Source organism: Pediococcus acidilactici (genome assembly GCA_024970065.1).
GTDB classification, from domain to species: Bacteria; Bacillota; Bacilli; order Lactobacillales; family Lactobacillaceae; genus Pediococcus; species Pediococcus acidilactici_A.
In genome coordinates this window covers 1,672,473-1,787,815 of the sequence record CP103908.1, presented here as the reverse complement: position 1 = coordinate 1,787,815, position 115,343 = coordinate 1,672,473, and the positions used below count along the sequence as shown (strand labels likewise).

Annotated in this window: 111 protein-coding genes and 2 pseudogenes (2 of these 113 cut by a window edge); 67 read left to right on the top strand and 46 right to left on the bottom strand. The window is 42.2% G+C overall.

Annotated features, from left to right (window positions below; genetic code table 11):
- Positions 1–396 carry the end of a pyridoxal phosphate-dependent aminotransferase gene (locus NYR25_08580; GenBank protein ID UWF33625.1) on the top strand. The gene continues 792 nt to the left of window position 1, outside the view, so 396 of the gene's 1,188 nt are visible here — the last part of the coding sequence; its start codon lies off the left edge, out of view; it ends in the stop codon at positions 394–396.
- A 138-nt stretch (positions 397–534) separates the two neighbouring features.
- Here NYR25_08580 and NYR25_08575 read toward each other — a convergent pair whose 3' ends face one another.
- Positions 535–1,011 carry an Rrf2 family transcriptional regulator gene (locus NYR25_08575; GenBank protein UWF33624.1) on the bottom strand — a complete coding sequence of 159 codons (477 nt, stop codon included), beginning with the start codon at positions 1,009–1,011 and terminating at the stop codon, positions 535–537.
- 118 nt (positions 1,012–1,129) lie between these two features.
- On the opposite strand from NYR25_08575, the gene NYR25_08570 reads away from it, so the two are divergent.
- Complete coding sequence (locus NYR25_08570) at positions 1,130–1,984, top strand: NAD(P)H-binding protein (GenBank protein ID UWF33623.1); 855 nt, start codon at positions 1,130–1,132, stop codon at positions 1,982–1,984.
- Between the two features lie 100 nt (positions 1,985–2,084).
- Here NYR25_08570 and NYR25_08565 read toward each other — a convergent pair whose 3' ends face one another.
- Together NYR25_08565 and NYR25_08560 are read right to left on the bottom strand one after the other, a co-directional pair.
- Positions 2,085–2,687, bottom strand: coding sequence for a histidine phosphatase family protein (locus NYR25_08565; GenBank protein UWF33622.1), 603 nt, complete (start codon positions 2,685–2,687; stop codon positions 2,085–2,087).
- Positions 2,688–2,774: 87 nt separating this feature from the next.
- Complete coding sequence (locus NYR25_08560; GenBank protein UWF33621.1) at positions 2,775–4,631, bottom strand: ABC transporter permease; 1,857 nt, start codon at positions 4,629–4,631, stop codon at positions 2,775–2,777.
- Positions 4,632–4,975: 344 nt separating this feature from the next.
- On the opposite strand from NYR25_08560, the gene NYR25_08555 reads away from it, so the two are divergent.
- From NYR25_08555 to NYR25_08490, 14 genes are all read left to right on the top strand, one after another.
- Positions 4,976–5,113, top strand: coding sequence for a glycosyltransferase (locus tag NYR25_08555; protein ID UWF33620.1), 138 nt, complete (start codon positions 4,976–4,978; stop codon positions 5,111–5,113).
- Between the two features lie 24 nt (positions 5,114–5,137).
- Complete coding sequence (locus tag NYR25_08550; protein UWF33619.1) at positions 5,138–6,055, top strand: bifunctional glycosyltransferase family 2/GtrA family protein; 918 nt, start codon at positions 5,138–5,140, stop codon at positions 6,053–6,055.
- Complete coding sequence (locus NYR25_08545; GenBank protein ID UWF33618.1) at positions 6,055–8,019, top strand: glycosyltransferase; 1,965 nt, start codon at positions 6,055–6,057, stop codon at positions 8,017–8,019. The genes NYR25_08550 and NYR25_08545 overlap by 1 nt, the downstream gene beginning before the upstream one ends.
- 31 nt (positions 8,020–8,050) lie before the next feature.
- Positions 8,051–9,907: an ABC transporter permease gene (locus tag NYR25_08540; protein ID UWF33617.1), complete on the top strand. Its 1,857-nt coding sequence runs from the start codon at positions 8,051–8,053 to the stop codon at positions 9,905–9,907.
- A gap of 82 nt (positions 9,908–9,989) precedes the next feature.
- Positions 9,990–10,157 carry a hypothetical protein gene (locus tag NYR25_08535; protein UWF33616.1) on the top strand — a complete coding sequence of 56 codons (168 nt, stop codon included), beginning with the start codon at positions 9,990–9,992 and terminating at the stop codon, positions 10,155–10,157.
- 229 nt (positions 10,158–10,386) lie between these two features.
- Positions 10,387–11,730, top strand: coding sequence for an Nramp family divalent metal transporter (locus NYR25_08530; protein UWF33615.1), 1,344 nt, complete (start codon positions 10,387–10,389; stop codon positions 11,728–11,730).
- 273 nt (positions 11,731–12,003) lie between these two features.
- Positions 12,004–13,002, top strand: coding sequence for a substrate-binding domain-containing protein (locus tag NYR25_08525; GenBank protein UWF33614.1), 999 nt, complete (start codon positions 12,004–12,006; stop codon positions 13,000–13,002).
- Positions 13,003–13,134: 132 nt separating this feature from the next.
- The gene (rbsK, locus tag NYR25_08520) at positions 13,135–14,040 is read left to right on the top strand and encodes a ribokinase (GenBank protein ID UWF33613.1); all 906 of its coding nucleotides are present in this window, start codon (positions 13,135–13,137) and stop codon (positions 14,038–14,040) included.
- Positions 14,041–14,058: 18 nt separating this feature from the next.
- Positions 14,059–14,454 (top strand): D-ribose pyranase, encoded by a 396-nt coding sequence (rbsD, locus tag NYR25_08515; protein UWF33612.1) that lies wholly within the window; start codon positions 14,059–14,061, stop codon positions 14,452–14,454.
- Between the two features lie 167 nt (positions 14,455–14,621).
- Positions 14,622–15,506, top strand: a complete 885-nt coding sequence (locus NYR25_08510) for a GRP family sugar transporter (protein ID UWF33611.1) — start codon at positions 14,622–14,624, stop codon at positions 15,504–15,506.
- A gap of 296 nt (positions 15,507–15,802) precedes the next feature.
- Complete coding sequence (locus tag NYR25_08505; protein UWF33610.1) at positions 15,803–16,966, top strand: NADH-dependent flavin oxidoreductase; 1,164 nt, start codon at positions 15,803–15,805, stop codon at positions 16,964–16,966.
- Between the two features lie 137 nt (positions 16,967–17,103).
- Complete coding sequence (locus NYR25_08500; GenBank protein ID UWF33609.1) at positions 17,104–17,988, top strand: LysR family transcriptional regulator; 885 nt, start codon at positions 17,104–17,106, stop codon at positions 17,986–17,988.
- A 176-nt stretch (positions 17,989–18,164) separates the two neighbouring features.
- Complete coding sequence (locus NYR25_08495; GenBank protein ID UWF33608.1) at positions 18,165–18,578, top strand: cupin domain-containing protein; 414 nt, start codon at positions 18,165–18,167, stop codon at positions 18,576–18,578.
- Positions 18,579–18,581: 3 nt separating this feature from the next.
- Positions 18,582–18,899, top strand: a complete 318-nt coding sequence (locus NYR25_08490; protein UWF33607.1) for a carboxymuconolactone decarboxylase family protein — start codon at positions 18,582–18,584, stop codon at positions 18,897–18,899.
- 201 nt (positions 18,900–19,100) lie between these two features.
- Here the strand turns inward: NYR25_08490 and NYR25_08485 are convergent, their stop codons facing one another.
- Positions 19,101–19,805, bottom strand: coding sequence for a MerR family transcriptional regulator (locus NYR25_08485; GenBank protein ID UWF33606.1), 705 nt, complete (start codon positions 19,803–19,805; stop codon positions 19,101–19,103).
- A 187-nt stretch (positions 19,806–19,992) separates the two neighbouring features.
- Here NYR25_08485 and NYR25_08480 point away from each other — a divergent pair, with 187 nt between their 5' ends.
- Genes NYR25_08480 through NYR25_08460 form a run of 5 tightly spaced genes read left to right on the top strand, consistent with a single transcriptional unit; the run spans position 19,993 to position 23,472 of the window.
- A complete protein-coding gene (locus NYR25_08480) occupies positions 19,993–20,715 on the top strand; it encodes an ABC transporter ATP-binding protein (protein ID UWF33605.1) in 723 nt (240 codons plus the stop codon).
- The gene (locus NYR25_08475) at positions 20,712–21,866 is read left to right on the top strand and encodes an ABC transporter permease (protein UWF33604.1); all 1,155 of its coding nucleotides are present in this window, start codon (positions 20,712–20,714) and stop codon (positions 21,864–21,866) included. The genes NYR25_08480 and NYR25_08475 overlap by 4 nt, the downstream gene beginning before the upstream one ends.
- A 2-nt stretch (positions 21,867–21,868) precedes the next feature.
- Positions 21,869–22,501 carry a TetR/AcrR family transcriptional regulator gene (locus NYR25_08470; protein UWF33603.1) on the top strand — a complete coding sequence of 211 codons (633 nt, stop codon included), beginning with the start codon at positions 21,869–21,871 and terminating at the stop codon, positions 22,499–22,501.
- Between the two features lie 21 nt (positions 22,502–22,522).
- Positions 22,523–22,975 (top strand): MarR family transcriptional regulator, encoded by a 453-nt coding sequence (locus NYR25_08465; GenBank protein UWF33602.1) that lies wholly within the window; start codon positions 22,523–22,525, stop codon positions 22,973–22,975.
- Positions 22,976–22,986: 11 nt separating this feature from the next.
- A complete protein-coding gene (locus NYR25_08460) occupies positions 22,987–23,472 on the top strand; it encodes a GNAT family N-acetyltransferase (GenBank protein ID UWF33601.1) in 486 nt (161 codons plus the stop codon).
- A gap of 39 nt (positions 23,473–23,511) precedes the next feature.
- Here the strand turns inward: NYR25_08460 and NYR25_08455 are convergent, their stop codons facing one another.
- Positions 23,512–23,922: a peptide deformylase gene (locus NYR25_08455; GenBank protein UWF33600.1), complete on the bottom strand. Its 411-nt coding sequence runs from the start codon at positions 23,920–23,922 to the stop codon at positions 23,512–23,514.
- A gap of 214 nt (positions 23,923–24,136) precedes the next feature.
- Between NYR25_08455 and pyrF the strand changes: the two genes are divergently transcribed.
- Positions 24,137–24,850 (top strand): orotidine-5'-phosphate decarboxylase, encoded by a 714-nt coding sequence (gene pyrF / locus NYR25_08450; GenBank protein UWF33599.1) that lies wholly within the window; start codon positions 24,137–24,139, stop codon positions 24,848–24,850.
- Positions 24,851–24,987: 137 nt separating this feature from the next.
- On the opposite strand, the gene NYR25_08445 is transcribed toward pyrF, so the two are convergent.
- The gene (locus NYR25_08445) at positions 24,988–25,797 is read right to left on the bottom strand and encodes an HAD-IIB family hydrolase (protein ID UWF34734.1); all 810 of its coding nucleotides are present in this window, start codon (positions 25,795–25,797) and stop codon (positions 24,988–24,990) included.
- A gap of 119 nt (positions 25,798–25,916) precedes the next feature.
- On the opposite strand from NYR25_08445, the gene NYR25_08440 reads away from it, so the two are divergent.
- The 8 genes from NYR25_08440 to NYR25_08405 all read left to right on the top strand — a co-directional run bounded on the left by NYR25_08440 (position 25,917) and on the right by NYR25_08405 (position 29,701).
- On the top strand, positions 25,917–26,042 hold the full coding sequence (locus tag NYR25_08440; protein UWF33598.1) for a hypothetical protein: 126 nt from the start codon (positions 25,917–25,919) through the stop codon (positions 26,040–26,042).
- 230 nt (positions 26,043–26,272) lie between these two features.
- On the top strand, positions 26,273–27,229 hold the full coding sequence (locus NYR25_08435) for an aldo/keto reductase (protein ID UWF33597.1): 957 nt from the start codon (positions 26,273–26,275) through the stop codon (positions 27,227–27,229).
- A gap of 440 nt (positions 27,230–27,669) precedes the next feature.
- Positions 27,670–27,924 (top strand): GlsB/YeaQ/YmgE family stress response membrane protein, encoded by a 255-nt coding sequence (locus tag NYR25_08430; protein ID UWF33596.1) that lies wholly within the window; start codon positions 27,670–27,672, stop codon positions 27,922–27,924.
- A 10-nt stretch (positions 27,925–27,934) separates the two neighbouring features.
- Positions 27,935–28,480, top strand: coding sequence for an alkaline shock response membrane anchor protein AmaP (gene amaP / locus NYR25_08425; GenBank protein ID UWF33595.1), 546 nt, complete (start codon positions 27,935–27,937; stop codon positions 28,478–28,480).
- Between the two features lie 16 nt (positions 28,481–28,496).
- Positions 28,497–28,694, top strand: coding sequence for a DUF2273 domain-containing protein (locus tag NYR25_08420; protein ID UWF33594.1), 198 nt, complete (start codon positions 28,497–28,499; stop codon positions 28,692–28,694).
- A 13-nt stretch (positions 28,695–28,707) separates the two neighbouring features.
- The gene (locus NYR25_08415; GenBank protein ID UWF33593.1) at positions 28,708–28,830 is read left to right on the top strand and encodes a hypothetical protein; all 123 of its coding nucleotides are present in this window, start codon (positions 28,708–28,710) and stop codon (positions 28,828–28,830) included.
- Complete coding sequence (locus NYR25_08410) at positions 28,823–29,239, top strand: Asp23/Gls24 family envelope stress response protein (GenBank protein UWF33592.1); 417 nt, start codon at positions 28,823–28,825, stop codon at positions 29,237–29,239. Before NYR25_08415 ends, NYR25_08410 begins: the two co-directional genes overlap by 8 nt.
- Positions 29,240–29,266: 27 nt before the next feature.
- Positions 29,267–29,701, top strand: a complete 435-nt coding sequence (locus tag NYR25_08405; protein ID UWF33591.1) for an Asp23/Gls24 family envelope stress response protein — start codon at positions 29,267–29,269, stop codon at positions 29,699–29,701.
- A 62-nt stretch (positions 29,702–29,763) separates the two neighbouring features.
- Here NYR25_08405 and NYR25_08400 read toward each other — a convergent pair whose 3' ends face one another.
- From NYR25_08400 to NYR25_08385, 4 genes are read right to left on the bottom strand one after another with little or no spacing between them, the layout of a single operon-like run.
- On the bottom strand, positions 29,764–29,937 hold the full coding sequence (locus NYR25_08400; GenBank protein ID UWF33590.1) for a hypothetical protein: 174 nt from the start codon (positions 29,935–29,937) through the stop codon (positions 29,764–29,766).
- Positions 29,937–30,620: an NAD(P)H-dependent oxidoreductase gene (locus NYR25_08395; GenBank protein UWF33589.1), complete on the bottom strand. Its 684-nt coding sequence runs from the start codon at positions 30,618–30,620 to the stop codon at positions 29,937–29,939. The genes NYR25_08400 and NYR25_08395 overlap by 1 nt, the downstream gene beginning before the upstream one ends.
- Before the next feature lie 2 nt (positions 30,621–30,622).
- On the bottom strand, positions 30,623–30,931 hold the full coding sequence (locus tag NYR25_08390; GenBank protein UWF33588.1) for a hypothetical protein: 309 nt from the start codon (positions 30,929–30,931) through the stop codon (positions 30,623–30,625).
- On the bottom strand, positions 30,921–31,631 hold the full coding sequence (locus NYR25_08385) for a GTP pyrophosphokinase family protein (protein ID UWF33587.1): 711 nt from the start codon (positions 31,629–31,631) through the stop codon (positions 30,921–30,923). Before NYR25_08385 ends, NYR25_08390 begins: the two co-directional genes overlap by 11 nt.
- Positions 31,632–31,783: 152 nt before the next feature.
- Here NYR25_08385 and dhaK point away from each other — a divergent pair, with 152 nt between their 5' ends.
- The 5 genes from dhaK (at position 31,784) to NYR25_08360 (ending at position 36,305) form a co-directional block, all read left to right on the top strand.
- Positions 31,784–32,776, top strand: a complete 993-nt coding sequence (dhaK, locus tag NYR25_08380; protein UWF33586.1) for a dihydroxyacetone kinase subunit DhaK — start codon at positions 31,784–31,786, stop codon at positions 32,774–32,776.
- 19 nt (positions 32,777–32,795) lie between these two features.
- Positions 32,796–33,362, top strand: a complete 567-nt coding sequence (gene dhaL, locus NYR25_08375) for a dihydroxyacetone kinase subunit DhaL (protein UWF33585.1) — start codon at positions 32,796–32,798, stop codon at positions 33,360–33,362.
- Positions 33,362–33,730 (top strand): dihydroxyacetone kinase phosphoryl donor subunit DhaM, encoded by a 369-nt coding sequence (gene dhaM, locus NYR25_08370; protein UWF33584.1) that lies wholly within the window; start codon positions 33,362–33,364, stop codon positions 33,728–33,730. Before dhaL ends, dhaM begins: the two co-directional genes overlap by 1 nt.
- A 194-nt stretch (positions 33,731–33,924) precedes the next feature.
- Positions 33,925–34,524 (top strand): MarR family transcriptional regulator, encoded by a 600-nt coding sequence (locus NYR25_08365; GenBank protein UWF33583.1) that lies wholly within the window; start codon positions 33,925–33,927, stop codon positions 34,522–34,524.
- Between the two features lie 32 nt (positions 34,525–34,556).
- The gene (locus NYR25_08360; protein ID UWF34733.1) at positions 34,557–36,305 is read left to right on the top strand and encodes an ABC transporter ATP-binding protein/permease; all 1,749 of its coding nucleotides are present in this window, start codon (positions 34,557–34,559) and stop codon (positions 36,303–36,305) included.
- A 349-nt stretch (positions 36,306–36,654) separates the two neighbouring features.
- Here the strand turns inward: NYR25_08360 and NYR25_08355 are convergent, their stop codons facing one another.
- Both NYR25_08355 and pepT read right to left on the bottom strand, forming a co-directional pair.
- Entirely contained in the window at positions 36,655–37,695 is a 1,041-nt protein-coding gene (locus tag NYR25_08355; protein ID UWF33582.1) for an oxidoreductase, read from the bottom strand.
- Positions 37,696–37,816: 121 nt separating this feature from the next.
- On the bottom strand, positions 37,817–39,061 hold the full coding sequence (pepT, locus tag NYR25_08350) for a peptidase T (protein UWF33581.1): 1,245 nt from the start codon (positions 39,059–39,061) through the stop codon (positions 37,817–37,819).
- 228 nt (positions 39,062–39,289) lie between these two features.
- Here pepT and NYR25_08345 point away from each other — a divergent pair, with 228 nt between their 5' ends.
- The 13 genes from NYR25_08345 to NYR25_08285 all read left to right on the top strand — a co-directional run bounded on the left by NYR25_08345 (position 39,290) and on the right by NYR25_08285 (position 55,749).
- Entirely contained in the window at positions 39,290–40,480 is a 1,191-nt protein-coding gene (locus NYR25_08345) for a betaine/proline/choline family ABC transporter ATP-binding protein (GenBank protein ID UWF33580.1), read from the top strand.
- Entirely contained in the window at positions 40,480–41,115 is a 636-nt protein-coding gene (locus tag NYR25_08340; protein UWF33579.1) for an ABC transporter permease, read from the top strand. Before NYR25_08345 ends, NYR25_08340 begins: the two co-directional genes overlap by 1 nt.
- Positions 41,116–42,042, top strand: coding sequence for an osmoprotectant ABC transporter substrate-binding protein (locus NYR25_08335; protein UWF33578.1), 927 nt, complete (start codon positions 41,116–41,118; stop codon positions 42,040–42,042).
- An 8-nt stretch (positions 42,043–42,050) separates the two neighbouring features.
- Positions 42,051–42,695 carry an ABC transporter permease gene (locus tag NYR25_08330; protein ID UWF34732.1) on the top strand — a complete coding sequence of 215 codons (645 nt, stop codon included), beginning with the start codon at positions 42,051–42,053 and terminating at the stop codon, positions 42,693–42,695.
- Positions 42,696–43,160: 465 nt separating this feature from the next.
- Positions 43,161–45,866, top strand: coding sequence for an HAD-IC family P-type ATPase (locus NYR25_08325; protein UWF33577.1), 2,706 nt, complete (start codon positions 43,161–43,163; stop codon positions 45,864–45,866).
- Positions 45,867–45,899: 33 nt separating this feature from the next.
- Complete coding sequence (locus tag NYR25_08320; GenBank protein UWF33576.1) at positions 45,900–47,837, top strand: ATP-binding cassette domain-containing protein; 1,938 nt, start codon at positions 45,900–45,902, stop codon at positions 47,835–47,837.
- 248 nt (positions 47,838–48,085) lie between these two features.
- Complete coding sequence (locus NYR25_08315; protein ID UWF33575.1) at positions 48,086–49,339, top strand: amidohydrolase family protein; 1,254 nt, start codon at positions 48,086–48,088, stop codon at positions 49,337–49,339.
- A 22-nt stretch (positions 49,340–49,361) separates the two neighbouring features.
- On the top strand, positions 49,362–50,687 hold the full coding sequence (locus NYR25_08310) for a purine/pyrimidine permease (protein ID UWF33574.1): 1,326 nt from the start codon (positions 49,362–49,364) through the stop codon (positions 50,685–50,687).
- 289 nt (positions 50,688–50,976) lie between these two features.
- Positions 50,977–52,608, top strand: a complete 1,632-nt coding sequence (locus tag NYR25_08305; GenBank protein UWF33573.1) for an ATP-binding cassette domain-containing protein — start codon at positions 50,977–50,979, stop codon at positions 52,606–52,608.
- A gap of 152 nt (positions 52,609–52,760) precedes the next feature.
- Complete coding sequence (locus NYR25_08300; protein UWF33572.1) at positions 52,761–53,207, top strand: MarR family transcriptional regulator; 447 nt, start codon at positions 52,761–52,763, stop codon at positions 53,205–53,207.
- Between the two features lie 135 nt (positions 53,208–53,342).
- Positions 53,343–54,254, top strand: a complete 912-nt coding sequence (locus tag NYR25_08295; GenBank protein ID UWF33571.1) for a DMT family transporter — start codon at positions 53,343–53,345, stop codon at positions 54,252–54,254.
- Positions 54,255–54,477: 223 nt separating this feature from the next.
- On the top strand, positions 54,478–54,903 hold the full coding sequence (gene ndk / locus NYR25_08290) for a nucleoside-diphosphate kinase (protein ID UWF33570.1): 426 nt from the start codon (positions 54,478–54,480) through the stop codon (positions 54,901–54,903).
- 423 nt (positions 54,904–55,326) lie between these two features.
- Complete coding sequence (locus NYR25_08285) at positions 55,327–55,749, top strand: Hsp20/alpha crystallin family protein (GenBank protein ID UWF33569.1); 423 nt, start codon at positions 55,327–55,329, stop codon at positions 55,747–55,749.
- Positions 55,750–55,909: 160 nt separating this feature from the next.
- Here NYR25_08285 and NYR25_08280 read toward each other — a convergent pair whose 3' ends face one another.
- Entirely contained in the window at positions 55,910–56,590 is a 681-nt protein-coding gene (locus NYR25_08280; protein UWF33568.1) for an EAL domain-containing protein, read from the bottom strand.
- Between the two features lie 175 nt (positions 56,591–56,765).
- On the opposite strand from NYR25_08280, the gene NYR25_08275 reads away from it, so the two are divergent.
- From NYR25_08275 to NYR25_08255, 5 genes are all read left to right on the top strand, one after another.
- Positions 56,766–58,112: an FAD-dependent oxidoreductase gene (locus NYR25_08275; protein UWF33567.1), complete on the top strand. Its 1,347-nt coding sequence runs from the start codon at positions 56,766–56,768 to the stop codon at positions 58,110–58,112.
- A 29-nt stretch (positions 58,113–58,141) separates the two neighbouring features.
- The gene (locus NYR25_08270; GenBank protein ID UWF33566.1) at positions 58,142–58,696 is read left to right on the top strand and encodes a sugar O-acetyltransferase; all 555 of its coding nucleotides are present in this window, start codon (positions 58,142–58,144) and stop codon (positions 58,694–58,696) included.
- A 204-nt stretch (positions 58,697–58,900) separates the two neighbouring features.
- Positions 58,901–60,469: a BCCT family transporter gene (locus NYR25_08265; protein UWF33565.1), complete on the top strand. Its 1,569-nt coding sequence runs from the start codon at positions 58,901–58,903 to the stop codon at positions 60,467–60,469.
- Positions 60,470–60,540: 71 nt separating this feature from the next.
- Positions 60,541–61,014 carry an S-ribosylhomocysteine lyase gene (locus NYR25_08260; GenBank protein ID UWF33564.1) on the top strand — a complete coding sequence of 158 codons (474 nt, stop codon included), beginning with the start codon at positions 60,541–60,543 and terminating at the stop codon, positions 61,012–61,014.
- Positions 61,015–61,185: 171 nt separating this feature from the next.
- Positions 61,186–62,382 (top strand): MFS transporter, encoded by a 1,197-nt coding sequence (locus NYR25_08255; protein UWF33563.1) that lies wholly within the window; start codon positions 61,186–61,188, stop codon positions 62,380–62,382.
- Between the two features lie 569 nt (positions 62,383–62,951).
- Here NYR25_08255 and NYR25_08250 read toward each other — a convergent pair.
- Complete coding sequence (locus NYR25_08250) at positions 62,952–64,379, bottom strand: glycoside-pentoside-hexuronide (GPH):cation symporter (GenBank protein ID UWF33562.1); 1,428 nt, start codon at positions 64,377–64,379, stop codon at positions 62,952–62,954.
- 300 nt (positions 64,380–64,679) lie between these two features.
- On the opposite strand from NYR25_08250, the gene NYR25_08245 reads away from it, so the two are divergent.
- Positions 64,680–67,175, top strand: a complete 2,496-nt coding sequence (locus NYR25_08245; protein UWF34731.1) for a DUF4968 domain-containing protein — start codon at positions 64,680–64,682, stop codon at positions 67,173–67,175.
- Here the strand turns inward: NYR25_08245 and NYR25_08240 are convergent.
- Positions 67,162–67,842: a GntR family transcriptional regulator gene (locus tag NYR25_08240; GenBank protein UWF33561.1), complete on the bottom strand. Its 681-nt coding sequence runs from the start codon at positions 67,840–67,842 to the stop codon at positions 67,162–67,164. The genes NYR25_08245 and NYR25_08240 overlap by 14 nt on opposite strands.
- 193 nt (positions 67,843–68,035) lie before the next feature.
- Here NYR25_08240 and NYR25_08235 point away from each other — a divergent pair, with 193 nt between their 5' ends.
- The 3 genes from NYR25_08235 to NYR25_08225 all read left to right on the top strand — a co-directional run bounded on the left by NYR25_08235 (position 68,036) and on the right by NYR25_08225 (position 73,113).
- Entirely contained in the window at positions 68,036–68,590 is a 555-nt protein-coding gene (locus NYR25_08235) for a hypothetical protein (protein UWF33560.1), read from the top strand.
- A 264-nt stretch (positions 68,591–68,854) separates the two neighbouring features.
- A complete protein-coding gene (pepF, locus tag NYR25_08230) occupies positions 68,855–70,657 on the top strand; it encodes an oligoendopeptidase F (protein UWF33559.1) in 1,803 nt (600 codons plus the stop codon).
- A 236-nt stretch (positions 70,658–70,893) separates the two neighbouring features.
- A complete protein-coding gene (locus tag NYR25_08225) occupies positions 70,894–73,113 on the top strand; it encodes a BspA family leucine-rich repeat surface protein (protein ID UWF33558.1) in 2,220 nt (739 codons plus the stop codon).
- A 72-nt stretch (positions 73,114–73,185) separates the two neighbouring features.
- Here the strand turns inward: NYR25_08225 and NYR25_08220 are convergent, their stop codons facing one another.
- The 12 genes and pseudogenes from NYR25_08220 to NYR25_08165 all read right to left on the bottom strand — a co-directional run bounded on the left by NYR25_08220 (position 73,186) and on the right by NYR25_08165 (position 84,742).
- Positions 73,186–73,332: a hypothetical protein gene (locus NYR25_08220; protein ID UWF33557.1), complete on the bottom strand. Its 147-nt coding sequence runs from the start codon at positions 73,330–73,332 to the stop codon at positions 73,186–73,188.
- 615 nt (positions 73,333–73,947) lie between these two features.
- A pseudogene (locus NYR25_08215) lies at positions 73,948–74,678 on the bottom strand (hypothetical protein).
- A gap of 45 nt (positions 74,679–74,723) precedes the next feature.
- Positions 74,724–75,566, bottom strand: coding sequence for a hypothetical protein (locus tag NYR25_08210; GenBank protein UWF33556.1), 843 nt, complete (start codon positions 75,564–75,566; stop codon positions 74,724–74,726).
- Between the two features lie 89 nt (positions 75,567–75,655).
- Positions 75,656–76,471, bottom strand: coding sequence for a hypothetical protein (locus NYR25_08205; GenBank protein UWF33555.1), 816 nt, complete (start codon positions 76,469–76,471; stop codon positions 75,656–75,658).
- Between the two features lie 145 nt (positions 76,472–76,616).
- Complete coding sequence (locus tag NYR25_08200; GenBank protein UWF33554.1) at positions 76,617–77,363, bottom strand: hypothetical protein; 747 nt, start codon at positions 77,361–77,363, stop codon at positions 76,617–76,619.
- Between the two features lie 540 nt (positions 77,364–77,903).
- Positions 77,904–78,731 carry a hypothetical protein gene (locus NYR25_08195; GenBank protein UWF33553.1) on the bottom strand — a complete coding sequence of 276 codons (828 nt, stop codon included), beginning with the start codon at positions 78,729–78,731 and terminating at the stop codon, positions 77,904–77,906.
- Positions 78,732–78,973: 242 nt separating this feature from the next.
- Entirely contained in the window at positions 78,974–79,705 is a 732-nt protein-coding gene (locus tag NYR25_08190; protein ID UWF33552.1) for a hypothetical protein, read from the bottom strand.
- 526 nt (positions 79,706–80,231) lie between these two features.
- Complete coding sequence (locus NYR25_08185; GenBank protein UWF33551.1) at positions 80,232–81,065, bottom strand: hypothetical protein; 834 nt, start codon at positions 81,063–81,065, stop codon at positions 80,232–80,234.
- 17 nt (positions 81,066–81,082) lie between these two features.
- Positions 81,083–81,826 (bottom strand): hypothetical protein, encoded by a 744-nt coding sequence (locus NYR25_08180; GenBank protein ID UWF33550.1) that lies wholly within the window; start codon positions 81,824–81,826, stop codon positions 81,083–81,085.
- A gap of 384 nt (positions 81,827–82,210) precedes the next feature.
- Positions 82,211–83,035: a hypothetical protein gene (locus NYR25_08175; GenBank protein ID UWF33549.1), complete on the bottom strand. Its 825-nt coding sequence runs from the start codon at positions 83,033–83,035 to the stop codon at positions 82,211–82,213.
- 12 nt (positions 83,036–83,047) lie between these two features.
- Positions 83,048–83,779, bottom strand: a complete 732-nt coding sequence (locus NYR25_08170; protein UWF33548.1) for a hypothetical protein — start codon at positions 83,777–83,779, stop codon at positions 83,048–83,050.
- Between the two features lie 150 nt (positions 83,780–83,929).
- On the bottom strand, positions 83,930–84,742 hold the full coding sequence (locus tag NYR25_08165) for a hypothetical protein (protein ID UWF33547.1): 813 nt from the start codon (positions 84,740–84,742) through the stop codon (positions 83,930–83,932).
- 310 nt (positions 84,743–85,052) lie between these two features.
- Between NYR25_08165 and NYR25_08160 the strand changes: the two are divergent.
- Positions 85,053–85,405 (top strand): annotated as a pseudogene (locus NYR25_08160) (cell surface protein).
- A 57-nt stretch (positions 85,406–85,462) separates the two neighbouring features.
- On the opposite strand, the gene NYR25_08155 reads toward NYR25_08160, so the two are convergent.
- The 13 genes from NYR25_08155 to NYR25_08095 all read right to left on the bottom strand — a co-directional run bounded on the left by NYR25_08155 (position 85,463) and on the right by NYR25_08095 (position 97,813).
- A complete protein-coding gene (locus NYR25_08155; protein UWF33546.1) occupies positions 85,463–86,314 on the bottom strand; it encodes a hypothetical protein in 852 nt (283 codons plus the stop codon).
- Positions 86,315–86,328: 14 nt separating this feature from the next.
- Positions 86,329–87,063: a hypothetical protein gene (locus NYR25_08150; protein ID UWF33545.1), complete on the bottom strand. Its 735-nt coding sequence runs from the start codon at positions 87,061–87,063 to the stop codon at positions 86,329–86,331.
- 76 nt (positions 87,064–87,139) lie between these two features.
- Complete coding sequence (locus NYR25_08145; GenBank protein UWF33544.1) at positions 87,140–87,979, bottom strand: hypothetical protein; 840 nt, start codon at positions 87,977–87,979, stop codon at positions 87,140–87,142.
- Positions 87,980–87,995: 16 nt separating this feature from the next.
- Entirely contained in the window at positions 87,996–88,739 is a 744-nt protein-coding gene (locus NYR25_08140; GenBank protein ID UWF33543.1) for a hypothetical protein, read from the bottom strand.
- A 142-nt stretch (positions 88,740–88,881) separates the two neighbouring features.
- Positions 88,882–89,289 (bottom strand): hypothetical protein, encoded by a 408-nt coding sequence (locus NYR25_08135; protein UWF33542.1) that lies wholly within the window; start codon positions 89,287–89,289, stop codon positions 88,882–88,884.
- On the bottom strand, positions 89,259–89,741 hold the full coding sequence (locus NYR25_08130; protein UWF33541.1) for a hypothetical protein: 483 nt from the start codon (positions 89,739–89,741) through the stop codon (positions 89,259–89,261). Before NYR25_08130 ends, NYR25_08135 begins: the two co-directional genes overlap by 31 nt.
- Positions 89,742–89,759: 18 nt before the next feature.
- Entirely contained in the window at positions 89,760–90,503 is a 744-nt protein-coding gene (locus NYR25_08125) for a hypothetical protein (protein UWF33540.1), read from the bottom strand.
- Between the two features lie 389 nt (positions 90,504–90,892).
- On the bottom strand, positions 90,893–91,612 hold the full coding sequence (locus NYR25_08120; GenBank protein ID UWF33539.1) for an aquaporin family protein: 720 nt from the start codon (positions 91,610–91,612) through the stop codon (positions 90,893–90,895).
- A 14-nt stretch (positions 91,613–91,626) separates the two neighbouring features.
- Positions 91,627–93,450, bottom strand: coding sequence for a type 1 glycerol-3-phosphate oxidase (glpO, locus tag NYR25_08115; GenBank protein UWF33538.1), 1,824 nt, complete (start codon positions 93,448–93,450; stop codon positions 91,627–91,629).
- 19 nt (positions 93,451–93,469) lie between these two features.
- Positions 93,470–94,984 carry a glycerol kinase GlpK gene (gene glpK, locus NYR25_08110; GenBank protein UWF33537.1) on the bottom strand — a complete coding sequence of 505 codons (1,515 nt, stop codon included), beginning with the start codon at positions 94,982–94,984 and terminating at the stop codon, positions 93,470–93,472.
- A gap of 293 nt (positions 94,985–95,277) precedes the next feature.
- Complete coding sequence (locus tag NYR25_08105) at positions 95,278–96,087, bottom strand: hypothetical protein (GenBank protein UWF33536.1); 810 nt, start codon at positions 96,085–96,087, stop codon at positions 95,278–95,280.
- 12 nt (positions 96,088–96,099) lie between these two features.
- Positions 96,100–96,837, bottom strand: coding sequence for a hypothetical protein (locus NYR25_08100; GenBank protein ID UWF33535.1), 738 nt, complete (start codon positions 96,835–96,837; stop codon positions 96,100–96,102).
- A 346-nt stretch (positions 96,838–97,183) separates the two neighbouring features.
- Positions 97,184–97,813 (bottom strand): HAD-IA family hydrolase, encoded by a 630-nt coding sequence (locus NYR25_08095; GenBank protein UWF33534.1) that lies wholly within the window; start codon positions 97,811–97,813, stop codon positions 97,184–97,186.
- A 134-nt stretch (positions 97,814–97,947) separates the two neighbouring features.
- Here NYR25_08095 and NYR25_08090 point away from each other — a divergent pair, with 134 nt between their 5' ends.
- Positions 97,948–99,462: a ClC family H(+)/Cl(-) exchange transporter gene (locus NYR25_08090; GenBank protein UWF33533.1), complete on the top strand. Its 1,515-nt coding sequence runs from the start codon at positions 97,948–97,950 to the stop codon at positions 99,460–99,462.
- A 479-nt stretch (positions 99,463–99,941) separates the two neighbouring features.
- Complete coding sequence (locus NYR25_08085) at positions 99,942–100,856, top strand: aldo/keto reductase (protein UWF33532.1); 915 nt, start codon at positions 99,942–99,944, stop codon at positions 100,854–100,856.
- 390 nt (positions 100,857–101,246) lie between these two features.
- Here NYR25_08085 and NYR25_08080 read toward each other — a convergent pair whose 3' ends face one another.
- Complete coding sequence (locus tag NYR25_08080; GenBank protein UWF33531.1) at positions 101,247–102,119, bottom strand: LysR family transcriptional regulator; 873 nt, start codon at positions 102,117–102,119, stop codon at positions 101,247–101,249.
- A 135-nt stretch (positions 102,120–102,254) separates the two neighbouring features.
- Here NYR25_08080 and NYR25_08075 point away from each other — a divergent pair, with 135 nt between their 5' ends.
- The 3 genes from NYR25_08075 to NYR25_08065 all read left to right on the top strand — a co-directional run bounded on the left by NYR25_08075 (position 102,255) and on the right by NYR25_08065 (position 106,491).
- Complete coding sequence (locus NYR25_08075) at positions 102,255–103,883, top strand: NAD-dependent malic enzyme (protein UWF33530.1); 1,629 nt, start codon at positions 102,255–102,257, stop codon at positions 103,881–103,883.
- 18 nt (positions 103,884–103,901) lie between these two features.
- The gene (locus NYR25_08070; GenBank protein UWF33529.1) at positions 103,902–105,290 is read left to right on the top strand and encodes a class II fumarate hydratase; all 1,389 of its coding nucleotides are present in this window, start codon (positions 103,902–103,904) and stop codon (positions 105,288–105,290) included.
- Positions 105,291–105,519: 229 nt separating this feature from the next.
- Complete coding sequence (locus NYR25_08065; GenBank protein ID UWF33528.1) at positions 105,520–106,491, top strand: AEC family transporter; 972 nt, start codon at positions 105,520–105,522, stop codon at positions 106,489–106,491.
- Between the two features lie 484 nt (positions 106,492–106,975).
- On the opposite strand, the gene NYR25_08060 is transcribed toward NYR25_08065, so the two are convergent.
- Positions 106,976–107,251 (bottom strand): helix-turn-helix transcriptional regulator, encoded by a 276-nt coding sequence (locus NYR25_08060; protein ID UWF33527.1) that lies wholly within the window; start codon positions 107,249–107,251, stop codon positions 106,976–106,978.
- Between the two features lie 15 nt (positions 107,252–107,266).
- Complete coding sequence (locus tag NYR25_08055; GenBank protein UWF33526.1) at positions 107,267–107,626, bottom strand: type II toxin-antitoxin system RelE/ParE family toxin; 360 nt, start codon at positions 107,624–107,626, stop codon at positions 107,267–107,269.
- Positions 107,627–108,095: 469 nt separating this feature from the next.
- Here NYR25_08055 and NYR25_08050 point away from each other — a divergent pair, with 469 nt between their 5' ends.
- A complete protein-coding gene (locus NYR25_08050) occupies positions 108,096–110,006 on the top strand; it encodes a DNA mismatch repair protein MutS (protein ID UWF33525.1) in 1,911 nt (636 codons plus the stop codon).
- A gap of 211 nt (positions 110,007–110,217) precedes the next feature.
- Here the strand turns inward: NYR25_08050 and NYR25_08045 are convergent, their stop codons facing one another.
- Positions 110,218–110,718 carry a YbhB/YbcL family Raf kinase inhibitor-like protein gene (locus NYR25_08045; GenBank protein UWF33524.1) on the bottom strand — a complete coding sequence of 167 codons (501 nt, stop codon included), beginning with the start codon at positions 110,716–110,718 and terminating at the stop codon, positions 110,218–110,220.
- A gap of 140 nt (positions 110,719–110,858) precedes the next feature.
- Between NYR25_08045 and NYR25_08040 the strand changes: the two genes are divergently transcribed.
- Positions 110,859–111,614: an exodeoxyribonuclease III gene (locus tag NYR25_08040; protein UWF33523.1), complete on the top strand. Its 756-nt coding sequence runs from the start codon at positions 110,859–110,861 to the stop codon at positions 111,612–111,614.
- A 21-nt stretch (positions 111,615–111,635) separates the two neighbouring features.
- A complete protein-coding gene (gene ligA / locus NYR25_08035; protein UWF33522.1) occupies positions 111,636–113,663 on the top strand; it encodes an NAD-dependent DNA ligase LigA in 2,028 nt (675 codons plus the stop codon).
- A 10-nt stretch (positions 113,664–113,673) separates the two neighbouring features.
- On the opposite strand, the gene NYR25_08030 is transcribed toward ligA, so the two are convergent.
- Positions 113,674–114,093 (bottom strand): GtrA family protein, encoded by a 420-nt coding sequence (locus tag NYR25_08030; GenBank protein UWF33521.1) that lies wholly within the window; start codon positions 114,091–114,093, stop codon positions 113,674–113,676.
- 97 nt (positions 114,094–114,190) lie between these two features.
- On the opposite strand from NYR25_08030, the gene NYR25_08025 reads away from it, so the two are divergent.
- Entirely contained in the window at positions 114,191–115,117 is a 927-nt protein-coding gene (locus NYR25_08025; GenBank protein UWF33520.1) for a glycosyltransferase family 2 protein, read from the top strand.
- A 213-nt stretch (positions 115,118–115,330) separates the two neighbouring features.
- Here the strand turns inward: NYR25_08025 and NYR25_08020 are convergent, their stop codons facing one another.
- Positions 115,331–115,343: the end of a bifunctional glycosyltransferase family 2 protein/CDP-glycerol:glycerophosphate glycerophosphotransferase gene (locus NYR25_08020; protein ID UWF33519.1), read on the bottom strand. 5,018 nt of this gene lie beyond the right edge of the window; only the last 13 of its 5,031 coding nucleotides appear in the window; the start codon falls outside the window, past its right edge; the stop codon is at positions 115,331–115,333.

Genomic DNA, 115,343 nt, shown 5'->3' with positions numbered 1-115,343 from the left:
GAACCCAACTTGGTCGCAATCCCGGGCACGATTGCGGCTTACGAAAAAGGACTTCCCTGGTTACAAGAGCTTAAAGAGTACTTGGTCGAAAATCGCGAACTAGTTCGCAATTTTATCTCGCAAGAAGTAGGTCCACGGGTCGCCTTAGTTGAGGGACAAGCTACTTATCTAATCTGGATAGACGTCAGCCAGGTTACAAATGATTCTGCAAAACTAGCGAAGTTTATTCGAAAAGAAACTGGGTTAATTTTATCGGCCGGAAGTGTTTATGGTGGCAATGGAAATCACTTTTTGAGGATGAATGTGGCTTGTCCAAAAGAACGCCTGCAAGACGGACTGCAACGGTTGAAAAAGGGACTAACTGCTTGGCAAGCGCAAGCTAAACGTTGTATGTAAAAACGTGGAATAAGCGTTAATCATGTTTTAAAATTAATCATTTTGCAAAAGAAAAGGGCTCTTCGAGAAAGAAATTTTCTCGAGGAGTCCCTTTATTTTTTCTTAGCTAGACAGTTAATTTTCAGTAAAAGTGCAGACTTAAGATTTTAGATAATTAGCCATCAATTCCTGATTTTCGGGCCGTTTTTTGACTTCGTTAGTTGCAATATCCTGAATGACGTCGGCCAAAGTGGTTTTAGCCATTTCATCTTGGACGACTTTTTGGAAATGGGCGTATTGGGCGTTTAAAGCATCTTGGATGTTGCCACCCACCACGCAGTCCGGGTTTGTTTTGGGATCAACTTGAATCAAGTTCGTGTCGGCCTCATCAAGACTGTTGAAAATGTCTAATAAAGAAATTTGTTCTGGTGCCCGGGTTAATGCTGGTTGCGGTTTACCCACGGTGGTTTTAATCAATCCGGCTTTTTTTAGTGACGCCATAATTCTGCGAATATTAGATGGATTGGTTTCCACACTGGCGGCGATGGCCTGACTAGTCAGCGGAGCCGTATCGTGCAGAATGGCAATGTATGCCAACACGTGGATGGTATCGCTAAAACGCATGGAATATTTCATTACTATCAACTCCCTTCTAGAATTTATCACTTGACAATCAGAATTGCTACCCTTATTATAAACGTGTGATTTATAAATGTACAGCTAATCAATTAACAACGAAAGTGAGGTTCTAATTATGAATATTTTAGTAACGGGCGCTACAGGTAACTTTGGGGGATATGCGTTAAAAGTTTTGCAGGATTTGGTTCCGGATGGCAATTTATACGGCCTCGCTCGAAATGAGGAAAAGGGGGCTAAGCTAACGGAGGCTGGCGTTAAGGTCCGAATCGGAGACTATACCGATGCGGCAAGTTTACAGAAGGCCCTTGAAGGAATTGATCGGTTGCTCTTTGTTTCCAGTACGACGGATGGCGACCGGCAAGCACAACATCGCGACGTCGTAGAGGCGGCCAAGACAGCGGGAGTCAGTTACATTGCTTACACTAGTTTTGGCAAGGCAACGGAATCTACCAGTCCGCTTGCCGCTGACCACCGGTTTACCGAGCAGCTTATTGAAGAAAGCGGAATTGCCCATACCTTTTTACGAAATAATTGGTACTTGGAAAATGAAGCGGCCTTTTTAGCAGCAGGCGCTAAGGGCGGTAAGTTCATCTATGCGGGCGGCAACGGCCAAGCTGGATGGGCACTTCGTCGGGAATACGCCGAAGTTGCAGCACGGGCGGTTTCTGGAAAATTTGATTTTCCGGAAATTTTAGAATTAGGAGGACAGCTTCGCACTTACGAAGATGTGGGCGCAGCCTTACGGGGAGCAATTGGTAAGGATCTTGAAGTTATCAGTGGAGACGAAGCTACCGCTGCGAAAAACCTTGTCGAAAATGCGGGTGTCTCCCAAGACGTTGCTGAGTTATTGGTTTCTTTCCAACAAATTGTTAAAAGTGGTGCACTTGCGGTACAACCCGATGATTTTGAAAAGTACCTTGGAAAGCCTTTAACACCAATGGTTGACGCGATTAAAGAAGTTTTGGGGTAGTGCTTTTTCCTGGATAATTAAAAAATGACGGTGAAGAATTTTTAATTCTAACCGTCATTTTTTGTATACAAAAAGTTGGACAAGGAGGATTATTTCTAAATTAAACCCGGTTATTATAGCAATTTAGCCGGGGTTTAAAATTGTCTTTTTCGTCCAGATGAATTTGATTTAAGGTTACGTTCTGGACAATCCCAAATTCAGCTACGTCGACGTCGAAGATGGCCGCAAAAATAGCACGAGTGGTCATTCCGTGACAAATTAATAATACCGACTGGTCGGCAAATTGCTGCTTGAGTTCCGATATAAAGCCGCTAACTCGCTCAACTAGGGCGGCATAACTTTCAGAATGGGGCGCGTAATCCGCGTACTTGGCGTTAAACATTCCGAGGCGGTCAAAAACTTCGGGGTGCTTTTCGTAAATCAATTTTTCGGAAACCCCATCCCAGTCGCCAAAGTCCATTTCGGTAATCCGGGGATCGTAGGTGATTTGGGCGTCGTCACCCAAAAGAATCTTTGCGGTTTGTTTGGCACGCAACATGGGACTGCAGAAAACCTGGTCGAACTGGTGCCAATCGTAATTCTGGCTAACTTCCTTAGCATATTCAATACCCGCAGGGGATAAACCAACGTCGGAACGAGCTCCGGAAACTAATCCGCGCCCGTTATCCTGACTAGTACTATGGCGAACAATGGTTAAAAGCATGAATGAAACCTCCTCAATGGTCTGGTAATACGCTTACATTTCCATGATACAAGTAATTGTGAAAAAAGGGAATCGTTAGTCCACTTTTTAATTAACAACTACTTTTTGCACCCGTCGCAAACCGTGAGGTGAAACGCGGTAGAGACCGGTTTTATAGTTTTGGTGGTACGTTTTTTCTAACATCACTGTAAAGGTCCGGTGCCACTCAGGTAACACCACGTATTGGTAAGCGGCAATGGTCTTTTTAAACGTGGCCGGCGACATCATAAAGTTTTCTTGTCCGATCACCCTGTCAGAAAAGAAATAGTAACGACCAACGTAGCCGGCATAGTAGTTATTGACGTCGTTAGCGTGTGGATCAACTAGTAAGATTTTACGATGGTTATAAGTCATCGAAGGCTGGGCAATCTGTTTCAATTGTACGGGTAGCTGTTCTTTACCAAGGGTGTTGTTGTATTCGATACCGTTAATCTCTGAAAACATCAAAATTGTGGAGAATATCATCAATACTAATGCGGTAAGTTGGTAAAGATTTTTGGTAAATATATTTTTGAATGAGCGGACCCCCCGTCGGCCAATCCGTTGCTCAAACATTGTCCGATCCATAGAAACTACGAGGACCATCGCACCAAGTAGCAAGTTTAAAATTACCATACTAGATAAGTAACGCTCTAGGCCATCCAACTGAATCGCTTCTTCGTAAGGCATAGAAACGAGGTACATAGCAAACACGCTGCCGTAATAAACTAAAAAGCTAACGTCAATGGCGAGCAGGGCTTTAAATAGCGAATTTTTACGGTGCATAAAGAAGGTAATTATGATCCAAGCAATTAATAAGCTGACGTTAATCAACAAAACGCCGCGAGTTGAGAGAGCGTTCCAATTTAACACTTGGTCAAGGAAACGGTGTCCAATCTTAATGATTACGGCGTTACCTTCGTGGTGGAGTTGTTGCTGGTAAGCTTGCGTACTAATTTGATGTTTAGAAATTGTTTTAAAAGCACTATGCACGTGTTGGTTCCACCAAAAGAAAGGTAAAAAACCAATAGCTGCACTGAGAGTGGTAAAAGATAAACTGTGCAACCACCGCTGCCACCGAGTGCCGTTTCCATTGACCACCAATGAATAAAATAGATAAAAAATCAACATTACCACATACATGGTCCCAGAGTTTTTGACCAATAACAGTTCAGCACTAAAGAAGGTGGCAAGAACGCATTGCCATAAGGGATGGTGACGTTCACTATAAATTCCGGCAAAACCGGCCGCAGTGACCACTGGTAAGACAAAATCTACTAAGAGATTATTCATTCGAATTGCAATGTTAAATACGTTAATTATCGCAATGATGAAACAAAGAAAGAAGCCGTTCATAGAACGAGTCCGGTCACGTAATACTGCAAAAAGCGCATATAAACTAGCCCAGATTAACAGAAATTGAGCAACTAACATGGTACCGTCGCTAAAGCCGACCCAGTTAACAAATTCCGTAATCCAAAGGGCGGTGGCTGGTGGATAAGACGTAAAGGAAATAATCGAATCACCTGCAACGGGCAGATGGCCTTGAGTGAGCAAATATTTAACAATAATGGCCCAATGGGAATAATTGTCGTAATGAATGAGGATGCTCTGACTCAGTGTGTGAAGGACGGTGAGTCCAATTATTACCATCCATACATCAAAGTAGTGAATCCCCTCAAAAGGCAGTTTGCCAACTTGAAAAATAATCGAGATGACCCGCAATAAAAGGAATCCGCACCCAATAAGGATAACGGAGGTTAACCCAAGCCGAAGCAAACCAACCATGGCAAAAATATAGAGAAAAAGCGTTTGAATTACTATGGAAGTGATCCAAGATAAATATTTATTGATTCCAAGCATCCGTAAGATACCGGTATAACCAATTTGAGCCATGGTAAAAAAGAGTAATCCCCATAATTTCATTACGTCTTCCTACTTTCTTTAAGGTAAATAAGTTGCGATTTAGCGCGATGTTTTTCCCGATAAAACGGTTTAAATAGTGTGATTTTTTGCGTGTGAACTACACACTTTAATTCTACTCGTACGGGGTTAAATGTAAAATCAAAGTCATTTGTCGTTGATGTGTTAAATTACGAGTTTAAATTGAATTGACGCTTGATTTGAAGTATGATAAAGCTTGATATATTTGAAAACTATATTATATTTTTGGGTTTCAAAAATGATAAAAACTATACGTTTTTTAATATATAAAAACACAAAAAACACATAGTTTCTTCATATTTGAAATACATATACGGAGGAAACCAATGAAGACTTACGGCATCTTGATTCCGGCATTAAATCCTGATAAAAAATTACTCGATTTAATTCATGAGCTGTTAAGAAGTTCGGTTCCCGTACAAGCACTCGTGGTCGTGGATGATGGCAGTGATCAGCAAGCATAGCCAATTTTTCAACATCTGGAAAATATGGAAGACAAACGTATTCATATATTACACCATGAGGTTAATCGGGGAAAGGGCGCCGCTTTAAAGACGGGTTTCAAATACATTTTGGAAAATTTTCCGCAAATCCAAGGAGTTGCAACTATGGATGCGGATGGTCAGCATACTGTTGAAGCTCTAGCGGCTTGCGTTAACCAATTTGAAAAGCACCCGCATGATTTGATTATTGGAGCGCGTCAATTTACTAATCAAATTCCGTGGCGTAGCCAGTTTGGAAACGTGCTGACGCGCAAGTTAGTGCGTATGCTTACTCGGCAAAACATTTCAGATACGCAAACGGGACTCCGGGTGATTCCACGAAGTTACGTGAGGCAATTGCTTAAATTTCCTGGGGAACGGTTCGAGTTTGAATTTGACATGTTGCTACGAGCGCGGAAGTTCCAGGTTAAGATTACTGAACAACCGATTCCTACGATTTATTTAGATGGAAATAAATCATCACACTTCCGGGTGGTCCGCGATTCCATTGCAATTTATGCGCGTTTTCTAAAATTTGCGATGAGCGGATTAATTTCTTTTCTCGTTGATGTGGGTTTATTTGAGCTGATAATCGTTTTGATGGGAAAAGAGTTGCCTGGGGAACGAATTCTCGTGGCCACGATCGTTTCGCGGTTGTTATCTGCAGTAGTTAATTACACGTTGAATCACCGGGTGGTCTTTGGCAAACAAGGACGGCAGACCATTATCAAATACGGAGTGTTATTCATCGTTCAAATGTTTGCATCGGGCTGGTTGACCGATTTAGTTACCGGATGGCTCCCGCATAGTCAGGGGAGCATCGCGCCGCTAATTGCCAAAATTTTGGTCGACTTTACGTTATTTATTATCAGTTATCAAATCCAGCGTGATTTGATTTTTAAGGAAAAACAGGGGGCGGACTAATGCCAAAAATCAAGAAAATTAGTTACGTTTTAGCGATTGTTTTATCCGTTTTATACCTGCTGTGGCGGGTGTTTTTTACGATTCCATGGCATGCCCACCTTTTTACGCTGATTTTCGCGTTAATGTTGGTTGGTAGTGAGATCGTTTCTAATTTCACGGCGTACGTACTAATTGCTTTTCGGTTGATTCGCCAAAAGAAGCCGGTTGATTTCAAAATTCCGGATTTCGATGCTGAGCAACCAGTTCCGGCTATTGACGTAATTATCGTGACCCACAACGAAGAAGTGGCTTTGCTACGTAAAACCGTGAACGCGGCAAAGTTTATGAAATATCCTGATCCTAAGCTGGTTAACGTGGTAATCGCCGATGATGGAAACCGACCGGAAGTTCGCCAGCTAGCTAAGGAATACCGCGTTAATTACGTTACGATGGAGGAAAATAAACACGCTAAGGCGGGCAACATCAATAATGCGTTGGCTCAGCTTCATGCACCGCTATTTGCAATTTTTGATGCAGATATGGTTCCTTTTTCTAACTTTTTGATGGAGAGTGTCCCGTTTTTTACGGAAAATTTTGCTGAGTTGCAGGCGGATCCGGACCATACCGTACCACTAGGCTTTGTGCAGACGCCGCAAAGCTTTTATAACGCGGATATTTTCCAGTTTAACCTCTTTTTACAAGACGCAGTGGTTAACGAACAAGACTTTTTCTCACGCGACGTTAACGTTTTAAATGGTGCTAACGGACACGCCCTATTCACTGGTTCTAACGCAGTTTTCTTACGCGAAGCGGTTGATAAAGTGGGGGGATTTCCCACTGATACGATTACGGAAGATTTTGAACTTGGGACCAAAATTAATAGTGAGGGTTATAAGAGCTTAGCAACGGTAGAGCCTGTATCAAGTGGTATTACCCCAGTAGATATGAAAAGCGTTATTAAACAACGGACACGTTGGGCGCGGGGAGTAATTCAAAGCTGTCGTAATCTCCACATCTTTTTAAACCCCAAAATTAATTTGATTAATCGAATTATCTTAATTAATACTTGGCTCTACTGGTGGTCATTTTTGCGTCGGTTAATTTATATTGCGGCCCCCATTTTATACGCCCTTTTTAAAGTACAGGTCGTTAACGCTAATTTCTGGGTGCTCATGATTGTTTGGGCACCAGGTTACTTCTTACTCCACTTTGTTCTGGGAGATGCTTCTAGCAACATTCGTAACGAACGGTGGGGAGAAATTCAAGAAACTTTTTTTGCTCCTTACCTATTTTTGCCCGTTTTGCTTGAATCGATTGGGATTCACGCAAAGAAATTCAAGGTTACGGATAAAAAGGTTCAATTTTCTTGGCGTGATAAGTTGTACATTATTCCATACCTAATTTTGTGGTCGCTGACCTTGATTGCGATCATTAAGTTTAATTGGGGAAAATGGGGTTCAGAAATTATTGTAGGAAGCGTAATTACTTTCTGGTTGGTAATGCACTTTATTAACCTCAGTTTCTGTCTGTTTATTTCTATGAAACGCGATATTCATCGTCGTAGCGAACGATTTATTCGCCACGCTAAGGGCCAGTTACGGCTAGCAAATGGTAAATGGGCGGACTTTAAGACGCGCGACGTTTCCGATGGCGGTTTTTCGTTTGAACTCGCAAATGATCAAGACCAGCTAGAGATGGGGACAGAAACGACGGGAATAATTTACTACAAAAATTATCCAATTCATTTTAAAAGTAAAGTTGTGCGGGTAGTTGATACTGAGCCAAAATGGTACGGAGTGACCATAAGTATTGACGACCGGAAGGATCAGGATTACTACCTAGAACTCACGTACGACGGAGAAAATAAATTCCTTTCTAAAGAGCAAGACAATTGGCTAACGCCATTCGATCAGCTGCATTTAAACGTGATTTTGCGGTTAAAGGAGCTCGAGCGATCAGCGACGCGCTTTATGCGGCGGTCGTAATGCTTAGTATAGAAATGTAGGTAATGAAAAAATGTCATTTTTTGGTTTAATCGTTTTTGTAATGGCCCAGTTTGGATACACGGGCTTGATCCGGATGACCGGAGTGAACAAGTACATGTCGTGGATTACGGCGATGGTTGTGCAAACGCTGGTGCTGTACTTTCTGGCGATGTTAAACTTACTGGAGTTTGGCCTCAAAGCCGTCGTAATTGTAGGATGCATTGGTCTGGTTGTGCGGGTCGGGCTAATTAGCTTTAACCGGGGAAAACTCCCTTTTGAAGGGATCCATTACTTTGACTTTTGGATGCTGATTTTGGGAATTATGATGGGACGAATTTTATATTTCAGTCCGCTAATTCATTATGATAATTATTCTCACTGGGCGGTAATGGTTAAGTTTCTACTATTTCAGGGACATTTACCAGGCAGTGGGGAAACCTTGATTTCATTTACTTCTTACCCACCAGCTGCGGCGCTATGGATCACTGAATTTGTTAGTTGGGTTGGCTTTAGCGAAGGAGCCATGTTGGTGGGCCAGTTTCTATTGATTTGGGCCGGCTTATACGCACTTTTTGCTGCATTGCGGGACCGTAGCCGTACCATGACGGCCTTTTTTCTGTGTTTTATCATTGCCATTAGCAACGTTTTTAACATCGCGATTCGGATGAATAATCTTTTAGTAGATTTTGTGTTGCCAGTTGTTGCAGCAGCGGCCTTTGCGGGGATTTACTCGTACCGGCATCACCCGGGGCTGCAATGTGTAACTGCCGGAATTTTTAGTGCCGAATTATTGTTGATTAAAAATTCAGGAACGATGTACGTAGTGATGATTGGTTGCTATTTGTTGTACTCGTTAACAACTAACGCAACGTTTGGCAAGCGTTGGCGGCGCCTTCGATTTGCTTCGTGGCGAATGGTGCTCACCATGGGACTTAGTTATTTACCATTTTTTTGGTGGAACCAACACGTTCACAACACTTTCCGCGTGGTTACTAAGCACCAGATCAGTGCTCAAGCTTACCAAAGTCAGTTAAATCACGAAAGCTCTACCGTAATGGGAGAAATCAGCCACCATTTTCTCCACCAGATCCTAACACTCAATTCGCTTTCTACAAGGGGCGTTTTGCTAATTAACGTTGGAGTGGTTGTAGCGTGGGTAATAATTAGACTATTTTTACACAAACGAAATTCATTATTAAAAGTTCTCTTAGCAATCGATCTTAGTTTTATAGTTTATTACGTTAGCGTATTGGCCATGTACCTCGTTTCCATGCCGTATAAAGAAGCTATTCATCTTGATGGGCTAGAACGTTACTTATCCAGCATGGTCGTATTAAACCTCTTTTTAGCTGCTTTGGCGGTGGCAGTGGCGATGGACAAGGCCATGTATGTCCAAGAAATTAAAAAACGGGGCGTTCGCTCGTTTAGTTCATTGATCACAAAAAATATTTACCAATTTACAACGTTAGCATTGATGATTTTTTCAACTATTTTGATGATTTCAGAAATTGACGGTGTGGAATACAATAACGCGCATAGTCAAGAAGAATTGCCAGTTCAATTGCCAAAAATTGCAGAGCAAACGACGAAGTATAACCACCAAAAGGTTTTGCTAGTGGACCCACACCAAGACGACGTGGCAAGTTATTATGCGGGATACGTTGGCAAATATTACTTCTTTTCGGACAACGTGGTCGCCCGCGAAAATTTCATGATGTCGCCAACGGACTTTAAAAAAATGGTTCAAAGTTACCAATATATTGCACTTCCAGAATGGCACCGGACCTTTACGGTAATGTTGCAAAAGACCTACCATCAAAATTATCGTACCGGCTTATTTCGGGTGACGCCCGAAGGACTAGTTAAAGTTAGGCAAGTTAAACCATAGGCGCTATAATTGGCTTAACGCTTAAATGTGACAGTGAGTCCTTAAATGGCTAAATTGATTAAAAATAAGTTGGGTGAATTTGATGGATTGGCGTCGTAAAATACGCGAAATACTTTTGTTTGCGCTGATTACCACGGGGATGAGCTGGTGGGTGGCGGCCTTTTTCCCTCATCAGTTTCAATTTAACTGGGGAATTATTGCCGTAGTGAACCTTATGTTTGCAATCTCTGTGTTAACCCGTAAGCGATAATTGAAGGCCACGGAACGTTGTGAAAAAAATTAAGCGCAATTGTGGTCATTTAAATAACGGTTTATGGTATAGTAGTTATGGTTTTTGAAAAGAGCACTCCGTTTTAAAAAAGAAGATATCAAAAATTGATCCATTTTTAATTCGCTGATATTAAAATGGGTCAATTTTTAGCGTGGAGAGTTTGTTTCAAGTTACCGAATTTCTAAACCAATAGAAAAGAGGGACTACAATGTCAGAAAAACTCGATGAAGTAGATAACAAGAGCTTAGATGAGATTAACGGTAGTATTAAGGTGCCAAAGAATGCCGGCTTTTTCAAAACGTTAATGGCCTATACTGGGCCGGGGATCTTAATTGCGGTTGGCTACATGGATCCAGGAAACTGGATTACGTCAATCGCGGGTGGTGCTCAATTTAAATATACGTTGCTGTCGGTTATTTTAATTTCTAGCTTGATTGCCATGCTTTTACAAGCAATGTCAGCCCGGTTAGGAATTGTTACCGGGAAGGATTTAGCGCAGCTAACCCGGGAGCGGACGAGTAAACGGGTCGGATTTTTGCTGTGGGTGGTTGCGGAATTAGCAATTATGGCGACCGACATTGCGGAAATCATTGGTTCAGGGATTGCGCTTGAACTGTTGTTCCACATTCCGCTGATTATCGGGATTTTGATTACCGCAGCGGATGTATTAATTTTGCTGTTATTAATGCGGCTGGGCTTCCGGAAAATTGAAGCGATTGTGGCTACGCTGGTAATGGTGATTTTAATTGTCTTTGCCTACGAAGTTTTCCTTTCAGATCCTAGCATTACGGGGATTATTAAGGGATACGTGCCCGCGCCAGTAATTTTGCAGAACAATTCGATGTTGTATTTATCGTTAGGGATCGTGGGGGCTACCGTAATGCCGCATGACCTCTACCTAGGATCTTCAATTTCACAAACGCGGGAAATTGACCGTCGGGATCGTAAGAACGTGGCTCAAGCAATCCGCTTTTCCACAATTGATTCCAACATGCAGTTATTCCTAGCGTTTATCGTAAACAGTTTGTTATTAATTTTAGGAGCTGCACTGTTCTACGGAACGAATAGCTCGTTAGGGCGATTCGTGGATTTATTTAACGCCCTTAGCGACAACCAAATTGTTGGGGCAATTGCTAGCCCAATGTTGAGTATGCTATTTGCGGTAGCTTTGCTCGCGTCTGGGCAAAGTTCAACGATTACCGGAACTCTATCCGGTCAGATTATCATGGAAGGCTTCATTCGCTTGAGGGTGCCCCTATGGGTTCAACGGTTAGTAACCCGGTTGCTATCGGTAGCACCGGTGTTGATTTTTGCGATTTACTATCATGGTGATGAAGCTAAGATTGAAAACCTATTGACCTTCTCCCAAGTATTTCTCAGCGTGGCGTTGCCGTTTGCGGTAATTCCGTTAGTGATGTACACCAGCAGTAAGAAATTAATGGGTGAATTTGCTAACCGCCAATGGGTGAAGTGGTGTGCTTGGATCGCCACGATTGTGCTGATTTTGCTGAACGTTTACTTGATTTTACAAACTTTAGGCATCGTTAAATGAAGTTAAAGGTGAACTTCAATTGAAGTTAAAAATTAGTTAAAAGCAGGCTGACGGCCTGCTTTTTTTGTATGGCGGGGAAGTGGCAATTTGTGAATTTTCTTTAGCCTCGAATAAAGCGACTCGGATCAACCAGGGATTAAAATTAACACGAATCCGTACCTGAATGCGAAATATGCTTATTACGAACGGGTACCCGAAAGAATTTCACACACTTGCTTTTTTTAGTGTAAACTATTCCTTAAAACAATTTACAAATTAGGTGTGGTTAGCATAATGAATAAAAAGAAAGTTACGATTAAGGACGTTGCCAAAGCTGCCGGCGTGTCCGTTACCACAGTTTCCCAATCTTTAAACGGAAATGGCTCCCGATTTTCCTCAAAAACCATTAAGCGCATTCAACGTGCTAAGGAAGAATTGGGTTACGAACCAGACTATTTTGCTCAACGAATGATTATGAAGAAAAGTAAAATGATTGGGGTCCTGGTACCAGATATTACAAATCCCTTTTTCAACGGGCTGGTTCGGGGAATCGAAAACGGTTTATACCAATATGATTTCATGACGATGCTTTGTAATGCAGATTTAGACCAGGGTAAGGAAGACCGTTACTTGACGGAGTTGACGCATCGGGGAGTGGATGGATTTATCATTGCCAGTTCGTCAATTTCTAACACGGCAATCCAAGAAATTTTACAAGGAGAGCAGTTTCCCTTTATTGTTTTAGACCAGAAAAAGTCAGAAGGAATCAGTGATGCGGTGTTGACGGATGACTTTTCCGGGGGACAACAAGCTGCCCAACATTTATGGGATTTAGGCCACCGACACGTTGCCATTGTAATGCCTAAAAACGCGACGGAAAATATTCAAAATCGGCTTCGCGGGTTTCAAACGGTTTTCGAAGAAGACCAAATTGTGCGAGTGGATGCTGAGTTATCTAAGAAGAGTGGACGCAAAGCCGCTCAAGCAGCGATTAATTCGCCCGCGACGGCAATCTTTGCGGTAAATGATCAGATTGCTTTAGGGTTATACCTCGGGCTGGCTGATCAGGGGTGCCGAATTCCTGAAGATTACAGCGTAATTGGTTACGATAACATTGATATGTGTGAATACGTGGTCCCCCAATTAACCACGATTGCCCAACCAATTTTTGAATTAGGGCAAACTACGGCTAAAATGCTGATTGAACGTATCGAAAAGCCCAATAAAAAATGGGAAGAAAAGCTGTTACCAGTACATTTAGTAAAAAGATTTTCCACAGCCCGTTTGAATTAATTTAAGCAGTGTGCTATATTTCTATTATGTCTTTAAAACGTTTTCACGTGAGGGACATTTTTATTTTTTTGCTTAGTAAAACGTTTTACCTAAAAATAAATAGCAATCTTAAACACTCGGGAGGAAAACAAGTTGAGTACGGTAACGATTATTGGAAGTATAAATTTAGATCGCACAATCCGGGTTAAGCAAATGCCTAAACCTGGTGAAACAATGCATACTAAGGAAATCTTTTCCGCTGGTGGCGGTAAAGGTGCTAACCAAGCGGTAGCTGCAAAGCGTTCCGAAGCAAAAACCAATTTTATTGGTGCGGTAGGTAACGATGATGCTGGTCGGGCAATGTTGGATTTGTTAGAACATGAAGATATTGACCTTAGTGGAGTTACGACTTTAGACAACCAAGCAACTGGCCAAGCTTACATCGTGGTTGATGACGCTGGAGAAAATGAAATTATGCTTCATGCCGGCGCTAACATGGCCTTTACCCCAGATTATGTAGCATCAAAAGCGGATGTAATTAAAAACAGTGATTTCGTTATTGCTCAATTTGAAACCGGATTAGCGGCAACGACAAAAGCTTTTGAAATCGCTCACGAAGCGGGCGTAAAAACAATTTTGAATCCGGCTCCCGCAATTGAAAAAGTGCCTGATGACTTGTTAGCTGTAACGGACATGATTATTCCAAATGAAACAGAAACTGAAATTCTTACTGGAATTGAAGTCACTGACGAAGCTAGCATGGTAAAGGCTGCTAAGGCTTTACACGACCAAGGAATTAAGGCTGTGTTAATCACTATTGGAAGTAAAGGTACTTTCTACAGTGTTAATGGTGAAACTGGAATTGTTCCAGCGTTCAAAGTAAAGGCGGTCGACACTACTTCGGCTGGGGATACTTTCATTGGCGCAATGAGCACGGTTTTAAACCCCGACTTTAGCAACCTTAAGGATGCCATCCTTTACGGTAATAAAGCATCATCATTGACGGTTCAACGCTTTGGCGCGCAACCATCGATTCCATACAAGAAAGAATTAAACTAACGAAGGGGAGCGGAAAAAATGAAAAAAACAAAAGTAATCAATTCAGATATTTCACGGGTAATTGCCCAAATGGGTCACTTTGATAAGTTAAGCATTGGTGACGCCGGTATGCCAGTACCAGCAGGAACCGAAAAAATCGACTTAGCAGTTGATAATGGAATTCCAAGCTTTACCCAAGTACTTTTGAACGTTTTAGAAGAATTAGAAGTACAACGAATTTACTTAGCGGAAGAAATCAAGACCGAAAATCCTAAGATGCTGGAAAGCATTCAAGAAATAATGCCTAACGTGCCGGTTACTTTCATTCCACACTCAGAAATGAAGCAAGACTTAAATAACTGTCGCGCCTTCATTCGGACCGGAGAAATGACGCCTTATTCAAATATCATTTTAGAAAGTGGCGTAGTATTTTAGCCAACCCTTAAGGGAATCAAGAAGTTAGGTAGTCAATATTAATAACGGTAAAAGATTTAAAACGGGCAATTAAAGGCGTATTATTAATATGTTTGGTCAACGCCATAGGGATTAACCGAGGCTGCGGAAGCAATGTTCCCAGCCTCTTTATTTAAGGGGGAAAAAGTATGAATGCAACAGCAATTTTAATCGGTCTTGGACCGTTGATTGGGTGGGGATTATTTCCTACCCTAGCATCTAAAATCGGCGGTCGCCCGGTTGATCAAATTGTCGGGACCGCTTTTGGTACTCTCATTTTTGCGTTGGTAGTCGCAATGGTGAACGGCCTAAGCTTACCTACCGGATGGAATTTGGTACTGACCATCGCTTCCGGAATTGGTTGGGCAAGTGCTGAAATTATTACGTTTAAGAGTTTTGCCATGATTGGTTCATCACGGGCTATGCCAATCACCACGGCTTTCCAGCTTTTAGGAGCTTCATTGTGGGGGGTCATCGCGCTAGGAAACTGGCCAGGAGTTACCGCTAAAATTGTTGGTGGAATTGCCCTAATTATGATTATTTTTGGTGCGTCTTTGACAGTTTGGTCAGAACACAAGACTAAGGAAAACTCTAAGTTAATTACCCAAGCAGTGGGTTGGTTAGCAGTTGGTGAAATTGGTTATTGGTTATACTCGGCTGCTCCACAGGCAACTCCGGTTGATGGGATGCACGCTTTCTTGCCACAAGCTATCGGAATGGTGATTGTGGGGGTAGTCTACGCCGTCTTCCTATCATTAAAGGGTGAAAAATCAGCGTTAACTGAAGCAGTTTCTTACAAACAAATTATTTCTGGGTTCTTCTTTGCTTTTGCAGCTTTAACGTACTTGATTTCGGCACAACCAAACATGAATGGTTTGGCAACTGGATTTATCTTGTCACAAACTTCAGTAGTTTTGGCAACCTTAACCGGAATCTGGTTCCTAGGGCAAAAGAAAACGCCTAAAGAAATGGCCGTTACGGTTGCTGGTTTAGTGCTGATCTTAGTGGCGGCAACCATTACGGTAATGATTTAATAATTAAATTGCGTACGTTGAGTTAATTAAAATACCACAAACGAAATTAAAAAAGACTTCTTAAGAATTAAAACTTCTTGAGAAGTCTTTTTTATTAGCCTTAAGGAGTAACGATGCGATTCACTTGGAAGGAAATTACCGCTATAACGACGTTGCAGTTCGGTTCAGACGTTCCGCAACTCATCCAAGTTAAGTATAAGCAATTAGTTTTGGTACGATAAGTGTTTTCGTTTGATTGGAACCGTTTTCCTAGTATACTCGTAAGTGTAAGGAATTTTTAGAAAGGAAGCGAAAAAATGGTGAGCTACAAGTTTTTACAACCATACACGTTTAAAAACGGGGTCCGGGTCAAAAATCGGGTGGTGATTCCACCAATGACAATTCAATCCAGTTTGGAAGACGGGTCGGTATCCCGGGATGACTTGTTCTACGCGGGGTTACGTGCCGGAGGAGTTGGAATGTTTATCAGTCCAGTTGCTAACGTCACTGATGACGGCAAGGGATTTGAAGGCGAACTTTCGGTTGCAGACGATCGGTTCATTCCAGGCTTAGCTAAGTTAGCCGCGGCCATGAAGAAGGGCGGTACCAAAGCAATTTTGCAGATTTTCCATGCGGGACGCATGTCCAATAGTAAAGTTTTGCGGGGAGCCCAACCGGTTAGCGCAAGTGCGATAGCTGCTCCCCGGGAAGGAATGGAAACTCCGCGGGAACTAACGGAAGTTGAAATTGAACGGATTATTAAGGCCTTTGGGGAAGCCACCCGCCGAGCGATCCAAGCCGGATTTGACGGGATAGAAATTCACGGCGCAAATACGTACTTAATCCAACAATTCTTCTCCCCACACTCCAACCGGCGAACGGATCATTGGGGTGGTTCGGTGGAAAAGCGGATGAACTTTGGATTAGCAGTTGTTCAAGCCGCACACCGAGCAGTTGCTAAGTATGCGGATAACCACTTTCTCTTGGGGTACCGGATTTCGCCTGAAGAAATTGAGGAACCAGGGATTCGGTTGGCGGACACCCTCCAATTTATTGATGAATTGGCTGATCAACCACTAGACTATCTCCACGTCTCAATGGGTAACGTATGGCGTAAATCTTTGAATGATCCTGATGAAAAACGGCCCACCATTTTACAAATTAAAAAACAGGTACGAAATCGGTTGCCAATCGTTGGGGTTGGTTCGGTAGAGACCCCGGCTGATGCAGAAAAAGTGATGGATAAAGGAATTGATTTCGTTGCTTTGGGCCGGGAATCTTTGCGAGAACCACAGTGGGTTGAGAAGGTAGAACACGGACATGAAGATGCAATTCGTTATCAAGTTGACCCCGATGCTTTGGATGAATTAGGTTTGAATCCAGCACTGAAGGACTTCTTAGGACAGATTGGGACTGATTTGCGTTTTATTGGTGCTAATCGGGACAAAAAAACCGGCGATAGCGTCGTTTTTGACCGTTAAAGTCAACAAAACTAAAAACTTCTCAAGGATTTTGAACTTCTTGGGAAGTTTTTTATTTTGCAGGCCAGAACCCCGGGTAAATTTAAGTTAAAATAAACGTGGTGAACTTCAACTTTAAAATTAATTGAGGAAAAAGTATGGAAATTCGAACGCTTAAATATTTTTGGACGATTGCTGAAGAAGGGACCATTTCTAAGGCCGCGGAAACTCTGCACATTACGCAGCCCACGCTTAGCCGGCAATTAAGGGAATTGGAAAACGAATTAGGAACGTCGCTCTTTATCCGTGGAAGGCGCAAATTGCAGTTAACTGATGCGGGACTGTTTTTGAAGACCCGTGCGGAAGAGATTCTCCAACTAACACAACAAACCAGCCTGGAATTTGAAAATCGGCGGAAACAACTATTTAGTGGTCACGTCACGATTGGCTGTGTAGAAGCCGACAATTCGGATACCCTGGCTTTAATTTTAGAAAATTTTGTGCAAGATTATCCCCAGGTAACCTTCACGATTTATAGCGGTACTAGCGATGACATCACTACTCGTCTGGATAAGGGCCTTTTGGATGTGGCGGTATTATTAAAGCCAATTGCGACCGAGAAGTATGGTGAAATCACCCTCCCCCGCACTGAAAGATGGGGACTCCTGGTCGCCGAAGATTCATTTTTAGCACAAAAGGAAGCCATCCAACCAGCGGACTTACCGGAAATTCCCCTCTTCATTGCGGGCCGTCCCGAAGTTCAACAGCTGGTTACGGAATGGAGCGGGCTTGATTACGCTCAATTAAATGTGGTGGGTAACTTCAATCTGATTTTCAACGTGTTGGCTTTAGTTAAACGACAAGTTGGGCACGTTTTTGGGATTGAGGGCGCCACTTCGCAGATTCATCCGGAAGGGGTTAAATTTTTACCGTTGCAACCGGAACTAAAAACTAATTGTGTATTAGCTTGGCGCCGGGAACGAAATTTAACTCCGGTGGTTAACGAATTTATCAATTATTTTAGGAATGCCTTTGAAGCATAGTGGTCACGAAAATAAGTATTTTACGCATATCAAAAATAGCCGTAACATTATCGATGTTGATAAGGTTACGGCTTTTTTAGGAATAAGTGCTGCTTAGCAAGCAAGTTGTCCGATTTTCTAAACGGGAGAACTCTAGACATTAAGAGCCAAGGTCGATTTTTGAAAGGATTTTAAAAATGAAAAATGAAGAAATTAAAAAAGGGGTAATTTTTCCTGCGGGTCCCAAAAACGATGCGTACGCAAAGTATTTTGTTGGGCAAAGCTATTTACAGAATTTGGTAGCTGATCCAGAAGTTAATGTAGGTGTGGGAAACGTAACTTTTGAACCAGGATGCCGTAACAATTGGCATATTCACCATGATGGTTTCCAAATTTTATTAGTTACCGGTGGTGAAGGATGGTATCAAGAAGAGGGAAAACCTGCCCAACGGCTTAAGCCTGGGGACGTGGTGGTAACCCATGACGGAATAAAACACTGGCATGGTGCAACGAAAGATAGCTGGTTTAGTCACGTTGCGATTACTGCTGGAACTCCAGAATGGTTAGAACCCGTTAGTGAACAACAATATGAAGCAATAGGGGAGGAATAAAAAATGGCAAAAAAACAAACGGCTGGGCGTGAACAACTAGGTGATTTGGCGCCTAAATTTGCCGAACTAAATGACGACGTTTTATTCGGAGAAGTTTGGTCACGAGAAAGTCAACTTTCCGCGCGCGATCGGAGCATGATTACCTGTGCAAGCTTATTAACCCAGGGGGCTTTTCCCCAATTGGAAGCCCATTTGAAAATGGCTAAAGCTAATGGGGTAACTAAAGAAGAAATGGTGGAACTAATTACCCACCTTGCGTTTTACGCGGGATGGCCCAAAGCTTGGTCGGCATTTGGGTTAGTAAAACAAATTTTTGATTAGTAAGAATAGCCTGAAACGCGGTAACTTTAAGCATCATTAAATTAAAAGTGCTTCTCAAGAACGTAATTCTTGAGAAGCACTTTTTGGTTAGGTCAGTAATTCTGCCACATGGCCTAAATTAGCTTGGCCCCTAGCTTCTTCCAATTAACCAAAGCGGGCCATTAATTTAGCTGTGCTATTGTAGCGTCTCAGAAACGCGTGCTAAATCTCCACGCAATATCCCGCGTGTTCACATTCAGGACATTTTAACCAGCGAGTTTTTGGTGAATGCTTTGCCCAGAAAAATTCACCAAAGGGTGGTCTGAAGTACGCTTTACATTGGGGGCACACGTACTCCACCGAACGATAGTACGCGAACACTGCCATCGCAACCGCTATAATAATGGGGCAGAATGCGACCAGCATTGCCCACCAATTATTATTAGTAACTCCGTACCAAATGATGATTATCTCTAAAATATCAACCAGAACCCCAAAAATAACTAGTGCGGTCCGTTTCCTGGTTAGGTTACGCCGCCGAATGGCTTCCTCAATCCCAAGGAAGGAATTGGGAGTAACGGGAATTTCGTTGGTTAACCAACGCTGTAGTTGACCAATAGTTTTCAAAGTAGCTTCGTGTTGTTTGATTTTTTGTTTCAAATGTAATTGTTCTTGGTCGAGCAATGTTTGCAGCACTTCTTCAAAATTAGGACTATTTAAAAGTTCTTTGATGTTGTTTAAAGAGAGCCCAAGTGATTTTAAGAAAGTAATTAATTCGAGCTGTTCCAACTCGTGGTCGGTGTAAACACGGCGACCGGCTTCTGAAAGTTTAGCGGGGGAGAGTAGCTGCCGCCGGTCATAATACTGGACCGTGCGGATACTTACCCCAACTTTTTTGGCTAGTTCACCAGTAGAATAGTTAGCCATTAGGATTCACCTCCATGCTTATTTATAACTAATTACGTAGGGGGATTAGCAAGAATTATTTGGTCTTTGAGTATATTTTAACTTCAATTGAAGTTAAATTCGATTGCGATTTAACTTTAAAAGTGTTAAATTGTTGCTGTGGTAAGTGAGTAGTTACTCACCTTTTTGAAAAAGGGAGGAAACCGTAATGGAAAAAGTAGTTACTTTAAAAAAAGTTGCAAAGAGTTTTGGCAAGTTACGGGTTTTAAATGACGTTAATTTCGAGATTAAGGCGGGACAAATTTTAGGGTTGATTGGTCCTTCCGGATCTGGAAAATCAACCATTATCAAGATTGCACTGGGAATGGAAAATGCTGATCAAGGAGAAGCCCAAATTTTTGGTCAACCAATGCCCAACCGGCAATTGTTAGCCAAGGTTGGTTATATGGCTCAAACGGATGCCCTATATTTGAGCTTAACGGGTCGCGAAAACTTGAAATTTTACGCCCAGATGAAGGGGATTAGTCGACATAGCATCGCTGAACAGATAACCCACGTTGTGGAAGTAGTTGCTTTAGGTGCAGCAATCGATCAGCCGGTTAAGGAATATTCAGGTGGAATGATGCGGCGCCTTTCTTTGGCAATCGCACTTTTAGGAAATCCCCAGCTTTTGGTTTTAGACGAGCCTACCGTAGGAATCGACCCCGCTCTCCGAAGGCAAATTTGGCGGGAGTTAAAGCGGATTAAAGAGACGGGACGCAGTATTTTAATTACTACGCACGTAATGGACGAAGCGGAGCAAGTTGATCAAGTGGCACTGATCCTAAATGGCGACGTAATTGCCCTTGATACTCCGGATGCTCTCGAACGACGGTATCAGGTTTCAACAATTGAAGATGTATTTTTGAAAGCTGAGGGGGCGCAATCATGACACGTATTTTAGCAATTAGCCAGCGGGTTTTGAAGGAATTGTTTAGGGATAAACGGACGCTAGCGCTAATGTTTTTGGCGCCCATTTTGATTTTAGTATTATTGAGTCTCATTTTTAATAACAACGCGTCGACCAAAGTTAACGTAGCAACCGTAGGAGTGACTAAAGCGGTGAATCAAGATTTAGAAGCTGTCAAACACGTCAAAGTGATGCGATACAAGAGCCAGGCTACGGCACGTAAAGCTTTGAACGAGCAACAGGTGGACGCAATTATAAAAAAGTCGGGAGCAAATTACACCGTTACGCACGCAAACACCGACGCCACTAAAACTTCGGTAGTTAAGATGGCTTTCAATAATGTTAGAACCATGGAAACCATGCAAAAAATGCGGGGAAGATTGCAACAAATTATGTTGACCAACGCTAAACTCCAAGCAAAGTTGGCCCAAGTTACGCATCACGCACCGCAAGCTAAAGGAGGGGCATTGCAAAATAAAAGTATATCTAACGGGAAGGTTACTAGCCATTACGTTTACGGTGATAAGAACACCAATTTTTTCGATAAGATTTTACCAATTTTGATGGGATTTTTTGTCTTCTTCTTCGTTTTTTTAGTCTCGGGAATGGCACTTTTAAAAGAACGGACTAGCGGAACTTTGGATCGACTGTTGGCAACGCCCGTTAAACGTAGCGAAATTGTCCTTGGTTACATGATTAGTTATGGAATCATTGCGATCTTACAAACCGTGGTAATCGTTTTAGTAACGATTCAGCTTTTGGGAGCCGAAGTGGTGGGCAACGTGCTCAATATTATTGTGGTTAACTTACTCTTAGCGTTAGTTGCGTTAGCTTTCGGTATTTTATTGTCTACGTTTGCTAACTCTGAATTTCAAATGATGCAATTTATTCCCATCGTGGTGGTTCCCCAAGTCTTTTTTGCGGGGATTATCCCACTGGATACAATGGCAGACTGGGTACAAAAAATTTCGTACGTGATGCCCCTTAAATATGCTGGAGATGCGGTTACTGATATCATGATGTACGGCACGAATTTATTAAAATTGGGTGGCGACCTTGGTATATTGTTAGGATTTCTTGTAGTATTAACTATGTTAAATATTGCCGGGTTACGGCGTTATCGAAAGGTATAAAGATGGACGGAAGAGTATTTGATAATTATAAAAATTGGCTGTTGGAACAAGCTATGCCAAAGGGAAAGCGAAATTCTTTGCTGGCCGCGCTAGATTTATTTGCGAAGTACGGCTACGACGGGACCTCGACGGCACAAGTGGCGGCTGCCGCCGGGGTGAGCCAGGCGACGATTTTTAAGTATTTTAAAACTAAGCAAGACTTGCTGAAAGCAATCATCAAACCAGTATTAGAAAACTTTTTTCCCGTTTATCGTGACGACTTATTAGCGGAATTAAGGCGCTATAATTCTCTTGAAGAATTGGTTCATTTTCTAGTACGGGACCGGTACCGTTTTATGGTGGAAAATGGGGATGCGGCCATGATTTTGTTAACGGAAGTGTTCACAAACGAAGAGGTTCGAAAATTATTTATTGCTGCGGTAAACAACCCGGAACATTCGTTAGTGCAAGGGTTAAACCAAGCACTGCAGCAAACTGGCGAAGTACGTCCGGAGCTTGATGCTGCAGCGGTGGTGCGAACGATTATTGGGCAATTAGCGGTTTACTTTTTACAACAGCGTTTTGCCGGTAACGGAAACGAAGCGACCGACTTGAAGCTGATTGAAGGTCAAATTGTGCGGGCTTTACGCAAATAAGGATTACGGAGAGGAAAACGAATGGAAGATATTTTACGAATCATTGGATCAATTGCACGAGAATTAGATTCAATTGCTAACGTAGAATTCAAGGAAATTGCCCTTACTAAGGGGCAATTTTTGTACCTAGCGCGGGTTTGCGAAAATCCCGGAATCATCCAAAGAGAACTAGCTGAACTTCTGCGTGTCGATCGAACCACGGCCGCCCGGGCCTTACGGAAATTAGAGGAGCAAGGCTTGATTAGTCGACGGTTTGCGGCGGACAACCAAAAGATTAAGCGGCTATACCCAACTGAAAAAGGGCGGGACGTTTACCCCATCATTAAGCGGGAAAATGAATATTCCAACGCGACTGCCTTGCGGGGACTCTCCGAAGCGGAGGTTAAACAAGTTCGCAACTTATTATTACGGGTCGAAAAAAATGTTAACGAAGACTGGCATTACGTTAAGAGTGGCCATCATCGTGATTATTGAGGTGAATTTGAATGACAATTGAAGTTCAACCAATCCGAGAAGCGGACTTAGCTAACTTGCGTAGGGTTAGTATCGAAACCTTTGAAGCAACTTTCGGACCATACAATGAAGAAGCGGATTTGCAGCAGCACTACCAGCGAGCTTATAACGTCGACCAACTCCGACAAGAATTATTAACGCCAAATTCCCGTTTCTTTTTCGCAAAGGTTGATGGTGAAGTCGCCGGATATCTGAAAACCAATGTGGGAGACGCGCAGTCTGAAGCAATGGGAACCCAAACCTTAGAAGTTGAACGAATTTACGTCCGCCCGAAATTTCAACGGCAGGGAATCGGTACCCGCCTGATTAAAAAGGCAGTTCAACTGGCTCAAGCAGCGCATAAATCTCAAATATGGCTAGGGGTTTGGGAAAATAATAAAAAAGCCCAACGTTTCTATGAAACGCAGGGTTTTAAACAGGTTGGTGACCATCGGTTTCGGCTGGGAAAAGCGATGTAACGCGATTTGATTTTAATGAAAAGACTAAACAAAGAAACTTTAAATTAAGATTCCTGCACAGTGATCGACTTCATGTTGAATAATCTCCGCAATCCAACCGCTGAAGTGTTGGGTTTGTTTTTTGAAGTTCAAATCTTGGTATTGAACTTCAATTTCTTTATAACGGGTAGTCTCCCGTTCGCCGGATAATGAAAGGCAGCCTTCCTTAACTTGGTAAGGGTGGCTTTTTTTGGTTAATTTGGGATTTAGCATGGCGATGTTCATCACGCCAATGGATACGGCAATGATTTGTTTTTGAACCCCAATCATGTTGGCAGCTAATCCCACCGCGCGGTCGGCGTTAGCGGTTAAAGTGTCCACAAGGTCTAATGCCGTAGGTAAATCAGCTCTAGTTGCCGGGGCGGACTTTTGGGATAAGAAATGTTGGTCGTGAATAATATTTTTTTGCATAGGTACTCCTTAGATAACGTTTTAACCATTCTACCACCCTTGACTTTAGGGTGGGAAGCTCGTAGGATTAATAAAAAAATTAACGAATCGCTTTAAATCAATTCTGTGAGGTTGATAAGCACATCTACATCGCGATAACGATGGAAATTTAAGGTACTTGGTTATCTTAAATACCTTGGCCTTTGGTGGAGCGGTTCAGTAAGGAGCCAAAATCATGAAAACACCGGTAATGATTGCGTTGGATTTTGAAAGTGGAGAAGAGTTACAAAGCTTTTTAAAGCAGTTTCCATCCCACCTGAAGTTAACCGTAAAGATTGGTATGGAGCTGTTTTATGGGCAGGGACCCCAAATCGTACAAGACTTACGCCAAAAGGGCCACGCCGTTTTTCTAGACTTAAAGCTGCATGATATTCCCAATACCGTAGAAAAGGCCATGTTTCAATTGGGAAAGTTAGGTATCCAATATACTACCGTGCATGCGTTGGGTGGCAAGCCCATGATTCAGGCGGCTAAACGTGGACTAATGGCTGGTGCGCGAGCAGCTAAAGTTCCGGCGCCTAAGTTGCTGGCGGTGACGGAACTTACTTCCATTTCAGAACGACAATTACAAGAAGAACAAAACGTTCCTCTGAAAATGGAGGAACAGGTACAAAAGTTGGCCCAACTTGCGCAAAATGCGGGGGCCGATGGCATAATCTGTTCACCACACGAAGTCGCTCAATTAAAACCGCTACTACCAGCGGACTTTTTATTCGTCACGCCTGGAATTAGGATGGCTAACGCGCAAAAAGATGATCAGCAGCGCGTCATGACCCCAGTGGAAGCCCAACAGGCGGGGAGCTCTGCCTTAGTAATTGGCCGACCGATAACTAAGGCAGATGATCCGGTGGTGGCGTACCAAAAAATTGTCGAAAGCATGCAAGTTTAAAATGCTTCGCTGTGAAATTTACAAATTTGGTGGCACATGAAAAACAAGTGAGCAAGCTTTAAACTGCGTAGCTGCAATAATTTAAGCTGAGAACAAAGAAAATAGAGGTTGGAAATTTCCAGCCTCTATTTGTATTTTTATAGTAAATTTTCAATGACGTCTAAAACACCGTCATGATCGTTATCAAACCGAGTTTGATGGTTGGTGACTTCTTTGACGATTGGGTAACCACTTTTCATTGCGTAACCGTTAGGAGTCATTTGAAGCATTTTAAGATCGTTTTCGTTGTCGCCAAACGTAACTAATTCGGCAGGCTTAACTTGATAAGTAGTCATTAAGTGTTGTAAAGCACTAGCTTTATCAACGTGGCTGAATCCAATCAGCTCGGTATTAAAGCCCGAACTCAAACTAGTTAATTGAGGGTCTAGCTTTTGACGTAAGTGTTGGATTTTACCCGATAAATTGGCGTCGTCCGCAAAACTAACCGCAATTTTTACGATCGGGTCGGTAATGCCAGTTTGCGCGAAGTCCCGTAAATTCTTAACTAACCGAATTTCCTTATAAAATTTGTGCAGGAAGTCGACGATTTCTTGCGGAGTAGATTCGTCAATATATGAGCTAGTTAACCCACAAACGTTAATCATTACCTCATCATCGCTAAAGTTTTGAAAAATGGTATCGATAGTTTGTTGAACTAGTGCGATAGGCAATTGTGCAACATCTAAGAGCTGATCACCCGAATAGATAATCGACCCGTTTTGCGAAATAAAATCCATTTCTTGGGCGTAAGGAGCAAATAAAGCCCGTAAACGTTCATGTTGGGAGCCACTAGCTGCCACGAAATGAATTTTTTGGCGTTGCATTTCAGCAAAAAGCTGCTTAAAGCGTTCTTTATTGTAAGTGTTTTGATTATTGAGAAAGGTTTGATCCATATCCGTCGCAATCATCTTTATCACGATTGTCACCTAATTTCTAAAAGTTATATACTTAGTTTAAATCAATTCTTCAGCAATAGTAAAGCTGATTTATAACTGATTTACTTGGATAACGGAAAGGAATTTAAAATATGAAAAAAAGTAACTCTGCTAAGGGAATTGGCGTTTTAGAAATCGTTGGGGGTTCGCTTAACCTCGTAGGTGGTGCACTAATTTTAGCTGCGGGAATTGTTAAATTAACTAACCCACGTAAATGATTTTTGTGGTTTAATATAAATATAGGTAATATTCAATAACGTGCATTCTGAATGTTGCCATTCAGTATATTAAGTGTTAGTATGATGTCAAAGAACGCTAAAGTGGATAGAAAAGCTGTTAAATTTATGGGTTGTGCTGGGTAATGACTTCTGAATTTATTGGTTTATTGTTCTAAAACTGCTTTGGCGTTTATACGTAACCATATCCAAAGTAGAGGAAGGTGTCGCTTATGGCATTAACTGAGCTAGTGAACGGAACTAAACTACCAAAACAAGTAATCAGCACAGCATTAGGGGTTAGTCGCCTTCATGATGCACTTTGGCAAGGTTATCGTCATTTTTATGAAGAAATTAAGGATTCTGACGACAACGATGACGATCCCTACGCTCATTTTCCAATGACTAAGGAGCCTCATGGTGACATCGAAGCAACTTTAAAAATGTATCGACAGCCCAAGCTAAAGCGCAAAGATTTATATATTACGGTTAATTTTGCAAAAAAAATTGGGGATGTGTCTTCGTTTGAGGAAGCAATTGACGACGCCTTCCAAACAATGAAGTTTGATTATTTCGATGCTTTGTTGCTGGATCAGACGGTTTTTGACGAGGACTACCAGTTGATGGGAGAAATATGGCATTCTTTAGAAAAAATGTATGATAAGGGATGCGTTGGGGCGCTAGGTGTCGCTAACTTTAGTATCGAGCAGGTTGAAAAGCTAAAGCGGAACGCTAAGGTTGCTCCGATGATTTTTAAAACTGGATATTTTCCGACGTCGTTAAACGACCAGATTTTTGATTATTGTCAGCAAAACCAATTGCAGGTGATGGCTGATTTTCCGTTTCTTGATTATAGTTTCATTGATTTACCTACCATGGGTAAAATTGCTTCTAAGTATCAGGTTGAAAGTGATGAATTGATGTGCCAATACGCTAAACAACGGCACGTTATGCCCATTATTAAAAAATTCTGGGCAATTAACGCCCGCAATCCTCAGGAGCAAAATTATAAAATCACGATTAATGATTTGCACCGTCTAGAAAAGTTAGACAACGCCGGCAATGAGGATTGGCTGCCCCTTAAAGACTACGGGATTTTCAAAATTTTCCAATCTCGGGCAATTGACCACGATCGGATGGAAAGAAGTGGCGAAGAACACTATTCAGGTTTTCCGCCGTTTGTTTTTTAGGATTTCGCGTACCAGACCAAGAAAACGTTTTCTTGGTCTTTTTTTATTGCTTAAAATTGGCGGCCGCAGTTTCTTGTAGTTCATCAAATGCATACCTCAATTGCCCCATTGCTCGCATTCAAGTAGCAAACGTTGATAGTTGCGCGCTTTTACCGCAAAGGCAAAATGTACAGAGTGATCCGGCTCATTTCGGATAAACAAATTAAGGTATCAATCGCTTAACCCGGTGCTTAATGCCTTGATTCCGTGGTTTTCGCGAGCTTCCCGGATTACATCACTTACTACAATCCTTCCTATATTACTATTCTCCCTTACAAATAAGTAATTAATTCCATAAGCATATTCTTTGTTGAAGCGTATTCACCTATGCTATCTTAATGATGAACCAATGAACGAAGGGTTCGTTGGTCAATCTTTAGATTACGAGAGGAGTGTTTGTTATGTTGGGATGGATTTGGTCATTAATTATTGGTGGTATCATCGGTGCAATCGCCGGGGCACTTACAAGTCGTGATTTACCAGCAGGCTGGCTTGGTAACATCGTTGCTGGTTTAGTCGGAGCTTGGTTAGGACAAAGCTTACTAGGTTCATGGGGACCTTCCTTAGCTGGAATGGCATTGATTCCGTCAATCCTCGGTGCAGTAATTTTAGTAGTGATTGTCTCGATAATCTTCGGCATGCGCAAGAAGGGTTAGGGGTGATTTCATGAATCGAACCAGTAAATCTTTATTGAGTTTGATGGCAGTAATCACGTTGCTTCTAACTTTATGGTTTATCGCAACGGAAGTTTACATTCCGTATCTAACCGATTTCTTTGAAACGTTGAGAGCGTCTAATGCACAGGTGATGGAAGTTATCGCAATTGTCTTTAGCATAATGGTTGCCTTGTTTGCGTTAGTAATGCTTGGAATTGCATTAATGAGTCGGACAAGTGAGAAAGATTTGAAGTTGCAGGATGGACATGGCAATTTAACCGTTCCAAAGAAATCGATGGAACAAATTATTAATAAGGCAGTCGCTGAAGACCATCACGTAGGTAACATTGATACCAAGGTGCGGGTTCGCAGCAAGGACCACTTGCAAGCGAAGGTCAGCGTAGAAGATCTATCCAATGACAACTACCGGGTCAATGCACGAGATATTCAACGTTCAGTACAAGAGAGTGTGCAACGCCACCTGGGAATGAAGAGTGACGTTAAGGTCCAAATCATTCCGCGGCAACACTCGAAGAAGTCACTGAAGGTCGTTTAGAAAGGCGGGATGGCAAATGAAAAGTGAAGTTTTAGGAGCAATCATCGCAATGATTTTCGGCATTATCTGGGTCACGGTTGGCTTTGGTAGCGCGGTATTAGTTGGACTACTTGCATTAATCGGGTTCTTACTCGGCAAGTACGGCAGAAGTCTACTATCACAACTGATTTCAGAAGTAATGTCAGCCTTGAATATGGATCGCAAGCAAAGCTAAGGAGGTTTTGTCAATGGCCAAGAAAACGGATAAGAATAAACCATTAAGATCATTAATGGGTCTAATGGTGGTATCAAGCTTATGGTTTGTTTGGAAGAATCGTCGCAAATTTAAGGAGGCGTTGAACCATGGATAAACCAAGAATCGCGCAAACTAGTTTGTCATTTGACGAAGGAGTAATCGAAAAAATTGCGGGGCTAGCTTCTCGTAAAGTCGATGGAATTCTTTCATTTGACGGTGGATTCTTTGACAACATCACCGACAAGATTCGTAACAAGGTGGATCCAACTCAAGGGATCAAAGCTGAAGTTGGCGAAAAACAGGTATCGCTAGAGATGAATGCTAAGGTGGAATACGGGTACGATATTCGAGAAATTTTTACTCAAGTATGCGACGTAATCAGCGAAGAAGTTGAACGTTTGACCGGTTTGAAGGTCATTGAGTTGAACTTCCACGTAAGTGATGTATTAAGCAAAAAAGAGTGGAAAGAACAAAATAATCGTAAACCTAATTCCGATTTAGCACCTCGTCCGGAAGCTAAGTAACTAATCACGCGAAGGGAGCATTAAAACATGGAAAATAAAATCGCAAAACCAGAAACAAAGACTACAAAACCAGAAACTAAATTAACGTTTGACGACGAAGTTTTAGCAAAAATTGCTGGTAAAACAGCTAATGGAGTAGACGGCGTTTTAAGTCTCGAAGGTAATATTTTTGAAAAAGTAACTGATCGAATTTCTAAGGGCGATGATCCAACAACGGGAGTTAACGTAGACGTTGATGATGAAAATCATACCGTTTCCCTAAAGATGGACGCCATCCTTGAATACGGGAAGAATGCCCAAGCAATCTTTGACAAGATGATTGACAAGATTACTTCTGCAGTGAAAGAAATCACCAACATGGAAGTATCAGAAATCAAACTTAACGTTAAAGACGTGCTAACCCGTGAAGAATGGGCTGAAAAGAACAACAAGGATCGTCAGCAACGTGACGACAAGCACTAAAATTTTAAAAAAGACCTGACTGAAACCTATGGGGGGATTTCGGTTAGGTCTTTTTTGGTGGTTTAATGTTCCCACATCCGGCCGTCAAGTTCGTTTTCGAGTTGGTCGGCCCGTTTTTGTTGCTCCCGGATGAGGTCACCCAGTGCTACGTAGAAGGCTTTTTGTTGGTAAGTGGTTGCTTGCTGGGCAAGTTGTTGGGCTTGGTCTAATAGCCATTTAGTTTCGGTTTGGTCCACTAGGAATCCTCCTCCTTTTTCAACATGGATAGGTTCCATGCCAAATCATCGAGCTCACTTTGACGGTTTTCCAAGCTATCTAAGACTTGGCTTAGGGTGGCCGAGCTGGAGTCTGCTTTAGTGAGTTGCCGACGCAATTGGTCACTAAACCAAGCTACCCGGCCGGCGAAATGCTCGAAATTGGGATTGTTTACATATTGTTGATAACGAACAAGCAGCCGTTGCTGGGCTTCCGGAGCCATGTAGAGAAATTGGTGAACGGCCATAATCGGTAGGTAATCCATCCGTAATTTATGGGCGAGGGCTTCAAACGGGCGCATCAGCTCAGACATCGTGTACTGTTCAGCACCCCCAGCTTGGAAATCAGCTGCCGCTTCGCCCGCGGTAATCACCAATCCCAGTTGTTTATCAGCTAACGCATAACGATTCCCGGTAGCAAAACGGACGGTTAGGACTTGGTCAAGCCAGTTTTTTAAAAGGGCGGGAGCACCGTACCAATAGAGCGGAAACTGGAAGATGATTCGGTCGTGTTCGGTTAAAAGTTGTTGCTCTTGAGCAACGTCAAACTGCTCGTTGAGCGGGTGCCAAGTAACCCCAGGCAAGTCCGCAACGGCGGCCTTAAAAAAGGGCTGGGTGCTAGAACTTGCTAGTTTAGGATGGGCGACCACCACTAGGGTTTTCATAACTAATCCTCCTCGTGAAAAACTTTTTGTGCGGCTGCCAACATGTCGGAAGCAATCGTCTCCTTGGTAAACCGCCGAATGGGTGTTAAAGAATGGCGTTGGTTGAAGTTCATTTTTTCCGTCGCCACGATCACCACTAATTGGTTATTTTCGGTCAAAAATAATTGGCCAATTTTTTGAAAATGTCCGCGGGTATGTTTACCATTCCGCCAGGCGTGAACTTTAATGGTGGACTTAAAACGATAATTTCCGGAGGAATCTAGCTCCAACGGAACCCCATAATAACGGGTGACGGGATATTTATTCTTCATTTTTGAAAACCCCGGGTTCTGATAATTCTCGGTAAATTGTTTGCATATTTTGTTCCACCTTATAGATCGTATTGGCGTCGTCAACCAAACGGTCGGCAAAGTCTGCCACCTTTGCGGAAGGTACGTTGGTTTTGTAACGCAGCTTGTGTTCTAAACTGGCCCACATATCCATTCCAACGGTGCGAATTTGAATTTCCACCGGAGTCTCCACGGGACCGGTCGACAAAAAGACCGGAACCTTTACGACCAAGTGTAAACTGCGGTAGCCGCTTGGCTTGGGGTCCCGAATGTAATCCTTAACTTTGAGTAAAGTGACGTCGTCTTGGGAAATTAGGTTTTCCTTGATGGTGTAGACGTCGCTGATGTAATTGGTGATTACTCGAATGCCCCCGATGTCAAAAATGTTGTTTTCTACCGCGGCAATCGTCTGCGGTAAATGCTTCTTTTTCATTTTATTGAAGAGGGAGTCGACCGATTTCATCCGTTGTTCCATGTGGTGAATGGGATTATGGTTGTACTCATTTTCGTATTCGCCGTCAAGATTTTCCAACTTGGTACCCACTTCGTTAACTGCGGATTGGCATAACCGGTAGTAACGCATTAAGTTCCTTAGTTCCGTAACGTGTTCGGGTCCGATAACCCGCTCCAAATCGTCGTTAATTTGACGAATGTTAAACATGTTGTTCCGTTCTAAAATCATTTTTGCGAACTCCTTTTAAAAATTAGCATCATCTCCCACATTATAAGGGAAAAGGTCGATTAAGGTAAATCAAAGAGGGAGATTACTTGTGATTGTATCCGCTTTCAACTAGAATCTAATTGTGAGGAAAGAAAACGAAAAGGAGTGGCATGATGAAAAAAATTATTAACGACCCGAAGCAAGTTGTCGAAGAGATGCTTCAGGGAATGGTGAAAAGTTATCCAGATTACTTAAAACGCATACCAGAAACCGGGGTGGTTTACCGTACGGATTTAGATAAAATTGCTGGCAAAGTCGGCATCGTTAGCGGTGGCGGTAGTGGACACGAACCCGCTCACGCTGGTTTTGTGGGCGCGGGAATGCTGAGTGCAGCGGTTTGTGGCGAAGTCTTTACTTCCCCAACTCCCGACCAGATTTTTGAAGCGATTAAAAAGGTAAATTCTGGAGCTGGCGTATTTTTGGTAATTAAAAATTATTCTGGCGACGTAATGAATTTCGAAATGGCGCAAGATATGGCGGAAATGGAAGACATTCCCGTTAAAACAATCGTGGTCGATGACGACGTTGCGGTGGAAAATAGCACTTACACACAGGGCCGCCGCGGAGTCGCCGGAACCATTTTAATGCATAAAATTTTAGGCGCGGCTGCCGACCAAGGCGCTAGTTTGGATGAAATTGCTGAACTAGCTACGGCAGTCTTACCTAACCTCAAAACCGTGGCGGTTGCTTTAAGCGGCGCGACGGTTCCCGAAGTGGGCAAACCCGGATTTGTCTTGGCAGACGATGAAATTGAATACGGAGTGGGAATTCACGGTGAACCAGGTTACCGCCGGGAAAAATTGCAACCGTCTAAGAAATTGGCAAAGGAACTAATTGAAAAGTTAAGGTCGGAGTTTCGGTTTCGGAAGGGCGATTCCGTAGCGGTGCTGGTAAACGGCATGGGGGCAACTCCGCTTATGGAACAGTACGTCTTTATGAATGACGTGCTGGATCAGTTAGCCGAAGAAGGTTTGCACGTGCGTTTCAGCAAAGTCGGGAACCTCATGACTTCGTTAGACATGGCCGGAGTTTCACTGACTATTTTGAAGATTAAAGACGATTGGGTCGATAAGTTAAATTATGCGACCCACACAATTGCATGGTGATTGAAGGGAGCGAATTGATTTGTTAACAGTGGAAGACGTAAAAAAATGGATGGAAAAATTTAACCAGGAGATTCAAGCCCAACACGCTTACTTGAGTGATTTGGATACCCCAATTGGGGACGGTGATCACGGAAATAACATGGCCCGCGGAATGGATGCCGTAATGGAAGCTATTAACGGGAAAGATTTTCCGGATTTGCCAGCGATTTTTAAAACAATTGCGATGAGTTTAATTAGCAAGGTTGGCGGAGCTTCGGGACCGTTATACGGGACCGCCTTTATGGAAATGGCAAAGGCTAATAGCAGTGATGTACACGAATTACTCGTTGCCGCTACTGCCGGTGTACAAAAACGGGGTAAGGCAATTATGGGCGAAAAAACGATGGTGGACGTCTGGGAGCCGATTTCAGAGAAAGCTTCCTTTACCGCAGAAGATGTCGAGCGGGCGGTAGAAAGCACCAAGCCAATGATTGCTAAGAAAGGCCGGGCTTCTTATGTAGGTGAACGTTCAGTAGGTCACCTAGACCCGGGCGCGGTTTCCACCGGTTACTTACTGAAAGCTTTGCTAGCAGTGGAGGAAAAATAATGGAATATGGAATTGTAATTGTTTCGCACGTTGCCGAAATTGCGCAAGGCGTGCAACGCCTAATTAAACAAGTTGCCCAGGACGTCCCGGTAACGACCGCCGGTGGATTAGCTAACGATGAAGTGGGTACCGAAATGCAACGCATTATGCAGGCATTTGACGACAATGCGGCAGATAAGCTGCTCGCGTTCTACGATTTAGGCAGCGCCAAGATGAACTTAGAGATGGCCGCGGAAATGACCGCTAAAGAAGTTAAGCTCTACGATACGGCTTTGGTGGAGAGTGCGTATACCGCGGCGGCTTTATTACAAGTCAACACTAAGATTGAGGACGTGGAAAAGCAGCTTCAGGACTTGAAAATCAAGTAAGCATTTCGTAGTTAAGGAATAAGTATTAATGAAATCAAAGCTCAACTTTACGGGAAATTGCCGGTAAGATGGGTTTTGGTTTTTTTTGTCGCAATTTATTTAGTTTTCATGTTGACAAACAAACTAAATGATTTTATTATTTAGTTTGTTAAATAAAAAGTAAACTAAATAAATTGAACGGAGGAACTTTAATAATGAATAAAGATGAAATTTTAGACAACTTGATGAAAATCACTCACCAACCTTTTTTGGTTTTCGCGAACCGGGTGGAAGAAAAAACGGATAACACGTTTGAAACTTTGAAATTGCTAGCTAAGGAAGAAAACGTAACTGCGGGCCGGATCTCGGAATTCTTAGATATCAAACCGTCCAGCGTGACCCAGATTATTAAAAAATTAGAACAGGCTGGTACCGTGGTTCGCGAAAAATCACCCAGTGATTCCCGCGTAACCATCATTAAAATTACGGATAAAGGGACCGAAAGCTTAAAAACTCACGAATCCATCGGTGGGACTTTAAAAGACGTCTTGTTTAAGGATTTTTCGGACGACGAGTTAACCAAGTTGGCCGACTATTTAAAACGGATGGTTGAAAACATGGACGGGGATGAATTCAAGGAAAAATTTAGTGAAGTGTTCAGCAACGATCGTCGTTGGGAACAATTTGGCAAAATGAGTCCGCATTTTGAAAGAGCCCGCGAACAAATGCTTCGGCATAATCATTTCGGAAGAATGCGGCCCGGCGATTTCAGGGGCTTTGATGGTTTTGATGATTGGAAGAAAGGACGGCGCTAAAATTGGCAACAAACGCACGTTTTAACGATACGATCCGTAAAGATCGTACTAAATTTAATTTTAGACAGTTTTTCGGGTTGATTAAGAAAACTAGCCCCAAGTACCTGCTTTTAGTCCTGGGGGTAATTTTATTAGCAATTAGTTCAGGGGTCCAAGTCTACGTACCTAAGTTAGCCTCCACGTTAGTTAATAACTTTACCAAGGGTGTCGATTACTCGTTATTAGCAAAAGTGGTTTTGCTGTTTGTGGCTTCGGCAATTTTTTCGGCAATTGGGGGCACGATTCTCGGAATCTTTGGCGAAAACGTCATCCAGAATTTACGAAAAACGTTGTGGGAAAGGTTGACCCTCCTAAAAGTTAGTTATTTTGATACCGTAAAGGCCGGCGAAATTTCGAGTCGGTTAGTTAACGATACCAACCAGGTTAAACAGCTTTTGGCGGTTACCTTTCCCCAAACCCTAGCCAGCATTATTACCGTGGTAGGGACCGTCTACATGATGATTCGGATGGATTGGCACATGACTTTAGCAATGGTAATTGCCGTTCCCGTGGTGGTCATTTTAATGATTCCGGTAATGGCCTTTGGAACGAAGGTCGGCCATATCCGGCAAGATGTGTTAGCACTATTTAACGGAATCGTTAGCGAAACGCTCAGTGAAATTAGGTTGGTAAAAACTTCTAACGCGGAAAACCAGGCCCAAAACCACGCTGACAACGAAATCAACCGCTTGTTTAAAATCGGGAAAAAAGAAGCCGTTTTTGATGCGGCGATGCAACCCATCATGATGATGGTTTTCATGAGCATGATCTTTGGCCTTTTGGCGTATGGAATTCACCGGATCGCAATCGGGGTGATGTCAATTGGTACCCTAATGAGTTTTTTGATGTACCTGTTTAATTTGATTGGTGCGCTTCCTATCATTGCGACCCTGTTTTCGGAGATGGCGAAAGCTTCCGGTTCCACAAGAAGGGTGGAGGAATTACTGGAAGAGGAACCAGAAGATTTTAACCATGGTGAAGTGCTAGACTTGGCTGATAAAGATTTAAAGGTGGAACACGTTGACTTCGCTTACGCGGATGCTCCTGAAGAAGAAGTCTTAAAAGACATTTCATTTGAGGCTAAGCCTAACCAAGTGATTGCGTTTGCGGGACCCTCTGGTGGCGGAAAATCAACCATCTTTAGTTTGTTAGAACGTTTCTATGAACCAACGCGCGGGGAGATTAAGTTTAACAATACTAATATTCGAGACATTCGGTTAACTAATTACCGTAAGCAAATTGGGTTTGTCTCCCAAGATTCAGCCATGATGGCGGGGACGATTCGTGATAACCTTACGTACGGTTTGGACGACGACTTTACGGACGAGCAGCTATGGGAAGTGCTAGATTTAGCGTATGCAAGGAAATTTGTCGAAGAAATGCCTAACCAACTGGATACTGAAGTTGGCGAACGGGGCGTAAAAATTTCTGGTGGACAGCGGCAACGAATCGCAATTGCTAGGGCGTTTCTCCGGAACCCGAAAATTTTAATGCTTGATGAAGCGACGGCTAGTTTGGATTCAGAATCGGAAATAAAGGTTCAAGATGCCTTAGCCAACTTAATGAAGGGGCGCACTACGCTAGTAATTGCCCACCGTTTGTCGACAATCGTGGACAGCGACCAAATTTACTTTGTGGAAAATGGGCAAATTACGGGTTCGGGAACGCATCAAGAGTTAGTTGCTTCCCACCCAATGTACGCTAAGTACGTGAATGAACAGTTTAAGGTAGCTACCGCGTAAAATGATTAGGTCGTTAAAAACTTTTGTGCTTTTTAGTAGCCTAATGAGGAAAAAATTAAAAAGGCCGAGAAAAACTAAACTAAAGAAGAAATGCTTTTTATAGATGAAAAGACTTTTAAAAAGCTGTTTGGGTGTTTTGCCTTCAACAGCGTCAAAGAAGTGTAACAAAAGTCAGTTTGACCCGCCAAACTAAAAAATCGACCGTGATGTAAATTCATCACGGTCGATTTTTAGTTAACGTTCGTAAACTATCCGACTTTGGCCCCCGTTCTTTTTGTTTAGTAGGGTAAAAAGTCAGTTAAGGTGCGGCCAAGTTTCCAGCTTTGCCCTAACCATTAACGATTGTAATTTACTTCATTTGGTAAAGATGAGGACCTTTTTCAGCAATTCCCGCTTCTAAAATTTCCATGTTCCACAAGGCTTGCTCGTTGGAAACTAGTTTAGGGTCGCCGTTGGTAAGGGTGGCAACGATGGAGTCGTAAACCCGGCCATAATCCCCATTAATGGTAGGAATTTGTTTTTCAATCCAGTCACCATTCTGATTTTTATACTTAACCACCCCAAATTGACTAGGAGCATCAATTCCAAAATGATCGTCGCCCGGCATGATGCCAAGCTTTAAGTCGTTTTCCTGTTGGTCAATGTCGTATTTAACGTAGGTTCCGTTAGTTCCGTGAAGTAAGAAACGAGGGTAGGGACGCGCGGCTAACGGATTGCTGACCACGGTCGCCTTGAAGTTATCGTAGAATAACTGCGTTTCGTAAAAATCATCGACGGAACTAGCAGGATTTTGAATCGCCCGGATGTCGTAATTAATTGTCTGAGGTTTGCCAAAAAGCCCCAAAATTTGGTCAAGCATGTGGACGCCCAACCCGTAAAATTGGCCATCGACTTGGGAACCTTCATGGAGGCTGTCATCGGGACGGTACTTATCAAAGTGGGATTCAAGCAACAGGGGTTTGCCCACGTAGCCGCGTTCAATCACCTTTTTAAGGGTGAGGTAGTCGCTATCGAAACGCCGGTTTTGGTAAGGCATCGCCAATAATTTTTTGGCATCAGCAAGTGCAAAAAGTTCTTTAGCTTCGGCTTGGTTGGCCACGAACGGTTTCTCAATCAAAACATTTTTGCCATGTTCTAACGCGGATTTCCCGTATTCAAAATGGGTGGCCGGCGGCGTACAAACCGTAACTAACTGAACTTCCGGGTCGTTTAAAACCTGTTCGAGGTCGTCGGTAAAGACAGTTTTGGAATCATAAAATCCTTGCTCCTTTTCCGGATGGCGCCGGTGGTTATAAATGTATTTAATTTTGATGTCGCGTTCTTTAATGTAGGGAATGTGGTAACGGTTGGCGCTTTTACCAAATCCAATAATCGCCATTGTAAGTGACATAATTAAGCTCCTTTTCTACTAAAAAGGACTGTACAACGAGGTTGTCACAGTCCTTAATGTCAAAACGAGTTTCAATTTTCCAACTTTTCTAGTTGGCAGAATTTTTCCACTCTTTAAAAAATTAATTGTTTTCTTCTGTATTAATACGGTTGATTTCTAATAACAAGTCAACGGCGCGTTCCATGGTTTGAACCGAAACGTATTCGTAACGGCTGTGCATGTTTTCGCCACCCGCGAAGAGGTTCGGGGTTGGAATTCCCATGAAGGAAATCTTAGAACCATCTGTACCACCACGAACGGGGTAAATGTCCGGCTTGATATCCAAGTTTTCCATGGCCTTCTTAGCAATGTCAACCGGCGTCATGTCTTTTTCAAGAATTTCACGCATGTTGTAGTATTGGTCGTGAACTTCCACGTTGACCCGATCTTCACCAAATTCAGCGTTCATCTTGTCAGCAATGTCCTTCATGGTTTGCTTACGTTCTTCAAATTTTTGCCGGTCGTGATCACGGATAATGTAAACTAACTGAGCGTGGTCAGGGGTACCAGTCATCTTGAAGAGGTGGTAGAAGCCTTCGCGGTCTTCAGTTTCTTCTGGACGATCATGTTCTGGCAATTGGTTGTGGTAGTCAATTCCAACTTGCAAAGCGTTGACCATGAGTCCCTTAGCAACCGCCGTGTGAACTTCGTTACCTTGAATTTCAATCGTTGCTTGGGCAGCGTTGAAGGTTTCGTATTCAAGTTCGCCAAGGGGACCACCATCAACGGTGTACGCGTACTTAGTGTTAAAGTCCTTAGCGTCAAAATGGTCAGCACCAGTACCGGTTTCTTCGTCAGGGGCAAATCCAATCCGGATTTCACCGTGCTTAACTTCGGGGTGTTCTTTATAGTAGTCCAACATGGTCATGATGTCGGCAACGCCAGACTTGTCGTCAGCACCTAATAGAGTTAATCCGTCGGTGGTAACTAAGTCATGACCCGCATATTTCTTCAAACTTGGGAAGACGGAAGGCTTTAGAACCCATTTGCCGTCGCCGCTGAGGTCGATATCAGATTTGCCATCGTAGTTTTTGTGAACTTGAGGTTGGATATTTTCAGCGTTGAAATCAGCTGTATCAACGTGTGAAATGTATCCAATTACGGGAGTGTTGCCGTCGTCGTTAGCTGGCAACGTCCCAACTACGTAACCAGAAGATGGTTGGGTGTGGACGTCCACTACGCCAACTTCTTCTAATTCTTTTGCCAAAGTTTTTAAGAATTCAACTTCTTTAGGATCGGTGGGAACTGTACTTGAATTAGGATTTGAACGAGTATTTACCTTTACATATCTTAGAAAACGGGGAAGCAATGTTTCATATTTTGCCATTTTTCTCAGCTCCTTTTAATTTATAGTACTATCTTACAACATCTATTTCTTTTAACAAGTTTTAATCCTCATTAAAACAATAAAGAATTCGGTTACAGCTAAAAGCCTTACACTGGCGCGATTGTACAAGGAAGTGTTATATATGTTATAGTAGCACCCAATGCCTCTGAGACCGAATGTATGGAAACTAGTTGTTTTAGAGAACAATAAGGAGATGTTTAAATAGAAATGTTACTTGAAATGAGCCATCTGTCAAAGGTTTATCCTGGGAACAAAGTGGCCGTTGATGACTTTAATCTAAACGTCGAAAAAGGCGAGTTTATCTGCTTTATCGGAACTTCCGGTTCGGGAAAAACCACCACAATGAGAATGATTAACCGGATGCTTAAGCAGACATCGGGGACGATTAAGATCAATGGGCAAGATATCGCCAAGATGGATCCGGTTAAACTTCGTCGTAAGATTGGTTATGTAATCCAAAATATTGGATTAATGCCCCACATGACCATTCGGGAAAATATTACCCTTGTACCAAAGTTATTGAAGTGGCCTGAAGAAAAACGCAATGAACGGGCTAAAGAAATGATTAAGCTGGTTGATTTACCAGAAGAATATTTGGATCGTTATCCTTCCCAACTTTCTGGTGGACAACAGCAGCGAATCGGGGTAGTGCGGGCGCTAGCTGCGGATCAAGACATTATTTTAATGGACGAACCGTTTGGCGCACTCGACCCGATTACTCGGGAAGATTTGCAAGACCTCGTTAAGGATCTGCAAGAACGGTTAGGCAAAACCTTCATCTTCGTTACCCACGATATGGATGAAGCCTTACGCCTTTCCAGCCGGATCGTAGTCATGACCGGCGGAAAGCAAGTTCAAGTGGACACTCCCGAAAACATTTTACGTCATCCAGCTAATGATTTTGTGGCTAACTTAATTGGACAAGATCGTTTGATCCAAGCTAAGCCAAGTATCACGACCGTTGGGCAAGTGGCCAATAAGCCAGCATCGATTGCGATTGATCAGCCGGTAGTGCGGGCACTTGACATTATGCACAGTCGGCGAGTTGATACGCTATTAGTTACTGACGCCGAAGAACGCCTAAAGGGAATTGTCAGCATCGAAAAGGTTGACGAATATTACCATTCCGGTAAAACCGTGGGGGAAATCATGGATCCGCGGGTATTTTACGTTAATGAAGATTCCATTATTCGGGACACTGTGGACCGTATTTTGAAACGTGGTTTCCGAAACGTGCCGGTAGTTGATAAGAAGGGCCGGTTAACCGGTATTGTTACCCGGGCGACCCTCGTAGATGTGGTTTATGACGCACTCTTTACCGATGATTCAATCGTTGCGGACGGAAACAATTCAAGTCAAACCACAAAGGAGCCTACTAAGAAAGATGGTGATCAATAATGATCAACTTCTTAAATCAGTATGGCGCGGACATTCTTAGCAAGACTGGACAACACATTTATATTTCAGCGGTTGCCCTTGCGCTCGGGATCATCGTGGCGGTGCCCCTCGGGATGCTGCTTACGCGGGCTCCTAAAATTTCAGGGGTGGTAATTGGACTTGCCAGCGTGATGCAAACCATTCCCGCGTTAGCTTTATTGGCAATCATGATTCCAATTTTTGGAATTGGATCCACTCCGGCAATCGTGGCGCTATTCATTTACTCATTGCTACCTATTTTACGGAACACTTATCTGGGATTAACCAGTGTAGATCCTGCGTTAATTGACGCAGCGAAGGGAATGGGAATGAATAGTTTCCAACGCATGTGGAAAGTTGAACTTCAATTAGCCCTTCCGGTAATTATGGCGGGGGTTCGTTTATCAGCAACTTACGTAATTGCCTGGACAGCTTTAGCTTCCTATATTGGAGCGGGCGGTTTAGGTGACTTGATTTTCAACGGGTTGAACTTATACCGGTCTGATTTGATTTTAGGCGGTTCAATTCCGGTAATCATCTTAGCGTTAGTTGCCGATTTCCTTTTAGGCAAACTTGAAGCCAAACTAACCCCCAAAACAATGCAGGAGGTGGGTTAGATGTTGAAAAAACTACTTAAACTGATCCTACCGTTAGGCGTGTTGACCGTAATGCTTTCGGGATGCGGTTGGCCAGGTTTGAACGGCACTTCGGGAGATACGGTGCGGATTGCGGCCCAAAATACTACTGAACAGCAAATTATGGGCGCAATGATTCAACAGTTAATTGAACATGATACGAATTTAAATGCGGAAGTAATCAACAACTTGGGCTCGGGAACGGTTAGTTTTCAAGCTCAAAAGCGTGACGAAGCTGATTTAACTTCGATTCGCTTCAGTGGAACTGACTACCAGACCATTTTGCATGGTCCCCAAGGTAAGTCACCACAGGAAGTGAACGATTACGTAAACAAGGAATTTGACCGGCGCTATGATATGACGTACTTCCCAACTTACGGGTTCGCCGATACCTATCAATTTATGGTAACGCAGGACTTTGCGAAGAAACATCATATTGAAACGGTCAGCGATTTGAAAAAAATTGCTCCTAAGATGAAGGTCGGGATCGACCAAACTTGGTTAAGCCGGAAAGGTGACGGTTACGAAGATTTTAAGAAGCGTTACGGCTTCCAGTTCGGCCACGTATACCCAATGCAAATGGGATTGCTTTACAACGCTTTAGCAAGCAACAAGATGGACGCGGTCCTCGGTTATTCGACAGATGGCCGGGTACGTAGCTACCATTTGAAATTACTTAAGGACGATCGGCAATTCTTCCCACCATACAGTGCGAGTGTCGTTGTCAATAACAAAGCGTTGAAGAAGTACCCACAATTAGCACCTGTTTTACACAAGTTAGACGGTAAGATTTCACTGGAAACAATGCAAGAATTAAATTACCAAGTTGATAACAATTTGAAAGAACCATCGGTGGTAGCTAGTGAGTTTCTTAAGGCGCACCACTACTTTGAAGGAGGGAAGCACTAATGCAAAGTATGAATATTTGGCAACAACTGTTCTATTACTTCTCGCATAATGGAATGTACGTGCTTTCGGAATTCAGTCGCCACTTTTTGATTTCCATTTATGGAGTCATTTTAGCGGCAATTGTGGGGATTCCTGTAGGGATTTTCATCGCGAAGTACCGGAAGATTAGTGATTGGGTAATTGGTTTGGCAAACGTGATTCAAACCATCCCGTCCCTAGCGATGCTATCGATTTTAATGCTTGGTTTAGGTTTAGGAGTATCTACCGTAATCGTGACGGTTTTCCTATATGCTTTACTACCAATCATTAAGAACACTTATACGGGGATGCTGAACGTAAACGATGCCTACCTCGATGCCGGTAAGGGAATGGGGATGACTAAGCTCCAGGTCCTCTGGATGATTGAAATTCCCCTGTCACTATCGGTAATTTTAGCTGGAATTCGGAACGCCATGGTATTGGCAATCGGGATTACTGCGATCGGGACCTTCGTTGGTGCTGGCGGTCTGGGAGACATTATTATCCGCGGAACCAACGCCACAAACGGGGGTGCGATTATCCTCGCCGGAGCGTTGCCAACTGCGTTAATGGCCATCATTGTCGATTTGGTGCTTGGTGCACTAGAAAATCGGCTTCGGCGGCGGACGCTTTAAAACACACGCGAATTTAATCAACGAGCTAAGAGAAATCTTGGCTCGTTTTTTTGTGCTCTATTGCGAGATAGCCGAAACGTGTTTTGCCCCCAGCTCTCTGCGGCTAACCCAATCCCGTCGTTAGTCGCCAAATTCGTGGTTAACGGAATTCACTCTACTGCAATGTAGTTGAAACGTGCTCCAACCCCCAGCCTTTTCCGGTTAGCCAAATTTTGTAATTAATCGCTAAAATACAGCGATTAACGCTCTATTACGAGATAGTCGAAACGTGTTTTGCCCCCCAGCTCTCTGCGGCTAACCCAATCCCGTCATCAATCGCCAACCCCGCGATTAATGACGAGATTCAGTTAGTCCTCAAGAGCTACCCGGGGTGCAAAACACTCTGAGCCTTTTTCTTTCCTTCCCCCACCCACCTTTGCTATGCTTTAATTACCAAAAACTATCTATAAATCTAAGGAGGCGCTTATGCACACTAAATCCACATCCGATGACTATGGCGCGGGTCACTCTTCCTCGCCTTATTTTTACCGTTTAACTACTGCGGAGGTCGCTCAAATTCTCCGCACTGATCCCGAGGCGGGGCTCACCGCCGCGGAAGCACAACGCCGTTTAGCGGTGGACGGTCCCAATGCCTTGACCGAAAAGAAAACCAGCAATTTAATGCGTTTTTTAAAGCAGTTCAACAACAGCATTATCTATATTTTGATTGTTGCCGCAATTGCCACGTTTATGTTGCGAGAGTATTCAGATTCGATCGTTATCGGAATGGTGGTAATTATTAACGCGCTGATTGGTTATTTCCAAGAAGTGAAGGCTTCTAGTGCGGTTGACAAAATTAAACAACTGCTCCAAGTGGAAGCTACGGTGGTCCGCGATGGGCAACGTCTTGACGTTCCTGCTGAAGATTTGGTAGCGGGTGACCTAGTCTTTTTAGAGGCGGGTGACCACGTTCCGGCGGATTTACGAATTGTCGATGCGGACAATCTTAAAATTCAAGAAGCCGCGTTAACTGGGGAAGCTGACTCAGTGCTAAAAACTGCTACGGCCCTGAAGGAAGAAACTTCCTTAGGTGACCGGACTAATTCAGCGTTTGCGTCGACCGCGGTTACCAACGGTAGTGGGTTGGGAATTGTTACCGCCACTGCTGAACAAACCGAAATCGGTCAAATTAGTTCTAGCGTCAAAACTGTAAAAAGTAAAACAACCCCGTTGATGCGGGAAATTAACGGACTAGGAAAGTACATTTCATACGGAATCGTCATTGTAGCCATGTTAGTGGGGATTTACGGCTACCTGACTAAAATTTATTCTCTACCAGTGCTAGTCATCGCGTTAATCACGATGATCGTGGGATCCCTACCAGAAGGACTGCCCGCAAGTACGTCGGTAGTTTTAGCTATGGGAATTAACAAAATGACCAAGCAAAACGCAATCGTAAAGTCCTTGCCAGCCGTAGAAACGCTTGGTTCGGTAAACGTGATTGCCACCGACAAAACTGGAACGTTAACTAAAAATGAGATGACGGTGGAATCCGTCGTTACTAAGCAACACGAATTTGAAGTTACGGGAACGGGATACCAACCGGAAGGCGCAGTGTGTCTGGATGGCCAGCCGGTACAACTAGCCGAACACCCAGATTTACAAAAATTGATTTTAGCTGGTTATTACGCTAACGACACTGAACTAACGCAAACCGATGGACAGTGGCAAATTAACGGAGAACCTACCGACGGGGCCTTTTTAACCTTGGCAAACAAAGCCTTTCAGCAACAAGTTCCCGAGTGGACCGAAGTGGACATGATTCCGTTTGACTCGGACTACCGTTACATTGCGGAATTAAGTCAGAGTGCAACTGGTGACAAGTTGATTTACGTAAAGGGCTCTCCTGACAAACTTTTTGAAATGGTTAAGGACGACCCCGATTTTAACTTGACGGAGTGGTACGACCGGGTCTCGCAAATTGCACAAAAAGGGCAACGAGTGGTGGCGGTCGCGTATAAGGAAGCTCCAGTAGAGCAAACCACCTTAACCCATGCAGATTTGCAAACTGGAATGCAATTTTTAGGGGTGGCAGGGATAATTGACCCTCCTCGAGAAGAAACGATTGCGGCGTTGCACGACATGCGGGATGCCGGAGTAAAGGTCAAAATGATTACTGGTGACCATCCGGAAACTGCCACGGCAATTGCCCAAAAATTAGGGTTGGACGACCAAATTAGGGCGATTACCGGAGCGGAAATTGACCGTTTGGACGATGAAACCTTGCAAAAGGTTATTCAAAACTACAACGTTTTTGCCCGGACCACGCCGAATAATAAGTTACGCATTGTGGAAGCTTACCAAGCTAACGGATTGGTCACCGCAATGACGGGGGACGGGGTAAACGATGCGCCCGCCTTGAAACGCGCCGACATTGGGATTGCGATGGGGATTAAGGGAACTGATGTGGCAAAGGAATCGGCCGATATGATTCTCACCGACGATAACTTTGCGACCCTTTCCAAAGCAATTCGCGAAGGTCGCCGGGTTTACGACAACATTAAGAAGACGATCCGCTTCCTGTTACCAACTAGTTTTGCGGAAGGGTTAATCGTGCTCCTATCGATTATTAGCCAACAAGAGCTGCCGTTGGTGCCCACCCAGTTGCTTTGGATTAACATGGTGTCGGCGATTACTATTCAATTCGCCTTCCTGTTTGAACCCGCGGAGGAGGGCATTATGCAACGACGTCCGCGTCCTGCTGGGCGAGCATTCCTAAACCGGGCGGACGTAATTCAAATTATTTACGTTTCAATTTTAATTGCCGGACTAGGAATGGTTGGATTCGATTGGTTGCGTGACCAAGGCATTAGTGAATTGGTGGCCAGCACGGTAACCGTCAACATCATCGTCTTTGGTAAAATTTTCTACCTCTTCAACATTCGGACTCCAAAGCCAGCACTATCTGCAGATGTTTTCCGCAATTGGCACATTTTCTGGATAATCGGAATTCTATTAGTGTTACAATTGGGGTTAACTTATTTACCGTTTATGCAAGCAATTTTCAGCACTGCAGCCATGAACGGCATGCAATGGTTGATCCCAGTGGTGGCTGGGATCGTGGTTCTCGTGGTGACCGAAATTGATAAATATTTCCACCCGGGACACTTTAAGCAAGTCCATGCAGATTAAATTTGCAGAATACAAATTGTAAGAGGAGAAAATATGAGTTTACTTGAAGTCCAAAACGTGCATAAATCTTATTATTTAGGCGACGAAGAATTCAAGGTCCTCAAGGGGATTAACTTGAGATTTGATCGCGGAGAATTTGTCTCGATTTTAGGTGAATCGGGTGGTGGAAAATCAACCTTGATGAACATTATCGGGGGCTTGGACCACCAGTACGATGGTGACGTAGTCTACAATGGCCAATCGCTGCACTCCGCAAAGCCCAAGGTGTTGGATGCCTATCGGCGGGAAAACATTGGCTTTATTTTTCAAAGTTTCAACTTGATTAGTCACCTAAACATTTTGGATAACGTACTCGTTTCCTTGGAAATGACCTCGTTATCCCATGCTCAACGGGTGGCGCGGGCTAAAGAATTGTTGACCCGGGTGGGTTTGAAAGACCACATGCGTAAGCACCCCAACCAATTATCAGGGGGCCAAAAGCAACGGGTCGCGATTGCCCGCGCCTTGGCAGGGGACCCGGACATTATCATTGCGGACGAGCCCACCGGAGCTTTAGATAGCCAGAATACAAAGGAAGTTCTCGAAATTTTGGCATCGATTGCTAAGGATGGCAAGTTAGTAATTGCGGTTACCCATTCTCAAGAAGTGGCTGATTTTGGGACCCGAGTAGTCCATTTGGACGACGGGGTAATCCACGGCGAAGCCAACTTACGGGAGCCTTATCCGGTCCCAGCGGCAAAAAAGGATTTTCAACCCAAGCATTTGACTTTTGGGGCCGCATTACAAATGGCGCTCAAACACATGGGGTACAATTTAAAACGCAACCTGTTAATTATTTTTGGCGCTTCAATCGGGATTTTTTCGGTAATTTTAATGCTAGGACTTGGTCACGGAGTAACCGGGTACATGAACGACCAGATTTCGTCGCAAATTAACCCAACCGCGGTACAGGTTAGCAAAAATGCCACTCCCGAACAAATGCAAGATGGCCAAGGAATCACGATGGCGGATGCGGATTACCACCGCTTCCAGAAGATGAACCACGTCAAGTCGGTTGAACGTGGCTATTACCTGCAATCGGCTAAGGTGGTAAAAGAAAAGAAGTCGACGACCTTACAAGTTTTACAGACTTGGAATAAGACTGAACGAGTCAACGACATTAAGTACGGACACTTACCACACGCAAATGAAATCTTGTTAGATAAGGCCTCGGCAAAGAAGCTGGACAAACATTATAAAAACGTAGTCGGCAAAAAAGTGACCATTTTTGTAACCACCGTTGATGACCAAAAACGGCCGGTGCAATTGCAAAAAGAGGTTACGGTTTCCGGAGTGATCACGTCTGGTACCAGTGCCATCAACTACAACACCTTAAAAGGGATGTTCACAGATCAAAAACTTTCCTTTGACCCTAACTTCCTCACGGTTAACGTTGATCAAGTTACGAACGTTAAGGACGTCCAAAACAAGATTAAGGGTTATAAGCACCAGGTGAAGGGCAAGCAACGGGCAACTTATGCGATCACCGGTGTAGGAGCGATTTTAGATTCTCTCAACACTTACATCATGTTGGCCTTCTACGTGCTAGCAGGAATTGCGGGAATTTCACTATTGGTTTCGGCAATCATGATCATCGTCGTACTGTACATTAGCGTGGCTGAACGGACTAAGGAAATTGGAATTTTACGAGCAATCGGTGCGCGTCGCAAGGACATTCGCAACCTGTTTGTGTCCGAAGCCTTTTTCCTTGGATTATTCTCCAGTGTGCTTGGTTCGGTATTGGCCTTGCTAGCGCAATGGGGCGCCAACCAGCTGTCACAAAAACACATTGACTTTGCGATCATTGGAATCACTCCCGGATACATTACTTTCGGGGTCGTAATCAGCATAGTGATTAGCCTATTGGCGGCCTTTACGCCGTCTCGGAAGGCTTCTAAGCTGGATCCGGTGGAAGCTTTGGCAACGGAATAAAATTAGAAATCTAAGTAAGTGGCTCTGACTTAAGGCTAGGAAATTTGTTTCCTGGCCTTTTTTGGTGCGCTTTTGAAAATAATGTTCGTTAAAATCGGTCATAAAAACCGTTTTTAATTAAATATATTTCGTGATAATATAAAAAGAATGAAAGGGAGTGGGGATAATTAACTATAAAAAAAATTATTAAGGGTTCCTTTTTTTCGGCTGAATCAACCCAAAAAGTTAATTTTGTTAAGGACGCGTTAGTGGTGATTGATGAAAAGGGAATGATTGATGATATCGTCTTGCCCAAAGAGGTCAAATATCGCGATCTTTTAGTAAAAGCTCGGACCGCTAAAAAGTTAATCGAATTAGCCGACGATGAATACCTCTTGCCAGGCTTTATTGATTTACATATTCACGCTCCTCAATGGCCGCAAGCAGGGATGGCGTTAGATAAACCATTGAACGAATGGCTAGACGAATATACTTTTCCGTTGGAAGCCAAGTACCAAGATACAGATTTTGCTAGAAAAAGTTATCGCCACTTAGTGCGTAATTTAGTTAATAACGGCACCACTACCGCGCTGTATTTCGGCACAATTCATGAAGCAGCAAATTTAGTTTTAGCGGAGGAATGCAATCAGCTCGGGCAACGGGCGTTTATTGGTCAGGTAGTAATGGATAACCCTGAGCAAACCCCAGCCTACTACCGCAATGCTTCTACCAAAACAGCAATAAATAGTACGGTCAATTTTATTGAAAAAATCCAAGAAAAGTTTTCAAAAGCACCAATTTTTCCGGTGGTCACTCCGCGATTTATTCCGAGTTGTTTGGATGAAACGTTACTGGAGTTAGGCAAGTTAGCACGGGAACGCAATTTGCTGATTCAATCCCACTGTAGTGAAAGCGATTGGGAACACGGCTATGTAATGGAACGGTTTGGTAAATCAGATGCAAAAGTTCTTCAGGAAATGGATCTGCTTACCGACCGCTCGATTATGGCGCACGGGACGTTGTTAGGAGAAGCTGACTTAGCAATTTTCCAACAGACTCACGCCACCATTGCCCATTGTCCGATTTCTAACGCCTACTTTGGAAATGCGGTACTCCCGGTCAGAAAAATTTTGGAGAAAATAACGGTTGGGTTAGGTTCGGACATTTCAGGCGGTTTTTCTGCTAGCATTTACCGAAACATTCAGCAGGCAATTATTTCCGCCAGAATGCTTGAAGACGGGGTAGATAACCGGGTGACTGCTGAGCAGCGGGACGTAGCTAATTCGCGGATTTCTGCAGCGCAAGCATTTTATATGGCAACGGTCAACGGGGCCCGCGCGCTCCACATCCCGGCCGGTCAGATCAAGCGGGGATGTTACGCTGATTTGCAAATTGTAAGGGACGGCTTGGCGGAGATTTCTTCAACCGCTCCGACAGATATTTTTTCAAGGTTAATGTATCAAACCAACCCAGACGATATTTCAAAAGTATTGATTGCTGGAAATTTAGTTAGTCAAAAGTAAGCATAGGAGAAGTATTTCAATAATGGAAGAAAAACATAGTAACTTATTTATCGGGCCCGACGATAAAATTGGCAGTGGTGAGGCAAGTTTATTAGGATTACAGCACGTTTTGGCAATGGACGTCTACGTTCCGCCGGTCATTTTAGCAATGATGTTGTCGATGTCCTTTAGCGAAAAAATGGGACTTTTACAGGTGGCTTTCTTAGCAGCCGGAATTGGGACCATCATTCAAACTGCTATTTTTATGAAAATGCCAATTTCCCAGGGGCCTTCTTTTGTTCCGCTGACGGCAGCGTCGGGGATTGTTCTCGCTAGCGGTGGGCTCCAAAAAGGTATGGCTACCTTGCTGGGAGCGCTCATCGTGGGAGCAATTTTGCTTGTATTATTGGGAATATCCGGTGTTTTTTACAAGATTATTCAAACTTTGGTGCCGGCGCTTGTGGGTGGCACCATCATAACTTGCGTGGGACTGTCGCTGATTCCTACTGCGTTAGACAGTAATATTTTTCAAGCTAGCGGCAACATCAACCAAAACATAATTTTGGCTGGAATTACGGCAGTCACGCTCTTGATTTCGATTTCAATTAGCATTCACTTTCCTAGTTTACAAAGGGTTTTTAGAACTGGAGCAATCATCATTGCGTTATTAGCCGGTACGGTTGCGGCAACCATGATGGGACGCTTCGACTGGAGCACCGTTAAACAAGCGGCGTGGTTTAGCTTACCGCAAGGCACCGTCTTGCATTACGGAGTCACCTTTTCGCCAACCGCAATTTTAACTTTTATCATTATTTACGCGATTCTAACGACCGAAACAACGGGAACTTGGTTTGCAATGGGGGCGGTCACTAACCATCAAATTACCAACAAACAGTGGAATCGCGGCTTGGTTGGGGAAGGAATTAGTTGTCTAATTGCTGCTCTATTAGGATCTACGCCCGTAACGGGTTATTCCACAAATGCCGGAATTATTTCAATTACCGGTGTGGCCAGTAAACGGGTGTTCATTTCAGCTGGAATCTGGTTCATCGTGCTCGGCTTCTTTACTAAGATTTCGGCGTTTCTGTCCGCCATTCCAGCCCCAGTGATTGGCGGCGTGTTTGCGATTATCTGCGTAACCATTATGCTAAACGGCTTGCGAGTTATCCGTAACCTCCAAGAAAAAGATGGCGACATATACGTAATTGGGATTCCGATTGTTTTGACCTTCGCGCTAGTATTAATTCCCACAATGGTGGTGAAGGAAGCCCCTCAGATGGTACAATATTTACTAGGCTCGCCAATTGCGGTTGCGGCCATGGTGGCAATCATTTTGAATTTGGTGATGTCCACCGGAAAAAATAAGTAAGCCTGCTTAACCAAGCCGATGCGACAGCTTCAGTAAAAGAAAGTTGCTCGGATATAGTAGGTATGTTAGATTAAAAAGATTGAAGGATATTGAGGCTGGGAAACCATTTTGGACTGTTGAATTTAGCAGTGCCAGAACGTGTGCCAAAAGTCAGTTTGTTCTGCTTAACCAAATCCCCCATCGACCGCCTAGATTGCGATTAATGGGGGATTCAGTTAATGCTCGTAAATACCGACTTTTGTCCCACTCTCTTTTATTTTTGCCTTTTGTTAGTATATGGAGGAAATCAATGATAACTGTAACGGATATGAGCATGCAATTTTCAGACCGAAAATTGTATAGCGACGTTAATTTAAAATTTACCCCGGGCAATTGTTACGGGATTATTGGCGCAAATGGGGCCGGCAAGTCGACCTTTTTGAAAATACTTGAAGGAAAATTACAACCAACGTCGGGAAACGTCAGCATTTCGCCTAACGAACGGATGTCGAGTTTGAATCAGGATCACTATGCGTTTGAAGAATTTACGGTAATGGATACCGTTATTCAAGGTCACCAAAAGTTGTATCAAGTGATGCAAGAAAAGGACGCGCTCTACGCTAAGCCTGATTTCTCGGATGAAGACGGGATGAAGGCTGCGGAACTAGAAGCAGAATTTGCGGAAATGGACGGTTGGAATGCCGAAGCCGAAGCTTCCCAATTGTTGCAACAACTAGGGATTAGCGAAGATTTGCACTACAGTAAGATGAGCGAATTAACTGAAGGACAACGGATTAAGGTTTTACTTGGTCAAGCGCTCTTTGGTAAGCCGGATATCTTGATTTTAGATGAGCCCACGAACGGGTTGGATCCGCAATCAATTAGTTGGCTAGAAGACTTTTTAGCGGACTTCCCCAACATCGTAATCGTAGTATCTCATGACCGGCATTTCTTGAATTCGGTCTGCACGATGATGTGTGACGTAGATTATGGCAAGATTGAATTATTTGTCGGAAACTACGACTTCTGGATGGAATCTAGCGCACTTGCAAAACGGTTAGCAGAAAACGCCAACGCTAAAAAAGAAGAACAAATCAAGCAATTACAAGAATTTGTGGCCCGGTTTAGCGCGAACGCCTCCAAGTCAAAACAGGCGACCGCCCGGAAGAAGCAGTTGGAAAAAATTACGTTGGATGATATTAAGCCGTCTTCACGTAAATATCCATATATTCGCTTTAAACCAGCTCGCGAATTAGGTAATGACTTGGTTCGGGTCGATAAAGTTAGCAAATCAATTGACGGAGTAAAGATTTTGGATAACATTACCTTTACAATTCGTCCCGGAGAAAAGGCCGCGATTTTAAGTCGTAATGACTTAGCAACCACGGTGATGATGCAAATCCTAGCAGGTGAATTAGAACCGGATGAAGGTTCAGTTACTTGGGGACAAACTACCGAACGTAGTTACATCCCCCGGGATATTAACCCATACTTTACGGATGAAAACTTAGATATCCTAGAATGGTTACGCCAATATGCTGACAAAGAAGAAAGTGACAACACCTTCTTACGCGGTTTTCTAGGTAAAATGCTCTTCTCTGGAGAAGACGTGCTGAAGAACGTAACGAAACTTTCCGGGGGCGAAAAGGTACGTTGCATGATTTCAAAAATGATGTTAAGCAAGGCTAACGTTTTGCTTTTAGATGATCCAACTAATCACCTTGACTTAGAGTCAATTACGGCCTTAAACGAAGGGTTAACCGAGTTTAAGAGTTCCATTATTATGACTTCTCACGATCATGAATTTATTCAAACGACTGCTGACCACATTATTGAAGTCTCGGATCGGGGCGTGGTCGACCGTGCTGATACCACGTATGACGAATTTTTACAGCATGAGGTCGTCCAACAACAAGTTGCACAACTATACCGTGCTAAATAAGGTTGCAGTTGCAACTTTTTCACCGTAATATATTGTAAAGTAGAGGGTTAATGTGTTACCATTTTAAGCGTTGCCTTGACTATAATTATTAGTGTGTTAAAATTTAATAGTGTTTAAGGTTTTGGAGAGTTAGAAAGAAAAGAGGAGAAACAATGGAACAAGCAGATATTTCATTTATTGCACAAGCATATAATAAGAGTATCAAGTTGATTGGAACGTTACTAGAAAGCAAAATTTCTGATCCACAAGTATCTTTCGATATGTTTATGATTATGCACATAATCGAACAATCTGGTAGTGAACCAATTACTTTGAGTGAAATTGCGGAGACACAAGAAGTAACGAAGAGTGCAATCTCACGTAAAGTAGGTACTTTGCTTGACCTGGGATTAATTGAACAGAAGAGTGATCGGGTGGATCGGCGTAAGAAGTACCTAACGTTGACTAACCGGGGCCGTGAATTATACTGGAAAAATGATAAAATTTTCAAGGAAATGTTAGATGACGTGGCTAAACGTTACGGTAAGGACGACTTCTTGAAGACACTCGAACATATCAACAAGATTGTTGAAGTTATTAAAGACACAATGGATGATTAATTAAAAATTACCGTAAAAAGCAGGGCAGAGGTCCTGTCTTTTTATTTATCAAGCCTTAATTCTTTACGGAAGGAAGGTTTTTTAGATATAATCTTGATTAATATTGCAAATTAATAAGTTGGTGAGGTTACTGAAATGGAAAATAATTTGACAAACAAACAGGTGGGAAAAGGAATTTTTTGGGCCCTGATTGCTTCCTGTATGTGGGGGATTTCAGGTACGGTATTGCAGGTAATCTCGCAGGGAGAAAGCATTCCAGCTTCATGGTTCTTGTCAGCACGAACTAGTGGGGCAGGGGTACTCCTAATCATTATCAGCTTTATCAAGTACCGAATGCACATTTTTGATGTTTTTAAATCACTACGGACCGTTTTATGGTTATTCGCGTATGCAATTTTTGGTTTAATGGCCAATTTATTAACTTTTTATATGAGTGTGCAAGAAGGAAATGCTTCGGCGGCCACTATTTTACAGTACTTAAGCCCATTGTTCATTGTTTTGGGTAGTCTAGTTTTTAAGCACGAACGTCCGCTGCGTAGCGACTTAATCGCGTTTGTGATCGCGATGCTGGGGGTATTCTTGGCAATTACCCACGGCAATATTCATAGTTTAGCAATTTCAAATAGTGCGTTGATTTGGGGGATCCTTTCTGGAGTGACGGCTGCATTTTACGTAGTTTTACCGAAGCCGATTACCAAAGACCATTCTCCAATGATCGTCTTGGGATGGGCGTTGATCATCGGTGGAATTTTGTTTAACATCCACCAACCGGTCTGGGTCAATACGCCAGAAGTTACCACTCGATTGGTATTATCAATGGCTACCGTGATCCTTGTAGGGACCATTTTGCCATTCTGGGCATTGTTACATAGCTTGAACTTTGCTCCGTCGGCAGTGGTTAGCATTTTAGATGCCGTACAACCAGTGGTGACCTTCGTACTCAGTCTGTTGTTCTTAAATCTGAAGTTCAACGTGACCGAATTGATTGGTTCGATTTTAGTAATTGTTGCCATTACAATTATTCAGAAGTTTCGGTCGGAGCCGTGAAAATGCTAATAATCAACTAATAATCGTAAAGGTTGGGAAACTTATCCCAACCTTTTTTAGTTCAAACGACTTTAAAGCGAGGTTCAATTTAAGTTCATCCTTAAGTGGTTAGTTAATAATTTTAAATAAAACTATAAAAATCAACTTTTACGAGCGGAAAGTTTATAACGAGTACGTTTACTAGTATATAATTAGGGTATGAAATTCCAAGGGGGATGCGCATATGAGTGAAGAGAGAACGTTAATTTTGGTTAAACCAGACGGGGTGCAGTGTGGGCACGTGGGGCACGTGCTTTCGCGTATTGAAAACCGCCGTTACGAAATTAAAGCCTTAAAAATGATTAACGCTACGAAGGAACAGTTGCGGCAACATTATTCGCAACTGGTGGATAAGCCATATTATCCAGGGATTGAAGAATTTATGACGAGTGGCCCATTGGTAGCCATTATTGCGGAAGGCGACGAAATTATCGAAACTTTCCGTAAGATGGCGGGTCCAACCAACCCCAGCGAAGCAATGCCAGGAACGATCAGGGGCGACTTTGCAAGGGCATGGGGACCAGGTCCAATCAAGAATGTGGTCCACAGCTCGGACAGTAAGGAAAGCGCAGAAAAAGAAATTAAGATTTGGTTTCCGGAAAGAAATTAGAGCGTGACAGACGCCGGGTAATTTTTGAGGATTAGCAAAATTGTGCCATTAATCGCGGGTTAGGCGATTGATGGCACAATTTAGTTAACCGGAGAAAATTGGTGGCTTTCACGCGTTTTAACTATAAAGCAGTAGAATGCTATGGGACTAATTGCGGGTTAAGCAATTGGTCCCATAATTTAGTTAGCCGGAGAGGGCTGGATTTCAAAACACGTTTCGACTAACGGTGGAACCAAAGACTAGGATTTGAAGTGCATTTTAATTGCAATATCGGAATAATTTTTGCAAAATAAATTTGGTCAAAGAAAGTCAAATAAAAAGTTTGACTTTCTTTGACCAATGCACTACAATAAGAAAGTGAAGAGATGAGGTAAACAAAAACCGCATCGATCATTTTGGTTATTTGGAAAGGGGTTTTGTTTTATGGCTAATGAAATGATGAATCGTAGGAATGATATGTGGGATCCATTCTTTGACCGTTTAGCACGTGGATTTTTCAACGACGGCTGGAACGCAACTCCAACTAGCTTAAAGACTGATGTTAGTGAATCGGACAAGGATTACAATGTTAAAATTGATGTTCCGGGCATTGACAAGAAGGATATTAAGTTAAACTACCAAGATGGTGTTTTGAACGTTGAAGTTAAGAAAGATAGTTTCGCTGATCATGAAGATAAGGATCACAACGTTACCATGACCGAACGGAACTACGGAATCATGCACAGAAGTTACTCATTGCCTGGGGTTAAGGCAAGTGACATCAAAGCTAAGGTTGATAACGGTGTTTTGAGTATCACGTTGCCAAAGACCACGGACGAATCTAGTTCAGGTATCGAAATTGAATAGTTAATTGATAAATGATTAAGGACGTGGAAAATCTCCCATCCTTTTGATAAGGTTTGAAAAAGACGCTCACAGATGAAAATCTGTGGGCGTCTTTTTTTATTAAGTATTTTTCATGTGTTAGACTGGCAAGAATACTATACAACATATTCACGAGGCAAATTTAATCTGGGTCACTATCGTAAATTTTCATCAAGGTTGGTTTACCGTAGTAATAGCCTTGGCGTAAGTCGATTTTCATTTGGTCAGCCCAAGCATCGTCCTTGGCATCTTCAATACCTTCAAGAATAAAGCGCATCTTGTGTTCAGCAGCAATTTTTTGCCAAAACGCAACGTGATGTTCGGCGTTGGTTTCACTCAAGTGCTCTTTATAATTTTGTAAAGCGTATTTGAGCTCACTAGTGTACGGCAAGAGGGACTTTATCTCGGGCCAAGTGTTAATCCCGCTACCCACGTCATCTAAGCAAAATTGGATTCCTAGGTCGTTTAAATTTTGGACTATGGGAATCAAATCTTCGTTAGTTACCACGGGATTTACCGCGTCTTCGATTAATTCGATAACTAGCTTAACGGGGCGAAGAACGGCTTGTGCCATAACAAGGGCGTGGATAAGGCGCTTATCTTGAATTTGGTGCCGGTCAACGTTAACGGACACTGAACCTACCTTTAAGGAAAGTTCCTTTGCCGTAGCAATTAGGGTATCGGCCATGGTCTTAGCGGGAATTGCGGAAAAAGATTTAGGCATCCGCCAAGCATCGTCCCGGTACTGTTTAATTAACAGTTCGTAGCCTAGCACGGATTGGGCGACGGTGTTTAATTGTGGTTGGATGAAGAATCTAAACATTAACGATAATACTCCCTTGAATTTTAATTGTGATGCAAAAAATTAATGCCATACAACTTTTTTGATGTATCGTAAATTAACTATTATAATTGTTTTGTTATGAAATGATAACTTTTGGGAATAGATTTTTAGAAATATTAAAACTGACTATAGTATAGACCAATTAGGAGGAAAAATGAAAGTAGCAATTATTGGATGTACCCATGCCGGAACTGCTGCAGTTCGTGAAATTATTAGACAAGACCCCAATACCGAGGTAAATATTTACGAAAGAAACGACAATATTTCGTTTCTTTCCTGTGGAATCGCCCTGTACCTAAACGGGCGGGTTAAACAGCTTGAAGACATGTTTTACGACAGCGCTGAAGACATCCGTACTGAAAATATTCACGTAAATTTGCGTCACGACGTGATCCGGATTAACCGGCAGAAAAAAGAGTTAATGGTCCAAAATATGGATGATTTTACCGTAAAACGAGAAAAATACGACAAAATCATTATGTGTACCGGCTCGATGGTGTCCCTACCACCAATCAAAGGGGTTAATCACGCGCGGGTGATGTTATGTAAAAACTATGAACAGGCCCAACTTTTACATGAAAAAGTTAAAGACGCGCGGCGAGTTGCCTTAGTAGGTGGTGGTTACGTCAACGTCGAATTGGCTGAAAGCTTGGTGGATACTAACCACGAGGTCACCCTTTTCCAAAATCACGAAGATATTTTAAACAATTACGTGGACACCCCGTTGAGTGATAAAGTTATTAAACTATTGAATGACCACCACGTGAAGGTGGAGACCAGCAGCAAGGTAGTTTCATTTACCGATAAAGTCAGCGAATTATTGGTTACGACCGCGGATGGTCGTGAGTTTGCTACCGACGTGGCGGTAGTGTCGACCGGGTTCGTTCCAGTTACCGACCTATTGCGTGGGGAAGTGAAAATGGACCGCCGCGGGGCAATCATTACTAATGAATATGGTCAAAGCTCGGACCCGGATATTTACGTGGCGGGTGATTTACGGACCATTCACTATAATCCCACCAACGCTCCCGAATACATCCCCTTAGCCACGAACGCCGTCCGCCAGGGAACTTTAGCTGGAATTAATATCTTTGGCAACCAGTGGCCGGAGATGGGCGCTCAAGGGACCTCGGCAATTGCGCTCTTTGGGCACACTTTAGCGATGACAGGTTTAACCTACCAACGGGCGCTAAATGCGGGAATTGACGCTGATTACGTGGTGTTTGAAGATAACTATCGTCCAGAATTTATGCCGTCAACCACTAAAATAACGAGTATAATGGTTTACGAAAAAAAGAGTTTGCGTATTTTAGGGGCCCAATTCTATAGCAAACACGATGTTTCACAGTCGGCCAACCTAATTTCTTTAGCAATTCAAAACCAGAATACGCTTAAGGACTTGGCATTTGTGGATATGCTGTTCCAACCATATTACGACCGACCGTTTAACTTTATTAACTTGGCTGCGCAAGCTGGGTTACGTAAAATTGGACTGCTTTAAACAAATTGAGTGAGGAAGCGGAATGTTAGATGAGTAAAACTGAACGAGCAAAAATGACGGCGGGGGAACCCTATCAGCAATTTGATCCGGAATTAATTGAACGACGGAAATTCATACGTCAACAAATTCAGCAACTAAATCAAGAGGTTGATAATGAGCGGCGTAATCAAGGATTTAAAAAACTACTCGGTGACGTGGGCGACGATTTCTTTGTCGAAAGTGACTTCAAATTTGATTACGGGTGGAACATTCACATAGGTAATCATTTCTATGGCAACTATGACATGACGTTCTTAGACACGTGCCCCATTACAATTGGCGAGCACTGTTACTTCGGGCCTAACGTTGGCCTTTACACGCCCATTCACCCGTTGGATCCCGTCCAACGGAATGCCGACGTTGAAATGGGTGCGCCCATTACGATTGGCGATAGCTGCTGGTTTGGTGGTCGAGTCACCGTCCTGCCAGGAGTAACGTTGGGTAATAACGTCGTCGTTGGGGCTGGTTCAGTAGTTACCAAAAGCTTTGGTGACAACGTAGTAATTGCCGGAAATCCGGCTCGAATCATCAAGACAATCGACTAGATTTGGACTTTTTGTAATTTAGTAGTAACATAATAAACGACAGGTATGACGAACTTCGGGTAAAACCGATCGAGCAACGCTATGCAGGTGTAAATTAAATACGCCAGCCGCGTTGCTTTTTTAGTACCGCAGTCTTAGAACTATTGGGAGGAATTTTTTATCTTACACAGTAAGAATGTCGATCGAGCTGTCTTTTTACCAACGATGGTATTATTTGGGATTGTTTCTATGATCCTGATCGTAGGCGGCCCAGCCGTTCAGCAATTAATGAACGCGTTGTTGTCATTCGTTACCAGCAAATATGAATGGATGTATATTTCCATTTATGTGATCAACTTTGTTTTCTTCTTGTTCTTGATTTTTAGTAAATACGGCAAGATTCGATTTGGCAAAGCTGATCCTGATCACGATTTTAGCGGTTTTCAATGGGGAAGCATGGTGTTTGCGACGGCAATTGATGCCAGCATCTTAATGCTAAGTGCTTCGGATCCGTTGCAATATCTGCAACACCCCGCGTTTGGTGCCAAACCCTTATCCAAAGCGGCGTTTGCGTACGCGAACGTAGTTGGTGAATTTAATTGGGGCCCGATGGCTTGGATGATGTTTGGGACCGCGACAATCGCGATTGGTTATACGATGTACGTGAAAAAAATTCCGGTGCGGCGGTTAAGTACCGTAATTCCCGTTTTGCGTGGCGATCAGCTGTACAAAAAGGTATTACGGCAATTAATCGACTTTCTCGTGGTGTTTGGCATCATGGGTGGCATTGGTTCGTCGATTGGGATGGAAATCCCGGTCATTGCCCGCGTTTTGAGTATTATCGTGGGCATCAAGGATACTTTGTATCTAAAGTTGTTTTTGTTCTTTATTCTATTGATTTTATTCTCACTAACGGTTTACGCCGGGTTAAACAAGGGGATTAAAAAGTTATCCGCTTGGCACATTTATCTGGCAATCATTTTCTTAGCGATTGTCCTTTTGGTTGGTCCTACTAAATTCTTGGTAGGTTCAGAAGGACAGACGCTAAAATTAATGGGGCAACACTTCACGGCGCTATCCTTTAACAAGGCCAACGCCGGCACGAACGGATTTGCCCAACATCAGACCCTCTTTTACTGGGGCTGGTGGTTAGCTTACATGCCGGTAATGGGCTTGTTCATTGCCCGGATTTCGCACGGAAAAACGATTCGGCAAATCATCATTGGAATGATGACTTACGGAGTTGGCGGGTGCCTCTCCTTTTACGCAGTTCTCGGGGGCTACGCATTGTGGTTACAACAATCCGGTACGTTGAACATCGTGCACATTTTAAATACGCAGGGGCAAGCAGCGGTGCAAGCGGCTTTGATTACCACTTTGCCGATGAATAAATTGATGCTGATTTTGTTCTGCGTCTCGTGCTTTATCTTTTTGGCAACCACGATTTCGTCTTCCGCGTTTATCGTGTCGTCCTTTACTAGTTTGGACTTATCCAACGGGCGGCAACCTAGTCGTTGGAACCGGATGACCTGGGTCGTTGTATTTATCTTCTTCTCACTGGGAATCGTAATTGTCGGTGGCTTTGAAGTCGTTCAAGCAATTTGTACGGTAGCCGGCTTCCCACTGATTTTCGTGTGTGCGTTACTGCTATACTCCATCTACAAGGACGTTACCAGCTACGCGCCAATGCAAGCGAAGGTTCCCAGCTATTTGCCAGTCGTTCATTTACGGCCAATGCAACGCTTGGTCTTTAATCACCACTTATTGCACAACCTTAGTCAGGATGATTTCTAAAAGGAAGACTTTTGGGAAAATTCGGCTTACAATAGGGATGTAACCAATATTTGATGAAGGGATGAGTTTCTATGGCAAAAGTAGAAAGTTTTGAATTAGACCATACCAAGGTTAAAGCACCTTACGTACGGTTGATTACTGTCGAAGAAGGCAGCAAGGGTGACCAAATTTCCAATTTTGACTTACGACTTGTTCAACCAAACGAAAACGCAATTCCAACGGCAGGTTTACACACCATTGAACATCTGTTAGCAGGATTAATGCGGGATCGGATGGACGGAATTATTGATTGTTCCCCATTTGGTTGCCGGACGGGCTTTCATTTAATCGTTTGGGGTACCCCAACGACTACGGAAGTGGCCAAAGCGTTGAAGGGCTCTTTAGAAGCAATCGCAAACGACATTAAGTGGGAAGACGTTCCGGGAACCGACATTTACAGTTGTGGAAATTACCGGGACCACTCGTTGTTCTCCGCAAAGGAATGGGCTAAGAAGATTCTTGCGGACGGCATTAGTGACCAACCGTTTGAACGAAACGTGATTTAATCATTAATTAAATAGCAATTTAAAGAAAGAGCGGTGACCAACTTTAGTCACGGCTCTTTTTGAACGGGAAAGCCGTTTTTCCCAAAAATTACCATTCTGCATGATAAGACAGGAAAATTATTTCGTGGTAGTATGTAAGAATATGAAAACGAGCAAAGGAGATGAGCGCCAATGGATGCTAAAAACAAAAAGACCTTGTGGATTCTGATTGCCGGAAACCTATTGATCTGTCTGGGAATCGGGTTGGTAATCCCGGTAACTCCCTTTATCAAAAATTATTACCATTATTCCACAACTCAAATGGGGATTATGACTTCGTTGTTTGCTTTTTCGCAGTTCATTGCCTCTCCTTTGGTCGGACGACTTTCGGACCGAATCGGACGAAAACCGTTGATTGTAGCGGGGTTGTTTTTGTACGCCGTGTCCGAAGTGATTTTCGCGTTATCTAATTCGCTGATCTGGTTTAACGTATCCCGGGTAATCGGGGGATTGTCGGCGGCATTATTTGTCCCAACTTCCATGGCCTTAGCGGCAGACGTAACTACCCCGGCACAACGAGCGCGGGTGATCGGTTGGATTTCAGCGGCCTTTAGCGGTGGTTTAATCCTCGGACCCGGAATTGGCGGCGTTTTGGCAAACATCAGCTATAAAACGCCATTCTGGGCCGCCGCAGCATTAGGGTTAATTTCAACGATATTCACGTACGCGGTAATGCCGAAAATGGAAGTTATTCGTGAAATTGCCCATGAAGAACATGACGATGAGCCCCAAGCGGTTAAAAAGACGGGCGCGCTCCGCGACGTCTTAACCGCACCGTTAATCATTTTGTTCACGATGATTTTCGTGGCGGCGTTTGGCCTTCAGGGCTTTGAAAGTATCTATAGTATTTACGTAAACCAGGTGTTTGACTTTGGGTTAGGGACCATCGCGTTAGTGTTGACCTTTAACGGAATTTTTTCACTGATTCTACAGGTGTTTATTTTCGATTGGCTGGTTCGGAAAATGGGTGAAGTCAATTTAATCGGGGCGTGCTTCTTGATTGGGGCAATTTTCGTCTTTTGGATTACTCAAGCGCACACCCAAATTGAAGTAATTATTGCCACATTGGTAGTCTTCTCGGCCTTTGACATTTTGCGGCCAGCAATCACCACCTTGTTAACTAAGGAAGGCAAAAATAACCAGGGCTTAATTAACGGGTTGAACATGTCGTTAACCAGTGTTGGGAACGTAATCGGCCCGATTCTCGCGGGGATGTTAATGGATTACAATACCCACATCCCATACCTATTAGTAGCCTTAATCCTATTCATTTCGTATGGAATTACTTTTGCGGTTAAGCGCGTGATGAAACACGAAGCGCAATATTAAAACAAAAGAGTGTGGGACAAAGATCTAGTAGTTTACAAGCATTAACTGAAATTGACCATTATGCCTGGATTTGGCATAATGGTCAATTTTTGGTTAAGTGGAACAAAATGGCTTTGGGCACCCGTTTTAGCTCTATGGCAGTCAAAATATCAAAACATTTTTTTATCCTTGAAAAGTATTACTATGGTTTCTTTCACTCTTTTTTGTTTGGAGATTTTAGGGGTTGGTATGCGAGATTGTTACGTGTGCTCCACAATCCCAACTCCTTCCGGTTAACCAAAATAAGGCCTCAACCGCCTAAGACGCAGTTGGTACCTTAACTTTTAATAGCTTTATTACTATGTTATATAGCCAAAATGTGCTCCAGCCTTCAAGGCTCTGCGGTCAACCAAATTAGCCGTCCAATCGCCACCCCAGCGATTAGCTGTCTAATCCAGTTGCTCCTCAAGCCTTACCCGAAGGCTTCCGCACTCTGATGAAAACGAGCTCCACACCCCAACTCCTTCCGGTTAACCAAAATAAGGCACCAACCGCCTAAGACGCAGTTGGTACCTTAATTAAGTTAATCCTCAGGAGTTACCCGGGGTGTTCCGCACTCTATTTTCTTCATGCAACTCTTCCAATTTTCTTGCATTTTCCGTGACCCGCTTCTTACTTAACGGGTAGAAGAATAGCAGCAATAGTGCCGCTACTGACAAACACACCGTTGGAATTCCCGTCGCTAAGTTGTAGATCCGGTGAATTACCGTTGCGCTTTGTTCTGCGCCGCCGCCGGTTGAAGATTGATATCCAATAAAGGTTAGCATGAATCCTCCAAAGCCACCCGCAATTGCTTGAGCAACTTTCCGGGCGAAGGAATTGACCCCGTACACAATCCCATCTTCCCGGACGCCAGTTAGTACTTCGTGATTATCAATTACGTCGGTAATGAATGCCCAAACCATTAGGTTAAACATTCCCGCACCTAACGAACCAAAGAATAGCATAACTAAGTAGAAGCTTGTACTTTGGGTATGGACAACCAACAGGATACCGTACATTAAGGCACCAAAGAGCAGGGCCACGATGGAAGTTTCTTTGCGGCCAAACCGTTTGGTAAGGAAGTTGCTAAACGGTGCCAGCAAAATCACGGTCGCAAAGTTGAAAATCAACGCAATCGACATCGCGGCCTTATCCTTAAAGTAGTCGTTAAAGAGGTAGGAAATCATCGTTCCAGAGAGGTTTTGGTTAATTACGATCATAATATCGATTAAAACTAAAACAATTAGGGCCTTATTTTCAAACATCCCCTGAACCAGCCGAGAAAGTGGAACCTTTGCACTTTTTTCGGTCCGAATCCGTTCGGTGGTGAGGTGAATGGTTAATTCATAACAGCCCCAGCCGAGAAAGGCACACACTACGACCACCCAGAAGAAGCGGGTTCCCGAAATCTTTTGGGTAGCGCCAATGTAAATAAATAGCGGGATAATGTAACTGGTAATTGCACTTCCCAGCGCAGATCCCAGTGCCCGGAAGGTAGAAAGGGAGGTCTTGTCATTAGGGTCGCTACTAATTGCCGCCGCCATTGAGCCATAAGGAATGTTGACGCAGGAGTAGAAGATTCCCCAACCAAGGTATGTAATGAATACAAAAACGAGCCGAATCGGCAACGCCCAGTCCTTAACTACCGGCACAAATAGAAGAACCAGAAAGATGAGGAGCGGGTATTGCATCCGTGACATCCAAGGCTTGAAACGGCCACTTTTATGTAGCTTACTGTTATCGACCAACCGGCCCACGGTAATGTCAGCAAATGCGTCCACGAACCGCGCGATTAAGAAGAGAATTCCCACTTGGGCACCAGTTAAACCAAGAACGTTGGTGTAGAAAATCATTAAGAAGGAATTAACAACGTTAAACGAGAAGTTATTACCAATGTCGCCAAACATGTAGCCGACTTTATCCTTAATGTTAAAAGGGGCTGCGTCGATGGTGACCGTTTTTTGGGTTTTGTCCAATGTACTTCACATCCTTAAAATTAAATCAAAATAATTGCTAAACTGATACACAAGTACACTGTAAGAATAACATCAAAAGAAAGCGTTTTCAATAAAACGGGATAACTTGGCAAAAAAATACCATTGCCTTGAATATAAGCCATTGTGTAACGTTTTTTGGCCAAAAAGATGGTCAGAAGTTAAGTTTAAAGCCATAAATATTTAATATTGACAGCGCTTTCATTGGGCTATAAAGTAAGTGCATAACCAACATCTAACATATTACTTAACTAATTTTTTTCCGAGGACGGGGTGGGCATGATGAAAACAAGCACCAAAATATTGGAAATCCATAACCAGAGTGACTTCTTAGATATAAATACGAACGGCGCCCGGTTTCGAATTTATTTACTAGACGAAAATATTATTCGAATTAAGGGGACGTTTGCCGAAGACTTTGCACCGGAACAATCCTATGCGCTGGTAAAAACGGCGTGGGCGGATTCTACCGACGGGTTGTTGGGCGAAGAGCGGCAACGGGTGACCCCAATCCCCATCGAAGTGACGGATTTAGATGATTGTTACCAGGTGACTAATGGAAAGTACGTACTCAATATCTTTAAGGAGCCGTTTTATTTTGAAATTCGGGACGAAAACGGACGGGTGGTCCACCAAGATTTACCTAATCGGGCTTTTGTGGAAGATGATTTTGGTCGTGAATATCACTACAGTCGAATGGGGGACACGAATAAATTCTACGGCTTTGGTGAGAAATCAGGTAAATTAAATAAATTCAAACGTCGAATGCGGATGCATAATACCGACTCCCTAGGGTGGAACGCGCAGAAATCAGATCCGCTTTATAAAATGATTCCGTTTTACATTGATTTTGATCCGACCGAGCAAGTAGCGAGTGGGTTGTTTTACAATACGGCTCGTGATTCAGTTTTTGATATGGACTGCGAGCACAGCAACTACTGGCTCCGGTATAGTTATTTTCAATGTGACGGTGGTGATTTAGACGTCTTCTTTATCGGCGGACCGACCATTAAAAAGGTCGTTGAGCATTATACCGATCTAACCGGCAAATCAGCAATGGTTCCCACGGCTTCCTTTGGTTACATGGGGTCGACCATGTTTTACACCGAATTAGCTGAGCACGCGGACGAAGCAATTATCGACTTTGTGGAAACTTGTAGGCAAAACGACATTCCTTGTGATGGCTTCTTTCTGTCTTCGGGATATACTGCGGGCAAAAATGGCAAACGCTATGTTTTTAACTGGAATAAAAAGCGGTTCCCCGATCCCCCAAAATTTGTGGCCGAACTAAAGCGACGTGGTGTTCTCTTAGCTCCTAATATTAAGCCAGGGATGCTAGCTACCCATCCGTTGGCAGCGAAGTTTCAGCAAAAAGGTGCTTACGTGAAAACCCCGGACGGGCAAAAAGCTCAGACCGACCAATTTTGGGGCGGTCCCGCGTACTTTGTAGATTTTACCAACGCGCACGGGCGGGAAGCTTGGAAAGCCGAAATGAAAAAAGCGCTAATTTCCCTGGGGATTACGTCAATTTGGAATGATAATAATGAATATGAAATCAATAATAATCAAGCTCGGGTTGATGCGGAAGGGCAACGGCGGACCATTGGCGAAGTTAAGCCAATCATGTCGACGATGATGGCAAAGGCTGCTCAAGAAGCGATTAACGAGGCAGCACCTGACCAACGGCCTTACTTGGTTAACCGGGCAGGTTTCGCTGGAATTCAACGTTATGCGCAAACTTGGGCTGGAGATAACTATACGAGTTGGACAAACCTAAAGTACAACATCCCCACCATTTTAGGGATGGGCTTGTCGGGAGTGGCTAACCAGGGGTGCGATATTGGTGGGTTTGATGGTCCGCTTCCGGAACCGGAATTGTTTGTGCGTTGGGTTCAAAATGGAATTTTTCAACCACGTTTTTCGATTCATTCCTGCAATACGGATAATACCGTGACCGAACCGTGGACCTATCCTACTTACACCCACTATATTCGTGATGCCATTAAGTTACGGTATTCATTAGTTCCGTACTTTTACTCTTTGTTGTATGAAGCAGCAACGGTGGGCTCACCAATTATGCGACCCCTAGTTTACGAGTTCCAAGCGGATCCGCGCGTAGCCGAAGAAAGCTTCGAATTTATGCTTGGACCAGCACTACTGGTCGCCAACGTGGTTGAACCGCAACAAACTAGCAAAGCAATTTATTTGCCAAAGGGCGCGCGTTGGTTCGATTTGCATAACCACCAATATTATGATGGAGGCCAGACAATCACTGTGCCGGTAGATTTAGGCAGTATTCCGATGTTTTTGCGGAGTGGCAGCATTTTGCCAACTAGTCCAGGATTGAATAATATTCATAATGAACCAATTGAGAAGCTCCGAATTTTGGTAGAACCAAGTGAAGCTGCTGAATTTACTTTATATGAAGACGACGGGGTTTCTAACGACTACCAAAAGGGAGTATCCTTAAAAACCCGGATTCAAGTGAACCCGACCAAACGGAACGTGGTCTTAGATTTTCAACGGACGGGCAGTTACCCAACAAAAGTTAAGGAATTGGAATTGAGCGTGGGTTGCCCGACGGTTGCCCCAGTCACGGTAAAATTAGGTGGGCGTGAGCTACCGAGGTATTTGAACGCTGCACGGTTTGCGACGGCTGCGGAAGGTTGGTGCTACGACGGAGAAACTAAACAGACAACGATTCGTTTTGCGAATCCTACCACTGCCGATTTTGGAGTCGCCGTTAACTTTAGCGTTAAGGATCTTATTTCGATTTAACCTCCCCAATATTTTGAAAATAGTCGGGATAACCTTCTACCACCCGTTGCTTTTCCTCGAGCATTAGATGGAGGTGTTGGCGGACAAGAAAGTTGAGTTCGTCAAGGTCGTGGGCCACCACTGCATCAAAAATTAGTTGGTGCTGTTGGAGCAACTTTTGCCAGTCTAGGTCGAGTTTCTTCAAACGGAGCCGGCGAAACCGATTGAGTTGGGTATTGTTGCCGAGTAACCATTGCCAAACTAAGTCCTTGTGGGCAGCTTTATAGAATTCGTGGTGAAACGCTTGATCGAGGTCAAAAAAGGCGTCTGGGTTCATCGCAACGGTGCTTTGAGCCTGGTCGGATAAATTGGTCCGAAGCTTTTGCAAAAGTTGTGGATTTGCTTGGGTAATTACGGTGGTCATGATTTGTGGCTCGATGCATTCCCGGACAAAACGACCTTCCTCGGCAATTTTTAAATCAATTTTAGTGATGTAGGTACCGCTCTGGGAAATGACTTCGATGAGTCCTTCGCGTTCAATGCGAATTAGAGCCTCCCGGACCGGAGTACGCCCCAGTGATAGCTTGGTCGACAAGGTTTTCTCGGAAATCTTTTGTCCCGGGACGTAATCAAAATGGATGATCCGATATTTAATTTGGTTGTAAGCATCGTTACGTAAATTGTCCATAAAATCGCCTCCGCTTTCGGTAATTAGGTTAAGGTGGTCGTAAAAAGAAAGCCCTTTTTCCATTATAATTTTAAAAATGAAAGTTCACAACGAATGCTCAAGAAAGCTGGACAGGGTGTAGATTATGCCACGTAAATATCTTTTTAGTTTAAAAAGATATATAATAGAACCGTAGAGGATTGGAGGAGTATTTATGCTAAATAGATTTAACCGGTACGCAGAATTGAAGCGGGTAGCGCTCACTTTGATTGAAATGGATGCGGTTCCAAACGTAGAGCTCCGGCTAGCACAAATTATTGCGCGTGGAATCGATGATACTTTTGTTCCGGAGAACGTCAATCCAGAGGAAATTGAAGAATATTTAAGGACCCGAGCATTACACTTTTGGTTTTACCCGTCAATGCACATGGATAAGGTGGTTCCTAAATTGGCGAAAGAAGTTGCTGATAAGTGGGAAATCCAACGGGGTGATGAGCCCATGTTAGAGGCGTGTTTAGAAACGGTAATGTCTTATTACCCGGACGAAGCTGATTATAAAGTAGATTCTACGCTGGTCACGTCCGATGAAATAGATCCTTACCAAACCCATCCGATTGATACTAACTTGGGAATTTATCTGGCTAGTAACCCTGATACTGAAGATTTAGCAACCATAGACGGCTTTAACGTAGCAAAGATTAACGGGTATCTAAATAGCCAGGGGGTTCCTGGAATTCCTGGGGTGCAGCTAAAACGTAGTAGAGTTTAAATAAAACAAGTAAAATCAGGATTGGGAAACTTCCCGATCCTTTTTATATGGATAGCGTATGGCTTAAAAGTACGGTACTTTGCTACGGAGGCGAAACGCGTACCAGAACCCCAATCTTCCCGGTTAACTAAATTCCGGCTTCGATCGTCTAATACGCGATTAAAGCCGGAATACTGTTAAACATCGAGATTTCCCCGGGCGCTAGAGCGCTCTGTAGTATAATATTCCCCATCAACCCTAAACACATTAATATAGGAGGACACCATGGCTAAAAAACAACCTACCCGTGCAGAAGTTCCCGTTGAACTAACTTGGAACGTTGCGGACATTTTTGCTACGGAAGCGGATTTTAACGACGCAATTACGGCCGTTAAGTCGCAAATTGAAGATATTCAAAAACTTGCCGAGAAGGGAGTGCAGAATGCTCACGATTTACTTGCGGCTACTAAATTACTCTACGAGAGTGAAGAGGCAGTTCTAAAAATTTATGGTTACGCTGCTCGCGTCAACGATGGCGATACGGCTGACCCGCATGGCAACGATCTTTTAAACCAAGCGCTGTTGGTTTTAAATAAATGGGAGGCTGCTGTAGCATTCTACGATCCGGCAATTACGAGCCTTTCTGTTGAACAGCTTGACCAGTTCTTAGAAGCAGAGCCGGCTTTGAAGAAATATGAATTCAATCTCCGGCGGGTGCAAGCCCAAGCAGCGCACACATTAACTCCAAGCGAAGAAAAGTTATTGGCCCAATTACAACCAGCCATCGACGATGCGGCAGAAATTTCTGCTAAATTAGACGATGCCGACTTAGATTTCGGGATGATCAAAGATGAAAATGGGGAAGAGGTCCAATTAACCAACGCCACTGCAAGTGAATTTGCACTTTCACCAAGTCAAGAAATGCGGATGAAAGCTAGTCGCCAAGTTGCCAAAGCGTACCGGTCCATGCGGAATACCTTTGCGGCAACGCTCCGTAGTCACGTGCACGCCCAAAATATTATGGCTGAAATTCGCCACTTTAAGAGTGCTCGTGAAATGAATTTAAGCGACCAAAAGATTCCCGAAACGGTTTATGACACGTTAATTGAAACCACGCATGAACACTTAGATTTGATGCACGATTACTATGCTTTCCGGAAGTCATTCTTAGGTTTGCAAGATATGTATCAATTTGATCGTCACGTTCCGTTAGTTGCGGACGCCAAGTTAAGTTTGTCGTTTGAAGAAGGCAAAAAAGCAACCATGGCCGCGTTGGCACCGTTAGGTAAGGATTACCAAGCGCATTTACAAACTGAATTTGACCAGCGTTGGATTGACGTTGCGGAAAATAAGGGTAAACGAAGCGGTGGTTATGAAGATGACGTTTACGGAGTGCATCCGTACATTTTGTTAAACTGGAACGATATCTATGATAGTACTTCCACTTTAGCTCATGAATCGGGCCATGCTTTACAAAGTGTTTACACCGATCAAGCGCAATCTTTCTGGTATTCTCAATATCCAATTTTTATTGCGGAAATTGCCTCTACATTAAATGAAAGTTTACTTAATCATTACATGCTGGAAAAGTACGCAGATGATCCCCAAATTAAAGCCTTCATTTTGACCCAAAATGTGGATAATTTTATTGGGACAGTTTACCGGCAAACCCTCTTTGCAGAGTTTGAACACTTTATTTATACCGAAGACGCTGAAGGAACGACCCTCACCCCTGATTTGATGGCCCAGAAATTTAACGGGCTTTTCAAGACTTATAATGGGGCAGCGGTCAGTGATTTGCCATGGAAGGACGACACCTGGGCACAAATTCCACACTTCTACTATGACTATTACGTATACCAGTACGCGACTTCAAAGGCAATTGCGACGGCGTTGGCAGACGACATCATTAACCAAAAGCCCGGTGCGGTCGAGCGCTATAAAGAATTCCTGTCAGCAGGCGCAAGTGATTATCCGGTGGAAATTGTTAAGCGAGCAGGAATTGATGTTACGAAACGTGACTACCTTGACCAAGCATTTAAGGATTTTGGACGTAAAGTCAAGGAACTAAAAGAATTGTTAAGGTAATTATGAGAATTTCCGTATAAATATATCTGTCTGTTGTTGAAGACCAATATTTTGGTAATTAACAACAGATTTTTTTATGGAAAAATCATTAGGATTGCTAACGAGAATAGCGGTGTATAAGCGTTATTAAAATAAAACGGTTTTTGTAAGTGTTTTCACTTGTGTTATTGTTACCGAAGCTTATACAATTAGATTGTAAAATGTTGAACAATCGATTTGTACAAGGGAGGTTCGTAATGACTAATAATCTACGTTACATAACTAAGAAATGCTTGGTGATCGCAGGGGCAATTATTGCCACGTTGCTGATTACTACCCAACTAGCGATGGCGGCGCAGAAGAATGTGCGTGGGGCGGTCATTGAATGGGGAAATTCTACCTGGACGCTGGCAGATGACGGCGAATTAATTTCAGCAGGCGGCGATATTGGACAAGCGCCACCGCTACATGATGTTCTAAGTAACAATGGAATTGAACCTGAGCAAGTAAAGAGCATTGAATTTACTAAGGCTACTAGCGCACATGATATTAGTGATATGTTGGGGAATTTGCCTAATTTACAGAAAATTACTAAGCTTGGTAATTTGGATTACTCAGGAAGTGCTGAACAAATGTTCCGCGATGATTCAATGTTAAAGATAATAGATATTAAAGACTTTAATACTAGCAAAATTACCGATATGACCTATATGTTCTGGAATACTGCATTCGACGAGTTAGATTTAGGTAACTTTGATACTAGTCAAGTTACTAATATGACAGGAATGTTTGACGGTACGGGCAACTTAAAAAAATTAGATTTGCGTAGTTTTGACACCAGTAATGTTAAAAATATGAAATATATGTTTTATAATTCAAATGTTTCCGAAGTGAATTTATCATCTTTTGACACTAGTAACGTAACTGATATGATGCAAATGTTTTTGGAGACTAAAAATCTGACCAATTTGGATTTGTCTAATTTTGACACATCAAATGTTAATACGATGAATGAAATGTTTGTTAGCACAACGAATTTAAAAACGGTAAATATGTCTAATTGGGATACTTCGAAAGTAACCAACATGAACCACATGTTTTCAAACTCCGGTGTTGAGAAATTAGACTTATCATCCTTTACTATCACTAATGACATGGACACTGCTGATATGTTCATAGTATGCCGTAACTTAAAGCAACTGACCTTAGGTAAAAAGAGTCAATTAAAGGATGATATGAATATCCCCGACGTCCCGACTGCCGACGGTTACACTGGTCACTGGCAAAACGTGGGTAACGGCACCGTTGACGACCCCGCTGGCAACCACGTTTGGACTTCAACAGAGTTAATGTCTAATTTTGACGCGCCAACAATGGGCGACGATACCTTCGTATGGCAACGGAAACCAGCAACAATCAATATTGGCGAAGCTACCGATTATAAAAGCGACCCGGTCCTGAGCAAGTACGTGCCCACGGCAGTGGATCCGCTACACCCATATCGTTACAACGTGGTCTTAAACAACGATTATCCTTTTTACACCAAGGTCGAAGATGGTCAGACAGAGAAGGATAACATTGCTAATTTAGGGGATAAGTCGGGAACGACGGTTTATAGTCAAGCTGAAATGCCTGGTACGTATACTTACCCAACTGGTAAACGAGCTGGGCAAGCGACTAAATTTATTAAGGTAAGCTTCGATGGTAACCAATGGTATTGGGTTGACCAGCATGCGCTTAACCTAGATTTAAAATCACGTTACCCAGCAGTAAATAATCAAGGAATTGCTTTGATAGACGACCAATTTTTAGGATCTACTAATACGTATGGCAACTACGATATGGATGTTAATTCGCAAATGATTGATAATGCCTATAACCCGGACGGCCAAATTATTTATCAAAGCTCCGCTAAAGAAAGTGATTTTACGGGCGAAAAAGACCCTGCCAAAGCTGTAAAAGTCTTTGAAGATAACTTAGATCGAGCGGCAAGGAGTTGGAATGACGTTTTAGGAAAAACAGTGCTCGTTAAAGCAGCGGATACAGATAAGAAGGTTACTTTAAAAGTGAGTGCTAATCCCATAGGAGCAGGTAGCGCAACGCTAAGCGGTAATACCGGAATCGATATTGATTTAGTAAATCATGCACTTGATACCAATGATGAAAATTACGCAACTAATGCGCTATTCATTGTAATGCGTCATGAATTAGGGCATAGCTTGGGACTTGATCACACTTCTAATGGGCAATATTACGGGATGCCTGACGGGTATGCGTTAAGTATTGATGACGATGTAATGAATGCGGTTCTAGTGATTAATGCTGATTATGAGGCTGTTAATCAAAAGACCATTACCCCTGAAGATGTTGGTGCAATTAAATTAATCTTAGCCAACCATAACTTTGAAAATCCACAACCACAAACTAAGAAGGTAGTAACTACCAAGCAAATTGATCGGGCAGTTCCTAAATCTTAAAAGTAAAAAAGAAGCAACATAAAAAACGGAGACCCAAATTCACAAATTCGGTCTCCGTTTTCATTTGGTTGTTTAAAACTCCGGTAGGTCCGCTAATTCATAGCGGTTATTAAATTCTTTGACTAGCACTTCTTGAAGCAATTCTTCTTCGCTTTGTTGATCATTTTTGTCAAATAGTCGCATATTATTTTCAAATAGAATCATGAGTAATAATTCCATAAGCAACTGACGACTCCCCTAAAAATAATTGAAGGATGGTTTATCATGAACATTTAAAAATAATAATTGGTCTTTAGAAGAAAATTTAGTTAGTTCAGTCCCGTATTCAATTCGGTGAATTATTGAAGCCACAATTTTGAATGATTTATTAGTAATCTCCACCAGGGCAGCTACGTCAAAATCCCAACACGTGAATTCTGACGGATAAAACTAATATTTAGTAGGAACTTCAAATACGTTCGTTTTTGCGAAAAACTTGTCATAAAATATACGGACCGTCTCCTAACATGACTAGCATAGTAGGAGATTATTTTTAGATGTGATTTAATAAATCCAGTTTAATTACCTAATTAAATTATAATCCCTCCTTTTCACGGTAAAAACACACCGTGAAGTTAAGGAAGCGTCCATAAATTTTTTGTAACTCAACATTTATAATATGTAAGTTATCGATCAATTCTTGATTAGGTTCGTTATTTAATACGCAGCATGACACGTTGAATCGTTTTAAGGACCGATTTCGGGCTACAACTTTTTCTGAAATGTCTATGTTATTTGTGATCGTGTAAGTAGTGCAATAATCGTTAATAACAATTTTAGTATAGATGTTTTTTATTACTTATGTTCAAGCCACGCACTACTAATGCTCTGAAATCCCTGGAAAATGGTACTGATTTTCCGGCCGTGGACTAGGCGATCGGCAAAGTATCGATAAGCAACGTAATTTCCTAGTTCCATGTCGTGATTACCTAGGGCGGCAGTGTCGTCCCCCTGTTGTACCTTCACTTGGCTGTCTGAATAAATTGGATTATAATCCCTAAGTATTCGATAAGAATTTCTCGACTTCCGGCAATGATTCCCATATTCATGGTAGGCAACAATTGGTTTTCAGCGATGAACTTCTTAATAAAAAAGGGGTCACGATCGCTGTATAAAATACGAGTGTCACCCATGATTCCCCATTCATCACCCATATAAAGCTTACCGTTCTCCATGGAATCAAACGGATAGTTAAGCATGGTTACATCCGAGGCATCCGAAATAATGGCTTTTTCAATTTCCGGATGAGCTTGAAGGAACTTAAATGCTAGTATAAGCCGGTGGAAGAATACCGTTAGACCTGTATATTCCTTCGCCAGGTCCATATGGATGATGTGAAAACCATCTTCATCTTTTTCTTCATCGCTATTGGTTAGCGTATACAAAGGTACTTTAAAACGGCCTAGTGACTGAGCCAATTTTTGGACTTTTTCCGCAACATTAACGTTGCTATTATCAATAATGTGATAATAATTATCGACGTTTACGATGAATTCAGTAATAACTACGTTAGGTTCAACATTCATTTATATTTGCTCCTTAAAATTACTAAAAAATTTCTAACATCCTAGTTATGCTAGTAGTTCGTAACGAGCAGTAAAATGGTTATTTAAAACATGATTTACAAGTTCAGTGTCTGAACTTTGATTGTCAGTATTTAACAAACGATTATTATTTGCGGTTATTAGCATAATTAACAGCTCTAAAACAACGGCACGGCCTCCGGCGCAATAATTAAAAGCGGGTTGACTGTCGTTGTTGGACAACAATATCTGGCCAGGCTTCTTAGGAAAATTAATTGTCATATCTTTAATTTCGGTACGGGCGATAACTACATCTTCTAATTTGGGGTGCTCAATTAAATATTTGTAGACTTCCTTAATGAAAGAAAATAAACTTTCGTCGTGGACCACGGGCGAAACGTTGTAACCACGGCGAGTAAGGTTGGTAGTTACTTCCGAATTAAAAAGACCTTGGGGGATGAACACCATGTTACTACCCCCGATAGTTCGAGTAGTAATTGTTTGAGCGTCGTAAAAGGGATAATTAATAAGCATCCCTCGATACTGACTATCATTAGAAGAGGTTAGCTTAATTACATTAGTAGCATAGAATCCATTTTTTACTAATTTGCCTTTTTTTACAGAATCATTATCACGATGATAGATGATAATTTCTTGTTGTTTCTCTTCAAAATTCCAACGATAGTAGTCGGGTGGAATGAAGCCCAGTTTTACGGGAAAAGTGATTTTGCCATTTGGCATAAACTCCATTCCCAAAAGTGCATATTCATGCTCAGGACCGTATAAAGGAAGTACTTGAGGCGTGTTTTCATAAGGAGCATCAACAGAAATATTTTCATAAAACCAAAAACGGTTACAAATTGCATCAATAAATTGTTCTTTACTTAGCATAAGTTTTCCTCCAATGTTACTTAGGCGCTCGTCAATTACCTATCTGTTTTTAACGAGCAAACAACCAAAATATTTTTGGTTGTTGTAATTTATGGCTTGGTGGGTAAATCAACTAAAGCGTATCGATTGCTGAAACGATTAGTTAGAATTTCTTGTAATAGATCGTCTTCACTACGAAAGTCCTCGGGATTGAGACGTCGTTTATTGTTTTCCGACAAAACTGTGGTAAGCAGTTCCATAACGATTCCGCGGTTACCGGCTAAGTAATCAAATGAAGGATTCCCATTATCATTAGTAAAAATCAATTTGCCGTAAGGGGCTTCTTTAAGAGACGCTAGACTAATTTGCGAAATAATGATTTTTTCTAATTGAGGGTGCATAGCTACATAATCGTAAACAACGCTTAAGAAGTTGATGATTGAATTGGTGGAATCAACAAGCTTCGTAGCAAATCCCGCCCGTGCCATGCTTTGGAATGCTTCAAATTCATAATTTTTATCGGGGATGAAGCAAAGGTTGGTCCCCCCTAAGATGCGATCTTTAATGGCACGCTTTTCCACATAAGGCTCTGAAGTAAATAGGGTGTCCTCTCCAATTGAATCGATTTTTAAGCTTTTACCTGCCCATTGTTTTGGGACAGTGCCCCGTTTGCTTTCTTGATGGTTAGTGTCAAGAAAGATAATTTCTTGATTTGCTTCGTCAAAATCCCATCCACGATATTCTGAAGGTTTGAACGCAAGGTTAGTGGGAAAACCAATGGTTCCATCGCGATGAAAAACAATTGCCAACATTCCGCTTGTAGATGTTCCAAGCTTCAAAGGAACAAATTGATGCTTAAAAATAACAATCCGTAAAATCCAGCAACGATCGCAAATTATGTCAGTGAGCTCTTGCTTATTTAACATTTACATAACTCCTTGATTATATTTATCAGGCTTTAAAAAATTTTCCATGGCTAATTTAGCAGACATAAACTTAAAACGTTTTGCATAGTAGCTTTATTAGGGATATTGTCCATAAGTACAGGTAAGATAATGAATGCGGAATTTTCTATTTATGACTAAACCATGCACTGCTCGTTCTTTGCATACCATTAAAAATAGTGGTGACTTCTCGTCCATGTACTAGACGATCAGTAAAATATTGGTAAGCAACGTAATTGGATAAGGCCATTTCTATTTCACTTAGTTGATACTCATGCTTTCCTTTAGCAACGGCCAACTGTGTATCGGTAATGATTTTTACCATTATCCCTAAGTACTCCAACAAAACTGCTCGAGTACCAACCATTACGCCCAGATTAAGGGTCTGTAATAATGCATTTTCCTTGATAAAATTATTGATTTCTTTAATTTCAGGTCGTCCGGTAATCGATGTAATGTTAATTGTTTGAGTGGCAAAAATATAAAAGGGTTCATCACCCATGTATAAAATTCCGTCTTCAACGCTGTCAAAGGGATAATTGAGCATCACGACGTCTGTAGCATCTGTTAAGGCGGCTTTCTTTATTTCCGGATGAGCTTGTAAAAATTCGTAAGCCATTAAAATCCGGTGGAAATATAGAGAAAGGTGTGGAAAATGATTAAATAAGTCGTGGTGCACAATGTGGGTACCTTCTGGTCCTTCTTGGCTATCTGCATTAGTGAGCACGTAGTAAGGTACATGATGGTCAGCTAGTGATTTAGCTTGAGTAGCCACGGCCTGAGAAACATCAACATTCTGGTTATCTGCATGTTTAAAGGAGTCTTCCATATCTATAATGAATTCGCTAATCACAACATTTGGTTCAACTTTCATTTATTGCTCCTTAATCTGTAAAAATTGTTATCGACATAAAATATATATCGCATTCGATATAGCCTTTAAATGATACGGTGTTAAAAATTGCCTTAGACAGTATAAAGACAATACTTAGTAACACACGTTTTTTGCTGAGAAGCTTTAACGTGAGATGTATAATGCGATTGTAATTTAATGAACAAAAGCAAGTAGGATAAAAATGAATGAGTAATAGATTAGGTTACATAACTAACCTATCTTAATGGTGATGATAGCAACTATTGCCACGTTATTGATCACCATCCCACTAGCAATGACTGCGCAATTTTCAATAAAGGCTGGTTATTATTATTAGCTAACGGTAGTTAATTTAATGTAGAAGCTTTTAGGATTTTAATCGGTATATTGTCACCAGTCGAGCAAATAGTAATTATCCCCATTGCAATCAAGGAACAGAATTAAACAACGGAGTTCCGCTCTCCTAACTTTATGAATGTCGCAGTGAAAAAATTGCATCTATCATGTAAAGGGGGTTCTCCGTAAATAAGTGCAGTTACGTTAAATTTCTAAATTCATCACTTCATAGCGATTAGCAAAACGATTTCTTAGCAGATCTTGGAGAAGTTCGTCCTCAGAACGGGAGTCGTTGGGATCTAGCTGTCGGTTATTATTTTCGGTTAGTAAAGCAGTTATTAGTTCCAAAATAATGCTACGTTGGCCAGCACAATATTCTAAAGTGATTTGTTCAGTGCTTTTTGCAAATAGTAGCTGTTTAAGATTTTTGGCAAGGTTTATTTTGGTTGTCTCAGTTTGAGAAATAATAACATCTTCTACTTCAGGATGATCAATCAAATATTCATAAATCTCGTTAAGAAATAGCATTAGTGGTTTAGAGTCAACGGGACAAGTACTATAGGCTTTTCTACTGAATCTTCTTTGCAGTTCACCATGAAACTTAGAACGAGGTACGAACGCCATATTTTTGACATCCGTAACGTAGCTACCAGAAACAGTGTAATCTGTAAAATTGAAGAGAACGCCATTACCGTCTGCAAAGTTAAGTTGGGTAGCGCCGTAAAAACCATTTAAAGTAATGGTTGCCCAAGTTCTAGGCGTGTTATCGTGATCATAAAAAATTATTTTTTGTTCATTTTCGTTAAAGTCCCAATGATCACATTCAGGTGGGATAAAGCCAATTTTAGTAGGAAATTCAAAACTGCCATCTTTATTGAATATAAGCACTACCATGCTATATCCGGCCTGTTCATCATATTCCAAATATAATGGACCGGGCCTTCCGTTATTTCCTGGAAGGGTAGCGACTTCCCATAGTCGCCAAAGCCATAATTTGTTACAAATTAAATTTATTACGTCTTGTTTATTCATTTTTCATCCTCCTAAGATGCAGACTGCTGTATTGGGATGTGAAAATTCTAACGTTTACAGCGTTCGCTCGAAATCTGGAAGCTTAGAGATATTAGGTTTATAAAGGAAATTCACACAGGGTGAAGAGCCATATAAATGAGGTGCTACTTTCAAAGCGCCAAAAAATGCCCCAGATAGTGATTGCCTGCACCTTTTGGTATTAAACGAACTTTTATCATACTTTCGTTATGAAACAGCCTTAATTACTTATGCTTGAACCACGCACTGCTTTTTTCTTGGAAACCTTTGAAAATGGTGGTGACTTCTCGACCATGAACCAAACGGTCAGCAAAATAGCGGTATGCAACATAGTTACCGATTTCCATTTCAAATCCATCTAGCCCAGCATTTTCGTTGCCTTGTTGAATTTTTAACTGCTCGTCAGTAATTAACTTGGCCATGATTCCTAAGTATTCAAGTAACACATCGCGTGTTCCAACAAGCACTCCAATATTTAAAAGGATACGCGTAGCATTTTTCGCGCTGAAATCTTTCATGTACTGTGGGGAGCTACTATTAACTATAATATCGGCATCACCTAAGCGTTTCCATTCGTCGCCAATGTATAGAACGCCTTCGTCAACCTTATCAAAGGGATAGTTCAGCATCGTTACATCTTTGGCATCAGTTAAAGCTGCTTTTTCAATTTCTGGATGCGCTAGTAAAAACTCGTATGCCATTAGGAAACGATAAAAATATAAAGTTAAATCAGGATAATGTTCAAAAAGCTTCATGTTCACAATATGTAAATTCCCGCTGTCCTTAGGGTCTGGACTATTAGTGAGAACGTAAAAGGGGACGTCAAATTGTGCTAACGAGGTTGCTTGATCTTGGACCTGCTCAGCAACGTCAACGTCATGATTATCGTAGAGATGAAAGAAATTATCCATGTTTATGATAAATTCAGTAATCACTACGTTCGACTCAACTTTCATTTAATACTCCTTAATTTATATTTGGATTAATAGTTATCTAGGTAAAATATATACCGCATTTAGTATAGCTCTTAAATGATACAGTGTCTACATTGCTTAGCAAAAAATTCGTTATGGTAAAGAAGGTTAAAAGTTAATCTGACTAATGATGATGAAAGGACTATAAGCAAAAAATTAATGAAAAAGGGCGCGATGATTTATGTGATTATTTCTTTGATGACATGATTTTTGAATAGTTTGTAGATGGAGAGGAAATTTATGTATTTTGGGCTAGTAGTCAGCTAATGATTGTCCAAAAGTATCTTTTGCTACCGGACACTCAACTCATTTACTATGGAAAGTCTACATATTAATTATTGCGGTAAAAAATAAGCACTTGTTAAATAGTTTTTTAACAAGTGCTTATTTTTTGTGTAGAAACTAGTACTACTAGTTAAATCTTAGTATTTAATGCAGTTTTGCGTGTTTATAGAAGTAAATTACTATTAAAAAGTTGGTTATGGATCACTAGATATAGTTGGCTTTTTTAAAATCCTGGTAAATCTATTAGTTCATAGCGGTTGCTAAATTTATCGGTTAAAATTCTTTGGAGTAATTCATCTTCGCTATGGTGGTCATTATCATCGATCAAACGTATATTGTTTTCTGTTAGGACTGTAATTAATAGCTCCATAAGGAGTGGTCGGCTTCCTGAAAAATAAGTAAACGAGGGTTTATCATGAACGTTTAAAAATTGTAATTTGTTACTTTGGGTAACTTTAATTACTTCCGTATTTTTATATGCTACTACAACTTGCTCTAATTTAGGATGAATAGCAAGATAGTCATAGACCCCTGCCAAAAACTCAATTAGTTCAGGATTATTTGGCACCCGATGAATATTGAAGCCGCTCCAACGTAACTTGTAAAATAACCCGTTGTCAAAAGCATTGAACGGGACGCAAAGGACTTTCTTCCCACCCAGAAGACGTTCAGTGATTTCTGAGTGATCTTCATGGGGTTCGTTAATTAACATGAAATTTGTATCACCATGTTCGGGTAGATGATTTATTTTAATGGCGGTAACTCCATAAGACAATTTAGATGGTAATTGTGCACGTAATGAAATTTCGTCTGGTTTAGATTTGAAAAGAATTTCTTGAGTTTCTTCGTCAAAATCCCAATAGCGATATTCAGGAGGAAAAAAACCAACGTCAGTAGGGATGCTAATCTGTCCGTTAGCATGGAAAACGATACAGAAAAAAGCAGGAACAGATCCTCCTAAAGACATTAAAATTGGGAAAGGATCATCTTGGGCAGTTGTTTGATAAATCCAAATCCGATTACCTATTAATTTGTAAACTTCCTTTTTATTTAGCATTAATTAATGACTCCCTATTATTTATGTTTAAACCAGGCACTACTATTTTTTTGATAGCCCCCAAATAGAGATGTAACTTCGCGACCATGAACGAGACGCTCAGAGAAATATTTATATGCTACATAGTTTGAAATCGCCATCTCGTATTTACCCAAATGATAACTTTCATCACCCTGACGAACTTTTAGTTCAGATTCGGTAATAATCTTAAGCATCATTCCAAGAAACTCAATTAAAACTTCGCGAGTGCCAGCCATTACGCCTAAGTTAAGGGTAGGGAGCAAATTGCTATTGTCTAAAATAAAATCCTCTATGAATGGTGGATTTTTGACACCAATGATCAGCAAAGAATCAAATAAAAATGTAGTTTCATCTCCCATATACAAAGTATCGGGTTTGATATTATCAAACGGATAGTTAAGCATCGTCACATCCGTAGCATCCGTAAGAGCAACTTTTTCAATCTCAGGATGATCTTGTAAAAAGTAGAAGGCCATGAAAAGACGATAAAAATACAGGGTTAAATCAGGATAATTATTATAAATATTATGCAAGTTAACGTTAACAATGTGTAGATTATCAATGGGAGGTTGGCTCGGTTCATTAGTTAGTACATAATATGGTACGTTAAAGCGCTTTAATGATTTAGCCTGCCCTCCAACCTTAGTTGGAATGTCCACATTGTGCGTGTCTTCATGATGTAATAAATCATCCATATTAGTGATAAATTCGCTGACTACGACGTTCGACTCAACTTTCATGTAATGCTCCTTATTATTGCACTTGGAATTGGTTTTTGGGGTAAAATATATACCGCACTTAGTATAAACGATAAAAGATATATTGTCCATACTCATAACAACATTACTTTTGGCTCCCTTAGCAATTTTTTTGTGGGTAGATTTTATAGTGGGATATAGAATTCGATTGTGTAATTTAAAAAAGAAGATACAATTTAGTACGAAGGTGCTGGTTATTTTATAAGTAGGTAGGGGCGAACAATTCCTGAGTAGAAATATTGCAATTGATTTGAATGTACATTTAAAGCATAAATCCAACAAATTAAAACTTAGTTTATGCGGAGTGCGCACTTATTTAAATGCATTAAATAAAAAGTTGACCAGTTGTAGCTAGTCAACTTTTTATTACATAATCGGGTTTTCTGCAACTTCATATCGATCGGCGAACCGATTTGAAATAATGTCTCGGATCATTTCTTCTTCGTTTCGGTAGTCGTCCGGATTAAGCAAACGCTTGTTATTTTCAGATAAAACTACGGTTAAAAACTCGATAATTAAATCGCGTTCACCCGTGAAATACTGACATGACGGCTGTTCATCATTCTTAGTGAACAATAGTTTAGTTTCCTTTGACAGTTGAATCAATGGTTTTCCTATCTGCGAAATTACTACTTCTTCTAATTGAGGATGAACAATCATATATTGATAAACTTCGTTAAGGAAAGCTACTATAGAGTCTTCAGCATCGATAAGCTTAATATCAAAATTTAGAAATGCCAAATCTTGGAATAATTCAAAATTATAGCCGCTACGGGGAGTGAAAAACATGTGACTTCCTCCAATTACGCGGTTTTTTATTGCACTTTTATCAACATGAGGTTCATACGAAAAAACTTCAATATTATCTGAATCGGTGATCAGCTGCATTTTAAGACTGCCACCAAACCATTGAGCAGGAACTTGTGCTCGCCGACTAATTTGGTTGTTATAATCAATGAAAGTAATTTCCTGTGCTTCCTCATCAAAGTCCCAGTGACGATATTCGCCTGGCTTAAAACCTACGTTGGTAGGGAAGGTAATCCTACCATCGCGCCGGAAACACAGGGCTAGCATTCCAGAACCGGGTTCTGTACCAATAAATAAGGTGCTGAAATGCTTTTCAGGGCTAATTACCCGAAATGTCCAAAAACGATCACAAATTAAATCTTTTACTTCATCTTTAGTTAGCATTACTAAAACTCCTCACTTGTGTTTAAACCATGCGCTGCTTGGCTCTTGATAACCATCCATTACTGTAGTAACTTCCCGACCGTGAATTAAACGGTCGCCGAAATATTTGTAAGCGGTGTAGTTAGAAATTGCCATTTCTACGTCGCTGAGTTGATAAGTGTCGTCACCTTGGCTAATTTTTAGTTGGGCATCGGTGATAATCTTAACCATAATTCCTAAATATTCGATTAACACGGCGCGAGTGCCTACCATGACACCTAAGTTTAGGGTAGGTAATAGTCCATTTTCTCTAATGAAGTCCTCTATACATTGAAGATCCTTATGCCAAGTAATCACTGGGGTGGCAAAAATATAAAAACTTTCGTCTCCCATATAAAGCGTTCCCTCCTCAACTTCATCAAATGGATAATTGAGCATGGTGACATCTCCTGCATCGGTTAACGCAGCTTTTTCAATTTCAGGATGGTTTTGTAAGAATTCAAAAGCCATCAAAATCCGGTGAAAGTACAAAGTTAGGTTAGGGTAGTGAGTAAATAAATCCATGTGAATGATGTGGGCCCCGGTATCTGGTTCTTGATCATCTGCGTTGGTCAGCACGTAGTATGGCACGTCCAAGCGTGCTAAAGACTCAGCTTGAGTTTGTGTTCTGGCGGCAATGTCAACGTTACTATTATCCTGACCATAATGGGGATCGTACATGTTAACAATGAATTCACTAATTACGACATTTCTTTCGACTTTCATGTAAAGCTCCTTATTTTATTTCTAATATAATTAGGTTGATTTACTAAATGTAATTACGTTTGTTACTTGTCTACACAGGAGTTAGGCAGGGATGTTTTTCGATTAGAGATTAATAGTTTTGTTAAACATACAAAAGTTGCCAAGGAAAAATCACGAGACTTGCGTTAATGAAAATTGACCGTAATATTGGTTATTTAGTACGTCTGATAATAACTCTCCCTCAGTGCGAGAATCATCAGGGTTAAGTAGGCGTTTATTATTTTCTGACAAAATAATAATTAATAATTCCATAACACGAGCCCGACTTCCAGCAAAGTAATTGAACGAGGGATGTTGAGCATCTTCAGCAAATAGTAGTTGGTTTTCTTCGGGAAGTTTAATTACCGCTGGTCCATCCTTTGCGATGACAATCTTTTCTAGTGACGGATGCTGAGCAATGTATTCATAAGCTTGGTCAAAAAATCCAATAAGAGAATCCTGATAATCTAATAATTTTAGGTTGAAATCGGCCCGACTGATATCATGGAATAAGTCCATATTAAACGCTTGCCGAGAAGTAAAATACATGTGTTTTCCACCGAGCACCCTGGTGGTAACTTGCTGCGTATTGGTATTTGAATCGTCAACTAGAATACCATTGTTACCATTAAGCAACTGAATTATATGGTCATCGTTTATCCACTTAGTGGGAAGGCTTCCCCGATTGCTAATATTATTGTTTTTATCAAAAAATAAGATTTCTTGCTTTTCCTCGTCAAAGTCCCAACGGGCATATTCCCCAGGTTGGAACCCTAAATGGGTCGGAAAGGTGATTTCTCCATTTGTTTCAAATTGAATTACTAAGAATCCACTTGCTGATGCATCGCCCATGAAAATTAGGATAAAATTGTTTTCTTCGGTAACAGCTTTGTGTATCCAAAAGCGATGACAAATTAATTTTTCTACTTCTTTTTTTGTTAACAATTTGTGTACTCCTTATGACGGTGATTGACAGTTATTCAAAGTTACTAGCTATCGTAAAGTAATTGCTAAAAGTTAAATATATAGCAAAACATCAGCTTCGGGTTGCATTCAAGTCCCTTAACCGCTCCCTGGGGAAATTATAACTACGGTAAAAGTTATACCACGTTTAGTATAATGGTTATCCTTCGTCGTGTCCACGGAATATGGTATTCTTCTGGAAAATAATGGGTAGCTATTAAGCAAAATAAAAGTTTTTTTGAGAAATATTTTTTGCTTAGTTACGATACAGGAGTTAAATTTGGCAAAGATGATTGACAATAGTCTGGTCGGGTATGCGCTTGATCCCAAGAAAACTACGCAACTAATGCCTTATTTATTACTATGCGGCATGTGCTAGGTCATAGTTTGGGACTCAATCATATTTCTAACGGGCAGTATTATGGGATGCCGGACGGCTATACATTAGGTATTTACGATGACGTGACGAACGCAGTTTTATTAGCCGATGACGATTATAATACCTACTCCCAAAGAACGATTACTTCTGAGGATGTTGCCGCGATTAAGTTAATTTTGGCTAACCATAATTTTGAAAATCCACAACCACAAACTAAGAAAGTGGTAACCAACGAACGAGTTGATCGGGTGGTTTTTAAATCATAATTAAAAAACATCCTTAATTTACTTCAATTTTATGAAGTGAGTTGGGGATGCTTTTATTTATTGGATATACTCGATTCGACCAGCAAACTTGGTTTCTAGAAGCTGAGCGAACAGTATGTCTACAGAACGATTATCTTCCGGATTTAATTGAAGCTTATTATTCTCGGTAACTAACATAATTAATAATTCAACCATTACAGAACGTTCGCCTGCACAGTAGTTAAAAGGAGATGCTTCATCAGGATTAGATAAAAGTACGTGGTCGAGCCCACTAGGAAAGTTAAATTCCATCTCCGGTGATGGATTACGGGAAATTATTACAGTATTTAAATGAGGGTGGTCCATTAAATACTCTAAAATTTCCTGAAGAAAATCGGTAAGTTCATCTTGATGGTCAACTGAATAAATGGTAAATCCGCGTCTAGTACAATACTGCGTAATATCTATGTTAAAGAATGCTTGGGGAACAAATACCATAGCCCGTTCATTCATATCTTGCTGGCAAATTCGAAACGCGTCGTAATGTGGGAAGTTTAAAAGGAAACTGGTACTTTGGTCACTCGGATCATCTTGTTTAAACACAAGAGTGTCAGCATTGTAAAAGAAATCTTTTTGGGGGAGTTGAGTTCTTTTCTCTGATTGACCATCCTTGCTAATAATCACAATTTCCTGTTGATCTTCGTCAAAGTCCCACTTGTAATAATCTGGCGGAATGAAGCCCAATTTAGTGGGGAATTTAATTTTTCCATTTTCATCAAATTTAATGGTGAGATAATTGTACTTATCGTCAGGATTAGAGTTTAAAGCTAGTCTTGTTGGATAAGTAGCGTAAGGATGTTCCTTAGAAACAAAATTAAAAATCCATAGTCGATTACAAATGATTTTTTTTACATCGTCTTTATTTAACATAGTAGTAAAACTCCTTATTTATGCTTAAACCAAGCACTACTTGTAGACTGAAATCCTTGAAAAATAGTAGTGACCTCTCGACCATAAACTAAGCGATCTCTAAAGTAGCGGTAAGCTACATAATTATTAAGCTCCATATCAAAATCTCCTAATCGTGAAGATTCGTCTCCTTGTTGATATTTTAATGAACTTTCAGTAATGAGTTTAAGAAAAATCCCTAGAAATTCTATCAAAATCGCGCGAGTACCAACTATAAGGCCAGGGTTAATAATTGGTAACATTTGGTGTTCAGCAATAAATTTTTTTATGAAGTACGGAGAATCGTTAGAGTTTATTATCCCAATATCGCCTAAAAGTTCCCATTCGGTACACATGTACAAAGTGTTCTCTTGGATCTTGTCAAATGGATAATTTAACATAGTTACATCATTAGCATCTGTTAACGCGGCTTTTTCAATTTCCGGATGGTCTTGTAAAAAGTCGTAGGCCATTAGAAGTCTGTAGAAAAAAATAGATAAGTCAGGATAGTGGTTAAAAGAATCTATGTGAGTGATGTGAAAGCTCCCCTTATCGGCCACTTGCTGTGGATCATCAGTTAAAACGTAAAAAGGAACGTCATGTTCTGCTAGTGATGCAGCTTGTTCTTTTACGTGTGCAGCTATGTCTATATTCGTATTATCATAATCATGATAAATATTGTCCATATTAGTAATAAATTCAGTAATAACTACGTCAGGTTCAACTTGCACTTGGGTACCTCCATTAATATATTGAAATTTAATTTTCATGCTATGAAATTAAAAATGATGATTGCTACACGATTATTTAAAACTCTGGTAAATTTTTTAATTCATACCGCCCTTGGAAATGACTAGTTAGAATATCTTGCAACATAGCTAATTCATCTCGTTGATCGTTATCATCAAACAACCGTAAATTATTCTCAGACAAAATCATGATGAGAAGCTCCATTATTGCCGATCGCTCTCCGGAGAGGTATTCGAATGAAGGGGCTCCCTGATTGTTTAAAAATAATAAATGTTGTGTTTGGGGTAGTTCGGTAATTAACTTACTCTTTTGCGAAATTACAATTTCCTTTAAATGTGGGTGGGTAACCAGATAATTATAAGCGCCACTGAAAAATTCGGTTAAAGAAGTTGCGGGATCAATTAACTTAATATTAAAGCCGAGCCAGCGCATGTCATAACGCAAGAAATAATCAAAGGACTCCTGAGGAGTGATGAAAACTTTCTCACCGCCTAAAGTTCGTTTAGAAATTTCTAAATGATCATAGTGGGGATCATTAACAAACTGGTTTTCTTGGTCTGAATCAGCAGGTTCATTTTTTAAGCTAATCGTAATAACCCCATAAGAAGATGCATAAGGAAGCGTGGCATGTATTTTTGTTTGGTCAGCTTGATTAATGAAGATAAGTTCTTGGGTATTTTCGTTGAAATCCCATTTGGCAAATTCGTTGGGAAAAAATCCTACTTTTGTGGCTGCAGAAACATGCCCGTCCTTGTGAAAGCGAATGCTGAGAAAGGATTTAGAGGCTTCTTCGTCACCTGCTAAGACAAATAGCGTCGGGTTAGGATGGGATTTGTTGATGCTTTGGTAAATCCAAATCCGATTACCTATTAAGTTAAAAACTTGTTGTTTATTCATTATCGACTGTCATCCTTTACTTATGTTTGAACCATGCACTACTATGCTCTTGATAACCACTAAAAATGGTGCTAACTTTCCGACCGTGAATTAAACGATCACTGAAATATTTATACGCAACATAATTGGAAATGCCCATTTCGTACTTTCCTAAGTGGTATTCCGTATTACCTTGCTTAAACTTTAGTTTTGCTTCAGTTAGTAAATTGACCATGATGCCTAAGTATTCAATTAAAGTAGCTCGCGTACCAACCATGACGCCTAAATTTAAGGTTGGCAACAAGTTACCATTTTCGAGAAAGAACTTGGTCATGTATTCGGGATTATCTCTATCCATCACTAATTGATTAACAAATACGAAATTGGTTTCGTCTCCCATATATAAAATACCGGGTTTAACTTGTTCAAACGGATAATTTAACATGGTGACGTCGGTCGCATCCGTTAAGGCAGCTTTTTCGATTTCGGGATGGGCTTGCAGAAAATAAAAGGCCATAAATATTCGACAAAAATATAAGGTCATGTCGGGATAGTTACTGTAAATTTTTTTCAAATCAACGTTGACGATACTTAAGTTATCGTTTTTTTCTTGACTAGGTTCATTAGTTAGTACGTAATATGGTACTTGAAATTGTTTTAGTGAGTTGGCTTGTTTGACAACTTTACTTGGAATATCAACATTGGTGGTATCTGTGTGATACAACACGTCTTCCATTTTAGTGATGAATTCACTAATCACGATGTTAGGTTCAACCTTCATTTGAAACTCCTTTACTGTACTAGATATATTATTAAGAATAGTTGTTAGCGATAATCATGAACCTCTTTTATTATAAACGTTATCGAAATGTATGCGTATCACTTTTTTAGGGATTGCGAAGATATTAGTATTAGGTAATTTTTTAAAAATTCAGTAAAATCTCCCAAAGTGAAGCTGCTTCTGGAAATGAGTCGCTTACTTCATAGCGTCCCGCAAAGCAGGTAGTGATAACGTCTTGTAGCATTTCTGTTTCACTACGTTGGTCGACATCGTTATATAAACGCAGATTGTTTTCAGTGATTACCAACGCCAGTAATTCCATAATGGCCGCCCGGGTTCCCGAAAAATAAACTAATGAAGGTTGATTGCCTTCAAGACTAAATAAAAGTTGTTGCCTTTTTGGAAGTTGCACGACTGGTTGGTTGGTTCGAGAAAAGATCACTTGTGCAATTTGGGGATGATACGCAAGGTATTCGTAAATTTCCGTAAACATGGCTACCTGGCTGTCTTCGTGGTCAACTAAATTAGTGTTAAAACCAGTCCAACGCAAAGTATTATAAAAATCGCTTGTGTAAACTGAGCGAGGTAAGAAAAAAGCCTTAGTGCCCCCAAAAATTGTTCTGAAACATACGAACTACTAAGGTGAAAATAGCTAACATAAAAATATATAGAATCATCAGAGGGAGTAGCTGCCCTTTTTAGTGCTGTAATTCCGTAAGGTAGTTCCTTAGGCAAGCTTGTACGAAATATTGGATTGCCGTTTTCGTTAGTAAACAGGATTTCTTGATTTGCTTCGTCAAAATTCCATCCACTGTACCCATTAGGGACAAATGATATATCTGTGGGGATTTCTATACGCCCGTTTTTTCTAAATATAAAACTTAAAAAAGCAGTTTTAGGTATAGTGCTGATAAATATGGGATGTAACATATTTTTTTCAAAATATTGTAGAACCCACACTCGGTCACGTAATAGTTGATAAACTTGTCTTTTATTTAACATTCAATTGAGCTCCCTTGTTTATTTATGCTTAAACCAGGCACTACTGTGAGGTTGAAAGCCAGAGAAAAAGCTAGTTACTTTGCGACCATGAATCAAACGATCTTGGAAATATTCGTAAGCCACGTAATTAGAAATTGCCATTTCAAATGTTCCAAGCCGGTAGCGTTCGTCGCCTTGTTTGAATTTTAATTTGGCTTCGGTAATTAGTTTGACCATCATCCCAAGATATTCCATTAGGACTGTCCGGGTTCCGGCCATTACCCCTAAATTTAAGGTAGGCAACAGGTTACCGTTTCTCAAGAAAAAGTCTTGCAAATACTGGGGTCCTTCATTGTTAAGAATAATTTCAGTTTCAAATAGAAATGCGGTTTCGTCACCCATGTATAGCGTATCGGGTTTAATTTCGTCGAACGGGTAGTTTAGCATAGTGACGTCGGTTGCGTCAGTTAGGACTGCTTTTTCGATTTCAGGATGAGCCTGTAAAAAATAAAAAGTCATAAAAATTCGATAGAAGTAAAGAGTCATCTCTGGATAGCTTTGATATATTTTATCCAAGTTAACATTAACCACGTGGAGGTTATCAATGGGTTCCTGGGTGGAATCGTTAGTCAATACGTAGTACGGAACGTTAAAACGAGCCAAAGAACGGGTTTGTTCCGCTACCTTATTTGGAATATCTACGTTACTAGTATCTGCATGATGAAGCAGATCTTCCATATGAGTGAAAAACTGACTGATAACGACGTTAGGTTCAATTTGCATACATAGTCCTCCGTTTTTGGGCGCTTTTAGAATAAAGAACAACGCTGTGAATTAAACAGTGTTTTTACTCTTAAACGCTTCTGCCCTACCATTGATTATAAACGCTGTAAAATAGTTTGTGTATCAATTTTTCGGACGGTTAGTAAATTAGTTGTGAATAAGGACGTGAAAAAGAGTGGGAGACAAAAACGGGAGAGCTTGTGAGTATTAACTAAAAATCGACCATTATGCCTGAATTAGGCACAACAATCGATTTCGGGTTAGACGAAATAAACTGATTTTGGGCGCTATTAAAGTCAACGCGCCAAAATAATTTTCGGAAAAATATTCATCTGTGAAAAAATTTCTTAGTTTGTTCGCATACGTTTTAATGAATGCGCAGTTGTGAACTACGGTAACACGTTAAATAACAAGGCACCTAATGCGCCGCCGACCATCGGACCAAATACAGGAACCCAACTATACGCCCAGTCGGAATTGCCCTTATTGGCGATTGGAAGAATGGCGTGGGCGATCCGCGGACCTAAATCCCGTGCCGGGTTAATTGCGTAACCGGTCGTCCCTCCAAGGGATAATCCAATGGCGGTGATTAAAATGCCGACCACGATCGGATTCAAACCATCGGTGAAGTTGCCCCGGGTGAAAGCTAACAGGGCGAATACCAAAACAAAAGTTCCGATTACTTCACTGATGAAGTTCATCGCGTAATTACGAATCGCCGGTCCGGTGGCAAAGATTCCCCGAATGGCATCGGCATCCTTAGTGGCTTGCCAGTGGGGATAGTAATGGATCCAAACACATACCCCGCCGAGGATTCCGCCCAGAGTTTGGGCAATGCAGTAAGGAATCACGTTGGCCCAGGCAAATTTGCCAGCCATTGCCATTCCCAGGGTCACGGCCGGGTTCAAGTGGGCTGGGCTTAGAAAGGCGGAGGTATACACCCCTAAGGTAACTGCCAATCCCCAGCCAAGTGAGATTGCGATCCAGCCCGCACCCTCTGCTTTGGATTTTTTCAGGGTTACACCAGCAACCACACCGTCCCCAAGTAAAATTAAGATGAACGTGCCGACAAATTCGCCGACTAACTGCATCCATAAACTAGTTTCCATATCTAAACTTACTCCTATCTCAGATAATCTAGGTGGGCTTCAGCGATTACGTCTTGAAGTTCTTGACTATATTGTTGTTTTTGTTCCGCACTCCAGTTGAAGTAGCGGGCCATTTCGTCAACCACTCCTTGTTGGAGGTCGGCGATGGCGTCGTGGTGGAAGAGGAGGTGGTTAGTCCGCCGGAGCAAGTAATCTACGGGAGTCAAGGTCATTTCTTCTTCCATCGAGTAGTGCAGACTGATGGTTTCTGCAAGGCTTAAGCCAGGTGCAGCCGGCAAACGACCAATTTGACTAAAGACCCGTGCCGCGTTGGATCCGAAGAGGTTGGCAATCTTCTCCGCTTCGGGTTTGGAAAGACCGCTTTCGATACCTTGTTTAGCAAAGAATGACAAGGTGGCGTCCACGTTTTGCGGATCAATATCCCCACCAGAAACTTGGAGGTGTTTGGAGTCGATCGAATTGAAGTTCCGGTTGAAACGTTGCTTAAGCAGTTTAGCGATTAAGGCAATCGCGCCAGCAGCCATCTTCCGATAATCGGTGATCTTACCACCAGCAAGGGTAATCAAGCCATCTTGAGCCACATCTAGCGAGCTTCCCCGAGAAACCGCAGAAGGGTTCGGTTTATTTTCGGAAAGGGTGCTTTCTAAGTGATTAAGTACGTCTTCCACGTCTTCACGACTAACCAACTGCTTTTCGTATTTATCCACGATTGCAATTACTTCGTCAAAGCTTTGGGCGGTGATCTTACCAGAATTACCGCCGTTGTAATCTGAGCTGCCGTTAGAAGCAATCAATGGTCGTAACCCTGCCCAGCTAGCTTCTACATCATCAATGGTAATCTCTGCTTCTGGATAACGTTCGTTAATTGTTTTCAATAGGTAATCCACATCAGCCTGTTCAACCCGCGGGTGAAGGAAGTCGCCCTGATAGTCGGTATCGGTGGTTCCAAAGTATGTTTTACCTTCCCGTGGAATCGCAAAGACCATCCGGCCGTCTTGTTGCCCAGAGTCAAAGTAGGTTGGTTGGGGAACGTTGAGTCGAGAACGATCGACTACTAAATGAACCCCCTTAGTAGGCCGCATTTGTGGAGTTACTTCGAGGTGGTCGTCCATTTCGCGGATAAAGTCGGACCACGGCCCGGTGGTGTTAATTACGAGACGGGCGTGAATATCGAATTCTTCGCCAGTTAAGAGGTCCTTTACGTTGACTCCGTTGACGTTACCATTTTCGTCGTGCAAAATGTGTTGGGCTTTTACGTGACTAACCATTAAGCCCCCGTTTTCGTGAGCTTTTTTGATGTTTTCAATTACAAGACGGGCGTCATTATTCCGGTAATCTAGGTAAACACCGCCACCTAACAATTTGTCGGGGTTAAGCTGGGGTTCGCGTTGGAGCACCTCTTCCTTAGAAATCGTGTAATTAGTGTATTTAGGATCCGTAACTCCAGCTAGTTGGTCGTATAGGTTCATCGCAACCTTGACGGAGAACATGTTAAAAGTGGATCCCGGCTCGTCGTAAATTGGTAACAACATTGGATCAGGCCGGGGGATGTGGGGAGCAATCCCTTGGACGACCGCCCGTTCCTTAACGGTGTCGGAAACTACTTCAACGTCAAAGTTCTTGAGGTAGCGAATTCCTCCGTGAACTAATTTAGTCGATCGCGAAGAGGTTCCTTCCGCAAAATCTTGCATTTCAATTAGTCCGTTGTTCATGCCCATGGCGCTAGCCTGAATGGCTACTCCTGCACCAGTAATTCCGCCGCCGATGGTCAGTAAGTCGAGGGTTTCATTTTTTAGACGTTCAATATCTTGTCTTCTACTTAATAATGAAAATGACATATAATAATCCTCCTAAGAGTTAGTTTGCTTTACGCGGTTGGTGCTTGAATTTCCGGGTTGCGGCCACGGCTTCTTGCCAACCTTGATAAAGGTCGCGGCGTTCTTCTGCATCCATTTGTGGTTTAAAAACCTTCCCGGGTTGGTATTCGGCTTTTAGTTCATCGAGATCTTGCCAATAACCAACGGCCAGTCCAGCTAGAAAGGCCGCCCCCAGCGCGGTGGTTTCTAAATCGTGGGCCCGGTGAATTTCAATTCCTAAAATATCGGCCTGAAATTGCATTAGGTAATTGTTGTTGGAGGCGCCGCCGTCCACTCGCATTGCCGGGATGTCAATTCCTGAATCACGTTTCATCGTGTCAAGGACGTCCCGAGATTGGTATGCCAGGGATTGTAAGGTCGCTTTGATAAAGTCTTCTTTAGTCGTTCCGCGGGTGATTCCAAATACGGCTCCCCGAGCATCAGAATCCCAATACGGCGCCCCTAAACCAGTAAAGGCGGGAACCACGTAGACTTCGTTTTCATTTTGCGAAGCTAACGCGGCGGCTTCTGAATCGGAAGCCTTTTTGAAGAGCTGCATTCCGTCCCGCAGCCACTGGATTGCCGAACCGGCCACAAAAATGCTTCCTTCCAAAGCATAGTAAACCTTGCCATTAATACCGTAACCAATGGTGGTTAATAAATTATTATCGGATAATTGCGGTTGCTCACCAATGTTCATTACGGTAAAGGCGCCGGTCCCATAAGTATTCTTGACCATGCCGGGTTCAAACGCGAGTTGACCGAAGAGGGCCGCCTGTTGGTCACCAGCCATCCCCGCAATCGGAACTTCGCTACCATAGAAGTGGTAATCCTTGGTCTTACCGTAAATCATCGAATTTGGCTTAACCTCTGGCAGGAGGGCTTCAGGAATGTTTAATAATTGCAAAATCTCGGAGTCCCATTTCAACTCGTGAATGTTGTAAAGCATGGTCCGGCTAGCGTTGGAGTAGTCAGTCACATGAACAGCACCATCGGTTAGTTTCCAAACTAGCCACGTGTCGATGGTGCCAAAAAGGAGTTCACCGCGTTCGGCACGTTCTTGAGCGCCGTTAATGTGGTCAAGAATCCAACGAATCTTAGTTGCGGAGAAGTAGGCATCGGTTACCAAGCCGGTTTTTTGGTGAATCAGGTCGCCATAGCCGTCTTTAATTAGTTGGTCGGCAATATCGGCAGTTTGTCGCGATTGCCACACGATTGCGTTATAAATTGGCAAACCAGTTTTTTTGTCCCAAATGACGGTCGTTTCACGTTGATTGGTAATCCCAATTCCGCTAATTTGACTGGGCTTGATGCCTGAGTCAATAAAAGCATTAGCAATCGTAGACGAAACGGCATTCCAAATTTCGTTGGCATTGTGTTCTACCCACCCCGGCTTAGGGAAATATTGCGTAAATTCACGTTGCGCATCGGCAACTTTACGCCCAGCATGATCGAATATGATCGCACGCGTGCTAGTGGTCCCCTCGTCGATGGCCAGAATGTATTTATCTGCCATGTCTGTACCTCCATAAATATTTAAGAATGATGAAGTTTAAGAAAGCGCTTTCTGAACTTCAAGATAATTATAAACTATTTGTAAGTGATTTAGAAATAGAAAGTTTTGTCGAGAACAATCACAAGAAAATGCTATAATACGGGCTTTTTAAGGGGTTTAAGTGGTTTTTTAAATCTGAAAAGTAACTACATCCTAAAAAAATACCCGCTTTGGTAAAAAGGGGCGGTTTTAGTAATCAAAAAGAGGCTGGAAATTTTTCCCAACCTCCTAGTATTCACTTAGTTCAATTAAATTTATATCCATTGTACCCGCTCTTTAAACTTAGTTTCCAAAGTATCTTTAATTGAAACTGAAACGTCTTCATCTTGCATGATTTGATGTTCAAAGGCTTGGTGGTAAGCTTCGATCAGTACTTGTCCCAACAATTCAATCATCAACCCTCGCGAAGCAACTAGAACGGTTCCTGAAACGTTTGCCTTAATTTTTGAAAGTGCTAGTTCTGCAAACGGGTTATCTTGTACATTGGGGTCACTGATAACAGCAACTTCTTTTAAAGCCGGATGTTCGATTAGGTAGTTAAGAGATTCCCTAATACCAGGCAGATGATCAAGGTCGTTTTGGATGCGGTGAACTCCCAAAACATAGTTTTTTACGATGTTTCCCAATTCTGAGTCAGGATGGTAGTTTTTAGCTAAAATCATTTTTCCAGCATTTAATTGGGGATTAGGCATGATTTGCTTTTTTGCATTTTTAAATAGTTTAGGGCGCGTGACTAATCTTCGTGGAACTCCCTGCGGATCTTGCTCCCGCATGACTAAATGTAAGCCCTCCTCTTTGGGAGTATGGAAACTTGTTGTTATTTGGTGATCTTTATCCATGAGCTCAACTAATTGTTGAGCTTCGTTAAACTGCCAATTACGATACTCAGGAGGAAGAAAACCCATCCGGGTTGGAAAGGAAATCGTTCCATTGGGATTTAATTTTAGAATTAAAATTCCCTGGTTTTGCCCCATATAAATCACTGAGCCAGTTCCGTCAGCTCCTGCATTTTCAACAGTCCATTCTTGATTATCAAGTATATGCATTAATTTATTAATATCCATTTTTACCACCCGTTATTTGTGCTTAAACCATGCGCTACTAGTGCCTTCGTTGTACATGAATAAAGTACTAACTTTGCGGCCATGCCTAATCCGGCTATAGAAGTATCGGTAAGCAACGTAGTTAACCAAGGCCATTTCATAATTTCCAAGTTGCTGGTCCGGTACGTCCCGCATTTCTTCTATTTGAACACGGTTAAAGATGCTAACGAAGATTGTCAAAAATTCAATGATTGTTTGCCGTGTCCCCACAATTACCCCTGGGTTGAGCAGTTGTAATTCAGGATTTTCCTCGAAAAAGTCTCTCATTTTGGGCGTTTTGGCATCCCCTTTAATAATCCCCGCATCTAAGTAGTTAATTTCATCGCCAAAATATAAAATCTCATCTTCCACTTGGTCAAAAGGATAATTGAGTAACGTAACGTCAGTAGCATCAACTAAAGCCACTTTTTCAAATTCAGGATGCTCAACCAAAAAATTTAACGCAATTTCCCAACGGATAAAGTATAGGGTTAATTTATATCGCTGAGGATTAACTTTCACAGGTTCAATGTGTAGATTGGCTTGTGCTTTTTGATCAATGTCGTTAGCTAAAATGTAGACAGGAATATCATAGTAAGCGGCGGATTGGGCTAGTGGTTGGCAAATGTCGGTCAGTCCGTTAGTTTCTTTCGCATCCCATGTGAATTGTGGGTCATAAAAGCCTTTTAAAAATTCACCTAGAATAATATTGTTTTTAGGTACAGTAGTCATTGTTTTTTAACTCCTAGTTAAACAGCGTAGTGTTTATGTTCTTCTCATATTAGAAGGATGAACAATAGGTTATACACTCTACGGAGATTATATCACACGTTAAACTATTAAAGTGGGCTATTAAAATGATGCGAGACTATCTCTATTTAAACGGAGAGATACTATTGGTCAGAAGCAATTTAAACACCCCTTGGTTGGCAAGGTGTCACACTCCGACAACCTTAAATCAATGACGTTTTGCCGTAGTGCGTTTACCGTTTTAAATAAAAAAGGAACCAGAGTTTAAGTTCTGGTTCCTTTTTTATTGGTTATGAATTCGTTCATAGTTTTTTAACTGTTAGCTGCCTTAACCTAATTGTTCTGCAGCGTCCATCAAGGAAGCTACCTGAGCGTTATCGTCCTGGCGGTCAATTTGGATTACTTGCCAGCCAGCTGCTTGAGCCGGTTGAATATCCTTAGTAGGGTCAACCGCAATGTGAACGTGTTCGTCAACGTCGCCTAATTGTTGGGCAGCGTATGCAAAGAATCGTGCGTTAGGTTTGTAAGCCTGAACGTCTTCAGCAGTGATGATTTGATCAAAATTATGTTCCAGTTTGACCACGTTAGCTTGAATTAAGTCTTTAGAGTGGTTGGTCAGTAAGACAGTCTCATAGCCTTTTTCCTTAATGTTATATAGTGCAGTTGGTGCATCGGGGAACGGCTCCATTACCGTGTGGGCAATTAAAACGTCACTGAAATCACTGGGGTCAATCGTGAAGTTTAGTTCTTCGGCAGTTTCGTTTAGAGCCACTTCCATTAGTTTAGAGTACTTCATAAATTCACTTTGTTGCATTAAAGCCCGTTCTTTTTGGCGGTAAGTATCCCGAACCTTTTTTTCGTCAATGTCGTAGCGGTTGCCAATCCGTCCAACCGCTTCGTAAAAAGGTTGCACGTTGAACAAGGTATCGAACCCTGCAAAGCTAACTACTTTTTTCATTTATAACACCATCCTCAATTATTCTTACCAATCCATTATACAGGTTTCTAACAAATCCTAAATTCAAAACTTGGCGAGAGTTTTAGTTATGCTAACATAAGTAAGGTTAATCTTTTGAACGAGGTGGAATGCTGATGCATTTAAAAATTGAAGACACCCGTCTATCAACGCTGTTAAATTCAGTAGTGGTGGGCGGCTTAATCGGATTAATTGTTAGTATTTTTCGACTGACAATTGAAAAATTGCTAATTTTTTTCCAACAACTATACCAAAATTTTTCCACCGACTGGCAGTGGATTGTCCTGTTAAACCTTATTTTAGCAGTCGGAGTAGGTTTTTTAGTTAAAACGACGCCAGATATTTCGGGATCCGGGATTCCCCAAATTGAAGGACAGCTATCGGGAGAATACGAGGAACAATGGTGGCCGGTATTGTGGAAAAAGTTTGTCGGGGGCATTTTAGCAATTGGCTCGGGACTGATGTTAGGACGGGAAGGCCCTTCGATTCAGCTAGGAGCAGCCGTAGGACAAGGCTGGAGCGAAACTTTACGGTATCGCGGATCGCAACGCCGGGTGTTGATTGCCGGAGGAGCGGCGGCCGGTTTATCCGCAGCGTTTAACGCACCGATTGCGAGCACCCTGTTTGTGTTGGAAGAAATTTACCACAACTTTTCTACGTTAGTGTGGATTAGTGCGCTGACGAGCGCGGTGGTGGCAAACTTCATTTCGCTGACCTTTTTTGGGTTAACTCCCGTGTTGGCAATCGTCTATCCTCACGCGTTACCACTTAATTTATACTGGCATTTGTTGGTGTTAGGAATTTTACTGGGGCTTTTTGGCCGGCTGTATCAAATCTGCACGCTGAAATTAAAGACTTGGTACGGCAAAATTAAATTTTTGCCGCGGTGGTTGGATAGCTTAGTGCCCTTTATCCTAATTATTCCGGTAGGCTGGGGATGGCCGTCCTACCTTGGCGGAGGAAACACGCTGATTACCACGATTGCGGCGCAAAATCCGGTATTCGTGACGCTCTTGATTTTACTAGTGATTCGGTTTGTTTTCTCCATGGTTTCGTACGGTTCAGGGCTACCGGGTGGAATTTTTCTTCCTATATTAACGCTCGGAGCGGTAAGTGGTGCCCTTTACGTAAGCATAATGGCACACTGGGGGTTGATCGACGCCCGTTACTTACCTAACTTTGTGATCTATGCCATGGCGGGATACTTTGCTTCGATAGGGAAGGCGCCGTTTACGGCCATCTTATTGATTACCGAAATGGTGGGTTCGTTGCAGCACTTAATGCCGTTAGCGGTGGTGGCGCTAGTAGCCTACATTGTGTTGGATTTATTGGGCGGTGAACCAATTTACGAATCGTTGCTCCACCAGTTGGTACCGGATATTTTAGCGGAACCGCAGGGCCGACAAGAACGGGTGGAAGTATTTGTAAAGGAAGGCTCCCAACTTGACGGGGCGGCAGTCCGCAACGCACAATGGCCCGCACATAGTTTGTTGATCAGTATTCAAAGGGGCCCCCGTGCAATTGTTCCGTCTGGCGATACGGTAATTAAGGCGGGCGATACGCTGGTAGTAACGCTACAGCACGGAAATCGAAAATACGTAGAGGAATACATAAAACAGAGGGCGGAGTAACCCGGGTAGCTCTTGAGGATTAATGAAAATGCGGAATTAATCGTGGTTTAGGCGATTGGTTCCGCATTTTGATTAACCGGAGAGAGCTGGGTTACGGAGCCCATTTCGGCTATGCGGCAGGAAAACGCGAGGATTAACAGAAATACCGGTTTGATCGCGTTTTTGGCGATTGAGCCGGTATTTTGGTTAACCGGAAGAGATTGGGCACTGGAGCCCGTTTCGACTACGCGGCAAAGAAGCACGAAAATTAACGGAAATGCGGCATTAATCGCGGTTTAGGCGGTTGATGCCGCATTTTGGTTAACCGGAGAGAGCTGGGTTACGGAGCCCCTTTCGACTATGCAGCAAAGGAACGCAGATTTTTTTCCTTAAAAATAGCCTAACAAAAGTTTATGAACGTAACCATTAAAACTAAAAGTGTTCATTTTGTTTGTTTATCTGTTATGCTAATCACGAAAAATATAACTGGAGGTAATCGTATGGCAAATTTAGTTCGAATTGGTAAAAGTGACGTAGAAACCACCGCGTTAGGTTTGGGAACCAATAAAGTTGGTGGGCATAACTTATTTCCTGATTTGAAAGATGAAGATGGTTATGCAGTTGTCCGGAAGGCGCTTGACCAAGGAATTCAATTACTTGATACTGCCTTTATTTACGGGAAAGGTCGTTCAGAGGAAATCATTGGTGATGTTTTACAAGATTACGACCGTTCTAAAGTAGTGTTGGCGACTAAGGCGGCACAAGATCCGCTACACAACTACCAGCCGAATAATGATCCGGAATTTTTAACGTTACAAATTGACGCAGCTTTGCGGCGGTTGAAGACGGATTATATTGACATTTTTTACATCCATTTTCCAGACGAAACTACTGACAAATACGAGGCAATTAATGCGTTAGTTAAGGCACGTAAAGAAGGAAAAATTAAAGCTATCGGGGTCTCTAATTTCTCTTTAGCACAAATTAAGGAAGCTAACGTGGAAGACGTGATTGACGTTGTCGAAGATGATTACAGCCTAGTGCACCGAGAGGCGGAAAAGGAATTGTTCCCATACCTTGCGGAACACCAAATCTCTTTTGTACCATACTTCCCATTGGCGTCCGGAATTCTTACGGGAAAATATACGAAGAAGGATCACGAACGCTTCGACCAGTACTCGGAAGCACAATTTAATCAAATAATTGAAGCAACTGAAAAGGTACGCCGAATCGCGGAAGCAAAACAGGCGACCGTGGCGCAAGTGATTTTGGCGTGGTACTTGAAGAACCCGGCCATCAGTGTGGTAATCCCAGGGGCACGCAAACCGGAACAAGTGGAAAGCAATGCAAAGGCAACGGAAATTGAACTTAGCGAACAAGAATATAAGGAAATTGACGAGTGGTTTAAAAACTAGAGGGCGGAGTAACCCGGGTAGCTCTTGAGGATTAACGGAAATGCGGCATTAATCGCGGTTTAGGCGATTGATGCCGCATTTTGGTTAACCGGAGAGAGCTGGGTTACGGAGCCCATTTCGACTACGCAGCAGGAAAGCGCAAGGATTAACAGAAATACCGGGTTAATCCTTGCGCTTTTGGCGATTGAGCCGGTATTTTGGTTAACCGGAGAGAGCTGGGTTACGGAGCCCATTTCGGCTATGTAGCAAAGAAGCACGAGAATTTTCAGCGTGAGCTGGTTAACGAAATTCGAGGGCGCTTGTTTAATCCTAAAAGCGGTTATTATGTTTGGAATTGGCATAATAACCGCTTTTTATATTAGCACGCACTAACTATTCGACTTTTATTAACTACTCCCAAATTAAATCGGCAATCCTTTGTTGGTAAGGACTTAAGATCCGGTCTTTACGTTGGACCAGGTTCATGTAAAACAAGGGTTGTTCTTCATCGAAAAAGGGCAGAACCCGAACGTCCGGGCGTTTAATTACCGCAGAATTGACGATAAAACCCACCCCTACGTTTTGGGCCACCATTTCTTGAATTACTTGGGAATCATTGCTTTGGTAAACCACGTTAGGCCGAAAATTGGTAATGTTGCTGAAATTGCGTAGAGCTTCTGCGTGAACAAAGTTGCTATCAAAGGTGATAAACGACTCGTTTTTTAATTCGGAGAACCAGATTTTGTCGCGAGAAAAAAAGGGGGACTGGTTACCGACGATTGCGACAAAGTGGTCGTTGCCCAAGTGTTGGTAAGCTAGATTTTCGTTGAACTGCTTTTCGATGGCCCCCATTAGGGACATGTCGAGGGTCCCGGCAAGCAGCATTTCTTCTAATTCAGCCGACCCCTTTTCCACGGGCACGATGGCCTTTAACAAATTTTGTTCGGTAAGGCGTTTGGCAATCCGCGGGAAAAAATACTTGGTCATAATGGGTGGCAGACCGAGGATTAACTTTTTTGTGTTGATATTTTTAATGCTATTTTGGGCAACGGTTAGGTGATCCAAGATGGCTTGTACGTGTTCGTCCAGTTGTTGGCCGCTTAGGGTGACGGATAAATGGTGTCGGCCTTGATCGCGGGTGAACAACGTGGTTTGGAAAGTGTCTTCTAAACGCCGAATGGCCATGCTGATGGTGGGCTGGCTAACGTTAAATTCTTCCGCAACCGCAGAAAAGTTTTTATTTTTTACAAGCGAATGAAAATATTTTAAATCTTTAGTGTTCATAACGTTCCTCCATAAGCCTATTATATCAGGATTTTTCAGCCTAATATAAATATAATTTATAATATGCTAATAATTTGACTATAGCAATTAGCGAGTTTTAAACTAACCGCGTAATCAAAATTGGAGGAAAGCAAAATGACTGAAAAAGCAATGAGTATTTTGAACAATCCTTATTTAAATAAGGGAACTGCTTTTACAAAAGCAGAACGCGATCAGTTAGGTCTTAACGGTTTGATTCCACCATACATCCAAACTTTGGATGAACAGGTAGCGCAAACTTACGCTCAATTTCAAACTAAGGCTAACGATTTAGAAAAACGGTTATTCTTGATGCAAATTTTCAACGAAAACCGGGTGCTATTCTACAAGTTGTTCAGTGAACACGTTGTTGAATTTATGCCAATTGTTTACGATCCTACCATTGCGGATACGATCGAAAACTACAGTGAACTTTACGTTCAATCACAAAACGCAACTTTCCTTTCTATCGATGATCCAGATAACATGGAAACGGCGTTGAAGAATGCGGCTGATGGCCGGGACATTCGCTTGATCGTAGTTACTGATGCAGAAGGTATTTTAGGAATCGGTGATTGGGGAACTAACGGTGTTGACATTTCGGTTGGTAAGTTGATGGTTTATACCGCTGCTGCTGGAATTGACCCAAGCCAAGTTCTTCCAGTTGTGTTAGATGTAGGAACTAACAACGAAAAATTGTTGAAGGATCCGATGTACCTTGGTAACCGTCACGAACGGATCAAGGGCGACCGTTACTTTGAATTTGTGGATCAATTTGTTCAAACTGCAGAAAACCTATTCCCAAATATGTACCTGCACTTTGAAGACTTTGGACGTGACCACGCGGCAAAGATTTTGAATAAGTACAAAGATCGTTACGTAATTTTCAACGATGACATTCAAGGTACCGGAATTATTACTTTGGCTGGTATCTTAGGTGCCCTAAACATTTCTAAGCAAAAGATTACGGACCAAGTTTACCTAAGCTTCGGTGCCGGAACTGCAGGCGCCGGAATCTTGAGCCGGATTTACGCAGAAATGGTTGAAAACGGCTTGTCCGAAGAAGAAGCTAAGAAACACTTCTACATGGTCGATAAGCAAGGTCTTTTGTTTGATGATGACGAAACGTTGACGCCGGAACAAAAGCCATTCGCACGTAAGCGCAGCGAATTTGAAAACCCAGAAGAATTGACCGACTTGCTATCCGTAGTGAAGGCAGTTCACCCAACTATCATGGTTGGTACTTCTACAAAACCAGGTGCCTTTACCGAAGAAGTGGTTCGTGAAATGGCTGCTCATACGGAACGCCCAATTATCTTCCCATTGTCTAACCCAACTAAGTTAGCTGAAGCAAAGGCGGAAGACTTGTTGAAGTGGACGGATGGTCGCGCCTTGATTGCTACCGGAATTCCGGTTGACGATATTGAATACAACGGCGTTACTTACCAAATTGGTCAAGCTAACAACGCGTTGGTTTACCCTGGTTTAGGTTTAGGGGTCATTGCCTCAACTGCTAAAGTATTAAATGATACAATGATTTCTAAGGCTGCTCATTCATTGGGCGGTATCGTAGACGTAAGCAAACCAGGAGCAGCGGTATTGCCACCAGTTTCCAAGTTGAGTGAATTCTCACAAACGGTTGCGGAAGGCATTGCCCAAAGTGCAGTTGATCAAGGATTGACAAAAGAAACCATCACCGACGTGAAAAAAGCGGTGGCAGATACCCGGTGGACTCCTGAATACTAAAAATTAGGAGCGATAACGATGGCGGACTATCGAATTGAAGAAGATACATTAGGAAAGGTAAAGGTGCCTCAACAGGCTTTATGGGGCGCACAAACTGAACGCAGTCGGCATAATTTTGCGACGGGACCGTTGATGCCAGTCGAAGTAATTCGAGCATTAATTAACGTCAAAAAGGCGGCTGCGGGGGTGAACAATCGGTTTGGATTATTACCTACCGAAAAAACGCGGTTAATTCAAAAGGCGAGTGACCAATTATTGGCCTTAGATGATGCAACTTTAATGCAGGATTTCCCCCTGCGCGTTTTCCAAACTGGTTCGGGAACCCAGACGAACATGAACGTCAACGAAGTGATTGTGCACGTTGCCCAACAAATCGATTCTGATTTGGCGCTTTTACCTAACGACGACGTCAACAAATCGCAAAGCTCTAACGACGACTTCCCTACGGCAATGAACATTGCGGCGAGTCAAGCAATTAACCGCCTTCTACCAGTGATTAAAAACTTGATTGCCACATTAACGGAAAAACAAAGACAGTATTGGGACGTGGTTAAAATTGGGCGGACCCATCTACAAGATGCAACGCCGTTGACTTTTGGCCAAGAAATTAGTGGCTGGGTAAGTACGTTAGAACATGATTTAGACTACTTGACGAAGCTCAAGGATACGTTATTAGAACTGCCGATTGGGGGAACCGCGGTAGGAACGGGATTGAACGCTCCTGCTGGTTATGACTTAGAAATGGTCAACGAATTGAGTAAGGTGTACGACTTACGATTTACGACCCAAAACAAGTTCTTCGGGCTCAGTGCACATTCTGGAATTGGAGTTGTGCACGGCGCAGTGAAAACTTTGGCAGCCGATTTGTTAAAAATCGCTAACGACATCCGTTTCCTAGCAAGCGGTCCGCGGGCTGGTTATGGGGAATTGACGATTCCGGCTAACGAACCCGGGTCTTCAATCATGCCTGGTAAGGTTAATCCAACCCAAGCGGAAGCATTGACCATGGCAGCAACTCAGGTAATGGGTAATGACGTAACGATTAACGTTGCTGCTAGCCAAGGAAACTTTGAGATGAACGTTTATAAACCGGTAATTATCTTCAACTTTTTAGATTCCGTCAATTTGTTAAGCGGGGTAGTGGCTCAGTTTACCGAAAAAATGGTCGCGGGAATTGAAATTAACGCCGACCGGATGTTGGACTTGGTGGAACAATCACTAATGACCGTGACGGCGTTGTCGCCACACATTGGTTATCATCAAGCAGCAGAGATTGCCCAACTAGCAAGTCGGGAAGGACTGAGCCTCAAGCAAGCTGCGTTAAAGAGCGGTTTGGTGAACGAAGCGGACTTTGACCGGTGGGTCGATCCGTTGAAAATGACGAATAACAAAAGAGAGAGTGAGTGAATTCGGGTAATCTTCGAGGATTAAGAAAATTAGAGTGTTTTTAGACCCGGGGAGCTTCTGAGGACTAACTAGATCACAGCATTAATCGCGGGTTTGGCGATTGATGCTGTGATTGGTTAGCCGGAGGAAGTTGGGTTTAAAAACACGTTTCGACTGTGCAACAGAGAAGCTCAGGAATTAAGAAGATTTTCCAAAAGCTCGTTATAAAGAGAAAGAGAGAGTGGGTAAGATGGCGGCATTTATTACGTCCGTTGAAAGTATTATTACCATTCTGTTGATGATGGCCCTTGGCTTTGGTCTACGAGGAATGGGATGGTTTGACGACCATTTTAGTGGTAGTATTTCAAAATTGATTATGAACGTAGCTCTACCAGCTTCAATTTTTGTATCGGTAATGAAGTATTTAACGTTACCAAAACTAGTTAGTTTATCAAGCGGATTGATTTATTCGTTTGGTGGAGTAATTATTGGATATATCATTGCATGGATTACGGTTAAGTTATTAAAAGTTCGCCCAGGACGCCGCGGACTCTTTATGAATACCGTAGTTAACGCAAACACCATTTTCATTGGATTGCCACTGAACATTGCGTTGTTTGGTTCGCAAAGCTTGGCATACTTCTTGGTTTACTACGTAACTAACACGGTTTCGACGTGGGCGTTCGGGGTATTCTTGATTGCCAACGACGACCCAACTAAGCAAAAGGGTGACCAAACTGCAGAACGTAAAGTGAACTGGAAGAAACTACTTCCGCCACCACTCCTTGGTTTTATCGTTGCCATCATCTGGTTGGTACTCGGTTTGCCAGTGCCAAGCTGGGCTGGTAACACCTTGAGTTACGTGGGTAACTTGGTAACCCCATTGTCACTAATTTACATTGGGATTGTGCTTTACGACGCCGGCTTGAAGAGCATCCACTTCGACCGTGATACGGTCTTTGCGTTGCTTGGTCGTTTCGTATTGTCACCATTGGTAATTACCGGTTTGATTTTGCTTGGTGCACACACCGGACACGTATTGCCAACGATGGAAATGCAAACGTTGATTGTGCAAGCAGCAGCACCTGGATTAGCGGTTATGCCAATCCTAGCAAACGAATCACATGGTGACGTAAAATACGCTACCAACTTGGTAACGACAAGTACGGTCCTATTCATCGTAGTCGTACCAATTGTGATGACGTTGATTCAATTTATCTAGAGTGTTTTCAACCCCGGGTAACTTTTGAAAATTAAAGAAATTAAGGCATTAATCGCGGGTTGAGCGATTGATGCCTTAATTTGGTTAACTGAAGAGGGCTGGTTATGGAGCCCGTTTTGGCTGTGTAGCAGGAAAGTGCAGAGCGCAATTTTTAATTTCTTGATTTAGTTGATCGAAGAAAGTTCGGGTTAAAAGCATGTTTCGGTACGACGTATTAGAATACGAGAAAGCTGTAGTTTTACGGAGAAGCATACTAGCGATCGCAGCGGAGAACGTACGACTGGTTAAAAAGCTAGCAAAAATAAAGTGAGAAATGTCTTGAAGCATTCTTCATGGGGAGAAGGACGCTTCGAGAGAATGGTTAAAAATTAACAGAGGACGAAATTCAATTGTGAATTTCGTCCTCTGTTTTATTTTAAATACGAGTTTTATACATAGAATCTACGAACTATAGTTAGAGCAGTGTCTATATTGAAAAGAACGACTACTGGTTATGAAGGAATGGTTTTAAAGTTAGTTTAATTTCCAATCCTAAACCATGTGCATAGCGATTTAGAGTTTCTAAAGAAGGGGTGGAGTCAAGACTTTCAATTTTAGCGATACGAGATTGTGCCATGCCAATTCTTTTACCCAACTCTTTTTGCGTAATGTTTAGCTTGATTCGACGTTCTTGTAGATAAGTAAGAGTTTCAATAAGGTTTAACTCTTCAGTTGGAATATTCTTAGTGATTTTTTTTCTGAGTTCGTTCCAAGTAGCCATATCAACTAATCCTTTCTAATGTCGACGTAACCAATCGTCTAATCTGTTAATCGCAATGTGAATTTCCCGGGGATTGGTTCTATTTTTTTTCTTAGAGTAATGATGGAGCAGAATATAACGATTTTTATTCCAAGAGGCGTAAAAAATTCTTTCGGGTTGTGGTCTTAGCTCCATCAGAGGATATTTATAGCCTTTTATAAATTTGACCTGAGGTTCTTTTAAGATTGGCCCTAAATCTTGTAACAAATCAAGCTGGTGGATAATTTTTTTTAGAATAGCTCGATCATTTTTTTGGTGGCTTTTGGAAAGAGACACAATATAATCAGATACTGGGCTTTTTCCATTTTTGTCAAAATAAAAATCAATTTCGTACATAAATCAACCTCTTTAATACTTAGAAATATAACAAATTTGTTATATAATTTCAATTGAATTTAATTGGGGAGATATAATTGTATGGTTACCAACGTACAAGGCTGGAATGGCGGGTAACCTCCCTAAATTTAAATACGCAACTTTAAAAAAATAATTTAAAGAATTCTAATTGGTAATGAGGACTTAAAAAGCAAAGATTTGACGAGCCTATTAAAATTTGTTAATTTACTTGTTGATAAAACCTATCTAAACGCGAATGGGGAAATTTTGATGAGTGTGGCAAGTATCTAAATGTAAATATTGGCGCTAATTGAACCGGGAAAGACGGTTTTTTTGGCATGCTTTTACAAGCGATACCTGTCAAAATAAATTTTAAGTTTAGTTTGAAGACGACAGGGGATTACTGTGGTCTTTTTTGTTTTAATTAGGTTTTATCGGATAGGTGTCTCTTTTATGAGAGGAAAAAGAGATGTTTGATCAATCATTATTTAAAAAACTACAATTTGACCGAGTAAAAAGGGGAGTTATTGCCAAAGCAGTTGGTGATTTTAGTAAAGAGAAACTTGAAAATATGCCAATTGAAAGCAATTTAGCAAGTATCAGGGTTAAACAACAAGAAACTAAAGAAGCACGAATAATTATTGAAAGTGGTCAATATATTCCATTACTAGGCTTGAAACAGATTAACCGGTTAATGAATAAAATTGATAAGGGCGTGATTCTGACACCCGCGGAGCTAATCGAATTTGCAGATTTCTTGCGTAGTAACCGGATGTTAAAAAAATTCTTTGAAAAGAATCGGTATCAGACGCCGACCCTATATAAGTACAGCCAGGCGTTATCTAAATTCACGACTACCGAAGAGCACATTTACCAAAAGGTTGATGATTATGAAGTATTAGATGATGCTTCTCGAGATCTTCGGAAGGCGCGAAGACAGTTTAAAACCATCAAGGACGAAATTCACGATAAACTAATGAAGTTTTTGCGAAGTCCTAAAAACAAGCCGATGATCCAGGACGTTTTGATAGTTGAAAAGCAAGGCTCGATAACCGTCCCAATTAAAGCATCCTATAAATTTAAGGTTCCTGGTACGATTGTGGATCAATCAAGTAACGGTCAAACCGTTTATATCGAGCTGGATTTAGTCGCTAAGCTTAACGAAAAACTCGCATTTCAAAAGGCAGTCATCGAATCTGAAAGCTATCAGGTTTTAGCTGAATTAACGGGCGAATTAAGTGAACAAAGAACAAGTATTTTAAATGCTATTGACGCTGTGACAATGTTTGACATTATCTTTGCAAGGGCGAAGTATAGCCGGGAATACGGTGGAATTACTCCGCAAATCAACCAAGCGGAGCGCATTAATATAATTCAAGGGCGGCACCCGTTCTTGGTCGGTACCCCCGTGCCGTTAGACTTTCAATTAGGAAAGGATTACCGGGGATTGATTATTACTGGTGCTAACGCCGGTGGTAAGACAATCGTCATGAAAACAGTGGGATTGTTAACCTTGATGGCGATGGCTGGATTACAAGTTCCTGCCCAAGCAGGGACTGAATTAGCAGTTTTTGACCAACTATTTGTGGATATCGGCGATGAGCAGAATATTGAAAATCAACTCAGCACCTTTTCTGCCCACATGAAAAATATTGCAAAGATTGTTCAAAATGCCGGTCGCAATACATTGGTTTTATTAGATGAGTTGGGCAGCGGTACCGATCCTAACGAAGGGGCCGGACTGGCGATCGCGATTCTGGAGGATTTATATCGAAAGGGAGCACTGATTGTTGCTACGACCCATTATGGAGAGATTAAGAATTTTACTAAAAAGCATGCGGATTTTACGCCGGCCGCAATGAAATTTGATCGTGAAACGCTAACTCCGAAGTACGTACTGCAAGTTGGTGAAGTTGGCGACAGTCAGGCGCTTTGGATTGCCAAAAAAATGAGGATGCCCAAAGCATTGATTCAGCGGGCAGATAAATATATTGCCAATCAGGCAGAATATGCAACGGAAAAAATACAGTTTCCAAAGTTGGCAAAGACTGATGATCTGTCCGATAAAGCAGAAAATGAATTGAGGTACCAAAAAGGCGATCAGGTTTATTTAACGGAACTCAAAAAGACGGGACTAGTTTACGAAGATAACGGCGATGACACGGTAGCAGTTTTTGTAGAACATAGTTTTCAAAATGTTTTACGAAAACGAACGCGGTTAAAAATGGCTGCCAACAAATTGTATCCCGTGGATTATGACTTGGAGAGCCTCTTTACTGATTTTCACCAACGAAAAATGCGTAAAGATCTAGAACGGGGTTCTAAAAAAGCCCAGAAGCAGTTGGATAAAATGGCTCGGGCCCGGCGAAACAAAAATTAAGAAATGAACTAAAAATTGCGCAGACTGTGAATATTAATGAGGAATCGGTAATTATGTCTAATTTAGGCATAGTTGCCGATTTTTAGTTAGGGAACTGGTGCCCGTTGCGTCATATTTAGAAAAACAACCAAAAAACGCTTTTTGAGAATTCAATTCTTAAAAAGCGTTTTTTCAATAACTCTACCCTATATCAACCAACCAGGGTCTAAACTTAACCGCGGGATGGAATCTTGATTTGCGCTGAATCTAAGGCTAATGCTTCGGTTTTACGCATTAAGTCGTTCAGATAGAATCCCTTAGGTAGGTTAGTAGGTTCCTTGAGCGCGTAAACGGTCAACGTATATTCGTGGTCGGTAGGTGGCTTAGGTCCCGAATAGTGTTCGAAGATTGCAGGATCATCTACGTCTAAAAACTTAGAGACGTAACTATTCTTTCCCTGGGTCATCCCGTTTTCCAAAGCGCTGGCGTTTTCAGGAATTAGATCGGTTACGGCAATGTCGGTTGCGATCCAATGAATCCACGGAAAACCAGCAACGGGAACGGCATCGTAATCAATCAAGGTTAATGCCAAAGCCGCTGTGTCTGTAGGCAACCCACTAATTTCAATGGGAAAAGACCGAATTGGTAGGTCGTGAAGCTTGTCGGTTGCGGGAGCGTATTTACCAAAACGATCGGGTAAGTACCCGTTAGATAATGCAACGTTAATTTTCATAATTTATCACCTTCCTAGCTTGATTATAACCGTAAAACCGCTTAAGTGGTAAACAACCTAGTTTGCTAGACAAACTTTAATAAATTTCCGTCAAGTTGTGCGATAATTATAAGAGATAACTAGAAATGGGGGGCACGGTTTTGAAATTAATTTCGTGGAATGTGAATGGTTTACGTGCGGCGGTAAAGCACGGCTTTTTGGACGTTTTCAACGAGTTGGATGCGGATATGTTTTGTGTTCAAGAAACCAAGCTACAGGAAGGACAAATTGACCTAGATTTGCCGGGGTACCACCAATACTGGAATTACGCAGAAAAGAAGGGGTATTCGGGAACGGCCATTTTTACTAAACGGGAGCCGGTGGCGGTTTCTTATGGTTTAGGAATTCCGGAATTTGACCAAGAGGGCCGGGTAATCACCCTAGAATACGAGGAATTTTTCTTAGTTACTTGCTACACCCCTAATTCACAACCAGAATTACGCCGGTTGGATTTCCGAATGAACTGGGACGACGCCTTCCGAGCTTACGTAAAGCAACTTGCCGACACTAAGCCGGTAATTTTTTGTGGGGATCTAAACGTAGCTCACGAAGAAATCGATTTGAAAAACGATCGCACTAACCATCATAACGCCGGATTTACTGATGAAGAACGGCAAAAGTTTACCGAGTTGCTGCAAAGCGGGTTTACGGATACTTACCGCTACTTCTACCCTGATAAAGAGGGCGTTTACTCGTGGTGGAGTTACCGATTTAACGCGCGAGCCAACAATGCCGGCTGGCGAATCGATTATTTTGTGACCTCCCAAGCATTGGATAACCAGCTCGCGGATGCTAAAATTCATACGGAGATTTTTGGGTCAGACCATTGTCCGATCGAACTTGACCTGAAATTATAGAAATATAATAGGAGAGAAAAGATGAGTTTACCGAAGCCAATTGAAAAAATGAACTTAACGGAAGCTAACGAACTTGCGGAACAACTCCGTGAGAAGCTCGACCGCTGGAGCGAGTTGTACTATACCAAAGATGCTCCCGAAGTCGAAGATTACGTTTACGACGAAAACTATGCGGATTTGCAGACTTTAGAGCAAGCATTTCCAGAAATTGCTTCGCCAGATTCAATCACCCAGCGCGTGGGGGGCGAAGTACTTGCCGGATTTACCAAGGTTACCCACACCGAACCAATGTTGTCGATGGGCGACGTTTTTTCTAAGGAAGAGTTGGCGGAGTTTGACCAGCGTATTCAGAAAAACGTGGGTCATCCAGTTGATTACAACGTGGAACTTAAAATTGACGGATTAGCGATTTCACTAGTTTATGAAGACGGCAAGCTAGTGCAGGGTTCCACCCGGGGTGACGGTAACATTGGTGAAGACATCACCAAAAATCTAAAAACCATTAAGTCAGTTCCCCAAACACTTAGTCGCCCCGTTTCTTTGGAAGTCCGGGGGGAATGCTACATGCCGAAAGCAGCGTTTGCGAAGTTAAATGAACAACAATCGGCAGCGGGAAAATCCGTTTTTGCTAACCCACGGAACGCGGCGGCCGGTAGTTTGCGGCAACTAAATACGCAAATCACCAAGGCACGCGAGCTCGACACGTTTATCTATACGCTGGTGGAACCCGAAGTTTTGGGAGTACGCACTCAGCACGAAGCCATTCAAGCAATGGCCGAGTTAGGATTTAACACTAATCCCACCCAGATGGTTTGCCATAACTTAGACGAAGTTTGGGACTATATTGAACGTTATGAAGGTCAACGCGATGATTTACCTTATGGGATTGACGGAATCGTTCTAAAGGTTAATGACTTGGAGTTGCAAGCGGAGTTGGGCCACACGGTTAAGGTGCCACGTTGGGAAATTGCGTACAAGTTTCCTCCAGAAGAAGAAGCGACCGTGGTGCGTGACATTGAATGGTCAGTGGGCCGGACGGGGGTAGTTACTCCGACGGCGGTCATGGATCCGGTTCAACTAGCTGGGACCACGGTAAGTCGGGCAACCTTGAATAACGTGGATCAGCTTACTGCTAAGGACGTTCGGATTGGCGATACGGTGCTATTGCATAAGGCAGGAGATATTATTCCAGAAATCACCCGGGTGGTCTTGGACAAGCGCCCAGCAGACGTGGCGGACTTGACCATTCCCGATCAATGTCCTTCTTGTGGTAAAGAATTAGTACATTTAAATGGTGAAGTAGCCTTACGATGCATTAACCCAGATTGTCCCGCGCAAATTGTGGCGCGTTTGGAACACTTTGGATCCCGCAATGCAATGAACATTATGGGGTTGGGACCTAAACAGATTCAACAACTTTATGCAAAGGGATTTATTCACCATTTTGACGACCTATATAAATTAACTGCCGACCAACTAAGCCAATTAGACGGGTTTAAGGAAAAACGGGTCAATAACCTGCTAGAAGCCATTGACCGTAGTCGGCAAAATTCTTTGGAACGTTTGGTTAACGGACTTGGAATCCAGGGCGTAGGAACCAAGATGGCCCGGACCCTTGCCGAAGCGTTTGGTACAATGGACCGGTTAATGGAGGCTTCCGTAGAGAAATTTGACGCGGTAGATACGGTTGGTGAAACGCTCGCTAATAACTTGGCAACCTTCTTCCAAAGTGAAGCGGCGCGCAACATGATCGACGAGTTGAAGGCCGTGGACGTGAATATGGAATACCTCGGCGCACAACCAAGTGAAGCACCAGAAAATTACTTTAACGGTAAAAAGGTGGTCTTAACTGGTAAGTTAGAGCACTTTACCCGTAACGAGCTAAAAGAAAAGCTGTTGAACTTAGGTGCAGACGTGGCCGGTTCGGTTTCGAAAAAAACGGACGTATTGATTGCGGGTGCGGATGCCGGGAGCAAATTAACTAAGGCGCAAGACCTGGGCGTAGAAGTGATTGACGAAGCCACGGCTTTAGAAAAATTAGAGCAATAAAAAAATGGGATTACTCCCATTTTTTCTTCGTCCGAAAAACGACTAGTTTACTAAAAGCGTAGTTAGAAATGATGACGACGACGTTATCAATAATTTTAACCAGGATGTCATTTCCGTGAAGCAGGGAAATCCCCACGTAGAGGATGATGATGTCCAACACCAACGTAGCGGCCCGCATTAAAAAAAAGCGGAGCGCTTCGGCAAATAAATCACTAGTGGTCGAGGTATGGGAGTTGAACACCCATAGTTTGTTGCTGACATAAGCGACCAAAACCGACACAAACCAAGCAATCACGTTGCTGACTTGGTAGAATATATGTAATTGGTCTGCTAATACAGCAAAGACCACGATATTAACCAACGTGGTGACCACGCCCCAGAAGAGGTATGATATAAGGGATTTATATTTTTCAAAAAGTTGCTTAATCAAGGTTTCATCTCCAAGTTCTTTAGAGTTAACCTTTTAAGTAAAACATGAAACTTAAGAAAAGAAAAGTTTAGACATAAATTTAGACAGGTGAACTAATTTGAAAAAGTTATCAGTGATTGTACCAGCTTATAATGAAGAAGAAACCGTCGAGCTGTTTTACGACGCCTTTGCGAAAGTAGAAAATCAAATGGACGTCGAGCCCGAATTGATTTTTGTCGATGACGGGTCGAAAGACAAAACCCTAGTTGAAATCAAGAAACTTCAGAAATTACATGATGAAATTCACTACATTAGTTTCTCACGGAACTTTGGTAAGGAAGCGGCGTTGTACGCTGGTTTGCAAAAAGCGAGCGGAGAACTAGTAGCAGTGATGGATATTGATTTACAAGATCCACCGGAGTTGTTACCTCAAATGATCAAGATGATCGAAGAGGGTGAGTATGATTCAGTGGCTACGCGGCGTAAAGACCGTGATGGGGAAAGCCCCGTGCGTTCTTTCTTTGCACGGCAATTTTACAAGTGGATCAATAAAGTGAGCTCTTTGGAACTCGTGGACGGAGCCCGCGATTTCCGCGTAATGACCCGCCAAATGGTGGATAGCGTACTTTCCATGCGGGAACGGGAACGGTTCAGCAAGGGACTCTTTAACTGGGTCGGCTTTAACACTTACTATATTTCTTACGAAAACCGCGAACGGGCTGCTGGCAAAACTTCATGGTCCTTCTGGGGATTAATGAAGTACGCGATTGAAGGGTTCGTATCCTTCTCAACGGCGCCGTTATCATTTGTGACATCTGCCGGGATCGCTACCTGTGTGTTAGCCGTGCTAGGAGCTTTAGCAGTAATTGTTCGGGCGATTATTTTCCCGCACACCTCTGCGTTTGGCTGGCCTTCTTTAGTAGTGATCATCCTCTTCTTTAGCGGTGTGCAACTACTAAGCTTGGGCATTATCGGTCGTTACATAGCCGAGGTTTACTTGGAAGTCAAGGACCGGCCGGTTTACATTGTTCGGGAGGAGAAGTAGGGCTTAGGACAATATATTTTAATGAGTAGTTTAAATCGTAGCTACTTGATCGATAGCTCAAGTTTTTAATTTTTTTGCTAAGTCCTTTTTAAGCGCAACAACTCTACTAGCTATTACGAACTTTTATGGGACAGTAAGAATTATATAAACAAATATAAAGGTGATTTAAATAAAATGGGAGTCTTCTAGATTTTATCTAGAAGACTCCCATTTTTAATTTGCTATT

Bases quoted from the DNA above. Each gene is read 5' to 3' on its own strand.
- NYR25_08575 (UWF33624.1), bottom strand. From the start codon at position 1,011: ATGAAATATTCCATGCGTTTTAGCGATACCATCCACGTGTTGGCATAC.
- NYR25_08570 (UWF33623.1), top strand. From the start codon at position 1,130: ATGAATATTTTAGTAACGGGCGCTACAGGTAACTTTGGGGGATATGCG.
- NYR25_08565 (UWF33622.1), bottom strand. From the start codon at position 2,687: ATGCTTTTAACCATTGTTCGCCATAGTACTAGTCAGGATAACGGGCGC.
- NYR25_08560 (UWF33621.1), bottom strand. From the start codon at position 4,631: ATGAAATTATGGGGATTACTCTTTTTTACCATGGCTCAAATTGGTTAT.
- NYR25_08555 (UWF33620.1), top strand. From the start codon at position 4,976: ATGAAGACTTACGGCATCTTGATTCCGGCATTAAATCCTGATAAAAAA.
- NYR25_08550 (UWF33619.1), top strand. From the start codon at position 5,138: ATGGAAGACAAACGTATTCATATATTACACCATGAGGTTAATCGGGGA.
- NYR25_08545 (UWF33618.1), top strand. From the start codon at position 6,055: ATGCCAAAAATCAAGAAAATTAGTTACGTTTTAGCGATTGTTTTATCC.
- NYR25_08540 (UWF33617.1), top strand. From the start codon at position 8,051: ATGTCATTTTTTGGTTTAATCGTTTTTGTAATGGCCCAGTTTGGATAC.
- NYR25_08535 (UWF33616.1), top strand. From the start codon at position 9,990: ATGGATTGGCGTCGTAAAATACGCGAAATACTTTTGTTTGCGCTGATT.
- NYR25_08530 (UWF33615.1), top strand. From the start codon at position 10,387: ATGTCAGAAAAACTCGATGAAGTAGATAACAAGAGCTTAGATGAGATT.
- NYR25_08525 (UWF33614.1), top strand. From the start codon at position 12,004: ATGAATAAAAAGAAAGTTACGATTAAGGACGTTGCCAAAGCTGCCGGC.
- rbsD (UWF33612.1), top strand. From the start codon at position 14,059: ATGAAAAAAACAAAAGTAATCAATTCAGATATTTCACGGGTAATTGCC.
- NYR25_08510 (UWF33611.1), top strand. From the start codon at position 14,622: ATGAATGCAACAGCAATTTTAATCGGTCTTGGACCGTTGATTGGGTGG.
- NYR25_08505 (UWF33610.1), top strand. From the start codon at position 15,803: ATGGTGAGCTACAAGTTTTTACAACCATACACGTTTAAAAACGGGGTC.
- NYR25_08500 (UWF33609.1), top strand. From the start codon at position 17,104: ATGGAAATTCGAACGCTTAAATATTTTTGGACGATTGCTGAAGAAGGG.
- NYR25_08495 (UWF33608.1), top strand. From the start codon at position 18,165: ATGAAAAATGAAGAAATTAAAAAAGGGGTAATTTTTCCTGCGGGTCCC.
- NYR25_08490 (UWF33607.1), top strand. From the start codon at position 18,582: ATGGCAAAAAAACAAACGGCTGGGCGTGAACAACTAGGTGATTTGGCG.
- NYR25_08485 (UWF33606.1), bottom strand. From the start codon at position 19,805: ATGGCTAACTATTCTACTGGTGAACTAGCCAAAAAAGTTGGGGTAAGT.
- NYR25_08480 (UWF33605.1), top strand. From the start codon at position 19,993: ATGGAAAAAGTAGTTACTTTAAAAAAAGTTGCAAAGAGTTTTGGCAAG.
- NYR25_08475 (UWF33604.1), top strand. From the start codon at position 20,712: ATGACACGTATTTTAGCAATTAGCCAGCGGGTTTTGAAGGAATTGTTT.
- NYR25_08470 (UWF33603.1), top strand. From the start codon at position 21,869: ATGGACGGAAGAGTATTTGATAATTATAAAAATTGGCTGTTGGAACAA.
- NYR25_08465 (UWF33602.1), top strand. From the start codon at position 22,523: ATGGAAGATATTTTACGAATCATTGGATCAATTGCACGAGAATTAGAT.
- NYR25_08460 (UWF33601.1), top strand. From the start codon at position 22,987: ATGACAATTGAAGTTCAACCAATCCGAGAAGCGGACTTAGCTAACTTG.
- NYR25_08455 (UWF33600.1), bottom strand. From the start codon at position 23,922: ATGCAAAAAAATATTATTCACGACCAACATTTCTTATCCCAAAAGTCC.
- pyrF (UWF33599.1), top strand. From the start codon at position 24,137: ATGAAAACACCGGTAATGATTGCGTTGGATTTTGAAAGTGGAGAAGAG.
- NYR25_08445 (UWF34734.1), bottom strand. From the start codon at position 25,797: ATGATTGCGACGGATATGGATCAAACCTTTCTCAATAATCAAAACACT.
- NYR25_08440 (UWF33598.1), top strand. From the start codon at position 25,917: ATGAAAAAAAGTAACTCTGCTAAGGGAATTGGCGTTTTAGAAATCGTT.
- NYR25_08435 (UWF33597.1), top strand. From the start codon at position 26,273: ATGGCATTAACTGAGCTAGTGAACGGAACTAAACTACCAAAACAAGTA.
- NYR25_08430 (UWF33596.1), top strand. From the start codon at position 27,670: ATGTTGGGATGGATTTGGTCATTAATTATTGGTGGTATCATCGGTGCA.
- amaP (UWF33595.1), top strand. From the start codon at position 27,935: ATGAATCGAACCAGTAAATCTTTATTGAGTTTGATGGCAGTAATCACG.
- NYR25_08420 (UWF33594.1), top strand. From the start codon at position 28,497: ATGAAAAGTGAAGTTTTAGGAGCAATCATCGCAATGATTTTCGGCATT.
- NYR25_08415 (UWF33593.1), top strand. From the start codon at position 28,708: ATGGCCAAGAAAACGGATAAGAATAAACCATTAAGATCATTAATGGGT.
- NYR25_08410 (UWF33592.1), top strand. From the start codon at position 28,823: ATGGATAAACCAAGAATCGCGCAAACTAGTTTGTCATTTGACGAAGGA.
- NYR25_08405 (UWF33591.1), top strand. From the start codon at position 29,267: ATGGAAAATAAAATCGCAAAACCAGAAACAAAGACTACAAAACCAGAA.
- NYR25_08395 (UWF33589.1), bottom strand. From the start codon at position 30,620: ATGAAAACCCTAGTGGTGGTCGCCCATCCTAAACTAGCAAGTTCTAGC.
- NYR25_08390 (UWF33588.1), bottom strand. From the start codon at position 30,931: ATGAAGAATAAATATCCCGTCACCCGTTATTATGGGGTTCCGTTGGAG.
- NYR25_08385 (UWF33587.1), bottom strand. From the start codon at position 31,631: ATGATTTTAGAACGGAACAACATGTTTAACATTCGTCAAATTAACGAC.
- dhaK (UWF33586.1), top strand. From the start codon at position 31,784: ATGAAAAAAATTATTAACGACCCGAAGCAAGTTGTCGAAGAGATGCTT.
- dhaM (UWF33584.1), top strand. From the start codon at position 33,362: ATGGAATATGGAATTGTAATTGTTTCGCACGTTGCCGAAATTGCGCAA.
- NYR25_08365 (UWF33583.1), top strand. From the start codon at position 33,925: ATGAATAAAGATGAAATTTTAGACAACTTGATGAAAATCACTCACCAA.
- NYR25_08355 (UWF33582.1), bottom strand. From the start codon at position 37,695: ATGTCACTTACAATGGCGATTATTGGATTTGGTAAAAGCGCCAACCGT.
- pepT (UWF33581.1), bottom strand. From the start codon at position 39,061: ATGGCAAAATATGAAACATTGCTTCCCCGTTTTCTAAGATATGTAAAG.
- NYR25_08345 (UWF33580.1), top strand. From the start codon at position 39,290: ATGTTACTTGAAATGAGCCATCTGTCAAAGGTTTATCCTGGGAACAAA.
- NYR25_08340 (UWF33579.1), top strand. From the start codon at position 40,480: ATGATCAACTTCTTAAATCAGTATGGCGCGGACATTCTTAGCAAGACT.
- NYR25_08335 (UWF33578.1), top strand. From the start codon at position 41,116: ATGTTGAAAAAACTACTTAAACTGATCCTACCGTTAGGCGTGTTGACC.
- NYR25_08330 (UWF34732.1), top strand. From the start codon at position 42,051: ATGAATATTTGGCAACAACTGTTCTATTACTTCTCGCATAATGGAATG.
- NYR25_08325 (UWF33577.1), top strand. From the start codon at position 43,161: ATGCACACTAAATCCACATCCGATGACTATGGCGCGGGTCACTCTTCC.
- NYR25_08320 (UWF33576.1), top strand. From the start codon at position 45,900: ATGAGTTTACTTGAAGTCCAAAACGTGCATAAATCTTATTATTTAGGC.
- NYR25_08310 (UWF33574.1), top strand. From the start codon at position 49,362: ATGGAAGAAAAACATAGTAACTTATTTATCGGGCCCGACGATAAAATT.
- NYR25_08305 (UWF33573.1), top strand. From the start codon at position 50,977: ATGATAACTGTAACGGATATGAGCATGCAATTTTCAGACCGAAAATTG.
- NYR25_08300 (UWF33572.1), top strand. From the start codon at position 52,761: ATGGAACAAGCAGATATTTCATTTATTGCACAAGCATATAATAAGAGT.
- NYR25_08295 (UWF33571.1), top strand. From the start codon at position 53,343: ATGGAAAATAATTTGACAAACAAACAGGTGGGAAAAGGAATTTTTTGG.
- ndk (UWF33570.1), top strand. From the start codon at position 54,478: ATGAGTGAAGAGAGAACGTTAATTTTGGTTAAACCAGACGGGGTGCAG.
- NYR25_08285 (UWF33569.1), top strand. From the start codon at position 55,327: ATGGCTAATGAAATGATGAATCGTAGGAATGATATGTGGGATCCATTC.
- NYR25_08280 (UWF33568.1), bottom strand. From the start codon at position 56,590: ATGTTTAGATTCTTCATCCAACCACAATTAAACACCGTCGCCCAATCC.
- NYR25_08275 (UWF33567.1), top strand. From the start codon at position 56,766: ATGAAAGTAGCAATTATTGGATGTACCCATGCCGGAACTGCTGCAGTT.
- NYR25_08270 (UWF33566.1), top strand. From the start codon at position 58,142: ATGAGTAAAACTGAACGAGCAAAAATGACGGCGGGGGAACCCTATCAG.
- NYR25_08265 (UWF33565.1), top strand. From the start codon at position 58,901: ATGGTATTATTTGGGATTGTTTCTATGATCCTGATCGTAGGCGGCCCA.
- NYR25_08260 (UWF33564.1), top strand. From the start codon at position 60,541: ATGGCAAAAGTAGAAAGTTTTGAATTAGACCATACCAAGGTTAAAGCA.
- NYR25_08255 (UWF33563.1), top strand. From the start codon at position 61,186: ATGGATGCTAAAAACAAAAAGACCTTGTGGATTCTGATTGCCGGAAAC.
- NYR25_08245 (UWF34731.1), top strand. From the start codon at position 64,680: ATGAAAACAAGCACCAAAATATTGGAAATCCATAACCAGAGTGACTTC.
- NYR25_08240 (UWF33561.1), bottom strand. From the start codon at position 67,842: ATGGACAATTTACGTAACGATGCTTACAACCAAATTAAATATCGGATC.
- NYR25_08235 (UWF33560.1), top strand. From the start codon at position 68,036: ATGCTAAATAGATTTAACCGGTACGCAGAATTGAAGCGGGTAGCGCTC.
- pepF (UWF33559.1), top strand. From the start codon at position 68,855: ATGGCTAAAAAACAACCTACCCGTGCAGAAGTTCCCGTTGAACTAACT.
- NYR25_08225 (UWF33558.1), top strand. From the start codon at position 70,894: ATGACTAATAATCTACGTTACATAACTAAGAAATGCTTGGTGATCGCA.
- NYR25_08220 (UWF33557.1), bottom strand. From the start codon at position 73,332: ATGGAATTATTACTCATGATTCTATTTGAAAATAATATGCGACTATTT.
- NYR25_08210 (UWF33556.1), bottom strand. From the start codon at position 75,566: ATGCTAAGTAAAGAACAATTTATTGATGCAATTTGTAACCGTTTTTGG.
- NYR25_08205 (UWF33555.1), bottom strand. From the start codon at position 76,471: ATGTTAAATAAGCAAGAGCTCACTGACATAATTTGCGATCGTTGCTGG.
- NYR25_08200 (UWF33554.1), bottom strand. From the start codon at position 77,363: ATGAAAGTTGAACCAAATGTTGTGATTAGCGAATTCATTATAGATATG.
- NYR25_08195 (UWF33553.1), bottom strand. From the start codon at position 78,731: ATGAATAAACAAGACGTAATAAATTTAATTTGTAACAAATTATGGCTT.
- NYR25_08190 (UWF33552.1), bottom strand. From the start codon at position 79,705: ATGAAAGTTGAGTCGAACGTAGTGATTACTGAATTTATCATAAACATG.
- NYR25_08185 (UWF33551.1), bottom strand. From the start codon at position 81,065: ATGCTAAATAAAAAGGAAGTTTACAAATTAATAGGTAATCGGATTTGG.
- NYR25_08180 (UWF33550.1), bottom strand. From the start codon at position 81,826: ATGAAAGTTGAGTCGAACGTCGTAGTCAGCGAATTTATCACTAATATG.
- NYR25_08175 (UWF33549.1), bottom strand. From the start codon at position 83,035: ATGCTAACTAAAGATGAAGTAAAAGATTTAATTTGTGATCGTTTTTGG.
- NYR25_08170 (UWF33548.1), bottom strand. From the start codon at position 83,779: ATGAAAGTCGAAAGAAATGTCGTAATTAGTGAATTCATTGTTAACATG.
- NYR25_08155 (UWF33546.1), bottom strand. From the start codon at position 86,314: ATGTTAAATAAAGACGATGTAAAAAAAATCATTTGTAATCGACTATGG.
- NYR25_08145 (UWF33544.1), bottom strand. From the start codon at position 87,979: ATGAATAAACAACAAGTTTTTAACTTAATAGGTAATCGGATTTGGATT.
- NYR25_08140 (UWF33543.1), bottom strand. From the start codon at position 88,739: ATGAAGGTTGAACCTAACATCGTGATTAGTGAATTCATCACTAAAATG.
- NYR25_08130 (UWF33541.1), bottom strand. From the start codon at position 89,741: ATGTTAAATAAAAGACAAGTTTATCAACTATTACGTGACCGAGTGTGG.
- NYR25_08125 (UWF33540.1), bottom strand. From the start codon at position 90,503: ATGCAAATTGAACCTAACGTCGTTATCAGTCAGTTTTTCACTCATATG.
- NYR25_08120 (UWF33539.1), bottom strand. From the start codon at position 91,612: ATGGAAACTAGTTTATGGATGCAGTTAGTCGGCGAATTTGTCGGCACG.
- glpO (UWF33538.1), bottom strand. From the start codon at position 93,450: ATGTCATTTTCATTATTAAGTAGAAGACAAGATATTGAACGTCTAAAA.
- glpK (UWF33537.1), bottom strand. From the start codon at position 94,984: ATGGCAGATAAATACATTCTGGCCATCGACGAGGGGACCACTAGCACG.
- NYR25_08105 (UWF33536.1), bottom strand. From the start codon at position 96,087: ATGGATATTAATAAATTAATGCATATACTTGATAATCAAGAATGGACT.
- NYR25_08100 (UWF33535.1), bottom strand. From the start codon at position 96,837: ATGACTACTGTACCTAAAAACAATATTATTCTAGGTGAATTTTTAAAA.
- NYR25_08095 (UWF33534.1), bottom strand. From the start codon at position 97,813: ATGAAAAAAGTAGTTAGCTTTGCAGGGTTCGATACCTTGTTCAACGTG.
- NYR25_08090 (UWF33533.1), top strand. From the start codon at position 97,948: ATGCATTTAAAAATTGAAGACACCCGTCTATCAACGCTGTTAAATTCA.
- NYR25_08085 (UWF33532.1), top strand. From the start codon at position 99,942: ATGGCAAATTTAGTTCGAATTGGTAAAAGTGACGTAGAAACCACCGCG.
- NYR25_08080 (UWF33531.1), bottom strand. From the start codon at position 102,119: ATGAACACTAAAGATTTAAAATATTTTCATTCGCTTGTAAAAAATAAA.
- NYR25_08075 (UWF33530.1), top strand. From the start codon at position 102,255: ATGACTGAAAAAGCAATGAGTATTTTGAACAATCCTTATTTAAATAAG.
- NYR25_08070 (UWF33529.1), top strand. From the start codon at position 103,902: ATGGCGGACTATCGAATTGAAGAAGATACATTAGGAAAGGTAAAGGTG.
- NYR25_08065 (UWF33528.1), top strand. From the start codon at position 105,520: ATGGCGGCATTTATTACGTCCGTTGAAAGTATTATTACCATTCTGTTG.
- NYR25_08060 (UWF33527.1), bottom strand. From the start codon at position 107,251: ATGGCTACTTGGAACGAACTCAGAAAAAAAATCACTAAGAATATTCCA.
- NYR25_08055 (UWF33526.1), bottom strand. From the start codon at position 107,626: ATGTACGAAATTGATTTTTATTTTGACAAAAATGGAAAAAGCCCAGTA.
- NYR25_08050 (UWF33525.1), top strand. From the start codon at position 108,096: ATGTTTGATCAATCATTATTTAAAAAACTACAATTTGACCGAGTAAAA.
- NYR25_08045 (UWF33524.1), bottom strand. From the start codon at position 110,718: ATGAAAATTAACGTTGCATTATCTAACGGGTACTTACCCGATCGTTTT.
- ligA (UWF33522.1), top strand. From the start codon at position 111,636: ATGAGTTTACCGAAGCCAATTGAAAAAATGAACTTAACGGAAGCTAAC.